Origin of the sequence: Paraburkholderia caffeinilytica (assembly GCF_046030355.1) — a bacterium.
Taxonomy (GTDB): domain Bacteria; phylum Pseudomonadota; class Gammaproteobacteria; order Burkholderiales; family Burkholderiaceae; genus Paraburkholderia; species Paraburkholderia caffeinilytica_B.
Window position 1 is genome coordinate 57,403 of sequence record NZ_JAQQCQ010000022.1, and the last position, 89,590, is coordinate 146,992.

An 89,590-nucleotide genomic window follows, 5' to 3' on the forward strand; every position below is an offset into this window, starting at 1 on the left:
TCCGCATCTTCCGGGCGGTCCTTCTGCCAGCCTTCCGCCTTCTGGATCAACGGCAACGCATCGCCGCCGGTCGTGTCCGGATAACGGCGCAGCAGACGCGCGTCCCAGTTCTGCGCCAACGCTTCCTCGACGATCCTGCGTGCTTCCTGCGGACGATTCAACGACACCAGCAGTTCGGCAGCGAGATCGGCGAGACGCGGCGAATGGCGTTCAGTCGCCGACAGCGAATTCCACAACTCCAGCAGCGCATCGGCGTTATGACGCCGGTCGCGCAGCAGGTTTTCCGCCGCGAGCTGACGCAAACGCACCGCTACTGCCGGGTGAATCGCTTCGCGCTTTTCCAGCGTTTTGACGAGCTTGAGCACTTCGCCCCAGTTCTTCAATTGCTGTTGCGCGCGCAACGTGATCTGCTGCGCGTGAATGCGCCGTGCGCCTTGCGACTGCATCTCGGTGAGCGCCGCGAGGGCGCCGTCCGCGTCGCGGCCATCGGCGCGCATGTCGGCGGTGGCCATCAGGCGGGCGTCCTGCCAGTCGGCTCCATCGATCTGGGCGAGCCATTCGTCGCGCCGCGCATATTCATGCATGCGATGCGCCGCGGTGGCCGCGATCAAACCGGCCGCGCCCTTGTTGTCGCCATTGGCGAGCGAATCTTTGGCGGCCTTTTCAGCGCGCGAAAAACGCCCGGCGTACAGATTGCCGATCGCGTCACGCAACGCCGCGTGCGCCTTCGCGACGCGCGAGCGCGCACGGTAGGCGGCCACGCGCTGCGGCATGCGCCAGATGTTGCGCACGATGCGCAGCAACGCATACAGCAGGATGAACAGCACCACCAGCCCGACCACGAACAGATTCAGCGAAATGTCGACGCGGTACGGCGGATAGATCAGCAGCACCTGCCCCATGTCGAAGCGTCCAACCACCGCCAGCACCACCGCGATGGCGAACAGCAACGCGAGCCATAGAAGTCCCCGGATTGCCATGATTAACCTCGGCTCCGGTATTGATTGACCGCCTGCAGGCTGGTGTTCAGATTCGGCAGTTCAACCGCGGCCGAACCCGCATCCACCTGCTTGACCAGATCGACCACAGTCTGCGTTTTCTTCGACGTGTTGTCGAAGTAGCGCGTGAGCGCGGCCTGCGCAGCCTGCAAGTCGGACTTCAGCGTGGTCTGGTTGCGCGAGAGCAGCGCGAGCCGCGCCGACAGCAGACGCAGCTTCAGATTCTCACGCACGAAGTAGCCTTGATCGGGCGTGACGAGCATGGCGTCGGCATTGTCGATGCGGCGCACCTGCACGAGGCTCGTGAGTTGCTGGCCGATGCCTGTCGTGACTTCACGCCACCACACTTTCCAGCGCGGCTCGCCGGTGGCCGCGGCCACCTTTGCCGTGTCGGCCCAGGTGGCGGCCTTCGGCGTGGCGTGGGCAATCGGCGCCTCGCCGGAGAGCGGCAAGCTGTCGACCTGATCGATCGCGTTGTCGAGCTTGATCGCCATGCCGGTCAGATCCGTGGAAGGCGCGGCCTTCAGCTTGTCGATGTCTTGCGCGATGGCCTTGCGCACGGTGACGGCCTGCGGGCTATCCGACGCGGCAAGACGCGTGTCCGCACTTTGCAGCGCGAACAGCGCGAGTTGCGTGTTGCCGGTGAGTTGCAGTTGCTGGCTCGCGGCCGACAGCATCTGGCCGACTTCAGCCATGGTCCAGTCGTCGCGATTGCGGGCGAGATCGGTGTATTGCTGTTGCAGCGCCTGCTGCGCGGTTTGCGCATCGGCAAGCTTGCCTTCGAGTTGCGCGACCTGTGAGTCGGACTGATGTACCGTGGCCAGCGCCTGATCGGTCTTGACGCGCAGTTCGTTGGTCTGCGCGTCGTTCGCCTGCTGGCGCTGCACGAGTTGCTGCTCGGTGCGCTCCACCTTGCGATTGAGCGCATAACCGCCCACACCCGCTGCACAAGCAATGATCACGACGACAAACCACAGCAGCGGTCCGCTCGCGCTGCGGCGCTTTTGCGCTTCGTAGGGCGTGAAGGGTGGGTTCGGCGGCAACGCAGTGGTTGCGGCCGGCTGGGGGGAAGCGTTCGTGGATGCGTTCGTTTCAGTCATGCGTGATTTAGCCGGTGAATAAGCCGGGTTGGTCGGTACCGGTTGAACTACGGTCGGCACGGCAGCAAGCAAGGCACGGGCAATGCGATCGTCGCCCGCGCCGGACACCGTAATGCTATCAAAACCCAATGCCCGCGCGGTCTGCGCGATGCGCGGATGCGGCGTGACCAGGGTGGCGTGCTTCAGTTGCGCGATTTCGTCGGCCGTCAGATGCTCTTGCGCGAGTTCGTGCAGATTGCGCACGCCTTCCGAACTGGTGAGCAGCCAGGCGTGCGGTGCGCCGGCAAGCAGCGCATGCACGCGCGCCCAACCGCCGATCGACGGTTCCGGCACTAGGCGGCGATAGGCCGCCACAGTGTCGACTTCCGCGCCGGCTTCGCGCAAGCGATCGGCGAGCCATTCGCGGCCGCCGTCACCGCGCACGATCAGAACGCGCTTGCCTTCGAGCGTGCTCGCGCCGAGCGCCGTATCGACCGCAGCGAACAGGCCTTCGGAATCGAAACGTGCCGTGTCCTCCTCGGGGATGGACGACGGGCTGATGACGTTGTACGCGGGCGCGGCGACACCGTGGCGCGCCAGCGCCTGCACACTGCCCGGCCCGACTACGCCGATCGGCAGCGCGTGCGGCCAGATCGCATCGCTGCGAGCAAACGCATGATCCACCGCGTTGGGCGAGACGAACACCACCAGCGCATAGCGCTCCAGCGAGGCCAGCGCGGCGCGCAACGGCGCGTCGTCGGTGACAGGCGCGATGTCGATCAACGGAAAGTCGAGCACGGCAATGCCCGCCGCCGCAAGTTGCGCGATCAATTCGTTCGACTGACCGGCCGGTCGCGTAATCACGACCGTGAACGCCGCCTTGCCGACGGATGAGGATGCGCTGCCCGGGATATCGGCCGCCATCACGCGCCGGTCGCCGCGCTATCCGGCGCGCCGTCTGCGGACGCTGCCGCGGGACCGCTGGCCGTGCTCAGCGCGCGGACGATGTCCATCGCGCCTTGCTGTTCGAGCGCGTTCGCCACTTCCTGGCCAAGCGCCACAGCCCGTTCGACGGTGGGCGCCGGCGCCGATGCCTGCGCGTTCAGAACACGCTGGCCGTCGGGCGTGGCGACGATGCCGCGCAAATGCAGCGCGCCGTCATGCCAATGTGCATACGCCGCAAGCGGCACTTCGCAACTGCCGCCGAGCGCACGCGAGACCATGCGCTCCGCTTCGACCGCCGCTGCCGTATGTTCGTGATGCAGCGGCGCGAGCCATGCCGCGAGGTCCGCGCGATCGGCGCGAATCTCGATGCCGAGCGCGCCCTGACCGGCTGCGGGCAAGCTGTCTTCGGGATCGAGCAGCGCGCGGATACGCTCGCCGAGACCCAAACGCTTCAAACCGGCCGCCGCCAGAATGATCGCCGCATAGTCGCCGCGATCGAGTTTCGCGAGACGCGTGTCCAGATTGCCGCGCAACGGCTGCACCACGAGGTGCGGGTAACGCATGCGCAGCATGGCCTCGCGGCGCAGGCTGGAAGTGCCGACCACGGCGCCGGCCGGCAGCGCGGCAAGCGAGTCGTAAGCATTGGAGACCAGCGCGTCGCGCGGGTCTTCGCGCTCCATGATGGTGGACAGCGCAAAGCCCGCGGGCAGCTCCATGGGCACGTCTTTGAGCGAGTGCACGGCCAGATCGGCGCGGCCGTCGGCCAGCGCCGCTTCCAGTTCCTTCACGAAGAGGCCCTTCCCCCCCACCTTCGACAAAGTGCGATCGAGAATTTGATCGCCACGTGTCGTCATTCCGAGGATTTTTACGTCACAAGATGGATATAATTTGTGCAGCGCACATCGCACATGCTCCGCCTGCCACATGGCAAGGCGGCTTTCTCGCGACGCAATCACAAGCGTGTGGGGTGGCGTAGAAAACGTCTCGGTGTTCATTAGCTTGCTGATTGAATGACGGGATGTAATAACAATCAATGTTAGCACGCGCCCTTGTGTCGCAAGGCACAGCGGAGCGCCGTGCCGGCGCGGTAACGATGGAGGAGACGGGCCTCACGCAGCGCGCGTCCGCTGGATCCCAGCCTGTTCAAGCACGGTCGTTCGCGCACCGGAGCCTGGCATGCGGGATGATGCAATGCGGCGCAACGTGCTTCGCGAACCTGGCGGGCACGCCATGCAGCGTGCGCTTTGTGCAGATCTTTGTGCAAATGCTTGCGGCTACCCTCTCCAGCGCAGTGTCATCGGCGGCCCTCGGCCGCATACCGCTTCGTACTGGTTTCGCGCTGTTCACGTTGCAACTCATACATGCAGTTCCGCAGTAGCAGTTCATCACTCAACAGACCCTGGCTTCCCTGAGGAAACCCATCGTGACGTCTTCCGGATCGGCGCGCCCTGCCCGCCGCAACACTGCATCGCCCAACGCTCGAGCGGCCGACACCGCCGCTTCTGCTTCTGCCTCCGCCGCAACGGCTGCCCAGTCCACCCCGGCCAAACGTGCCGGAAAAACTGCCGGGACAACCCAGCCGGCCACCGTCGCCAAAGCCACCAAGTCAGCCAAAACTTCCGCGCCCACTAAAACGGTGAGGACCGCGAAAGCCGTCAAGGCAGAAAAGGCCGCGCAAGCCGCGAACACTGCCCAGGCGTCGAAGCCGGCCAAAGCCAGGTCGCCGAAGATCAAGGTCGTTGCGAACGAAACCGCTGTGCCGCAAGTCGCGAAGACGCCCAAACTGCAAGCCGTTTCAGCGGATACGGTCGCGCCCGCAGCGAAAAGCAGCGGCCGCACGCGTGAAGACAAGGATCATCCGCTGTTTCAGGACATCCGCTATCTGGGACGCCTGCTCGGCGACGTGCTGCGCGAACAGGAAGGCGATGCGGTATTCGACGTCGTTGAGACGATCCGCCAGACCGCCGTGCGTTTTCGCCGTGAAGACGACAACGCCGCCGCGCAGACGCTCGACAAGAAACTGCGTTCACTGAGCCCCGAGCAAACGGTCAGCGTGGTGCGTGCGTTCAGCTACTTCTCGCATCTTGCGAATATCGCCGAAGACCGCCACCGCAATCGCCGTCACCGGATTCACGCGCTGGCCGGCTCGACCTCGCAACCGGGCACCATGGCGCACGCGCTCGAACGGCTCGTCGAAGCGGGCGCTGCCGCGACGCCGGTCCTGCAGCAGTTCTTCAACGAGGCGTTGATCGTGCCGGTTCTGACCGCGCACCCCACAGAAGTGCAGCGCAAGAGCATTCTCGACGCGCAGCACGACGTCGCGCGACTGCTCGCCGAACGTGATCAGCAGTTGACCAACCGCGAACGCGCCCATAACGAAGCTATGCTGCGCGCGAGCGTCACGTCGCTCTGGCAAACGCGGATGCTGCGCGACTCGCGGCTGACGGTTGCCGATGAAATCGAAAACGCGCTGTCGTATTACCGTGCGACCTTCCTCGAAGAAATTCCGGCGCTTTACGCCGACATCGAAGAAGCGCTCGCCGAGCACGGCCTCGCGGCGCGCCTGCCGCCGTTCTTCCAGATGGGCAGCTGGATCGGCGGCGACCGCGACGGCAATCCGAACGTCACCGCCGAAACGCTCGAGCATGCGATCACCCGCCAGGCCGCGGTGATCTTCGAACACTACATGGAGCAGGTGCACAAGCTGGGCGCCGAGTTGTCGGTGTCGAACCTGCTCGCCGGCGCGAGCGACGCGTTGAAAGAACTCGCGGCCGCCTCGCCCGACCAGTCGCCGCACCGCACCGACGAGCCGTATCGCCGCGCGTTGATCGGCATGTACACGCGGCTCGCCGCCAGCGCGCGCGTGCGTCTGGGCGAAGGCAGCGTGCCGGTGCGCAGCGCCGGCCGCGGCGCGGCGCCGATCCGCGCCATACCGTACGACGACTCCGCCGAATTCGTCCGCGACCTGCACGTGCTGATCGATTCGCTCGCCGAGCATCATGGCGCGCCGCTCGCGGCACCCCGCCTGTCGCCGCTCGCGCGCGCAGCTGAAGTGTTCGGCTTCCATCTGGCGAGCATCGACTTGCGGCAAAGCTCGGACATCCACGAAGCGGTGATCGCCGAGCTGCTGAAGCGCGCGGGCGTCGAAGACGACTACGCGTCGCTCGCCGAAGAAGACAAGCTCAAGGTGCTGCTCGCCGAACTTTCGCAGCCGCGTCCGCTGCGTCTGCCGTACGCCGAGTACTCCGATCTCGTGAAGAGCGAACTGGGTGTACTCGAAGAGGCCCGCGTCACGCGCGAAAAGTTCGGCGCGCGCGCGGTGCGCAACTACATCATTTCGCACACGGAGACCGTCAGCGATCTGGTCGAAGTGATGTTGCTGCAGAAGGAAACCGGTCTGCTGCAAGGACGTCTGGGTGACGCGAACGATCCGGCGCGAGCGGGCCTGATGGTGATCCCGCTGTTCGAAACGATTCCCGACTTGCGCAACGCACCGCACATCATGCGCGATCTGATCGCGCTGCCGGGCGTGGACGCACTGATCGAACACCAGGGCAACGAGCAGGAAGTGATGCTCGGCTATTCGGACAGCAACAAGGACGGCGGCTTCCTGACGTCGAACTGGGAGCTGTATCGCGCCGAGCTGGCGCTAGTGTCGCTGTTCAATCAACGCGGCGTGACCCTGCGCCTGTTCCATGGACGGGGCGGCACGGTGGGCCGTGGCGGCGGTCCGACGTATCAGGCGATTCTGTCGCAGCCGCCGGGCACCGTCGACGGCCAGATCCGTTTGACCGAGCAAGGCGAAGTGATTGCCAGCAAGTTCGGCAATCCGGAAATCGGCCGGCGCAATCTGGAAACGGTGGTGGCCGCGACGCTCGAAGCGTCGTTGTTGCCGCACGGCATTGCACCCGCGCAATTGCCGGCCTTCGAGGAAACGATGCAGCAGTTGTCCGACGCGGCGATGGCGTCGTATCGCGCGCTGGTCTACGAAACGCCGGGCTTCAAGGAGTATTTCTTCGAGTCGACGCCGATCTCCGAAATTGCCGAGCTGAACATCGGCAGCCGTCCGGCTTCGCGCAAATTGCAGGACCCGAAGCAACGCAAGATTGAAGATCTGCGCGCGATTCCGTGGGGTTTCTCATGGGGCCAATGCCGTTTGTTGCTGACCGGCTGGTACGGTTTCGGCAGCGCAGTGGCCGCGCATCTGGACAGCGCGCCGAGCGACGCCGAGCGTGCCCGCCGCCTGGCGCTGCTCAAGAAAATGCACAAGACGTGGCCGTTCTTCTCGAACCTGCTCTCCAACATGGACATGGTGCTGGCGAAGACCGACCTCGCGGTCGCCTCGCGCTACGCGCAACTCGTGTCGGACAAGAAGCTGCGCAAGCACGTGTTCGAGCGGATCGTCGCGGAATGGGAGCGTACGTCGAAGGTGTTGTCGGAGATCACCGGCAAGAGCGAACGGCTCGCGGAGAACCCGTTGCTCGCGCGTTCGATCAAGAACCGCTTCCCGTATCTCGATCCGTTGAATCACTTGCAGGTCGAGTTGCTCAAGCGTCACCGTGCGGGCGATACCAACGCGCGCGTGCGGCGCGGGATTCATTTGAGCATCAACGGGATTGCGGCGGGATTACGGAATACGGGCTAAGCCCGCACGTGCAGTGGGTTTCGAGTCGCATCCGGACAGGGTGAACCGACCCGCGCCCGGCTGCGGCTGCGGCTGACGAAAAAAGAAGCCGGACATGGGTCATGTTGACCGTGCCCGGCTTTTTTTTCTGACGCCGAATACCGAACCCGGCATCGTTGCCTGAGCCGCTTCTTTAAGCCATGTGCAATGCCAGCCGCCGAGTCGCATTTTGCTCACGCGTTGCAACTCGCCGGGTCAACTCATTGCGCCTCGACCATCAGCGCGTCGAGCTTGAACGAACCGTCTTCCTGCACGTCGAAATACTGGCGCACCTCGTCGGGTGAATTGCTCCACAGCGAACGGATCGCCACCACGCGCGGCTCCGGCGTACGCATGCGCGCCACCCACGAACTGAACTCGATGTCGATGCGCCAACGCTCGCGAATCGATGCCTTGAAACCGGCCGCTTCGAAGAAGGCAATCCATTCGTCAGCGCGGTAATCGCGGATGTGCGAGCCGTCGCGCAATACTTCAACGGCTTGAATATGCGTGTCGAGCAGCGGATGATCGGCGCCGGCGATGTCGATGAACAATACCTTGCCGCCCGGCTTCAACACGCGCCGCACTTCGGCCAAGGCGAGCGGCACGTCGTGCCAGTGATGCGCGCTCATCCGGCTGATGATCCAGTCGAACGCGTGATCGTCGAACGGCAGCGTTTCGGCGGCGCCCTGTTGCGTGCGGATGTTGGCGAGGCCGCGATCCTTCGCCGCGCCCTCGACCGTCGCGAGCATTTGCGGCGCGATGTCGTATGCGACCACTTCTTTGGCGTGCGGCGCCACCGTGAAACTCGCGTGACCCGCGCCGCAGCCCATGTCGAGCACACGGGCGTCCTGCGTCGCGGCGATCGATTCGGCCAGCGTCTGCAGATCGGCGCCGGTGGCATGCGTCTGGCTCGTCAAATACGCGGCAGCGGTCGAGCCGAAGGCGTCGGCGACCTGATCGTGATGCTTCATGGGAGGCTCCGGTGATATACGTGGGGTTGTGCCGGGTTGAGGCCCGGGTTGGTCTGGACGGCACTGCGTCGTTCCAGTCGTTACAATAGAGCCCGCCGTGTACCAGTACAAGTTAAGCAATTATTCTGGTATCGATAACACCACCTCGACACTACCTCGACATCCCCCCAAGCGCAGCCCGACAAGCATGACCACGCCATCCTCCGCCGAGAGCCCGCCGCCGCTCGACGCCACGCCCGCCCGCGCACTCGGCGACTTCATCCGCGCTCATCGCGAACGGCTCTCGCCGCAAGCGCTCGGCCTGCCGCCCGGCCCGCGCCGCCGGACGCCCGGCTTGCGGCGCGAGGAAGTCGCGCAGTTGTGCGGCGTCAGCCCGACCTGGTACACGTGGATCGAGCAAGGGCGCCCCGTCTCCGCCTCGGCCGACGCGCTGGCGCGGATCGCCGTCGCGCTGCAACTATCGCGCGCGGAGCGGGCGTATCTGTTCGAACTGGCTGCGCAGCGCGACCCGGCCGAGCCCGATCCGGCCGCCGCCGACGCGCCCGCCACACTGCTTGAAACCGTCCAGCTCGTGAACGCACCGGCTTACGTGCTCGACCGGCAGTGGAATGCGCTCGCCTGGAACGAACGCGCCGCCGACCTGTTCGTCGGCTGGCTGGACGGCACGCACGACCGCAATCTGCTGCGCTATACGTTCACCGAACCGGTCGCGCGTGATTTGATTGTCGACTGGGAAACGCGCGCACGGCGCCTTGCCGCGGAATTCCGCGCCGACTCGATTCGCCATCTGAACGACGCGCCGACGCGTGCGTTGATCGACTCGCTGAGCGCAGCCAGCGACGAATTCGCGCGTTTCTGGGCGTCGCAGGATGTGGGCGGCCGCGAAGGCGGCCGGCGCGAATTCAACCATCCGCGTGACGGCCGCATCGTCTACGACCAGATCACCTTCAAGCCCGCGCATCGCGAGGATCTGAAGCTGGTGGTGCTGGTGCGGGAATAGCGGCACGTTTGCCCGAACAGCCCTTGGGCGGGCGGCATCTTTGATGCGGTCCGCCAGTGTTAAAATCCCTGTCTTTCGCTCGTTCCGGCGGCGCCTGCACCGTACGCAAACGCCGTCAGCGTCCTCACCTCGTTCAAAGCCCAACACCATGACGTCCCAACTGCACAAAAAAGGCGAAGCCTGGTCGGCTCGCTTCTCGGAGCCGATGTCGGAGCTCGTCAAACGCTACACGTCGTCGGTTTTCTTCGACAAGCGTCTGGCGCTCGTCGATATCGAAGGGTCGCTCGCGCACGCCGCAATGCTCGCCGCGCAGAAGATCATCGCCGCCGACGACCTCGCCGCGATCCAACGCGGCATGGCGCAAATCAAGGGTGAAATCGAGCGAGGCGAGTTCGAGTGGCAACTCGATCTGGAAGACGTCCACCTGAACATCGAAGCGCGCCTGACCGCGCTGATCGGCGACGCCGGCAAGCGCCTGCATACGGGCCGCTCGCGTAACGACCAGGTCGCGACCGACATCCGCCTGTGGCTGCGCGGCGAAATCGACCGGATCGGCGGCCTGCTGACCGAACTGCGCACGGCCCTGCTCGACATGGCGGAAAAGAACGCATCGACCATCATGCCGGGCTTCACGCACCTGCAAGTCGCGCAACCGGTCACGTTCGGCCATCACCTGCTCGCCTACGTCGAAATGTTCTCGCGCGACGCCGAGCGCATGATCGATTGCCGCAAGCGCGTGAACCGCCTGCCGCTGGGTGCAGCCGCGCTGGCCGGCACCAGCTATCCGATCGACCGTCATGCCGTGGCGAAAACGCTCGGCTTCGAGGGCATCTGCGCGAACTCGCTGGATGCCGTGTCCGATCGTGACTTCGCGATCGAATTCACGGCTGCGTCGGCATTGATCATGACGCACGTGTCGCGCTTCTCGGAAGAGCTCGTGCTGTGGATGAGCCCGCGCGTCGGCTTCATCGATCTGGCCGACCGTTTCTGCACCGGCTCGTCGATCATGCCGCAGAAGAAGAACCCGGACGTGCCTGAACTGGCACGTGGCAAGACCGGCCGCGTGAACGGCCATCTGATCGCGCTGCTGACGTTGATGAAAGGCCAGCCGCTCGCGTACAACAAAGACAATCAGGAAGACAAGGAGCCGCTGTTCGACACCGTCGATACGGTGGCGGATACGCTGCGCATTTTCGCTGAAATGGTCGCCGGTATTTCGGTGAAGCCGCAAGCCATGCGCGACGCTGCGTTGCAAGGCTTCTCCACCGCAACCGATCTCGCCGACTACCTGGTCAAACGCGGCCTGCCGTTCCGCGATGCGCACGAAGCCGTGGCGCTGGCGGTTCGCGTGTGCGCCGATCGCGGCTGCGATCTGGCCGACCTGACGCTGGAAGAAATGCGTCATGAGCTGCCGAACGTCGCGCATCTGATCGGCGAGGACGTGTTCTCGTATCTGACGCTCGAAGGTTCGGTGGCAAGCCGCAACCATCCGGGCGGCACGGCGCCGGAGCAGGTGCTTGCCGCTGTCAAGGCGGCGCGGGAAGCGTTGAAATAAGGTAAGGCTGACGCGCGTTGGCCGATCCGGCAACGCGCGTGCATGATGGCATGCGTGCGGCGTGGCCCGCATCACCGCCGGCATCGCTGCAGCTAACAGGGCTGCGCACGAAAACAAAAAGGCGAACGCTTCGAGGGTTCGCCTTTTTTATTTTTGCGGCGGGATGGATTGCGCGACGCGTCGCGCAAAAAGAAAGCCCGCGCGAAGCGGGCTAAATGAAAGACTTCCACCGATGCCTCTCGCAAGAGGCCATCGAAGTGTAGGCGCGTTTTGGCCGAAGAGAAATCCGGTCATATTTCAGCCTATTACAAGTGTTCGAATCGCACTGAATGGGGTGAACGACAATTGCATCCTGGCGTTTTTTGACTACCATCAAATCAGATCCCGTCACCGTGCTTTCCTCGACGATGTCTACCCGCACACGTCACCTCCGCCGCTTGACTGGACGCTTCGCTTCACGCGTTAGCGCGTCCTTGGCGCCTGCGCATAGTGCGGCTTCCGCGTTGACGGTGGCTTCGGTTCTGGCGCTCGCCACGCTGGCGGGCTGCACGATCACACCGCCTGATCGCCCGCTCGTCATCACACCGCCGGCGGCCGTCAACAGTGCAACGCTCGATCAGTATCGCAGCGCGGTCGCCCAACGCATCGCCGAACGCAGTCCGTCCTATGTGCTGCGCGGCACGCCGCAAGCCATGCTGCGCTCGCTGGTGGTGGTGTCGTTCACGGTGGATCGCGACGGCCGGGTGCTGGAGTCGTCGGTGTACCGCACCAATGGCGACGACGAAGCCGAAAGCACCGCGCTCGCCTCCTTGCGGCGCGCCTCGCCGCTGCCGCAGCCGCCCGGTAAATTGCTGAACGGCCGTGGCCAGCTCGAACTGTTCGAAGACTGGCTGTTCAACGACAACGGCAAGTTCCAGTTGCGCGAGTTTGCCTCGCCGCAAGCGCAGACCATCGACTGAACGCCCGCCTCACGCACTTCGCCTAGTTATTCCCTGTATGCCCGCTTTCGCGCGCGAGCGCCGACGGCTGACGGCTGACGTCCGCCGTTGTAAGCTGTCGCTTCATCGTGCACGCCGAGCAAGGCTTCAACCGCCAGCGAGACGCGCCGATGCACACGAACTTAAACAAAGATGCCGCCTGACCCCGCACCGCCCGCCCATCGAAGCACGCGGCGCACGGTGCCCGGCGGCGTCACGATATAAGGAGACCCTGCATGTCCACTTCGCCGATTTCCGCGGCCCAGCCCAATGCGGCCGGGCAGACCAGCAGTGCGCGGATCATCTTCGCGAGCTTTATCGGCACCGCGATCGAGTTCTACGATTTCTACGTCTATGCGACCGCTGCGGCGCTCGTTATCGGACCGGTGTTTTTCCCGCACGGCTCGGCAACCGCCCAGGCTTTGTCGGCCTTCGTCACGTTCGGCATCGCGTTCGTCGCGCGGCCGATCGGCTCGTTCCTGTTCGGTCACTTCGGCGACCGGATCGGCCGTAAATCGACGCTGGTGGCTTCGCTGCTGGTGATGGGGGTATCGACCACGCTGATCGGTTTCGTGCCGGGCTACGACTCGATCGGCAGCCTCGCGCCGATCCTGCTGTGCGTGCTGCGCTTCGGCCAGGGCATTGGCCTCGGCGGCGAATGGGGCGGCGCGGCGCTGCTCGCCACGGAGAACGCGCCGGCCGGCAAACGCGGCTGGTTCGGGATGTTCCCGCAACTGGGACCGTCGATCGGTTTTCTGGCATCCAACGGTCTGTTCTTCGCCTTGGCGTTGTCGCTGAGCGACGAGCAATTCCGCAGCTGGGGCTGGCGCGTGCCGTTCCTCGTCAGCGCGGTGCTGGTCGCACTCGGCTTGTACGTGCGTCTGAAAATCGCCGAGACTCCGGCTTTCCAGGCGGCCATCGAACGCAAGGAACGCGTGAAGGTGCCGATCGCCACGCTGCTCTCGCAACACGGCCTGCCGACCCTCCTCGGCGCGCTGGCAATGGTGGTCTGCTACACGCTGTTCTATAACGCCACGACGTTTTCGCTGTCCTACGGCGTGTCCGTCCTGCATATTCCGCGGCCGACGTTCCTCGGCATGCTGTGCATCGCGGTCGTGTTCATGGCGCTCGCCACGCCGCTGTCGGCCTGGGCGAGCGACCGGTATGGCCGCAAGCCAGTGCTGATCGTCGGCATCATCGCCGCGATCCTGTCGGGCTTCACGATGGCGCCGTTGCTCGGCAGCGGGCAAACGCCGCTGGTGCTGCTGTTCCTCGTGATCGAACTGTTCCTGATGGGCGTGACCTTCGCGCCGATGGGCGCGCTGCTGCCGGAACTGTTTCCAACCAACGTGCGCTATACCGGTGCAGGCGTGTCGTATAACCTCGGCGGGATTCTCGGTGCGTCGGTTGCGCCGTATATCGCTCAGGTGCTGGCCGCGCACGGCGGGCTGCCGTGGGTGGGCGCTTATGTGTCGATTGCGGCGGCCGTCAGCATGATCGGCGTGCTGTGCATGCGCGAAACCCGCGATGCGCAACTGATGTGATCAGGGTAAAGGCGCGCTGGTGATTCCCCTGCCTTGCGCGTCTTTTTGACTTGCCTATACTCGATTCCAATAACCCTAAGGCGAGCAGGGAGGCTCTGATGAATATTCATCTTCACAACGCGGACATCGTGATGATCATCGCGCTGGCGTTGCTATGTTCGCTGCTGCTGGCTTTGCGCTTTCGTCCCGCAACGTGGAAGGGCATTGTCGTGGAAGCGCTGGCCGCGAACGCGGCGGCCATCACTGCGGTGATCGCTTTCGAAATGCTGCTCGCCTGAACGGTCGAACCTCGCGATACGCGATTGGGTCCGACAAACGGAAGCGGTCGGACGTCATTCGAAGAAGCGCCGAGGAAGCCGTTGAGCGGCTGCCCGTGCCTATGCAGGCAAGCGGCAGCCGTCAATGCCTGGGGCTACATCCAGACCGGGCACGCGCCGCAAACCGTTACCGATAGTAGTACCCGCCGTGATGGTAATAACCACCGCCGTAGTAATAGCCAGGCGCTGGTGCAACGATGCAGCCCCCGAGCGTCGTTGCGAGCAGTGTGCCTGCGATCAAGGTCAGGATTAAGCGTTTCATATTGTTCTCCTTCGAGTCAGATTCATTCGAGCCGAAACCCCGAATGACTCGATTGAACACGACCCGGCCTCGCGCGAACGTTGCGATTTGTAAGGGAAAATCTCTGAGGTGTTACACCTTCGAACCTCGGAACGCGCTGCGCCCCAAGCACCGCAACAACACATTCACCTCAGACAAAAACACCGCCTATACTGCTTTGGACATGCGCACTCCGCGCAAGCCCTGCCTGCGGCGGGTGCGCGGGTCCGAGCGCTGATGATGGATAGGGGTGATGCGTTTCCATGCGCCGTGGCTAATCCGACCGCCACGCGAAAGCGCGTGCGTGTAGCCAATTAGGCACTCAACGAAAAGCGACAGATTTAACAGGCGTGTAATGCGCGACGCTTATCCGAACGCTGAGCGCAGCCACAAGCAATGGCTGCGGCCGGACGCCGATGCGCGATATACGAATCGCCGCTACCGCGCGGCATGCCTTGATGAATGCGCCGTTGAACTCGACCGCCGGCCGGCGGTCTCGTCTGAACCGGGTCGGTTACGCGACATGACCGCCCAGCAAGTAAGTCAGTTTGTTCATTGCGGCAACCTTCTCCGCCCGTCGTTCCCCGACGCGGGCGTTTTTCGGAGGCGTTCCGTGGCAGCGCTCGTTTGATTGGGCGACTGCGCGTCGCGCCTCTTTTCTTTTAGCCAAACGATTGCGCGACAGCGCGGCTAAGCTGCGCTCAGGCTGCGGCCGGTCCGTCCTGCACGACGACGGCATGTGGCTCGCTATGCACGTAATCGATCGCCTCAAGTGCTTCGGCGATCGACGGCACTGAGTGGCCGTCGCCGATCGAGATCGAGCGGAACGGCGCGTCAATGCCGCAATGTGACGGTGAGGTCGCCACAAAAATCATGACCGTGCGCTTCTGCAACGCATGAGCCAGATGAACAAAGCCCGTGTCGGTGCCGACCACCAGTGCGCACGCGTCGATCATCTGCGCGATTTCGGTCACGCTCAGCTTCGGCAGGACGGTCGAACCCGGCACTTGCGACGCGATTTGCTCCGCCTCGGCTCGCTCGCCGTCCGAGCCCCACGGCAGCACCACTTGAAAACCACGCTGCGCCAACTCGCGACCGACCGTGACCCAATGAGGCAGCGGCCATTTCTTGTCGTCTTTGGAGGTGGCGTGGAACAGCGCCGCGACCGGCGCGCTGCCAGCGGCGAACGGTGCCGTAACCGGGTCCGGCAGACGCAGATTGTAGGCGGGCGGCCCTTCGACCTCGTAGCCCAGCGCCTCGCCCGCGCTGATGCGCATGCCGTGCCATGCATTGCACTGCGGACGCGGGCCGAAACGCCCGGTGTAGGCAAATGCAGCGCCCCGCTCACCCAGATCCTGGGACTGATAGCCGATACGCTTCGACGACCGCGCCAGAAAGGCGATGATCGCGCTCTTGTACACGCCGTGAATGTCGATGATGAAATCGTAGCGATAGGCGCGCAATTCGGCGATCGACGCCGCAATCGCCTTGAAATCGCCCCAGCGACGCGCTTTCTTGAAGCGGCGCAGCGGTGCGCACAGCACACGGTCCACGCTCTCGCTCCAGTGCACCACTTCGGCAAAGGCCTCGTCGGCCGCCCAGTCCACTTCAACGCCGGGAAACGCGCGTTTGATGTCGGCGACGACTGGCAACGCCTGCACGATATCGCCGAGTGAAGTGACCTTGACGATAAGGACTCGCTTCATTGAAGACCTATTAGTTGTTCAAACATCAAAACATTTTAGCCGACGATCAGAAAAACCTTCGCTGAACGCGGCAGCGCGCCGTGCCGCCATTACTACAGCGCGTTACATCACGTGCATTACAATCAGCTCTTTTACTATATTTCAAATTACTTTCATACAGTTTTGTCGATACGGCGCGCTTTATAATTCACGCTTTGCGCCAGCACATTCCTCATGTCCCGGGCATTCGTTCCCCTTTCTTCCAGCATCGTGCGGCGCGGCAGACGCCTGTGGCGTCAATACGGCATCTTCTGGCTCGGTGCGATCGCGGTCGGCCTGGTGGCGGTGCTGTATGCGAGGCTGATCGATTGGGGCTACGGCGAATTCCGCGCCATGCAGCAACAGCACGTATGGGCGCCGTTGTTCGTCACGCCCGCCGTCGCGGCGCTCGCCGTCTGGCTCACGCGCACGTTTTTCCGTGGCGCCGAGGGCAGCGGCATTCCGCAAGTCATCGCCACCCTGCATGGCAAGCCCGGCGAATACGGCGCAAGGCTGCTGTCTTTCCGGATTCTGTTCGGCAAGATCGCCGTGTCGTTTCTGGCGATTCTCGGCGGCTTCACGATCGGCCGCGAAGGGCCGACCGTGCAGGTCGGTGCGGCGCTGATGTTCAATCTGCGGCGGCTATATCCGCGCTCGAACGCGCAGATCGAACGGCAGTTGGTGCTCGCAGGCGCGGCGGCCGGTCTGTCCGCGGCGTTCAATACGCCGCTGGCAGGGATCGTATTCGCGATCGAGGAGCTCACGCGCAGCTTTGAAGCTCGCGCGAGCGGCGTGCTGATTACGGCGATCATCATCGCCGGTGTGATCGCGCTCGGCCTGAACGGCAACTACACCTATTTCGGCACCATTCAGATCGGCGCGCACTTCCCCAATCTGCTGGCGGTGGCCGTCGTGCTCACTGCAATCGTCACCGGCATTGCGGGCGGCGTATTCGGCTGGCTGCTGCTGAACACCGCGCGCTGGATTCCGGCGCCGCTGCGGCAATTGCACGGCGAGCGGCCGGTCGCGTTCGCCGCGCTGTGCGGTTTCGTGATCGCGGTGGTCGGTCTCATCTCCGGCGGCACGACCTTCGGCAGCGGCTATGCGGAAGCGCGGGGTCTGCTCGACGGACACGAGCACCTGTCCGTGTTCTATCCGTTTCTAAAGATGATTTCGATGGTCGGCTCGTATCTGCCGGGCATTCCGGGCGGCATCTTCGCACCGTCGTTGTCGATTGGTGCGGGCTTCGGCAATCTGCTGCATATGGTGTTCGGCTCGATGCAATTGCCGATGCTGATCGCCCTCGCGATGGTGGGCTATCTGGCTGCCGTCACCCAGTCGCCGATTACGTCGTTCGTGATCGTGATGGAGATGATCGACGGTCACGCACTGGTGATTTCGCTGATGGCCACGGCGTTGATTGCGAGCCGCGTAGCGCGCCTCTTTGCACCGCCGTTGTATGAATCGCTGGCTGAGCGCTATAGGGCGCCGCTGCCGCAGCCGGCACCCGCACCGGTGCCGGAAGTACCCGAAGTCGGCGTTCCCGAGGCAGCGGCCGTCAATGAGATTGCCGGTGATGAGTCCGCTGAAGACAGCGCCCCGCGTCAGTAAACAACAACCCCCGGCGCGCGCATATAAACCGGCCGCGCCGGCACCACTACGCAACCGGCCAACATAACCGCCAGTACGGCGATCAGAAGCAGATTCTTTTTCATCACGTGTTCCTCTGAAACACAGGCGAACGCTACGCCGGATGCACGAGCGGCGCCTGTATCGTCAACCTGAAGGGAGCGGCACGAGCGATATCGATTCCGCCGTGCCGCGCGCTGTTGAAGTGGCTGGACTTACGCCCAGTGGCCTTCAACCCAGCGATAGTTCGGACCATGTTCGACCCAATGGCCCGGCACCCAGTGGTAGCCGACACGCTCGGCCTGCCAGTGGCCCGCGACCCACACATAGCGGCCGTGGTCCCAACGCCAATGACCGTGATCCCACACATAGCCGACGCGCGGTGCCGGCACGGCTTCGTAACGCACGGCAGGCGGTGCGGACGGCGCGATCACAACGACTTCCGCGGCCGAAGCGGAGGCCACAGCGGACGCACCGGCGGCAATCAGAACAGCGTTGGCGATCAGCAAGCGAAAGGTCTTGTTCATGTTTTCCCTCTTTGGATGGACACCGAATACGGCGTTATCCGTTTAATGCGCGAGGGGACGAAAGCGCTGACTGGGGGCTTGTAACGGCGCACGCCGAAGTGCAACGGATTATTTCGACGCGCGAAAAACACGCGTGAGAAGGCCTGCGCAAGTGCACACGAACACGCGCACGAACGGAGAAGTCATGGAGACGACTGAGGAAAACGACGGATGGGATGAGCGGGAGGACGCAACGAAACAGCGAAACCGCTAAACCGCGAACGAAGACAAAGCAGCGCGCAACGACGCAAAGCAGGCATCGCAACAACAATAACGACTACAACAACAGCGCTAACGCGCTCCACCTCGCCACGTCATCTCGACACAACGAAACAGAGCGCGCAGCCCATTACGCGGAACCCGCCTGCGGTATTTCGATCTTGACCTCGAGCACTTCGAGGTCGTCCTGGCGTTCCAGGCTCACCCGAATATCGTCATCGGAGATTTTCACGTACTTCGAAATCACGGCCACCAGTTCGCGTTGCAACGCAGGCAGGTAATCGGCAGGCGCATGGCCGCCGGCGCGCTCGTGCGCGATGATCAACTGCAGGCGTTCCTTCGCTACCGACGCGGACTTCTTCTTCTCGCCCAGCAAAAACGAAAGAATCGACATGACGTGCGCTCCCCTTACTTGGTGCCGAAGAGGCGCTGCAGCAGCCCAGGCTTCTGGTAATCGGTAAAGCGAAGCGACTTCTGCTCGCCGAGGAAACGCGACACGACGTCTTTGTAGGCTTCGGCGACATCGGTACCGTCGAGGTGCACGGCCGGCAGACCCTGGTTCGACGCATGCAGCACCGCTTCCGATTCCGGAATCACGCCGATCAGATCGATGCGCAGAATTTCCTGGATGTCGGTCAGCGACAGCATTTCGCCTTCGCTCACGCGCTTCGGGTTGTAGCGGGTGATCAGCAGGTGCTCCTTGATCGGCTCCTTGCCTTCGATTGCGCGCTTGGTCTTCGACGACAGGATGCCGAGGATACGGTCCGAGTCACGCACCGACGAGACTTCCGGATTGGTCACGATCAGCGCTTCGTCGGCGAAGTGCATGGCGAGCAGCGCGCCCGATTCGATACCAGCCGGCGAATCGCAGACGATGAATTCGAAGTCCATCGCGATCAGGTCGTTGATGACCTTATCGACGCCTTCCATGGTCAGCGCGTCTTTGTCACGCGTTTGCGACGCCGGCAGGATAAAGAGGTTCTCACACTTCTTGTCCTTGATCAGCGCCTGGTTGAGGTTGGCTTCGCCCTGGATCACGTTGATCAGGTCGTACACCACGCGGCGTTCGCAGCCCATGATGAGGTCGAGGTTACGCAGGCCGACGTCGAAGTCGATCACGGCGGTTTTGCTGCCACGCAGTGCGAGGGCCGATGCAAAACTCGCGCTCGTGGTCGTCTTGCCCACGCCACCCTTGCCCGAAGTCACCACAATGATTTTTGCCATTACCCTTACCTTGTGTTCGTCAAATTCGTCAATTATGTGCGGCCCTATTTGCCGTGGAACGCCGCGTGCCGTGACCATTCAGGGCAGCGCGCGCGTCACGCCGATCAGGTGAGCCGCAGCGGTTCGATCATCAACTTTTCTTCTTCGAGCCAGATCTGTACCGGCTTGCCGAGCACGTCGGCCGGCAGCGGGTTCTCGGTCGTACGATAGATGCCCGCGATCGAGATCAGTTCCGGTTCGAGACACGTGCAGAAAATGCGCGCGTCGTGATTGCCCTGCACGCCGGCCAATGCCCGGCCGCGCAGCGGCGCGTAAATATGGATGTTGCCTTCCGCGATTACTTCCGCGCCGTAGCTCACCAGACCGAGCACGACCAGATCGCCCTTTGCGTAGATGCGCTGGCCCGAACGCAGCGGCTTGTCCACCACCATGGTTTGCGACGACGTGGCGAGGCGCACGGGCTCGGCGGCGGGAGCCGGTTCGACCGCGGCGCTCGTGGCCGGTGTGCCGTTTCCCGGCGGCACGCCGGCGGCGTCGGCAAACAGATCGGCCGGCGGCGTAGCAGTCGCGGCGGTGGCCACCGGCGCCGCAGCAGCGGGATTGGCGCTTTCTTCGTCGGACTTCGCAGCGGCGCCGCGACGGTCGCGCGCTTCGAGCAACGGCAGCGCGGATTCCGCGGCCCATGCCTGCTGCGCATTCGCCACCACGCCGACCGGGCGCATGCGCACGCTGCCGAGCAGCTCCGCGATGTCGGCGAGCGGCACGCGTTCGTTCTCGGCAAGGCGCCGCACGTCGATCGCGACGACGTCGTTAGCGAAAAATTCGGGGGTCGCCTCGAAGCGCCGGGTCAGTTCAGCACGCATTGCATCGAGGTCGGTTGTCTTGACCACGAACAGGAGCGTGTCGACAGAGCCGCTGCGGAGTTCGAAAAAGGGCGATTTCTTGGGCGACATAGCGTTCGGCAAAAAATTTTGCGTATTTTACAGGCGTCCAGGCGGGGAGCGAGCTTTTTTGCCGAGAGAACGCGCCACTGCGGCCTGAATACCCATGACGTGGCCGCGCCCTGGCCGTTCAGGCCACGCTCAGGCCGCTCGTTCGACCCTGAACTCGACCATGAGCTCGACCCTGAACGCTGTAGCGACGCGGATGGGATGTGAGCGGCAGGCTGATGCGCCGCTCGCGGGATCACTGCTGAAACACCTGCGATGTGGTCGGCACGTGCCGCACCAGCAGGCTTTCGGCCTGCTCGGGCGCGCGCGCGACGCGCCGGTGCTCGCCGGTCGGACCAAAGCCGAGCGCCTCGTAAAAGCGCATCGCATTGCGGTTGGCGTCGGCGACCCAGGCGTAGATTTCCGTGGCGCCTTCGCCGGCGAGCCAGGCGCTGGCGGTGTCGACCAGCAGTTCGCCGCCTCGCAGATGACGCACGGCCGGCGCCACCCACAACTCGCAGACGAACCCACGGCGCGCCGCAGTATCGTCGAAATAAGCTTCGACCAGTCCTGCCGGATGGCCCTCGGTATAGAGGATGAAACTCGTGGCGATAAACGAAACGGCGTGTTCGGCAGCGGTGGCGTCGAACGTGGCGGCATCCGCCGACAACGCGTCCTCTAGCGTTTCGCCGAAGGCATAGGGCGCCTCCCGCAGCGACGCAGTACGGAGTTCGCGGAAAACGGCGCCCTGGTCAGCGGCGATACGGCGAACGGTCAATGACGCACTCATGCAGACGAAAACCCCTTGAAATCCTAAGGCATAGCTTTAACCGAACCGGCTCGCGAGTCAAATCCTTATTTACCGGATCGGACTGCGGCGGCGGTTCGTGGTGCAGGCGACACGCGCCCACTGCGCTCAAGGCGCTTCGTAAGCGCCGGTGCCGTCCGGCCACGGCGTCAACAGCTCGTAGCCTGCTTCGGTCACGGCGATCATGTGCTCCCATTGCGCCGACAACGAACGGTCTTTGGTGACCACTGTCCAGCCGTCGCGCTGCACCGCAGTGGCGGCGCGACCCGCGTTGATCATCGGTTCGATCGTGAAGACCATGCCCGGCTTCAGGCGCACGCCCTGCCCCGGCTGACCGTAGTGCAACACTTGCGGGTCTTCGTGATAAACCTTGCCGATGCCATGTCCGCAATAGTCGCGCACGATCGAGAAGCCGTCGCGCTGCGCGATCTTCTGGATCGCGTAGCCGACGTCGCCCAGCGTCGCGCCAGGCTTGACCTCGCGGATGCCGGCCAGCATCGCTTCATAAGTCGTGTCGATCAGCTGGCGCGCCACGGTGCTCGGCTGGCCGACGCAATACATGCGGCTGGTGTCGCCGAAATAGCCGTCCTTGATGATCGCGACGTCGATATTGATGATGTCGCCATCTTTGAGGATTTCGCCGCGGTTGGGAATGCCGTGGCACACCACCTGGTTGACGGAGGTGCAAACCGTCTTCGGAAAACCCAAATAGCCGACATTTGCCGGAATCGACTTTTGCGTATTGACAATGTAGTCGTTGCACAGGGCGTCGAGTTCGTCGGTGGAGACACCGGCCTTGACGTGCTCGCCGATCATCGCCAGGACGTCGGCCGCGAGGCGGCCGGAGATGCGCAGCTTGGCGATGTCGTCGGGAGTCTTGTAGGTAATGGCCATGAATTCGGTCGAGGTGCGATGTTGACGATCGGTCAATTGTACAGAGGATCGCGGGACGGCTCCCGCGAGCCGGGCCAGGCCGGTTCGCCGGATGCATCCCCGCAGGACGCCGATCGCGTGCCCGCACGACGTCGATCGGCTTTCAATAACCGGCAAATCAGTGTCATCAGTCTCCCGCTGCGAGTCATGCTGCCAACGCACTCAAAAATCTTTTGTGAGGCTTGCATCTGGCAGTGCATTCGCGTCGTAAAGACGGTTGAGGACTCGATTTCCTCCCCGGCATCGTTTAGTTCTTCTCAGGAGAACGGGGCCTCTTTGCGTCCGCGATTTGCGTCAGAGCATCGCGTGAAGTGCAGTTGTCCACGCGTGTGCGTCGCGAGTCCGCGGCATTGGCGGCGAACCATCAGAGGAGCATAGCCATGTCGGAATCCAGCAATAAATCAGCATCCCTTATCGATGTATTCGATCGCCGGGTTGAACGGCGCCTGCAACGCAGACAGTTTTTTCGCAATGCCGGCGGCCTGGGCCTCGGCTTGGTTGGCGGCACGCTGATCAGCGCGTGCGGCGGCGGCTCCGGCTCGAGCGCGTCGGCCGCCAGCGCGCCGACCGATGCGGAGATCCTCAACTTCGCGCTGAATCTGGAGTACCTCGAATCGCAGTTCTATACGTATGCGACAACGGGTTCAGGTCTCGCGGCCAGCGTGACGGCCGGTGTAGGCACCATGGGCACGGTCATCGCGGGGCAGCAAGTGCCGTTCCAGGATCCGGTCGTTCAAGCCTATGCGAACGAGATCGCCAACGACGAGCGCGAACACGTCAATTTCCTGCGCAGCGCGTTGGGCTCAGCGGCAGTCGCGATGCCCTCGATCGATATCGGCGGCACCGATCCGAACGGCGCGTTCTCGAACGCGGCGCGGGCAGCGGGACTCGTCGGCGCGGGTGTCGCCTTCAATCCCTATGCGAACGACAACAACTTCCTGCTCGGCGCGTTCATCTTCGAAGATGTCGGCGTGACGGCCTATAAGGGCGCCTCCCCACTCATCTCCAACAAGACCTTCCTCGAAGCGGCCGCCGGCATTCTCGCGGCCGAGGCCTATCACGCAGGGCTCGTACGCACGGTGCTGTTTGCAAAAGGCGTCGACACGGCGAGTATCTACACGGCCGCCAACGCGATCTCCGCTGCCCGCGCCAGCCTCGATCAGAACGGCCACGACGATCAGGGTATAACGGGCGCGACACCCGGCTCGTCGAACATCGTCCCGCTCGACAGCAACGGACTTGCCTTCAGCCGCGGCTATGGCAACGTGCTCAACATCGTTTATCTGACGAGTTCCATGGCGACCAAGGGCGGCTTCTTCCCGAACGGCGTGAATGGCACGCTCAACATGAGCGCCTGAAGCACGCAATGTGCTGTGCCAGTTGCACCGGCAACGGGTCGCCGCGATGACGATCGCGCTCACCCGTTGGCCGGCCTTCATCCGCATTGTTTCGAACGCTTGAAGACGGACAGGAGCAGTCATGAACGAAGCGATGAGCCAAGCCGCTGTGCCTCAGACTCTCACCGAGCAGACCTGTTTCGATATCCGCGAGACGCTGGCGGGACGGCGTCGCGGCCTGCGGGCGATGCTGCCGTTCGTCGGCCCGGCGGTCGTGGCTTCGATTGCCTATATGGACCCGGGCAACTTCGCCACCAACATTCAGGCGGGCGCCGGCTACGGCTATACGCTGCTTTGGGTGGTGGCGGTGGCGAACATCGTGGCAATGCTATTTCAGGCCTTATCCGCCAAACTTGGGCTCGTGACCGGCAGCAATCTCGCCGAACTCTGCCGCTCGGCCCTGCCGCGCCGCTGCGTGCTCGCGATGTGGGGCATCAGCGAAATCGCGGCGATGGCGACCGACCTGGCGGAATTCGTCGGCGGCGCAATCGGCGTGTCGTTGCTCACGCATCTACCGATGATACCCGCCATGCTGATCACGGCCGCCGTCACCTACGGCTTGCTGCAGTTCGAAAAGCGCGGCTTCCGTCCGCTCGAACTGGCGATCGCGGCGCTCGTCGGTGTGATCGGGCTGTCGTATCTCGCCGAGTTGCTGATCGCGCCGGTGCATTGGCCATCGGTCGTCAGGCATACCTTCACGCCAAGTATGCCCGATAGCAACGCGTTGACGATTTCCGTCGGCATCATCGGTGCAACCGTCATGCCGCATGTGCTATTCCTGCATTCGGGACTCACGCAGAATCGCGCGAAGCCGCGCAACGAAGGCGAGCGCGCCAAGCTGCTGCGCTTTTCGAATATCGAGGTCGTGGTTGCGCTCGGGGTTGCCGGACTCATCAACATGGCGATGGTGATCATGGCGTCGAGCGCGTTTCATGCCAGTCACGCCGATATGGCCAGCATCGAAACCGCATGGCGTACGCTCACACCGCTGCTTGGCGGCGCCGCGGCAGGTCTCTTTCTTGCGGCATTGATCGCGTCCGGAGTATCGAGTTCGGTCGTCGGCACAATGGCCGGGCAGATGATCATGCAGGGCTTTATCGGCTTTCATATCCCTGTGTGGGCGCGGCGGCTCATCACGATGATGCCGGCCTTCGTGGTGGTGGCCTGCGGCGTGGATGCGACCCGCGCGCTGGTGCTGAGCCAGGTGGTGCTGAGTATCGCGCTGCCGGTGCCGATGATCGCACTGGTATGGTTCACCTCGCGCGGCGACTTGATGGGCCGCTACCGGAATCGCCGCTCGACCACGATCGCCGCGGTACTCGGCACGGTTGCCGTGCTGGCGCTCAATCTCATTCTGCTGCTGCAAGTAGCCGGCATTTCACCCTGGCCGCCGTTTCACGCGAGATGAGGTGACACGGCAATTTTCCGCATCCGGTTATCGGGTTGGCGCGTACATTGTTCGAACGCTTATTATCGAACGATTTTCGACGGACCCGACTTTCATGCCTCGACGCCTGCTTACCTTGACCGCCGCGCTGGCGCTCGCCGCTCTGGGCGGCTGCAGCGCCGCGGACGTGCTCAACGCCACCGTGTCCCACAAGAATTTCCAGGTGGAGCACGGCCTCGCGTACGGCAGTTCGCCACGGCAGACGCTCGATGTCTACCTGCCTGCCGCCCATGCGCCGCAAGACGGTTCGCACGGCCGTCCGATCGTCGTGTTCTTCTACGGCGGCAGTTGGCAGAGCGGTTCGCGCGACAGCTATCTGTTCGTCGGCGCGGCGCTGGCTTCGCGCGGCTTTGTCGCCGTGGTGCCCGACTATCGAACGTGGCCGGAAACCGCCTTCCCCGGCTTTATCGACGACGCAGCAGCAGCCGTGCGCTGGGCGCGTGACCACGCGGCCGGGTTCGGCGGCGACCCGTCACGAATCTTTCTGATGGGTCATTCCGCAGGCGCGCATATCGCGATGATGCTGGCCACCGACGGCCGCTATCTTGCCGCGCAGCAGATGAGCAAACACGATTTGAGCGGCGTGATCGGTCTTGCCGGCCCGTATGATTTTCTGCCGCTGCACGATACGACGCTTGAAGAGATTTTCCCGCCTGCATTGCGCGCTGCCAGTCAGCCGATCAACTTTGTAGAAGGCGACGAACCACCGATATTCCTCGCGGCGGGCAAGCGCGATACGACCGTCGATCCAGGCAACACCGACCGGTTCGCAGCCAGGCTACGCGCTGCCGGCGATACCGTTGTGGTGAAGCACTATCCGCGGATCGGGCATGCACTGCTGGTCGGCGCCATGGCCGGACCGCTGCGCGGCTTTGCGCCCGTACTCGACGACACCAGCGCGTTTATCGACGCACAGGTGAGCCGTAAGGCGCAGCATGATAGTGACGCGCAACCGTCGCCATGCGCATCATGCACGCCTCACTGCGTCATGCCGAGCAACTGCTTGCGCAAGGTCGGTGCGCGCGTCGACGGATCGAGCCAGATGCCGAAAAATGCCCGCGCGAATGCGGGATCGTCGAACTCGCCGGTCATGCGGTCGCCCGCGTAAAAACGCACGCCTTTGCCCGGCAGATAAACCGCGCTTAACTGGTCGCCGGGACCGACATCGACGAACGCCCGCATCATATCCGCACGCCAGCGCTCCAGCGTATCCGCTGGAATCGCCGCGCCCGCAAGACGCTTGATCTCGCTCATGCCCGTGTCGACAAATCGCTCACGCTTGATGCCGCGAGCGTAAATGATGTGCAGCGCGAAGCGTCCGTCATAGTCGACGGGCATGCGTTCACTCCACATCTGCGCACGATAGAGCTTGAAGCCGAACACGCTGAAATCGCCCTCGCCCACGAGTTTCGCGGACTGCATGTCGCCGCGCCAATCGGCACAGGCAGCCGTTGCCCACAACACCAGCACGAGCGCCGCGAGCACACGCATCTCAGTCCGCCGATGTGAGCACGAATTGCATCACGTCCGTGCGTCCTTCGTCGAAGCCGGCTTCGCAGTAGGCCAGATACAGCCGCCACGTCCGCACAAAAATCTCATCGAAGCCTTGCGTGTGGATCGTATCGAGTTGCGCTTCGAACGCGCTGCGCCAGCGGCGCAGGGTCTCTGCATAGTCGCGTCCAAACGCCAACGACGTGCGCGCCGCAAGCTTGCCACGCCGCGCCGCTTCGATGAAACGCTGCGGACTCGGCAACATGCCGCCCGGGAAAATGAATTCGCGAATGAAGTCACTGGTCGCGCGGTAGGCTGCGAAATGCGAGTCGTCGATCGTGATGGTTTGCACGAGCGCGCGTGCACCGGGTTGGAGACGTTCGCGCAAGATACGGAAGTACGTCGGCCAGAATTTCTCGCCGACGGCTTCGAACATTTCGATCGATACGATGCTGTCGTACTGGCCGGTCAGCGTACGATAGTCGCGCAGTTCAAGATGCACCCAGTCGCTCAGGCCTGCTTCGCTCACACGCTGCCTGGCGAATTCGAGTTGCGCTGGCGAGATCGTTATACCGTGGACGTGAATGCCCTGGCGCGCCGCGTGCATCGCAAAACCGCCCCACCCGCAGCCGATTTCCAGAATGCGCATGCCTTCACGCAAACCGAGCGTATCGATGATGCGTTGATACTTCGCACGCTGCGCGTCTTCGAGCGATTGATAGAAACTGCCGTCAAATACCGCGCTCGAATAGGTGAATGTCGCATCCAGCCACTGCGCGTAAAACGCATTGCCGATGTCGTAGTGCGCGTGAATATTCCGCTGGCTGCCCGAACGCGTATTCGGCCTCAGCTTATGACGCAACCCGTACCAGAGTTGCGCGAGCCAGCCGCCGTAGACCGTGCGTTGCAGCGCGCGCTCATTGCGAATCGCAACGCGCAGCAACGCGGCCAGGTCAGGCGTGTCGACCCAGAACGCGCGCCATGCGTCGGCGAAACCGATATCGCCTTTGCGCAGAATCGCGCCGCAGGCCCGCCAGTCGCGCAACTCCAGACGAGCGCCCGGCGCCGCGTGCGGATCGCCGAACACGCGCTGCTGACCGTCCGGCGTGATCAGCACCAGATGCCCCACTTGAATCCGTTCGAGCAGAGAGAGAAACAGACGGCCCGAGGCGGGGACGGTTCGGTGCCCGCTCAGGGTTCTTGAAAGCGCCATGGCTGAATCTCCTCAATCGGACGAAATGGGGCGCGCAGCGGCGGACGGTTGGCCGGTTGCGGCGTGGTCGGTGGTTGCGTCGGCAGGGCGAGCCGGCGCGGGATGTTTGCCGTAGAACGGCGCTTTTTTGATGACGAGACGCAACGCCTGCCAATGGATTCGCGCGACAACGCCGACGGTCAGCAACGGCTGACGGATCAGCGCGGCAAGTGCTGTCGAGAGCGTCAAGGGTGTTAAACGACCGCCCAGCGCCGTGCGGATCAGCAAACCGTCAGCGTCCTGGTAGTCGATAGAAATCAACGCGCTGTTCGGGGTCTCTCTGACGCGAAATTCGTAAGTCCCCTCCACGCGGCAAAACGGCGACACGTGCAGCACTTTTCGGCATTTGAGTTCCGTTTCAGCCGTAATGGACGTGTTCCCCGCAGCGCTCAGCAGATAGCAGTGACGATCGCCGAAGGTGTTACGCACCTCAGCCAGCAACGCGCGCAGATGCCCGTCGCGATCGTGGCAAAACCAGAAACTGACCGGATTGAACGCATAGCCGAACACACGCGGAAACGCTTGCAGCCAGATCTTGCCGTCCGCGCCTTCAATACCCGCCGCTGATAATTGCGCGCGCATCCATGTGGCAAGATCGCTGCCGTCACGCGGACCGTGATCGCGCTGTTGCAAACTAAGCGGACGCCAGCGATCGACGCCGAACCAGCGGTTATCGAGCGACGCAAGACGATCCAGATCGCAGCGCACGCAAAACACCGGGTATGTGAAGCGGTGATGCTTCGGCCGCAGACGTTCGTGCATCACCTGACCCGTCAACAGCCAGGCAGCCGGATCAATATTGGCTTCGACGCGAGCGGGATTCATAGCCTGGCCCACGCCGGCGACGCGTCGAAATCAGCGGCCACGCGCAGTGCCGATCTCAGTCCGTCCTCGTGAAAACCGTAGCCCGTCCATGCGCCCGCGAACCACGTTCGGTGTTTGCCTTGCAGCGATGGCAGACGGTGTTGCGCATCGATAGCCGCCAGATCGAACAACGGGTGGTCGTAGACAAAGCGGCGCAACTCGGTGCCCGGCGCGGGTTGTGTAACCGGATTGAGCGTGACGACGAGCGGCGTCCTGAACGGCAGCGGCTGTAGTTGATTGACCAGATAACTGACACACACCGGACGCGTACCGTCGACGGCGCGGCTCCCCAGATAATTCCACGCCGACCACACGCGTTGACGGCGTGGCAGCAGAGTCGTATCCGTATGCAGCACGGCGACGTTCGGCTGGTAGCGCACCGCGCTGAGCACGCTGCGCTCGTCCTGATCGGCGTCGTTGTCCAGCAGACGCAGCGAGGTCGGCGCGTGGGTGGCGAGCACCAGCGCATCGAAGCGCTCGGTGCCGTTGTCCGTGAACACATCGACGCCGTCGGCATCGCGCCGCACGCCTTTAACCGCGGTACCGATACGCACGTCATCAAGCGTCCCGACGATACGCCGTACATATTCGCGCCCGCCTCCCACCACCGTTTTCCACTGTGGCCGGCGGTTTACCTGCAGCAGCGCATGGTTCAGACAGAAGCGCAGGAACGTGGTGGCCGGGAACGTGAGGATATCGGCGGTCGCGCTCGACCAGATCGCCGCGGCCATCGGCAGCAAGTAGTGGTGCTGGAACGCGCCGCCGTAGCCGCCAGCCGTCAGCAGTTCGCCCATCGACGCGCGCGTTTGTGTCGCGAGTTCGAGATTGCGTTGCGCACTGCCGTTGAAACGCATGATGTCGCGCAGCATGCCGATGAAGGTCGGCGAGAACAGGTTGCGACGTTGCGCGAAGACCGTATTCAGGCTGGTGCCGGCCCATTCGAGGCGGCCTTCGTCGAGTGAGACCGAGAAGGTCATTTCACTCGGGTGCGACTCGACGCCCAGTTCGGCAAACAGCGCGATCAGGTTCGGGTAAGTACGGTCGTTAAAAACGAGGAAACCGGTGTCGACCGGATGCGTGTGGCCCTCGAGCGTGACGTCCACGGTGTTGGTATGGCCGCCCGCGTAGCCTGCCGATTCAAACAGGGTGACCTGATGGTTGCGCGCGAGCAGATAGGCGCTGGCTAACCCCGAAATACCGGCGCCGATGACCGCAACCCGCGAGCCGCGCGGTAGGGGTGAGGTCGGTGCGGGATGGGTCATGGGCGCGCCTCCAGGTCATGGGGGCGCGCATTGATTGAGGGGATGTGGCGGGCGTTGCGCGTCCTTGAGGGGATTTACGCAACGCGGGGTGAAATGGATGCAAAAAAACTACCGCATCAGCGCACCGGAATAATCAGGTGCTGACCGATCAGGATGAGGTTGGGGTTCGGCAGGTTGTTGCGCTTCTGCACGTCCACAAATCGTGCACCGCTTCCCAACTGGCTCGCGGCGATGGCATTGAGCGTGTCGCCCGAGCGGACCACGTAGGTCTTCTCGCCGCTTGTCGCAGCGGTGGTGAGCACCTGGTCGCTGATGAAATACTTGCGCAACAGGTCCAGATACGCCGGCGATTGCTTGACCTTCGCGATCGCGGAGTTCAGGTAAATCAGCAGCGCGCTGTCTTCCTTGCGTACGCCGATTTTGTACGCGAGGTTGGAGCCGTCCAGCTTCGTGACCGCGAACGTCAGGTCGGTGCCCTTGATCTCCGACACACCGAACGGATAGTCGTAGACGATGGCGTCGACCTGATGCTCGTCCAGAAAGTGCGACATCCACGACCGCTGCCCCTCGATGCTCGCATCCGATAGCTCGACGATTTTGCTATTCGGGAACGCTTTCTGGACAAACGCTTTCACGTCCGGATCGCCCTGCAGCACGCCGACCGTTTTGCCCGCCAGATCAGCGGCGGAGCGGATCGGCGAGCCCTTGGCGACGATCAGCGAATAACCGAAGTCCTCGACATAGGGAATCGAATAGACGACGCCGCTCGGCGTGTTGTCAGGAAACGTCAGGCCGTCCATGGCAACGTCGACGACCGCATTGCCCTGCTTGTCGGTTTTCGTCAGTTGATCGGGGACCGCCGGATAGGTGTCCACGCCGTGATGCGTGTCGACCGCGATGGTCGGATGGTCGCCCGAGGTGAACTCTTTCTGCGCGAACAGCAGATTGGCGAAGTCGACGTTGAAGCCTTGCGGCTTGCCATTGTCTTCTGCGTAAAACGGCCGCGAGGGATTCTCGACGCTGACGCGCACCACACCGTTGCTCAAGATCGACTTCAGCGTGTCCTTGTTGGGCACGAAGCCGTCAGGATTGCTCGGGGCCGGTGTTTTGTCGGCGCTGTTGGCGTTGCCGGTGTCTATTCCGTTCGCCCCGCCGTTCACCCCCCCGTTCGCCGCGACGGTGTCTTTATCGGCGCTCTGCCCGCTGTTAAGTGGATTTTTCAGGCCGCCCTCGTGGATATACCAACCGGCGGCCAGCAAGATCAGGAAAAGAACCGAACCCAGAATTTTCTTCATTATTTTTTGATCGAGTTGAGTAGTCGAGCAGTACGCGCCTGATTGATTATTTGGGTGCCGCGGGCGAGCCGAGTTGCTGAGCCGGCGCATTGATAGCGCCCAGCTCGGTAGCGGCCTTGGCCTGCTGCACTTCCGCACTTTCCATCAGCGACGTTTCCATTTCGGAAAATGCCTTGTTGACCGAGTTCATCACCGAGTCGAGCGCGGCGTCGGTTTTGATTTGCGCGAACGTATCGCTGGATTGCATGCCGGCAATCTTGTTCATGCGTTGTGCGGATTGCGACATATCCCACAGTGCTTTGGCTCGATCGATCGCGTCGGAGAATCGCTTGAGTTCGTCCTGCACCTGCTTATACCGGCCTTCGCGAAACGCCAGCAATTTTCTCATCGTCTCGAGTTGGGTCTCGAAACGCGCCGCGTCTTCGGGATACTGTTTTTTGAACTGCGCGGTTTTGTCTTCGAAGTTTTTTACTTCGGTGCGGAAGTCGGTGATGCTCTTCTTGAACCGCTCGGCCCCTTCCTGCTTTTCGGCCAGTTCGTTGTAGAGCGTCTCGATCGGGTTCGACTTCGCTTCGTTCACGAACATCTTGACCTTCTGGTTCGCGAACTTCATGGCGAGAACGGGACCGAAGTTGATCGCCGCAAGCCCGATCACCGCCGCGAGAATCAGGCCCACCAGGCCTTTCACCAGCAGGATGGCGAGCGGCGCGCCGATGGCGATACACAACCCGATAATCGACCACTTGATGACTTTGTATTTGGTGCTGCTTTTGGTCGTGTCAACGACCGAATTGCCGACTGACATGTAAATCCCCTTTTTGAAGCCTGTTTTACAAACTGGTCTTGCAAACTATTCGGGACATCGTTCTGGCTATGCGTTCGGTGCCTGTATTTTTTGGTCCAGACACGAAAACGCTGTATGACTTTACAGGCACTCAGACGACTCGGGAAGTGCCACCTATTTTTCTTCTTAATTCAGCGAATCATCAACGCGAATCGATCCCATTGGCAATGCCTGCAGGCGTCGAAATCAGGCATAAGTATTTCTGACAAAATATCGTCAAATTATTTTCTAATAGCTTTCAACGCGTATAGCCGCCGCGGGTGAATTCGTCCATTTGCGCGAGGAATGCGCGTCGATTATGTGAATGGCATACGTTCAGGTATTCACCACGCCAAGATTGACCTGCCAGCATACCGTCGCGGTCAGGGCAAGCGCATTAGCCAAACTGACTGATCGCGCCTGGATACGGAATGCGCCCATGCCCTCAGAGGCACGCCAGGTGACCTAATATAAAGTTCGAAGTGCCCCACGAGTTCGCCCCCACTGGAGAGCAGATGAAGACTCCCGGACTCGTCAGGTTCGCCGACTTCGAACTCGACGTCGACCGCTACCAGCTGCGCCGGGCCGGCCTGGAAGTGCGGCTCGAACACAAGCCGATGGAACTGCTCATCCTGCTCGCGACGCGCGAGGGAGAACTCGTCGCGCGCACGGAGATCGTGCGCGCTTTGTGGGGGGCGAATTCGTTTCGTGACACCGAGAATGGCCTGAACACCGTAGTGCGGAAAATCCGCGTCGCCCTGAACGAAGATCCGGCGAACCCGCAATACGTCAAGACAGTCAAGGGCAAAGGCTATCGGCTGGACGGGATCGAAGCGCCGTCGCCCGCCGAATCCCAGCCAGACCCAACGCCCACCGTTCGCGTGATCGTTCTGCCTTTTGCGAATATGACCGGCGACGCCGCGCAGGACAGCTTCTGCGATGCGTTGGCGGCTGAAACGTCCACAACGCTCGGCGCGCTCAAGCCGGGACGATTGATGGTTATCGCGAGGACCACCGCCGCCCGCTACCGCCGCACCGAAAAAAGCATTGCTGAGATTGCCCGCGAGCTCGCGGTGGATTATGTTCTCGAGGGCTCCTTGACCCAGGAAGGCCAACGCTTCCGGATCCTCGCCCAGTTGATTCGTTGCGCCGACCAGGTGCAGGTCTGGAGCCATGCGCACGAACCGACGTCGCGCGGCGCGCTCGATATCCAGAAGGAGATCGGCGCCGCATTGGTCGCCGAAGTGACACCGGCGCTCACTGAACAGCAGCAGACGATGCTGGCAAGACGGCTACCCATTGAACCGGCAGCACACGACGCCTACTTGCGTGGCCGGTACTTCTGGTACCGGCGCGTGCACTTCGATGCGGCTTTTTGTGCGCACCACGCCATCAGCGGCGAAGATTTCTTTCGAAGCCGGGCCTACTTCGAGAGTGCGGTCGAACTCGATCCGACCTATGCGCTCGGTTATGTCGGCCTGTCTAACTTTCATGGCTCGACGGTCGTACACGGTCTTTACCCACCCGAGCAAGGTTGGCCCCTCGCCCGCGTTGCAGCCGAACGCGCGTTGGAACTGGACCCCGGGCTGCCCGAGGCGCATCACGCACTGGCTGCGGTTTACTACTTCTACGACTGGGACTGGCGTAAAGCCGAAGCGGAATTTCTGGAAGCGTTGCGCCTGAACCCTAGCTATCCCGAGGCCCGCAGACTGTACGCGCGGCTTTTGCTGGCGATCGGACGTGAGCCGGAAGGACATGCGCAAATGAAGCGCGCCGAACAGATCGATCCACTCGCCTTCAAGGGCTCACGGGCTTTTGGTCTTGTGTTGTCGGGCCGTCACGATGAAGTGATGAAAGAGTATTTTTCCGGCGAGCGGAGCGAGCGCTCGCCGCTTATCTATCAGCTACTGGCCACGGCATTCGAGATAAAAGGTCTGTTCAAGGAAGCCATTGAAGCCACGACAGAAGCACTGGCCGCGTGCGGCGCGCACACCCGCGCCCACGCCATCCGCACGCAGTGGGATAGCGGTGGCCACGATGCGGTCTTGCGCTGGCTTCTGGACGATCTGCTCGTTCGGCACCGCACGGGTTACACGTCGCCGCTCCTGCTTGCCGAGGTCTACGCCAGACTCGCCAGACCACCCGAAATGTTCCATTGGCTCGAGACAGCGCTTGCCGAACGCTCGTCGCGTCTGTGCGAACTACGCACCAATCCCTGGTTCCAGCGCTACCTTTCGGCCGGGCAATTCAGAAGCGTGGTCAAGCGAGCCGGCTTCTGAACGCAATGGTTGATGTTGGGTGAACCCGGCGGTCCGGCGATCGCCAGGCAATGCCGGATTCGTCGTTCAGTTGCCTTTGAACAGATCGCGCATACGGGCGGCTTCACTGCTGTGCTCCGACTGGATCAGTTCGTTGTAGACCTGTTCGCGGCTTTTGCCGGTCGGCGATCCCATTTCGCTACTCGTCGACGGCGTACCGCCCACCGACGTGGCGGCCAGATCCTGGGACGACTGTGCTTGAGTTGAAGCGTCTTGCGCGTAAGCGCTGCCTACCGCAAAGACGATGGCGCCGGCGGCCACAATTCGAAGAGCTTTCATTTTGCTTTACTCCGGAAAGTTGAATCAGGAAAGGCCTCCACGGAGAGGCCAGGGGTGAGATTCCCTGAGCCGATGCGCCAGGAGCCTGAAGGGCGTTTTGATGCGAGACGCCTGATGACATGCTGCTTGCGTGCGATCGTTTCGCCCATGGAGGCTGAATGAAGAAATCCTTAATTTTCGCGGCGAGGTCTCGAGGCTCAACGGGTGATTTACGTGCGATTTCAAAGGACCGGCGATGACCGGCAGCACGCTCCCGATCCGCACCGAAACAGGACGCGACCGTCAGCGCTGGACGATCCTTGTGACCAGCACCGGGGGTGCACTGGAGACATTCGACGTCGTCATTTATGGTTTCTTCGCGCAAGAGATCGGCCGGGCGTTCTTTCCAGCCAGCGCGGGTCTGTCGACCGTGACTTTGTCGTTTGCGGTATTTGCGCTGGGTTTTCTGGCGAGACCGTTAGGCGGCATCTTCTTCGGCCATCTGGGTGACCGGTATGGCCGGCGCCGGGTCTTTGCGTGGTCGGCGATTATCGCGGCGGTCTCGACACTGCTCATTGCAATCTTGCCGTCGTACAGCACGTGGGGCGCGGCGGCGCCTTTTCTGTTGCTCGCGCTGAGGCTCACGCAAGGATTCTGTGTCGGCGGCGAACTACCGGGCGCGATCGTCTATGCGGTGGAAACGGCGCGTATGAAACCAGGCTTCTCGTGCGGCATTGTGTTCTTTGCGGTCAACATGGCGTTGCTGCTCGCGGCCGGTATCAACCTCGTGGAGCAACGGACGCTTACGCCGGAGCAGATCGACATGGTCGGATGGCGTATCGGCTTTCTCGCCGGAGGCGTTATTGGACTGCTTAGCTTCTTGTTGCGCCGAACGTTGCCGGAGACCGACGCCTACGCGCGGGCTGGTGTTGCACGTGAGCAAAAGCCGTTGTCCGTTCTGCTACGCGATTATCGCGGGCCTGTCGTCGTGGGCATGGTTGCGTCGATGCTGGTCGGGCTCAGCAACGGCCTGCTTGTTACGCATGCACCCGCGTGGCTGCGGCTGCTTCACTACGCGCCACAACGGATTGCCGTCGCTCAGACGCTGCATGTGGTGGCGCTCTCCCTATGCATGCTGCTGATTGCGCGAATAGGAGACGTACTGCCGCGGCGCTATGTGTTCCGGACCGGCGCCGTGCTATCCGCACTGTTCGCGCCGGTTTTTTATCTGACGCTGGCCCGTCATCAGGCCGATCTGCGGGTGGTCTTTTTGATGGCCGCGGTGGTCGCTGCGTTTGCGAACGGGACGTTTGCCTGCGTGATTGCGGAGTTATTTCCCGTCGGCGTGCGCTATAGCGGTGTCGCGTTGGCGATCAACCTAGGGCTGGCTACGTCAATGGGCGTGGCGCCGCTTGCCGCCAATTTGCTCATTGCGAAGACGGGCTGGATGGAAGCGCCGGCGGTTCTGCTTGCGTTGGGTGCGCTGCTCGCTTTTGCTGCTTCGTTTGGGATGACACGGAGTTGTGTCGGGGAGGAGACCGCGCAGTGCGATCAAACGGGCGATGCGGCGAGCGCGGTGATCAAATGACCTCGAGGTCGGCGACAGCAGGGACAAAGGCAGCGTACGGCAATCGATTGAAATGAGCGTTTCATATCCAATGCGTTTGACGTGCCGGCCTGGCTCGCTGGCGTGCGATGCCCTATCGCTCAGCATCAATCGCCGAAGCATGGTGAACACCACACTCAGTGCTAGCCAGAAGCGAAGGACTGACTAGAATGTGTGAATACAAGCGAAATTGCAAAGGCGGTCCATTCAGGCATAGCTGTCAGTAGCGTGACGTTTCAATTCCTTCATTGGAGGCATGGCCATGACCTGCCTGAGCGAAAGGATTGTCGGCGCAACATTCTTCATTCTGAGCGGATATGCGTTCGCGGGCAGCCTTGCCATCGACCCGCCCGAAGCAATGACAGTTGCGAATATCGCGCCTCTGCCCGAGACGGTTGTTCCGCCCATTCCGGAACCGCAACGCTATTTGCAGCGATATGAAATGGAATATCAGTCGGAGCAGGGAAAACCGTTTTACGCGCAAATCGAAAATTTCTATGGCGTGCAGGTGACCCACGACTTCCGATTTGGCGCCGGGAACGCCACACCACCTCCCGAGGCTGCACCGCAGCAAGCATCGAGTTATCTCAATCTGGGGCCGTCGACGGCGCCGCAACTCTCGATCGTCCAGTTGCCGAACACGACTTTAACGCTCGGCGCGCAACCGCAGCGGAAGCTGTCGTTGATCGTCAACGACTGGGTCTTTTCTGGAACGGCACGTGTCGCGGTTCTGCATTCACATGATACGGGCGCGACGCTTTCTGTTAGGCATGGGTTTTGAGCGGGGGTGCGGGTTAACACGAAGTCATCCGATCGCCAGTGCTGGCGGGGGCGATATGGTGGTTCGCCCGGCCATGATCATTAAGCGTAATCGAAACGGCTCGTGCGATGTCTCCTCTAGCTTCCTGGACAAGGGCCGAAAACGAACCTGAGTTCCGATTGTTCCGTACCATTAGGTCGGAGACCAATCATTTGCCCGTGGGCGAAGTTCGAGCGCATTGGGCTCAATACGCGTTGGCGCGCGAGGATATCCATATTTGCACCGCCGAAAATCGTTGGCGGGAGCAAGCACTGGCCGCTGCTGCGCGGCTGGTTGAACGCTACAAGTGGGCTGTCAAGCGCGCCACCCGATGATGGAAGCATGGGCGGCGCATGAAGCCAAGATCGTGCGATTCTACAAATAGCCAGGGATTCCTCTTTTACATTTCTCCAGCGCTTGGGTACTGTTCCCCGTAATGCCGAACCGATACTTGCAATAGTCGGCAAAACCGGCGCGATCAGCAACGCGCAATTGGTCGATTGGTATGTCATCACCCTCGTTGGCAAACGGGTCGTGAAACTCCATTTGCAACGTTGGATACCGTTTGACAAAGAAAGTCGTCTGCACATCGTCGTCAAGATACGACTTAACATAGCCCGTATACATGACCGCTGTAATGGCGGCGCAGCCACCCAAAATTACCCCTAGCCACTTTCTCGCTCCTTTCATGGCGCGCTTAGTCCTGTCAATTTCCGAAGCTCGTTGACGAGCGATAGGCCGACGTTACCAGGACAAATCTTGCCCTCTCCTAGTTGCCCAGGAAATTCACGATGACCACCAAGCGTGTTTATGTAAAAGAACTCCCGCAGAATGTCGATAAACTTATTGATGGATTGCTTTTGCTTATCGGGAACCTGGGGACGGCTGCTCAAACCTACTGAGTCTAGAAATTTTCGAAACCTGGCAACGCCGTCGTCCCCCTCTTCGGAGTCCGTTAGGTTTTCCAGTAGCACAATACCAATCACGCCCGTGTTGTAGTTATGTACATTCTCTCCCTTGAACCGAATATCTCGGCCCTCAAAAATATTGCCGTAACAATCGAGGGCGTAGTGATATCCGATATCGTCACTCGGCGCAACGCTTTTGCCCATCTGCATGTCCTGAATTTCTTGCAGTTGAAGAGCGGCGGGACCGCATGAAAAACTTCGCCCCGCGTGGTGAATGGCAATCTTGCTGTAGTCCCAATCATTAGTCATTCGCGCCGAACGATTTTTGTGCGCGGCCCAATCCGAACGTTCTATAAGATTCATCCCCTCTTGACGGGCACGATTGATAATTGCCTGCCGCGTCGCCGCACGATCATTCACAGAAATAGAGACCGTCTCCTGTTTTTCACCGTCCAACAGGGTTTGTGTCGAAGTCCAGTGCTCGATTTTGTAGTCTGCCAAAATCACGCCTCCTGCCGAGGTTTCAGGCCGCGCCTAGGTGAAGAGAAAAGAATGTGAATGTTGACCGGCTGTTCGCCGTCTGTCCTGATCGTTGCATAGCCTTGTCCATCCGTCTTTCCGGGCAGCATTTCGCCGCCTACCTCAGCTACAAAGGCACGATTGGGCATAGGATTACCCGTCGTCGTGTCCCAGACGAAGATGCGGCGCGCAAACTGTGGTTCGTCAGGAGACAGCAGAGCAGACGTGCGAGCGCTTGTGACAACTGTCTGCGTGCTAATGGCTGTACCCGCGCCGCCATCGGTGTTGAGAAAAATCCCCGGATTGCTGCCGACAATTACCCTGTTCTTCTTGCACGGGCACAGCACCAGATCGCCGTCGACAACAACCTCCCGTCCTTTTTCCGATATGCCCTTGCCGGTGCCAAATATCTTGAACGTTCCCTTGCAGTTTCCACATGTCGCCTCATCACCGCTCAGTGCGACCTTCTTGCCATCGTCGTGAATGGTGGACGAATACGCCATCACAAAGCCACGCGTCGTTGTCGGGTCGCCATGCCGTACCGCCGCCTTACGCATGGATGTTTCCTCTGTCGGTGGCGGCGTTCAGAGGTAGCGTATAGGCCGGATCAAACAGGCCGGGAGTCCGTTCACCGTCGCGACCAGTACGCGAATCCAGGGTAACGAAAAGGTAGGTGGTTTCATTGCTATGCTTTGCCGGCATGTTTAAGTCTCCTATATGAACGAACGCCGCGCCTGGTACGAATGCGTCTCGCAAGAGAGTAACCGCCGCGCTTCTGATGTTTCGTCAAAATTCGTCAAAAGTTAACTCATGCCAATGAGTCGCGCTGTTGGTCTGTTCATGTCTCAAACAAAAAACCGACCCTTGCGAGGTCGGTTTTCATGCCGGTCCTTCCCGGCTGTCAAAAGGCGAAGCGGCGCCGTGGTAGATCTCCGCCGTCCTTTTTTCGGGCGGAAGATTCAGCCAGTGAGGTTATTCATTTGCCACGGTCGGAAACATGGTTTCAGGGGGCGGGTAGATTACTGGCCGTGGGTCTTCGTCGAGCCGTCTGCCGGTTGCCAGTTCGCAACCCTCGCAACTTCCTCGATGTGTGGCGAACGCACGACGGACGGATAGAGCAACGCGGAAGCCGCCGCCGAATACGCTAACTGTTACCCGATGACGGGCTGAAAAAGCAAAACCCCCGCTGAACTTTCGTTCAGCGGGGGTTTTTAAATTTGGCGGAAAGGGTGTCCGTCTATATCGAATCTGCCAGTGTTCGCTAAAACTCACAAGACTCTCCACGAACCCTTGCCCACACTGAGATTGATGGCAACGCGTGTTCTCTTGAACGCATGTGAACACTTGCGAACTTCGCTATAATCAGACTTTTATTTGATAGTCGATTTGTAAGTTAACGCGATGCCAAGAGCCGCTAATAGACTGAGCCCACTGACGGTCACGAGGACTACCAAGCCGGGGCTATATGCCGATGGTGGTGGCCTATATCTGCAAATCACTTCCGCCGGAGTCAAATCGTGGCTCTTCCGTTACATGCGCGCGGGCAAAGCTCGCGGCATGGGTCTTGGCCCAACGCACACGATCGGACTGGCCGACGCACGGGCACGTGCACTGGACTGCCGCCGTCAGTTGTTGGACGGTATTGATCCGATTGATTCACGAAAAGCCGAGCGCGCCGACCAGCGGATTGAGCAGGCGGCGGGCATTACGTTCAAGCAATGCGCGGAGAAGTACATCGAAGCACACCGGGCCGGGTGGAAGAATGTCAAGCATGCCGACCAGTGGACAAATACGCTGACGACCTATGCCGACCCTGTCTTTAATTCACAGCCCGTCTCAGCTATTGACACTACGCTGGTCATGAAGGTGCTGGAGCCGATCTGGGCGACAAAGACCGAGACGGCATCCCGTCTTCGTGGCCGAATCGAGTCTGTGCTCGACTGGGCAACGGTACGCGGCTACCGCACCGGCGAAAATCCGGCACGACTCAAGGGCCATCTAGATACTCTCCTCCCGAAACGCTCTCGCGTCCAGAAGGTTGTGCATCACCCAGCACTGCCATACGCCGACCTCGCTGCGTTCATAAAAACATTGCGATCGCAGGAAGGGGTTGCCGCTCGTGCGCTCGAATTTCTCATCCTGACGGCCACCAGAACAAATGAAGTGATCGGTGCCACATGGCCGGAGTTCAATCTGGACGAAGGCGTCTGGACCATCCCCGCCGAGCGCATGAAGATGAGCAAAGAACATCGGGTGCCGCTATCCACGCGAGCAATCTCGCTTGTCAAGGCGCAGCACGACGTGAAGCGGGGAGATTACGTGTTCCCGGGGGCGCGTGACAAAAAACCGCTGTCCAACATGGCGATGTTGCAACTGCTAGAGCGCATGAAGCGAGCGGATATTACCGTGCATGGCTTTCGGTCCACATTTCGAGACTGGGCGGGCGAGACGACGCACTACCCGCGCGAAGTGTGCGAGGCCGCTCTCGCTCACGGCATCAAGGACAAGGCCGAAGCGGCATACGCGCGTGGCGATCTGTTCGTGAAACGCGCGGCACTGATGCAAGAGTGGGATAACTACTGCGACGGCTAATAGCCGGGTTGTTTGCCCCACGGTCGCTGCCGGAATCTTGTGGCGCGCTGGCCCCTGATGAACATACGCGAAGCTACGAAGATTGACAGGGATATGTTCTCACATTAGGATTTCGCCACTAGGTCCGAAGTAAGGGCATCACCAAAGCGTTGCGATACGGAGCCGTAAGCCGAATCGGAACCGGTGGATCGCGATTACCGGCAGGACTTAGACCGGAGTAGTACCCGAATCGGAGTCGTTTTCCGCTTAGGGACCGGCAGTTGAACGCCCGTCACAATGGTGAGCGGGGTTTGCCTGTATCTGTTCACGCGCTTTCCAGGCGCACCACACGCTGGCAATCCTGCTGCGCGTGTGTGACAGATTGGGTAAGCCCTTCTGCGTCTGGATGTTGCGCATCGATTCATGCCAACCTGATTCCAGCACGCAAATGAACTCACGGAAAACCCCTCCCGCACCATCGGTCTTAGCGACCGCTCTGTCTGGTCGCCCAGCGGTTGCCGCTGTTTCGCCGCCTCCGAATGTGGCCGCTTGCCACGACCACGTTGAATCTGGCGGTGACTCGCGCCCGCGCTCATGTGCGCCGTACGCGCCTATCGCTTCGCATTCCGCTACTACGCCCCCTGTCGATCCTATTCTTCTTGCGCATGAAGTCCGCGCCAAGCTCCGGGTCGGCAACACAACTTTGCACAAACTGTTGAAGTCGGGGCAACTCGAAGCTCCGTTCCGCGTGACTGCCCGCATCCGCGCCTGGCGTCAGTCGACGATTGACGCATTCATCGCGTCGAAGGAGGCTAAATAATGACGCAACCGCAACAACCGTTGCCGACGCCGACCAATGCGCCGACCGACAACAGTACGACCTCGACAACCATACCCGTCGATCATGTGTCGACGGCAACGGGTGCCGGATCGAACACGACCGACCACGTCCTCGAGCCCAAGGCCGCCGTCGCGAACGACATCCTCGATGAGCGCGTCATCGCTAACCGGCCGGTCGACCCCGTCGAAAACCAGCAGGTAGATGATAGACCCCAAGCCCCGCACTGCGAGCACGGCGGCAAATTTGCCATGGACGAGCAGGCTGCCCCCAGCCCCATGTCGCAACACGACCAGCCGCACATGATCGCAGTCGTCGCAACGGCATACGACCCTGATGGCTGCAATCCGCATTGCGTCATCGAGTTCAATCACCCGCGCGGCCAACGCGTGCAGCGTCTGTTGCCTGTGTCGGCGTTCGAGTCGGAGAAGCACCTCCGCAAGGCGTTAATCAAGCTCGGCGTGCCGGTAGCCACTGCCCGCGTTGCCGCCGCCGATTTGACGATGGAGCAACCCTTTACCTATGCTATGCGGGATGTTCCGTACGGCTGGTCACAAGGTTGCGATCGCGGTGCCATGTACCGCTTCGGCGATATGGCCTACACCGCTTCCGGTCCCATTCCTGTTTACGCGGATGGCCCTGTGCCCGTCCGCGCACAGGATGGCGACCTCGGTGGGCTGAAGGATGCATTGGCATCGGATGCTTCGCCCGAGAACGTCTTGCTGTTCGCGGTGCACTACCTTGGGCCGCTGGTTCAACTGTTCGGCCAGCGTCCATTCGTGATCGTCGTTTCTGGCGTGTCCAACGAAGTCGCTGTACGTCTGGGTAAACTCGCCGGATCGGCGTTCGGCACTGCGCCCGCAACGCCGATGGTGCGCGCGAGCAGCCATGACGGATCACTTGTTCAACTGATAAGTATCAGCTCGCGGGCCGAGGCGTTCTCGGTCGCGCGCAGTCTTGTTGCAGCGAAATCCGATCGCAAAGCCGTGCGGGTGCCGTCGCCAGTCACGCTGCTCTTGACGGCCGAAGCCGAAAACCCAAAAAATCTTGCGTCTCCGCAACCGCCTACCGGTTGCATCGAGATTCCGTTCGATGCCTGGGTCAAGGCTGCGGCAGGAAAGCCGAGACCGCCGAATGAGATTACCTCTCCGACGGGTGAATCCAATGCTTCGTCAATGCTGGGAACTGAGCCCGCACAGCCAGACACATCGCTCGGTGCGCGTGCGACGGATTTCGGGGCGGTCGCGGCCACGTCATACCTCGAAGCTGTTGTGTGCAGCCGCGACGCAGTTATCCGCCAAAGCGACAAGAAGATACCGAATTTTGTTAATCGCTCTCTGGAACGAATGAAGGTCAAACGCGACGATGCGAATGTCCAAGCTGCGACTACCTTCGCGTTGTTGCACTTTGCGCTTACGTGCGGGCAGAACCTCAAAACCCTGCCGTGGACAAGTGACGTGTGCCACGAGGTCATGGACAAGTGCGTGGCGTGCTGGGCTGAACGCCATCGCACGCGGGACGGAGCCTTCGAACGTTGCGTGCTCGATGCTGTAAAGAGTCTGACGGCGACTGGCATGTCAGCTCAAAACAGAACCGCGTTCGGCCGTGAAGTGACGCTTTACACGTACGGCGGGCGTGAACTGGTCCTGATCGAGTCTTCTAAGTTCGAGGCATCCATTGTCGCCGGGCGCAACAAGTCGCGCGTGATCGATGTGTTGCGCAAGCGCAGGTTGCTTGTGACGAACGGTGATGGTGCGCAGTTCCAGAAGCGAGTCGACGGCGGTAGTCGCCAATGGTTTTACGCTTTCGACGCATCGGTCGTCCAAACGCTCTAAGCGCCGACGCGGGTGGTTTAACGGCCACTCGCCTTTCCTTGACCAACTACATGACCGGAAAGCGGATGGCGCTGCTGTTGTTGACGTTCGTCACCCAGCGCCTTCCGAGCCGGATTCCGATGAAACTACCCCAACGAAAATCGCCCGCTACGATACCCGTCGAAGTGCGCCGCGTGCTGGACTTGATATTAAGCAGCGTCATGGCATTCGATCGCCTGACGTGCTGGATCGATCATCCTGCGCCCGATATCCCCATCGCCCAAATCAAACCGCACTGTGCGGACCTGAAAGTCCTCAACTGCCGCTCGTCGCAGTTCCATCCGGTATGGCAGACGCAGGTCCAGATTCTGCAACCGGGCCGTCAAGCGTTAATCGAACTCCAACGTGCAGTCGGGGCACGGTACCGTGTCCGCTTAAGCTACGCAGAACCGGCGCTTGACTCACTGGTGAATGATCGAAACGCGGCTGAAACGATTCGTCTTTTCATGCTGAAGCATCTTCGCGTGCCGTACATGCGCCATGCCGTCCGGTTCGAGCAGGCCACCGCGTACTTTGCCCGGCGTGCGTCAACTGACGGCAAAAAGACCGCCCGTAACCTGGTGTTGTATGCCGACGGGACAAGCAAGTTGTGGCCGCTCCGCGAACTCAAATCGCCATGCTGCCACATTGAATATCGGTTGCAGGGAGTCGATACCCTTGCTGAGTATGGACTCTTGAGCCTGACCGACTGCATTCGCTTCGATCATCAGGCGTTCTGGACGGAGAATCTTCGGCTGTTCCGTTTACCGTCGCACGTCCAACTCGGCCGCTGGATCAACCCTAAGACTGGTGACGTGACAGATACGGCACTGGCAAACCGCGCAAAACGGTTCTTCGCTCGGTACTCCCACGGCGACGCCTTCGTGCTGCAAGACTGCTGGCGTGAAACGCCGCGTATCGCCCACGTGTTGACACCTGTCGACAACAAGTTGTTTTTCGCGAATGTGACGTCGTGACATGTGACGGGGGAGGACTCGGACCCAATGATATATATCCCGAATGTTTTCCTCCTCATCCCCTTCAACACCTGATCCTTAAATGCATTTCCGATCGACATGTATAGCGTTTCCTGCATATTCGAACCTGCTCACGAGACCATTTTGGGTACGAAAATTCACAACCTGTTGCTCCTCAAGCAGCTCCTCAGCTCAGGCGAGCCCATGCTTGTCACGCTGTCACATGTCACGTGCAAATGAATTCAGTCAACTGATTACTCGAACATGAGCACAAAAAATACCCAACCTTCTCCACTCCGGCTGACTGCTGAGCAACTGGCGATCATCAATACGACGGAATCGCGCGTACTGGTGGAAGCTTGTCCCGGAAGCAGCAAGACCTACACTCTTTGCGCGCATACCCGTCGTTCCATTGATCGCGGAACGCAGCCACAGCATATTCTCACGTTGAGCTTTTCGAATGCTGCCGTAGATGTTCTGACCCAGCGCCTTCCTGCTGGCGTCAAGGCGCAGACGTTCCATGCGTTTGGCCTTGATGTCGTCCGCAGGACAGTTGCGAAGGGTTCCGCCATGCCCGCGCTGCTCACGCCGAAGCGCAGCGCAGAGTTGTTGCTGAAGGCATTGAAAGCGAGCCCCGATGCATGCCGTTCTGTGCATAAGAAGACGGGCATTGCGCTGAAAATGCGCGTGGAATGCGCGCGGCTCGCGGCGTTCTTCAAACAGTGCAACGGAAGTGACGAAGTGGCGGCGCGTCTGGCGCGGGATGATGCGCCGGACTTCGCAGCCTATGTCGACGTGCTGGCAGAGCTGCGCGTCGTGCGCATCGCCTATGACAAGCTGGTTAAGCGCGCTGGCTGCATCGACTATCCGGCCATGCTGCGCCGTGCGTGCTCGATGATCGATACGGTCGCGCTGCCGTTCACTCATCTGCTGGTGGACGAAGCACAGGATATGAACGCTGAGCAGGCACGGCTTCTCGCGGCGCTTGCCCGGCGGGTTCCGCACATTATGGTGTTTGGCGACGCGAACCAGGCCGTGTTCGGCTTTGCTGGCGGAAAGATGCACGACATGCGCAAAGTGCTTGGTGACGTTGTGACAATGAGACTAACGCGCTCGTTCCGGCTCACTCACGAGAATGTGGCGCTTGCCAATGCCGTACTGGGTGGAAGTGAGCGCGGTATGCGGGGGGATCGTCACGGTGTCACGCCGTCACTGGTGCATTGTGCTTCGGCAGTCGATCAGGAAGACGCCGTTGTTCGGCGCGTTAAGGAGTTGATAACGAGCGGTGTACCGGCAAATCATATTGCAATTCTGGGGCGCACGAAAGCGCAGGTGCGTCTTGTTGAGCAGGCGCTACTTGCGGTCGGTTACGAGACCGAGTCGGGATTTAGTCCACGGTTGCCGGAACACGTCGACAGGACGCTTGACGTGTTGGCGCTGGTGCAGACTTGCATTGCCACTGCAAAGGCTGGCCGCAAGCCGAAACGGGCCTCGAGAGCTAACCGTCTCGGCGAGATCGTTGGCAAGACCGTCAAGCGTAAGGCTCTGGACGACTGTTTGCGGCTTCTTGTGAAAGCGGCGCGCATCCCGTCCTTCGAGGGCCGCTATCTCATGGCGTCGCGCATCTATCTCCGTCTGGCGAAAGCAGCAGGCGATATTCCGGAAAATCTGGCTGCGGAACTCGGCCGCTGGCAGGCGACGAGCCGCCGGTTTACGACAGTGCGGCCGCTGCGTGCTCATATCCTGAATCTTCGCGAGCAGACGCCGGTTGTCACGTCAACTATCCACGGCGCGAAGGGCAGCGAATGGGCTCATGTGCTGGTACTTGGCGTGACGGAAGGCTCAATTCCCTTTTACCGCGAGATCAACAAAGACGAAGTGGACGAAGAGCGCCGGGTGTTTTACGTGGCAGTGACGCGCGCCCGCGAACAACTGCACCTCTTCCACGCGCCGTTCCATCATGCGCCGTCACGGCAGAGCTTTGCCCAGCCGTCACAGTTTCTGACGAGGAAGGTTTTGGAAGCGCTCTCGCATGAGTAGTTGTATCGCTGATCGCCGTGGCAGCTTCCGCCGTCGCCATGCGCCGTAGTCTATCGAGACTCGTTCGTCCCGTAGTAGCCCGCGCACCCATTGAGTGATCGCAGCAATCAACCCACTTGGGACCAGTCGCCAATCGTAGATGCGACCTCCCCGACCCGTTTTCGGGTTTCCTCGACTCTTTCTCGCGATACGACTCGTATGGATATCGAGCTGATTTGCTAAAATAGACGCCACTAGCCGCGAACCGAAGAAATCACTAGAAACAGTGATTGCGAGTCGATGATGGTTCGATTGCAAAGTCAACAACATTAAAAACCAGATGGATTCGGTGATGGCGATAAAAATATTCCATTGCAACAAGGCCTATGGTGAGGACTGGCTGGCGGATATCACTAAAGAAAACGGCATGCACTACAGGATAATTCTTGCGATCGTGGAGGCAATAAAGCAAAGCGATGGCGGTGAAATTTCAAAACAATCGATATATACATTCGACCCTGAGATTGAAGAATACGTCACGCGTCGTCGGTTCAAGATTTTTCCGGCCGGTGGTCAAGCATTGACAGGTAACGGTGAGGGAATTTTCCATGCTAAATTCGCCTCCTCAAAAAGCGTAGCCGTTCTCTGGTGGAAACTGCACCGGGTAATCCATGTAACTTTCGACGATCACGCGCCGGTGAAGTATCATCGAGCCATTTTTACATTTCATCGACTAAGGGTGGGTAAGTACATCTATCCGCTTCGCGCCAGAAGTAGTCGGAAGTTGATGGAGCTTCTAAAGAGTAAGCAACGTTTTAGTTATCGAGGCATCGATCTAAAAAGACGTCACCACTTCTAAGCGGACGATTATATTTATCAAATGTTGACCGTGATAACCGGAGATATTTAGTGAAGTACAATGAAAAATTCTTCAAAACCACTAAGTTCGCAGAGGCGCAAAGCTGGGTCTTCGCCGCATTAGGAGGCGCTTCTTTGGCATTCTTTTTTGCAATGCTCTCAGCCAGCGATCAAATGCTTCACGCGACCAGTGTCAAGTTTTTCGCGGAGCCCCTTTTTTGCATCAGCCTAATATCCAGCTCGACATTTGCTTTCATAATAAAAATTTCCGGTGACGATGCCGAGTTGATTCATCGATTAAATTGTTCCAGTTTTTTTGGCTGGATTCCTGTTATTGCCATATGGAGCTTCCTATTCGGCACGTTAGCAGTCTTGTGCGCATTTTCAATCGCCTTGGCAATACCAGCTATCGCATCACTTGCATTCTCGTATTTCGCGTTTGTAACGGCAATAAAAAAAGGTTGAGCTGACACTGTTGAAGACCCGTCTTGACCTCTGGTGGCCGGTGGATTTTGTGCGGAACCGCTGCAATCATTTGGTGGCCTGCGCTAAAGAATGCGCAGGTTGCGGATGCGCCCGATCCCCGGCGAACGCTGCCGGATGAGATCGGCGATGAACTCAGGCAGTAAAGCGCGCGGGATGTTCGCAGGAACGTCTGTGACCAACTGCGATGGGACCTGCGCAATGAAATTGTCTGGCCCGCTCGCGAGGCTATGCTCGTAGGAAACGCGGTATTCCATGGCTGCCTCGTATCTGGTCTTCGCTGCTATCGAGCTTCGGGGCAATGGTGGCCCCGACACTGCGAGCATTATCGCATCCGGCCAATGCGCGCCTGACAATACGCCGGGGGGCCAGCGGGTAGAATCGCACCTCTATGAATGAAGGAGATATCGTGGGGAAATTCATGACGGCGGTATTGTTGAGCACTTTGGTTGCTGCTGGGTCTTTTGCCCCGAGTGCGGTCGAAGCGCACCCGCGTGTCGTGTGCAAACGCGTCTGGTATCGCGGACACCTGGTTCGCCGCTGCCGACACGTGCCCCCGCCGTATCACCATCACCGCCGACCGTCCGCTCATCGCCCGGACTACGTTTAAACAGTCGGGCGGCCAAATACGAATGCACGTTCCGCAAACCTCGCAATACTAGCGGGCTCCGTCAGTGGGCGTTAACGGCCTGCCGTTTTCCGTCAGGGTCTTGCCGTCGTAGCCGTACTTCATATGCCTCCTTGCGGCGCGCTTCTGTTCGAGTGTCGGTTCGGATGGCCCCGCGAAGCCGGGCATGGTGACGACAAGCGCACCGGATTCGATTGAGACCTTGACCAGATCGGAGCAGGAGCCAAACTCCGGGCCGACGGTGTAGCTGCCGTCCGAAACGATCATCCACCGGTACATCGCGGGACACCCTGTTCCACCATTGTTCTGAACCAGCACTGCGCGGCGGTTCTTCAGCGCGACTTGCGCCACGAAGCTCAGCGAGTTGTTGCCTTCGGCGCCCGGGTTCACCGGCTTGTCGTCAAGCATGAGCACGTTATCGGCACTCACCGAGAGCTTGCCGAATGGCGTCGCCATGCTTCCATCGGCTGACACGTCGGCCTTCATGACGGAGCCGACTGGCGCGCCGCTCTCGTCTACGTCCGCTGCGTCGGCATCTGTGCTGCCGCTCTGAGCGTTCGCGCCCGTTTCAGACGCGACCGGCGCTGACAACTCCGCAGCAGATGACGGCGAGGATGCCGACGAACTGGCCGATCCCTCTATCACACTGGCAGTCGCTGAGGCCGGGGCGGCCCGCTGCGCAATGTCATCAGTTACAGCCGGTTTCGAGCACGCCGCGAGAATCAACGGCAGCGCAGCGACGAGATAGGGAAAGCCAACGACGGTTTGACGCTTATGTGTCTGTTTCATTTCCTGTTGTGAATGGCGAATTCGCGAGTTGCTATAGGGGCGGTGGGTTGCCCGCCCTGTGCAGCACGGCGGACAACGAGACCCGGCCACTCACCATTTCGGACGGGCGCACGGCGTTCCGCGCTGGAGGCAACCGTTGTAGTAGTCCGAGATTGCTTTGCCCCTGCCTGGGTCGGTGATGTTGTCTTCGTAGATGTCCTGCAACATGGAGGCAACGTATGCCTGGGCGAGGACCGGCAGACCGCCGACAACCGTCATCTGCTGTTCTTCGGTCAAGCCCTTGTTGCGACAGCGAATGATCCGCTCTGCCGAATTGAACTTTGAGTCCTTCAGGTCAGGGCACATGTCGATGACCTTCCTTGCCGCGTCGATCTGCTGTTGTGCCTGCTGCTGATCGCGCTGCTGCATGGCTTCGTATTTCTGTTTGTCCTGCGCGTCCAGCGGGCAGTTGGCGTTGCACGGCGGATGCTGCTTCAGATAGTCGATTCGTTGCTGCTGGGCTTGCTGCGCCTGCTGCTGGGCGGTGTCCTGCTGCGGCACCAGATTTTTCGCTTCGGTGATCGCATACTGGGCGGTGTGAATGGCGCCAAAAATCTGACTAAGTTGCGCATGGGCGGCAATCGGTACAAGGGCCGTCAGAACAACGGCTGAAATTCGCGAAATATTCATGGTTTCTGGTCTCCGTGTCGGATGGAAAATAGGTCGAAAGTGGAAGTGAAGATGTCGGGCATCCGAGTAAGCCATTGGCGGTGTCAGTGCTGCGTTCGTCATTGAAATGCTCGGCTATCCGAATTGGGGGGCGGCGCTGTCCGCGACTTCACACCATCCGCACGAAACTCGTGGAGTTATGTGATGTAAAAGCCGTAGATGCGAACGCATCATATCGTAATGATCGGGGCATGTCCGCACCGCTCAAAGGCCCCGACCCAAAAGCCAAACTCGTCTCACTTCGGGACGTGCTGGCTTACAACGTCCGCGCCACTCGGGTCGAGAAGTCGCTGTCTCAGGAGAAGCTTGGCTTTACTGCTGGGCTAGACCGTACGTTCGTCAGCCAGGTTGAGCGTGCACGTATAAACGTGTCGGTCGATAACATAGAGCGGTTGGCCGCTGCCCTAGAGGTCGATCCTGCGCGATTGCTCGAGCGCCCCTGAGCGTTACCGACGCGTGCGGAAGGCGGAGACGCAGATCGTTGCAGTAACTACGGCGGCTTGTCAGGTTCATCCATTTCAATCGAAACCGCGCCATTCAGTACGACCGGGAACGTGCCGCTGGCCGTGGTGTATCTGGCGTAGCGGGACATTTCTCCCGGCTTGCGCATGCTGTAATCGAGCCGCGCGTTGCACGTCGCCATTGCTGCCGGTGGCCCCTCGGCCGGGTCGAGAATCAGCAGCGTGCGCGCTTCGAACTGGCGCGCGTGCTGCACACCTTCAACCCCGATCGCCAGTACGGCGTGGTTCTGCGAATCGCCAACTTCACGCACACTACAGATCACCAGCCGTCCTTTTGCCAGTTCGCGCATGACGAATGCGACGGCTTCCCGGTGCGAGCCCTGTTCAAGCAGCTTCACGCGCAAGCCGCGGTCGAGTTCGGCAATGAACGCAGCCAGTTCCCGGAACGTCATGCCCTGCGCGAAGACTTCAGCCGTCTTGCGCCAGAGTGTGGCTTCGGGGCGTCGTCGCCGTGTAGCAATCTTGGACGGATCGGCAATGAGGCCGACAATCTGCAACAGCATGGCCACACAATGCAGGGCGCATAGCGAATCGAGCGCGGACTGCTGCGAGTGAACGGCAAACTTCGAACGGGTTGCACCGAGATGCGCGCCGGGGCGGACGAGGGAATGCAATCGCTGGACCACAAACATCCCTAGTACTCGCTTGCGAGGAGCACTGTTGTGCTCGCGCGATCCGCTTCCGTGATGACGTAGATTTTTTCTGCGCCGACCTCGTATACGCTGAGAATTCGCCCTCCCGCAACGATCGCCCCGGCATTGGCGGCGCGGTCCTCGGCGCACAGCACGCCCCCGTCTCCGCACTGATGCCCGACAAGTAGCTGGAAAGGAAACACTCCCGCGCGTTGCAGCACGTCGAGCGCGCCGGGCGTCGCGACGATGCGCCCGAGATGGAAAAGCGGCGTGAGATTTGTTCTGTTCATGATTAGGTATCCTGATTTATCAAGGCGAACGTTCAAGGCGAGCGTCATCCCCGGATGGATATCCGGTGCAATGTCCAACGGTGGAAAGAAGCGAAACGCGAGGTCACTGCGCAGCGTTTCAGGCGTGAGAGGGTGCGGCGAGCGTGATCTGCAAGGTGCGTCGATGCGCGGGGCTCAGGTGAGACAGAAAATCACCCCAAGCAACGGCGAGATCGGCGTTCAGGAAGCGGAATTTGCCCAAAGACGGGCGGAAAGTCCGCGAAAACGCCGGTCTGCGAAAAAAATGTAACACAAATTGACCGCGTGGTCGCAAAAATGGCACCGAAACGCCCTTATCGGTAAATTGTACCGAGCATGGCCGTATCCGATGGCGTGCCCGGGTTCATTCCCTGCCAGAAATCCGCTCCGGACCCGTTTCCCGGCCCGCTGAGGGCTTCGCGCCACCCGCCAATGCATCGGGATGGTCGCGCCCGGCCAGCCGCGCTAAGGGCCGCATACGGCAGATGAAAGCTTTGTAATGCATGCTGCATCGCAGCATACGACGTTTTTGGAGCTGTCCAATGGCCGAAACGGTGAATTTTGTCCATTTTTTGAGCACTCGAGGCTCTTTCAGGTGCCTGGCAGTCCGAATTATGAACGGACCTCTGGAAGCAAGCCTGCGAGCGCTCCCGTCCACACAAATCCGGGAAGCGAATGCAAATAATAGTGGTGTTGTGCGAGGGGAACTGTCTATCCGTCACTACGGAAAACGACGTATATCTGACGGCTCCGAATGGATTCGGCATTACTAGACCTTCAGCCCATCGGCCAACACGTGCGCATGCCGCACCGAGGCACGCGCACCTTGCGCCCGTTGTCTCGGTCTATGAGCACATGAACGCCTTAGGTGAAAATCAATCCGGACTCGTTTCCTGTGGTTCGCGCGCTAGATTGCATACAAGTTCACGCCGTTGTGTTTCACCAAGTAACCGTATATCTCCGGCACATCTGACAACATTCGGATGCCGGACGAGTACTGTGGGTTGTACTCAGTCGGTTGTGCGTACCAAAGTGCGGCATTGTTGCAGGCCAATGAATACAGCCCTAAAGCGAGAGAATGTGTTTTCGGCCCAAAGGGATATAAATTTGCTGCAGTCTTTCCGTTATTCGTTTGTTCCAGAATTACATCGAAAGCGTAGGAAACGTCGCGCCCGTCGACCCGTATGGGGTCGGGTATTAGTCGAGCATCGTCATTGAAAATCGCCTGCAGCGAATCCCAGTTCCGACGATAGTTCTGAATCGACGTGGGAAACGGAAAAACGACCTGTTTGGGCACGTCAGTGGCAAGAGTCTCTGCCGCTTGCGAGAGATCGAAAGGAAGATACCCAACGCTAATGATCAAAACCCCGGGTGTTATCTCAAGCGGCGCTTTGGGTCCGCGACTACCCGGTAATTCAGTCAGGGCATTGGTCCGTCCCGCCAAGTCGGCAGAAGCGTATCGCAATGGAATTGTATAGGTGACTATCAACTCCGTGACGCGTTCGTTGAGGATCAAGGTCTTGAGGATCAAAAACAGGAACTTTTTCGGCATACAACTCATGTCCACTAAGACCTTACCGCTACATGCAAGCGCGAAATCGAGGAGCCGTTCGCGCAAAAATTCCAAGCCCTGCTCAAAGGTAACGTCGACGAAATCTGGTTCCTGCGCTAATCCACCGTCAATCAGAACTCTTGAATGCTCCTTGATTAGGTCAATGCATGCTTCATGAAAGTCCGTCTCCCCCTCGTTCGTTACCCTCAAAAGCATTCTGCTTTGCGTAAGCCGATTCGCGAAATGCTGAAGCACCCCTGCGTGCCGATCTTCGAACGATACGCAGCCCACGTAGTCCCAACCGTTCTCGTTATCCAAGCGGTGAAGTACTTTGTGCAGCAATCCCCATGGTCGCTTCATGTTCAGAATAGGTTTAATTGATCATTTGTATTCGTTGTATCCGCGACTGAAATCAGAGACAACTTCTGTTGCGTGCCGCCGAGGAGCGTGGTCAACTCTTCCGCAGTCAGATAGATCGGCTCCTTGGTATGAACATGCGGTATGCGAAAATAAGGAGACAAGATCGGCGCAAGGTACCATTTCCGTCGTGGCTTTTGATCTTTTAACTTTGTCGTATGCGGCAAAACGACCAAGTCACCAAAATCGCTTGAGAAGGCCAGAAGCTTCTTCAGGTCAGCGTGATCTTCCAAGTCTTCAAGGGTGAGTGAAATCCCGTTCTTCCCGGGATTGGACATCGCACGATCGCCGATCAGTGTCCGCCTGAAATGCGCCCCCAACGTTGAAACCAAGCGGAATCTTTCATCTCCTCTCATGCCTCGAGGAATCTGTTTTTCCGCCCACGACCGACTGGCGTCGTAGATTCCAGTGGCTTGGGTGTCGAAGTCGATTAGTATAGGCCCTTGCCGTTGGAGAGAGCGTGCGTCTGAGCGAATCGCGACCTGCCAGATGTGACGACAAATTGAAATGAAGACAAGTGCGTTGTAACCGCTAAGTTCGAGCACATCATCGGCTCCGCCCCACATTAACCGCTGATTCATGCGCCCTGCAAGATGCAATAGGGCCAATTCTTTACGCTCCTTGACCCACCAAGTCCGTTGTCTCCAAACCTGCCGTTCGATGCGCTCGGCCAGCAGTGCCGCGGCGAGATTCCTTTGAGCACGTTGTCGAACCCAAGCAGTCGCGAGTTGGGCGTCCAGTGGGTCGGTCTGAGCTATTTTCTCAATGGCGGCCGCGACTTCCGCGGGAAGGTCGGAGGCGTCAATCGCGTATTTATCTTCGGTGCCGACGGGCCGGGCTTTACCTGACAGGTATCGACGCGCAAGCTCCTCACGCGGTGGGGAGTCGCTCAGCACGTCCCTCAATGCTGTTTTGCTATCTTTGAGCGCATACGCCGCCCGGTGCAACCGCCGTGCGAAAATATCCTGAGCAAGCTCCGGAAAAAGCCATCCACGGCGATTTTCTTTCCTACGCAGCATTTCCTCTAGTGAGATTACAGAATAATCTCTGTTTTGCTCTAGCTTTGAAGACGTGCCGTAGATTGCTGGTTGACGCTCCCACGCATAGTCCCGGGTTCCGAGACGATATCCCATCCGGGGATCGCGCATGCCGAGAGCCTTGTTGATGATTTGCCGGTAGCTGTCCCCCAGACCGTGTTCTCGTTCCAAGCTGTAAAGCTCTTCGAGTTGATCGACGCGGATAAATACCTTTGTATCAGGCGATAAAACGCCGGAGCGCCTCAATTCCGCGGCCATAGCAGCGATTGGCTCTCCAACAGATGTCTTCGAGGATAGAAAGTCCGGGCTCAGTTGATCAATATTGAAATTGAAGTATGATCGATATTCGAGCAATCTTCTTTCTATTTTTTTTATCAAATTCTCGAAGTCTTGAGTGCCTTCAAGATAATGAAACCAGCAATCACTTCCGGAGATCGATGCGGCGAAGGCATTCAATCTATCCAAATCAAGACTAAGTCCAATCTCCTTCCTTAGCGGTTCAAGGTCGTTTGCCAAGAAGACCCTGATTGATTTAAGAAGATCGAGGCATACAAAATAATTGAAAAAATCGGCAAACAGTAGCACGAGGTCGTCGAAAGGAATGCCCTGCCTCGAATTCCGAGCGAGTCTGTTTGTGAAGTCGTGAGCTCCGGCCCGTGTCAGATTGATTCCGCCTGAAATGAACTTAGCATCGTCACCTCCGACGGGGAACTGCTCACCGTGGCGAAAGTATGCTACGCGCGTCTCGGGCTTAAGAAGTGTCAGGAGCATGCTCTTTCCGCTCCCGGGCGTTCCCTTTACGACCACGTTACCGAGGTCGAAAAATCCGACCGCATTGCTGACTAGCGCATCGCTGAAATATTCAACGAACGCATCGGGCTCAATTTGTTCCGTTGCCAAGGCACTCGAAAATGGATTCTTAGGTGCTTCGCTCACGCGACGGCCCTCCGGCTGGATCGAGGGAAAAGGGGCATCCAATCTCCGGTATCTGAGTGCAGAAACTTTAGGCTATTGTTCGGACAATTGGTGGCCATCACGAACATATAGCCTTGGCTTTTCTCGAATCCATAGGGGGAAGTATCGTTCGTCGCTGCGCTATAAGATTCGGTCAACTCTCTAGCTCGGAGCGTGGAAGTCTCATCCGTCGTCAGCTTCTTTCGCGTTACACGACAGCTATCCGGTAAAACCAAGATTGGCTTATAGGTCACATGCGAAAAACCAGCGACTAGTTTTTTGATTCTCGTATCGCCACGCTCCCCGATGACCAATGGCATGACAAGAATTGGGATATTGAATGTTGTTGCGGCAAATTCGATTGCCTTGCTACATTGCTTGCCTGAGCCGACAAAATCTTCAACAAGGACGATTCCGGAAAAATTCTCCTCCGCAACGTAACTGGTTAGCTTCGCTATGTCAGCGAACTCCGTGAGAGAACGCCAATCAGGAAAATAATCAGGTGTTGAAATATGATTAAGATGGCGAAACAGGCTAATCCGCAAACTGTCGGTCACCGGACAGACCCAAGCTCGAGAGAGAAATTCGGATAATTTATTTTGAAATTCGATATCACCGTACTTCAAATCCAAGGTGTCGATAGCCCATTCATTTACGTGATGCTCGTACGAGACCCGTTGTAGCTCCAATAGCTCCCAAGCGCCTAAGAACACTATATCGTCAACAGACTGAAACGCGTCCCATTGTTTTGCACTCGGAAAATTGGCGAGCCAGGCGTCCAGGCGTGATTGAAAATTTTTAGCCTGACCCACACGGACGACGGCGAGTGGCTCGTACCCGTTGAAAAGCTTTGTCTCGTATAACGCATACTTCGCCTCCAAGCGGGAACACTCTGCCTGAAGGTCATCCAACTCACGCCACGATTCAACGATTTGCATATCAAAAGAATTGTGCTCGCACCAACGATGCGATGGCTTGGGAAACGACCGGGGAGACTGCGTTGCCGATCATCCGATGAACTGACGACGGTGCGCCGATGAAGACAAAGTTGTCTTCGAAGCCTTGAATGCGCGCTGCCTCTCTGGCGGTGAACGCCCGATCCGCGGTGGGATGCAGGAAATGGCGTGGGCTACAGAACCTAGTATCCACCGTGTAGCTCGGCTCATCTAGTGCCAGTCGACGGTACAAACCGTTAAAAGTATGCCTCAAGTCAATTCGTTTTGACTCGTGTCGTTCGAGGTAGTCCTTTTTCACCAGTTCGGAAATCGCAGACCGCGTTTCTACCTGCCCAAAGGCTTTCTCAAGGACTCGAATGTCCACCGGGTCCGCATCGCCGTGGTCCCTCCGTCGTATCTGGCGCCTCAGCCTTATCAGCGTCTGCAGAATTTGTTTTTCGAGTTTGGAGGTGGCACCAAACACCTGCGGGATATGCCACGTGTGAACTGACCGGGGGCCGCCTCGGACGTTCGACAATTTTTGCCCCTGTCCAATTTGCCGGGCAATCAATGCCGTCCTTCGATCCAGCGCTGCCGCAGTCAAATCATGATTTGCGGCATCGGCCGGGATGTCAGCCAACACCTGCTGCAACGTCTTTGTGCAGTCAGATCGAGGAACTACTGGATCGGCGTCTTGGTCCCGCCAACAAAGCATGAATACGCGCTTCCTGAGTTGGGCTCCGCCTACCTCGTTCGCAGAAACCTCCTGAGTTTTGACGTGAAAATGTTGCGCTCGCAATGCGGACTCGAGCTCCGTCCAATATCTCTTCATTGCGCCACTCCGCACGCCGGGAACGTTTTCGATGACAACGACTTTTGGATCGTTCGCTCGAACCAGTTCCGGTATTCTCAGCAGGAGTTGATTTCGGGGGTCTTTGGAATCGCGTTTGCCCGCCGTCGAAAATCCTTGGCAGGGGGACCCTGCCAATAGCACGTCTACTGGGCCAACCGTAGGTGTGTTCGTACTCAGATCGAGGTGACGCGCAACGGGGGGCAAGTTCGAATTGTAAGTATTCAACGCGTCAGCATCTACGTCGAATGCGTAGCGAACGTCAAACCCGGCCTTTTCGAACCCTACATCGAGCCCTCCGCAGCCAGAAAAAAAACTCACGACGGTAGGTTTCCCAGTCTTTTTCTTTCTCATAACCTTCCAACGAGAGGACTTCCTTGGAGTGCTGGTACACTCAAAGCGAGATGCTGGCTGGCGGAGACGCACACAGCGCCCGGCCCGTGCGGCATTTTAACTGACACGAGGCCGCGTAAAGTAGGGAAACGTGCATCCTCGTCCTTTCAGGGCCGAATGGGCCTCCATCGGTTGTGCTACGTGCGTGAATGGTAGGGCTGGCCTGGTATGTTGCCACCTCATCGATTCGCGTTCGCGACAGATTTTTTAGAGCCGTAACGTCTGGAGCCGCAATGAGCCACGTGAAGCTGATCGCTATTACGCACCCCATGATCGACGCATGCCAGACCGCAGGCGAATTGATCGCCTTCTGCGCGCGCGTGTCCAACCCTGCCAACCAGCATAACCATGAGACGTCTCCTCGCCTTCTAAAATATCTGGTGAGGAACCGTCATTGGAGTCCCTTTGAGATGGCACATATGGTTGTGGAGATAAGTACGACACGTGATATCGCACGTCAAATTCTGAGACACCGCTCATTCAGCTTCCAAGAGTTCAGTCAACGGTATGCTGCAGTTCAAGACCCTCCCGTCCTGCGAGAGGCAAGATTGCAAGACATGGCAAACCGACAAAATAGTCTGCCGGAAGATGATCCGGCGCGCGCGGCGTGGTGGCAAGCGGCGCAGCAGCAGCTCGCTAGTCACGCCCAAGATGCTTACCGTCAAGCGCTCGAAAAGGGGATCGCAAAGGAAGTCGCGCGCGCTGTACTTCCAGAAGGTCTTACGCCTAGCACGCTTCTGATGAGTGGTTCTATCCGGAGCTTCATACACTACGTCAGCGTTCGGGCCGACAAAAGCACCCAACTGGAACATCGAGAAGTCGCTGAACAAGTGCTGGCCATTATGTTGGCGGAATTGCCAGAATTGAGGGACGTGCTCAACGACCAAGCTCCTTAACTGGTCCCCAGCTTTTGACGCGGACTGGACAGCGCCAATCCGTAGCGAGGACTCGATCGCTAAGCCATGTCTTCTTGAGAAATAGCGCGACCACACAAAATTGTAGCCGTCTATATTAATTTTTCATTCATTTAAATTAAAAGGCGTCAACTCAGTTCTATGTCGGAATACCTTCAACGTTACACTCAACGAAGCGCAATCTGATTCCCGCTTCTCGCAGCATCTCCAAGCTAACGGAAAAATCGGAGCCCCAACGATCATCACGAACATCGGGTTCAATTGCAATCAGCTCCACAATTCCCGCTTGAATGATTGCGCGCGAGCAATCAATACACGGAAACCATGGCAAATACATCTTGCACCCATTTATTGAAACGCCATGCTTCGCAGCATTATAAATTGCATTTCTTTCTGCGTGCTCAGTCCACATATACTTCGCAGGGCGCTCGTGTCGTTTTTCTATAGAATCAATGATGCCGACCGGAAAACTGTTGTAACCGGTAGATCGAATTTCATTGTCCGGGCCAACAATCACACACCCGACCTTACGACTGCGATCGTTGCTTAGTTGAGCAACTTCCAGTGCCAATCTCATGAATTTTCCGTCAGACTCCATCATTTTGTTGCCTCGCTTGCTTCATTTAATTCACTTGCTATTTTTCCATTTGACAACTGACGAGCGGCAGCTAGCGTTGATGTCCATTCCGCGCGTTCCTTACCTTGATCTCCAAGTCCAATGGACTGCTGTAACCCAGCCTCAAGCACTTGAATGTAATCGCCAGCCCAGTCACCACGCTCCGGAACATGGGTGGCAAGAAAGGCAACACGTCGCATTTCGACGCGAACCTCTGCATTGGTAATGCCGTGCATTCCGTCTATTATTTTTTTCAGAATCTTCTTTCTTCTAGCGTGTCTGCTTGCACCACTCAACATGCTTAACGACTCCATTAGGGCTCTCACCGCTCCGTACTGCACCCAACGGTCTTCTGATTTGTCGAGAACAACGTTAACGAGAAAATTCTGATCCACCTCAGTCGTCGAAACGCCGAGAACGTGGACGATACGCCACCGCGCGCCAATTGATCGACGACTGTCTTTTGCGGCTGATGCCAGGCTGCGAAATACCTCTTGTAAGGCGAAGCAGTGTGAACGTGACAGCCGAAACCGTCGAAAAACATTTGCAGCAGTCCATGCTGTGACAGGGTCTGCCCACAACAATCTGAGTTCGTCATCGGTGACCTCGTTAACTTTGGTATAGAGCCCCACCCATTTTTTCCAAAATTCAGACCCTTGATTGGTTTTAAGCTCGCGGCCTACCTCGCAAACGAGATCATCAACCGATTTAATTTTTGCGAGGAACGGCAATGTGCTTTCAAGTTGCGGGTAGTTTCTGCTCGCGCGTTCAGCAGTGTGCTCAAACCGATCGAACTTTTTCTCTGCGCTAAGAATAAAAACAGCGTTCCTAAACTCTTCTGCAACTTTGGATGTGCCGCCGTGCTTGCTCGCTTGGAGATTTTTGACACAATCCAAAACCGCGCCGTAATTCCAGTCGTAAACTTCGCTCAATAAAGCATCACTGTCTTTTTCTAAAATTTCCGCTGCCAATTCGATCACTTCGTAGGATGCAGCCCGGAGAGTGCAAATATCAAACATCGCCGGTCGCCAATACGCTTCCCCCATGTCGACCAACGCTTGAGCATTGAGGAAATCATGGAAAAGTTGGTGTCGAAAATGCAAGGTGGGAAGTTTCGAATCCTCACGTTGAACCAAGACTCCCGCAGATAGTAGACGACTTAGGACGTCCGGCATACCCGAAACTTGTTTTGCCAAGTTTTCCCACTCTGACGACGCCAAAAGAGGTCCCTGCCCCATTTCAAACGCCTTGATAGAGATATTGGCTAGCTGCGCTAGCTCACTGTCAGCCAGTTCCAAATAGAAACGGAAAAAATCCCGAAACATTTTGATGCGAGTGCTTCTTCCATCCCGTGCTGTGCTAGTCGTCCGAATATCTAAGAACAGATCAAGGAAAAAAGGCGACGACAGAAGCCGTATCTCTATCTCGGATAAGTTTCCCTTCCCTATTGCCTGCTCGACATCGTCCCTAGAAATCGGAAGTATTGTTGCTTTTTCAAAAAGGGGGTAGCGAATGTTTCTGCGCTTAATTCGATCCGTGATAATGACGCGAACGCCTGTATTTATTTCGCAAAATTTGTTAATCGTTGAGACTTCTTCGCCGTCTAGAGACGCAGGGCGTTCGTTCAGGCCGTCAATCACAAGGATAATGTCTTTGCGCTGCTCAATGCATGATTCGAAATCACAGTATTTCGCATTGCATGCAAACGTTGTGAAAAAATCTTTAAAAGTCGTTGGATTGACTTTTTCTTTCGCCATGTCAAGCAAGAACGGCACGACGCCGTTTGCTTTAGCTGCCCTGATAACTCTCGCTAGAAAGGTGCTTTTGCCCGCGCCGCCAGGCGCGAAAACGATGAAGGGATGACGAGGCCGCCCCAATACAAAATCCTCCGGCTTGAGGTCCTCCGCGCGATATCCTTGCTGGCCTTGATCGAGATGAATCGCCGTAACTTCCGAAAGTTCAGCCACCGGACGTACGCGAAGCTCAAATTCATAGTCGGTGGCGGGCCGTCGGATTCTACTTTCAAGATAATCCAGCATCCATGAAACATTCCCGAAGATTGGATCACTGATGCTAATTAGCTTTGCGCTCTTATCGGACTCGGTGATCAAGCTAACGATCTCTTCGATCGGTATCATGTAACCAAGCGCGCCGGATGAATCGTTTTGAGAATGAACTGCCGAAACCATCCCCACCACCGTGTGGCCAACCAAAACGGGCGCGCCGCTAAAGCCACCTTCGACGTGATGGAACGTCGCGCTCGGGCCGTGAACGAGCTGGAAACGGTGATTGAATGCGAGGCCGCCGATTGTTCCAGAGGCTGAGCGCCCTTGAGTGTTAAAACTGAAGGGAAAGCCGAAAGTTTCGAACTCCTTTCCAACGACGCCCGCAGTTTCTCCCAGCGGGAGGTGGTTGTTTTTAGCCGCGTTAACAACCGTCAAAACGGCGACGTCGTTTCGCAAGCCGCTCTTTTCGCTTCTCATCGGAGCCCACACGGTCACAGTTGCCGTGTGCTCGCTGTCATTTGGCCCGAACAGCAAGAAGGTCTCCGTCGGCCTTTCAGCGCTCCCTTGGTCTCGACCTAACACATCATTGATCACGTGGGCGCAGGTGACGACATGGGCATCAGTGACAAAGAAGCCCGTACCGATTGCATTTCCCGTCGCGATTGATCGTAGTTGAACAATCGAGTCTGGTAAGCCGGATTTCATAATTGTAGTCTCGAAGGCCTAATCCCACGGAAAGGGGCTGCGCGCCTTAAACTTTGGCAGTTTTCCAAACCATCTTGATCTTAAAATTTGCCTCGCTCTCACCTTTGGCAACGACCATTCCGAGCGACGCTGACAGTTTCACCCCAAACTCAACCTCATACGACTCGGGCTTAACTTGCATAGCTTCCAAGCTCTTGGCAGCCTGTTCAACGAGCGGCTGGACCGCTTTCATCGCGTCGTTGAAGGTGGTTTTGGCCTTGACCCAAGGACCTTCGCTTGACGCGGGCGCAGTAGTCCCGCTCTCGAGCGTTGAATCGATTTCGACCAAAACACTTTGGCCGTCGTCTAGCTTGAACTGAGCAACTTTCATGGCAATTCCTTTAGCTTGGTAACGTTTGGATGAAACCTGGCCGATGGATGGCTTAGCATCGACGGAAGCCAGCAACTGAGGCCATGCTCCGTCCGCAACAGCACGCCATGTCAACCGGCTGTCGTCGCATATCTACCGTCGATAATGCCGACGTGCGGGACTGCAGAAATCAAGTACCAACTCGGGATGCGCGTAGCCGATGCGTGAGGCAACCACAATCATACATTCGAAAGTTGTACAAATAGGGCCTGCCAGCGGGGCTAACAGTGGTCGACATGAGCTGCTGTTGGGTCCCCTTGGCATAAGATAGTCGTGCCAAGTGGCAAGCGATCTCGAGACGGGTTGCCGCTACACGGCAGCTCGACGGCAAATGACTGGGGTCAACGCCCGCCCGCGCACTGGGGGCACCGGAACCGCACCCTACCCACCGTGTATTTGATAGTCGATTCGTGAGCCGAAAAACAAAAAACCCCGCAAGTCGTTGACTCTGCAGGGTTTTTTCATGAATTTTGGCGGAAAGGGTGAGATTCGAACTCACGGTACCCCTAAAGGTACACTGGATTTCGAGTCCAGCGCATTCGACCACTCTGCCACCTTTCCGGGTCTTCCAACTCATAACAACAAGACTGCTTGGTTGCTACTGAGCCAGATCCAAGCGGGTCGTTGCTTGGGAGAAAAAGATTATAGAACAGCTGAATTTGATTTCCAAGCCCCTCGTCGAAAAAATTTCAAAGGGACTTGGCAATCGGTAGCGGGCATCAACCGCGCATCAGCCCGGCAACAATCAAGCCGCCGGCACTTCCAGCCGCTCCACGCCACCGAGGTAAGGACGCAGCGCCGCCGGCACCGTCACCGACCCATCCGCGTTCTGGAAATTCTCCAGCACAGCCACGAGCGTGCGGCCAACCGCCAGGCCCGAACCGTTCAGCGTATGCACCAGCTCCGGCTTGCCTTGCGCATTGCGGAAACGCGCCTGCATCCGGCGAGCCTGGAACGACTCCGTATTCGAGCAGCTCGATATTTCGCGATACGTATTCTGCGCAGGCACCCACACTTCCAGGTCATAGGTCTTGGCAGCCGAGAAACCCATGTCGCCCGTGCACAGCGTAATCACGCGGTACGGCAGTTCCAGCTTCTGCAAGATCGCCTCAGCGTGGCCGACCATCTGTTCCAGCGCGTCATACGACGCTTCCGGCGCAACGATCTGCACCATTTCGACCTTGTCGAACTGATGCTGGCGAATCAGCCCACGCGTGTCGCGGCCATACGAACCCGCTTCCGAGCGGAAGCACGGTGAATGCGCGGTGAGCTTGATCGGCAGCGTGTCCGCTTCCAGGATGCTGTCGCGCACCGTGTTCGTCAGCGAAATTTCCGACGTCGAAATCAGATACTGCGTGACCGTATTCTCGTCACCGCCCTTCTCGACGCGGAACATGTCGTCGGCGAATTTCGGCAGTTGGCCGGTGCCGTACAGAATCTCCGGATTCACGATGTACGGCGTGTACACCTCGGTGTAACCGTGTTGCTGTGTGTGCGTGTCGATCATGAACTGCGCCAGCGCGCGATGCAGCCGTGCAATCTGGCCGCGCAGCAACGTGAAACGCGCGCCCGACAGTTTCGCGCCGGTCTCGAAATCGAGGCCGAGCGGCGTGCCGACGTCGACGTGATCCTTCACCTCGAAATCGAACTGGCGCGGCGTGCCCCAGCGGCGGACTTCGACATTTTCCGTTTCGTCCTTACCCATGGGCACGCTTTCGTGCGGCAGGTTCGGCACGCCGAGCAGCAGCTCGGACAGACGCTTCTGGATATCGTCCAGCTTCGCCGCCGACGCCTTCATCTCGTCGCCGATCCCGCCCACTTCGGCCATCAACGCCGACGTATCCTCGCCCCGCCCTTTCATCCCGCCGATCTGCTTCGACAGGGTGTTGCGGCGCGCCTGCATCTCTTCGGTACGGGTCTGGGTGTCGCGGCGTTCCGCTTCGAGGGCGGTAAAGGCCGCCACGTCGAGGGTATAGCCGCGGTCGGCGAGGCGTTTGGCGACGCCGTCGAGGTCTTTGCGCAGCAGCTGGATGTCGAGCATGGGATGGGGCGGGTGTTCGTTGTATGAAGCAGCGATTTTAGCGCACCGGCGCGGCCGGCCGGTGCGTTAGATGGTCAAGGCGTGCGGAATGGCGGTAAGGCGCCGGAAACGATATGCGGCAAGGCGCCGGCCGAAGCGCGAGAAACGGCGCCAACTGACGCACAAACGAGGCCCTCGGCGAACCGCAAAAGCTTATCCCTTCTTTGGCTTGTTCTCGTTGCGCCACTGCGCGTCGAGCTCGGCCAGACGCGCCATCTTGTCGCCGATCTTGCCTTCGAGACCGCGCGGCGTCGGCTCGTACCAATGCGGATCGCGCATGTTGTCCGGCAGATAGGTTTCGCCGGCCGCGTAGGCATCGGGTTCATCGTGCGCATAGCGGTATTCGTGACCGTAGCCGAGTTCCTTCATCAGCTTGGTCGGCGCGTTGCGCAAATGCACGGGCACGCCACGCGACTGGTCCTTGCTGACGAACCGCCGTGCTTCGTTGTACGCGTTGTACCCGGCGTTCGACTTCGGCGCGACCGCCAGATAGACGATCGCCTGCGCCAACGCCAGTTCGCCTTCGGGCGTGCCGAGTCGCTCGTAGGTCTCGGCCGCGTCGAGCGCGATGCGGGCCGCGCGCGGATCGGCGAGGCCGATGTCTTCCCAGGCCATCCGCACGATGCGCCGCGCGAGATAACGCGGGTCCGCGCCGCCGTCGAGCATGCGGCAGAACCAGTACAGCGCGCCGTCCGGGCTGCTGCCGCGCACCGATTTATGCAGCGCGCTGATCTGGTCGTAGAATGCGTCGCCGCCTTTGTCGAAGCGGCGCAGGTTCTCGGCGAGCGCGCTGCCGAGCAAGGCGCCGTCGATTTCGGTGCTCTTCTGCTGGGCCGCCGCGCGCGCGACGATTTCCAGGTTGTTCAACAGCTTACGGCCGTCGCCATCGGCGGAACCGATCAGGGCGTCGCGGGCTTCGTCCGTGAACGTGAGGCCGCCGAGTTCCTTCTGCGCGCGGTCGAGCAGTTCGCGTTGTTCCTCGTCGGTGAGGCTTTTCAGCACGTAGACGGCGGCGCGCGAGAGCAACGCGCTATTCACCTCGAACGACGGATTCTCGGTCGTCGCGCCGACGAACACGAACAGCCCCGATTCGACGTGCGGCAAGAACGCATCTTGCTGGCTCTTGTTGAAGCGATGCACTTCGTCGACGAACACGAGCGTCTGGTGCCCGTTCGCACGATGAATCTGCGCGGTCTCGACGGCTTCGCGGATATCCTTCACGCCCGAGAGCACCGCGGACAACGCGATGAACTCGGCATGAAACGCGTCGGCCATGAGCCGCGCGAGCGTGGTTTTACCGACGCCGGGCGGGCCCCAGAGGATCATCGAGTGGGCTTCGCCGGATTCGAAAGCGACCCGCAACGGCTTGTTCGGGCCGAGCAGATGCTTCTGGCCGATCACTTCGTCGATATTGCGGGGCCGCAGGCGTTCGGCGAGCGGAACATTGGCACGGGTTTCTTCAAACATGACGTTTTGGGGATAATCTCGGCTTTTCCGGACGCGGTCCGTGTGAAGGCGGCGTGCCGCCGGATGAACAAAGCCGGCACGCAGAGATGCGGGCGACGACCTGCATTATGACAGTGACGACGCTCGGGCGATGGCCGTGCGCGGTGCCGGAGCGATTCGAGCGGCATGGTTCGAGCAGGATCATGAGCGGTGAACAACGCAAAAAGCCCCCGAATCAACAGGCTAACGAGACCGATAACCGCGCAGATCACGCAACTGGCAAAATCGCAGCCTGATGAGCGCGCCGCTGAGCCAGTAATGAGCCAGTAATCTCGCCGACAGCCTGACAGGCTAACATCGCGCGCGGATTGGCCGGCAACGCCGCGGTCGCACATGAACGCATAAGCAATATCAACAGGGACACGAATAGATGGCACAAGATCCACTCGCCGGCGACGCCGGTTCCACCTACGCTCCGCTCACGCCAGTGCCCGACGCGCGCCGCGCGTTCCGCACGGGCGACGCTTTCGCGCTCTGGTTCTCGCTCGGCATCGGCTTGCTGGTCGCGCAGGCCGGCGCGCTGCTGGTGCCGGGGCTGTCGCTGCCGCATGCGTTGCTGGCGATCGTGATCGGCAGCATGATCGGCGTCGTCTTGCTGGCGCTGGCCGGCGTGATCGGCACGGATACGGGGCTTGCGGCGATGTCGTCGCTGCGCCCGACGCTCGGTGTGCGCGGCGCCTCGGTGCCTGCGGTGCTGAACGCGGTGCAACTGGTCGGCTGGGGCTCGTTCGAGGTGATCGTGATGCGCGATTCCGCCGATGCGCTCGCCAAGCAGGCCTTCGGTTTCTCGATGCCGCTGATCTGGACCGTGATCTTCGGCTTGCTCGCAACGCTGCTGGCGATCAGCGGCCCGCTCTCGTTCGTGCGCCGGTTTCTGCGCACGTGGGGCATCTGGCTGCTGCTGGCGGGCGCGGCGTGGCTCTCGTGGAATCTGCTGGCCAAGCACGATCTGGCCGCGTTGATGCGCCGCCCGGGCACCGGCGAGATGTCGTTCGGCGGCGCCATCGATCTGGTGGTCGCAATGCCGCTCTCGTGGCTGCCGCTGATCGCCGACTACACGCGTTTCGGCCGGCGCCCCGGCGAGACCTTCCGCGGCACGCTGCTCGGCTATGGCATTGCGAACATCTGGTTTTACGCGCTCGGCGCGATCTACGGCCTCGCGGCAGGCGGCGGCGATGCGCTGCTGACCGGCGCGCTGGCGCAAGCGGGCGGCGGCCTCGCCCTGCTGCTGATCCTGATCGACGAAGTGGATAACGCGTTCGCCGACATCCACTCGGCGGCGGTCTCGACCGGTACGTTCTGGACGCGCGCCACGGTGCCGTTGCTGTCGGCGGCATTCGGCGCACTGTGCACGGCGATCGCCCTGCTCGTGCCGATGGCGAAGTATCAGAACTTCCTGTTGTTGATCGGCTCCGTGTTCGCACCGCTGTTCGGCGTGGTGCTGGTGGATCACTTCATCGTGCGCAAGCGTCGCATTGAAGCCGCCGTACTCGCCGACGTGCGCGGCCGTTATGGTTTCTCGGGCGGCTGGCATCTGAGCGCGTTTGCTTCGTGGGCAATCGGGATCGTGGCGTATCAGGCGATCAATCAATGGCTGCCGAATCTGGGGGCGACGTTGCCCGCGTTGGCGATTGGCGCGGTGTGTTATCTGGCGCTGGTGTCAGCTCGGAAAACTGCCTACGCTTGAGTCGCGCTTGAATCGCGCAAGCATCATCGCAACACGAAAAGGCCTGCAAATGCAGGCCTTTTCTCTTCGTGCGTCGTCAACCGTGCTCAGCTCAACAGGCAGCTCAACAAGCAGCTCACCGCCTTGAAGCCCGATACTCCACACCCGGCAACACGCACAGCAATTCGAACGCGAGATTCGCGCCGAGCAGCGCGGTCGTACCGAACGGATCGTACGGCGGCGCCACTTCAACCAGATCGCAACCGACGATGTTCAAGCCATGCGAGCCGCGAATGATTTCCAGCGCCTGCGGCACCGTCAAACCGGCAATCTCGGGCGTACCCGTACCCGGCGCGAAGGCCGGATCGATACCGTCGATGTCGAACGTGATGTACACCGGCCCATCGCCCATACGTTCCCGCACGCGCGCCATCAACGGCACCAGCGACTGGTTCCAGCACGCCTCGGCCTGCACGACCTCAAAGCCCTGATCGCGGCACCAGTCGAAATCTTCGGCCGCGTAGCCCGTGCCACGCAAGCCGATCTGCACGACGCGGTCGCAATCCAGCAAACCCTCCTCCACCGCGCGGCGGAACGGCGTGCCGTGCGCAATCTTCTCGCCCATCATCGTGTCGTTGACGTCGGCATGCGCATCCACGTGAATCAGACCGACCTTGCCATGCTTGCGATGAATCGCGCGCAGGATCGGCAGCGCGATCGTGTGATCGCCGCCCAGCGTAATCGGCTTGCAGTCGTGCTGGAGGATTTCGTCGTAGGCGGTTTCGATGCGCTTGATCGAATCGTGCAGGTTGTACGGATTGATCGCGACGTCGCCGAGATCGGCCACGCGCAGCGAATCGAACGGCGCCGCACGAGTGGCCATGTTGTACGGGCGCAGCAGCACCGATTCGCTGCGAATCTGGCGCGGCCCGAAGCGCGCGCCAGTGCGGTTCGAGGTGCCGAGATCGAACGGTACGCCGACGAAGCAGGCGTCGAACCCCTCGGCCGAGCCGACGTTCGGCAGCCGCATCATCGTCGCAATGCCGCCGCAACGGGGCATGGCGTTGCCGGACAGCGGTTGCGGCCGTTCACCGGCGTCGGGGGAAATGAAGGAGGAAGTATTCATCGTGTCTCGGCAATGAAAAGAGGGCAATAAGCAAATTTGTGCAACCGGCCGGTGGATCAATAGAAAAAGCGCACCTTGCCGGGCGAATCTCGATTCTTGAGCAGTTTCCCGCAAGTTAAAATACGAACAGAATAAACTTCACATTGATTCACAGCGATGTATCCTGACGTATGTTCTCTCAACTCACCGATCTCGACCTGCGGCTAATCCGCGTCTTCCTCGCCATCGTCGACGCCGGCGGCGTCTCGCCGGCCCAGGCCACGCTCAACGTCGGCCAGTCGACTATCAGCACGCAACTCGCCACCCTGGAAACACGCCTCGGCTACCGGCTGTGCGAACGCGGCCGCGGCGGCTTCAGCCTGACCGCGCGCGGCGAGCAATTCATCGACGCAGCCCGCGCGCTGCTGTCCGCCGTCGACACCTTCGGCATGCAGGCGCGCAACGTCGGCCGGAAACTGGTCGGCACGCTCGATATCGGCATGATCGGCCACACGCCCGTGTCGGCAAGCGCGCGTATCAGCGACGCGATCGGCCGGTTTCGGGCGCGCGATCAGTCGGTGCGGTTTTCGATTCTGGTGCGCTCGCCGGGCGAGCTCGAGGAACTGCTGCTGAACGGCCGCATTCAGATCGGCATCGGCTATTTCTGGCATCGCGTGCCGTCGCTCGAATACACCGAGGTATTCGCGGAAGAGCAGTTCGCTTATTGCGCGAAGGGGCATCCGCTGTTCGCTTCTGCCGGCGAAGTGACGGCCGCCGAAGCCGCGGCTCACGAATGGGCGTGGCGCAGTTATCCGCTGCCCGAAGCCGAAAGTTCGACCACGCCGCAGAACGTCACCGCCCTCGCGGACAACATGGAAGCGGTCGCGATGCTGGTGCTGTCAGGGCATCATCTCGGCTATTTGCCGGGGCATTTCGCGGCGCCGTTCGTGAAGCAGGGCTTATTGGCCGCGTTGAATCCCGCACAGATGCGGTACCGCGTGGCGTTTCATATGGTCACGCGGGCACGGCAGCATCGAACGGATATCGTTGAAGCGTTTATCGACGACATGAAGGCCGCACATCCGATGCAGGTGCTGGAAGTGGACAAGTAGAGATTTGACACACCTGGCGCGCAGCATGATCGGCGGCCCATCGGCACTCGATCAGCCATTGAAAAGGCCGCGTTCGATGACGCGGCCTCTCTGCCAGTCAAACTCCTACAGCAATCAACTTAACCGTTGATCACATCCGCGCCCTTCGGCACCGTGAACTTGAACGCATCGGCCGGCAGCGGCGGGTTCTTCTGAATGTTCGAGAACGTCAACAGCGTCACGTTGCCGAACACATCGTGCAGTTCCATCGCTTCAAGATTGCCGTCCTTGAAGCCGATGCCGACGCGCTGAAACTGCGTGTCTTTCGCCTTCGGCGTCAGCTCGAGCCAGTCGATGCCGGCCTTCACCCCCGCATCACGCAGCGTAAAGTTCTTGTCCAGATCGTTGCTGCCGAACAGGATCGCCGCCGGGCTCGCGCCGAGCGCGCCGCCGAGACTGCGCACCGTCACCTGGTTCAAATCCTTGTCGTACACATAAAGCTTGTCGCCGTCGGCTTGCAGCAATTGGGCGTAAGGCTTCTCGTATTGCCAGATGAACTTGCCGGGACGCGCGAACGTGAACGTGCCGCTCGATGTGCCGGTCTTGCCGGCCGTGGGCAGCACGCCGCTCGCGCCGCTTGCACCCTGCGCCTTGCTCGGCGCGCGCACTTCCTGCTGCACAAAGGTGCCGCGCGCGGAATGCACTTGCGCGACGAATGCCTTCAGTTGCTCGGTGCCGCTCGCGAATGCCTGCGACGCGACCAGCATCGACGCACCGATCGCCACACTGCCGACACCGCGCACGATCGTGCGAGCGAGTTGGCCAAAACGGCTGGGGTGAGCACTCTGTCGAGCGTACTGCTGCGCGATTAGCTGCATGGTGTTTTCTCCCTTGATTGAATTCGTTGAACGGTCACGGCGGCGGGCGTTGAGGGCGGCGGCCGGGTGACCGTGGCGGCTGGCTTGAGCCGCGTAGCCGAGGGACGAGCCCTCGGTCTTGAGCAACAGCTTAAGCAAGAAGCCTTAAACGGGGCTTATGCGCAGGACTTACGCAGGATTCACACGCTGCGCGTTGCCGCCGGTTCGGCGCACTAACCTGATGGACGGCCTATTCCGCTTCCCGCGCCGGCGCCAGAATCTCCCGATTGCCGTTCGACGACATCGCCGACACCACGCCCGAGTTCTCCATCTGCTCAAGCAGGCGCGCCGCGCGGTTATAGCCGATGCGCAAATGCCGCTGCACCAGCGAAATCGACGCACGGCGGTTCTTCAGCACAACGTCGACCGCCTGGTCGTATAACGGGTCGGCCTCGCCGTCGCCGGAGCCCGATCCGCCGGCGCCCGCGGAGCCTTCGTCACCCTCGCCCGTTACGCCGCCTTCGAGAATGCCCTCGATATAGTTCGGCTCGCCCTGCTCCTTGAGCTTGTCGACGACACGGTGCACTTCCTCGTCCGACACGAACGCGCCGTGCACCCGCACCGGCAAGCCGCTGCCCGGCGGCAGGTACAGCATGTCGCCCATGCCCAGCAGCGATTCGGCGCCCTGCTGGTCGAGAATCGTGCGCGAGTCGATCTTCGACGACACCTGGAAGGCCATCCGCGTCGGCACGTTGGCCTTGATCAGGCCGGTAATCACGTCGACCGACGGCCGCTGCGTCGCCAGAATCAGATGGATGCCGGCCGCGCGCGCTTTCTGCGCAATCCGCGCGATCAACTCTTCGACCTTCTTGCCGACCACCATCATCAGATCGGCCAGTTCGTCGATCACGACGACGATGTTCGGCAGGCGCGTGAGCGGTTCCGGATCGTCCGGCGTCAGGCTGAACGGATTCGGCAGCTTCTCTTCGCGCTTCGCGGCTTCGTCGATCTTGTTGTTGTAGCCGGCGAGGTTACGCACGCCCAGCTTGCTCATCAGCTTGTAGCGGCGCTCCATTTCGGCCACTGCCCAGTTCAGCGCGTGACCGGCTTGGCGCATGTCCGTGACCACCGGACACAGCAGATGCGGAATCCCTTCGTAGACGCTCATTTCGAGCATCTTCGGGTCGATCAGGATCATCCGGACCTGGTCGGCACTCGCCTTGTAGAGCAGCGAGAGGATCATCGCGTTGATCCCCACCGACTTGCCCGAGCCGGTCGTACCCGCCACCAGCAAGTGCGGCATTTTGGCGAGGTCGGCGCACACCGGCTTGCCGCCGATGTCCTTGCCGAGGCCCATGGTGAGCGGCGAAGCCGCGTCCGCATACACCGCCGAGCCGAGAATCTCCGAGAGACTCACGGTCTGACGGCGCTGGTTCGGCAACTCCAGCGCCATGAAATTCTTGCCCGGAATCGTTTCGACCACGCGAATCGACACCAGCGACAGCGAACGCGCCAAGTCCTTCGCCAGACCGACGATCTGGCTGCCCTTCACGCCGGTGGCCGGCTCGATCTCGTAGCGCGTGACAACCGGGCCCGGATACGCGGCGACCACGCTCACTTCGACGCCAAAGTCCTTGAGCTTTTTCTCGATCAGACGCGAGGTGAATTCAAGCGTGTCGGCGGAAATGGTTTCCTGCGCGGCCGGCGCGGCGTCCAGCAGCGAGATCGGCGGCAAGGTGGAGTCGCCTGGCAGATCCGTGAACAGCGGCACTTGCCGCTCTTTCTCGACGCGCTCCGATTTGGCGGGCGTGACGACCGGCGGCACGATCATGACCGGCTCGTGCTCCTCGATCCGCACGCGGCCCTTTTCGACCTTGCCTTCGCGCTTCACGGCGGCGGCTTCGCCCAATTTACGGTCGCGGCCTGCCTCGCGGCGCAGCTTGGCGAAGGTGACCGCCGAAATGATCGACTCCCCGAGCTTTTCCGACACCGACAGCCACGAAAACCGGAAGTACAGCGACAAACCGATGCCGAGCACGATCAGGAGCGCCAAGGTGCCGCCCGTGAAGCCCAGCGCGTGCGAAATACCGCGCGCGACAGCCTCGCCGATCACGCCGCCCGGCGCACGCGGCAACTGCACTTTCAGCGACCACATGCGCAACGCTTCGATACCGTCGCAAGCGAGCAACACCAGCATGAACGCGAACGCGTCCGCGAGCCAGCCGGCATCGCGCGGCGCGTCTTCCTGCAGTTCCTCGTGACGGGTGATGCGGCGGTAATTGGCGGAGATATGGCGGCCGAGCAGCACGATCCACCAGTAGGCGGACAGCCCGAACAGCAGCAGCAGGATATCGGACGTCCACGCGCCGACGCGGCCCGCCCAGTTGGCAATGTGGTCGACCTGCGCGGCATGCGTCCAGCTCGGATCGTGCCGGCTATAGCTGACGAGCGCCATGAGCAGGAATACGCCGAGCGCGACCTGCAAGATCCAGCGGATTTCGGTGAAAAGGCGCGACATGCGGTGCGGCAATGCCTGCGCGCTCGCGGAATAGGGAGCTTTTGCCATTGATCCTGTTGCTTGTGTGGCCGATTTGCCGCCGGAGTCGCGGCCCAAAGCGGCGCTTGAGGCGGCTCCAGACCCGGTCCCGGCTGCCGGGTCCATCGATGCGGCCTATTGTAAACGCAGTGCCTCACACAAGGCTGTAAATGACGGTAACTTAGCCGATCGGCCTCGCGAAAGGCTGCCGGGCCCCGCTGCGACGCTATCGCAGCGATCGGAAAGCTTCATGGAGCAGGCCGGCGTGCCGCCCTTTATAATGCCGCTCTGATACCCATCTATAGTTTCAGCTCCAGTCGCGCGGCCTCGCATGGGCGAGCCGGGCGCCGTAAAAGGATTCGATCATGCCCGCAACTTCCACGAAACACGCCAAAGTCCTGATTCTCGGTTCCGGTCCCGCCGGCTACACGGCGGCGGTCTACGCGGCACGCGCCAACCTGTCGCCGGTGCTCATCACGGGTCTCGCCCAAGGCGGCCAGCTGATGACCACGACCGACGTCGAAAACTGGCCGGCGGACGCGAACGGCGTGCAAGGCCCGGAATTGATGACGCGCTTCCTGGAGCACGCCGAGCGTTTCAACACCGAGATCATTTTCGACCACATCCATACGGCCAAGCTGGATGAAAAACCGATCCGCCTGATCGGCGACTCGGGCGAATACACCTGCGACTCGCTGATCATCTCCACCGGTGCCTCGGCGCAGTACCTCGGCCTGCCGTCCGAAGAATTGTTCATGGGCAAAGGCGTGTCGGCTTGCGCCACCTGCGACGGTTTCTTCTACAAGCAACAACATGTGGCCGTGATCGGCGGCGGCAATACCGCGGTCGAGGAAGCCCTCTACCTCGCCGGTATCGCCAAAAAAGTGACGGTGATCCATCGCCGCGACAAGTTCCGCGCCGAGCCGATCCTGATCGACCGCCTGCTGGCGAAGGAAAGGGAAGGCGTGGTCGAAATCAAATGGAACAGCACGCTCGACGAAGTGACCGGCGACCAGTCCGGTGTGACCGGCCTGCGCATCAAGAACACGAAAACCGGCGACACCACGGATATCGCACTGCAAGGCATCTTCGTCGCGATCGGCCACAAGCCGAACACGGATATTTTCGAAGGCCAGTTGGAGATGAAGAACGGCTACATCATCACCAAGGGCGGTCTGAACGGCTTTGCAACGGCAACCAATGTGCCGGGCGTATTCGCGGCGGGCGACGTGCAGGACCACGTCTATCGTCAGGCGATCACCAGCGCGGGCACGGGCTGTATGGCCGCACTCGACGCGCAGCGTTATCTGGAAACCCTCGACGAGGTTGCCGAACACGTGACGAGCGCCGAAGCCGCGCGCTGATCTGCAACCCCGTCTGAAACACTAGGCGCGACGGTAAAATGGCGGCTGGGCGTGGCCCGGCCACCTGCTTTGGAGAAGGCCGCGGCTGAGAAGCCGGCGGCCTTTTTTGCGTCGTGCCGGCGTCGCGCGATCGATCTACTTTTCTGCGTGTATTACGGATATGCCGAAGAATCAGCCCCACCCTAGCGAACCGAAGCGCGCGCGTGCCGTTGCCCGGCCCGCGCCCGAGGCAGCCGCGCCCGTCGTCAAACCGAAGATCGAACCGGCTGCGGGTCTGGCCGGCCTCGGCGCGCTGCGCGACGCGTTAAAGGGCGACACGCAACGGCGCGAACGCGAGCGCGCGGCCGCAGCAGCGGCGCAACGCGAAGCGTCCGCGGATGCCGATCTGTTTCGCCGCGAGATCGGCGCGGTTGCGCCGCTCGCGGTCCCGCCGCGCGCCAGCTTGCCGCGCAATCCTCCGTCGCCGATGCCGGTGCAAACCAGACTCGACGAAGAAGCCGTGCTGCATGAAGCGATCTCCGACGAATTCGATCCCGAAATCCTGCTCGAAACCGACGAAACGCTCTCCTATTGCCGCCCAGGCGTGAGTCAGGAAGTCGTGCGCAAACTGCGGCGCGGCGATTGGATCGTGCAGGCGCAAATCGATCTGCACGGCATGCGTCGCGAAGAAGCGCGCGAGGCGCTGGCCGAGTTCATTCGTGAATCGGTGAAGCGCGGCTTGCGGTGTTTGCGCGTGATTCACGGCAAGGGCCTCGGATCGATCGGCAAAGAACCCGTATTGAAGGGCAAAGTGCGCGCGTGGCTCGTACAGAAGTCCGAGGTGATCGCCTTCTGTCAGGCCCGTCCGCATGACGGCGGCGCCGGTGCCGTGGTCGTGCTGTTGCAGCCGGGCGCATTGCCGGCTCACGTCAAATCCTGACGGAGTCCCGGTGATCCATCCGAGGCTGACGCTGGCGCTGACCATCATGGAAGCGCTGGCTATTTTCGCGTACGCGATTTCCGGCTTTATCGAAGCGAGGACCCGGCGGCTCGACGCCGTGGGCACCTTCCTCGTGGCCATCGCAACGGCGTTTGGCGGCGGCACCTTGCGCGACGTGCTGCTGGAGCGGCGGCCCTTCTACTGGGTCGAGCATCAGGCTTATCTGATCGCGATCTTCGTCATGTCGTTGTTTGCGCCGACGCTGCTGAAGATGACGTCGCGCCTGCTCTCCGAACGCGTCTTGCTGGTCGCCGATGCGATCGGGCTCGGCCTGTTCAGCATTTCCGGCACGTCGATCGCGCACGACGCGCAGATGCCGTGGTTCACTTCGGTGATGATGGGGGTGTTGACCGGCGTATTCGGCGGCGTGATTCGCGACGTGCTGTGCAACGAGGTGCCGCTGATTTTGCGCGATTCGCGACCATACGCGACATGCGCTTTTGTGGGGTGCTGGCTGTACGTGCTGCTGGACTACGTGAACGTCGATACGGTTTATAACGTGTTGGTCTCCACGGCCTTCATCTTGCTCACGAGGCTCGCGACGTTCAAGTTCAATGTCCGGCTGCCTCATTAGGCTTCGTTTCACTGAGCCCGCTTCACCACAAACCCGCCTCAGTAAAAAACGCGCCACCTGGAACCCAGGCGACGCGCGCTTCAATGCAGCCTTACTTATTGGTAGCCAACGCTCCCGCACTCTTCGAGCCGCCAAACAGCGCCGTCAGGTATTGGGAGTTGTTGTTCATCGTCGCCATCAGCGTGTTGAGCGCGGTGAACTGATTCTGGTACTGCTTCGTCAATTGCGCGCTGTAATTGGCGAGCGAGGTCTGCTGCGTCGTGATGCTCTTCAGGTCGGCATTCAACGCCGTGCTGCGGGTGTCGATGATGCCGCCCGTCTTCACGAAATCAGTAATGCTCTTGTTCAGCTTAGCGCCGATGCCGTTGGTCGAGTTGAACAAGGTAGCGACCTGCGCCGGGTTGCTGGTGAGCGACGTGCTCAGCTTCTTGCTGTCGATGACCAACGTACCGTCCGCCGGATCACCCTTTAACGTAATGCCGATCGAAGCGAGCCCCACCGCCGACGACCCCGTGCCGACGCCACCGCCGACGATCGACGCCAACGCGTTCTTGATCGTCATCAGCGTTGAATCGCCGAGCAGCGCGCCGCCGGTCTTCGACGACTTGTCGTACGAGGACAGCGAGTTGATGGTCGTGACAACGGTGTTGTAGAGATTGGCGAAGTTGGTGATGGCCGTGTTCTGCGCGGTGGTATCCGGCGCGATTGTCAGCGTCTGCGAGGTGCCGACCGCGGCGCTCGACAGGTTCAGCGTGACGCCGGAAATCGCCGCTGTGACCGCGTTGGTGGAACTGCTCGCCGCAATCCCACCGATGGTGAATAGCGCGTCCTGAGCGGCTTCGCTCTGCCGCCAGCTCCTGTTGGCATCCGAAGACACGATCGTGGACCCCGCGCCGTTCGTACCCGGCGTGGACGTCACGCCGAGGCTCGACAGGCCATTGTCGTCCTGGACGTTGCTGGTGGACACGTTGATCGTATTGGCCGCGCCGGTGGTGGTCGAGCGCAGCACCAGGTGGGCGCCACCCGTGCCGGTCACGATGGTGGCCGTGACACCCGGGTTGTTGCCCGCTTTGTTGATCGCGTTGGCGATACCGCTCAACGTATTGTTCGTGCTGTCGATCGTGATATCCATCGACTTGCCGCCGATCGCGATGCTCAATGTGCCGGCGCCCAGCTTAGCGGTAGCGTCGAATGCCGACGACGACAGACTCTGCGACGCCGCGATTTGCGCGACGTCGATCGTGTAGCTGCCGGCGACCGCGCCGGGACCGGCCTTCGGGTCGATACCTTTGCCGCTCGCGGTGGCCCCGAAGGTCGACAGCATGGTGCCGTCCGAGAGATTCTTAATCGCCGCCTGCAAGGCGTTCAACGCGGAGCTCAGGGCGCCATACGCGGACAAGATGGTGGTATCGCTCGTCTGTTTGGCCTTCAACGCCGCCGTCTGGCCGGCCGTCTTCGCATTCACGAGCGCCGACACCAGCGACGCCACGTCCATCGTCGAGTTGCCGGTGGAACCGCTGATAATCGATTGCGCCGCTTGCTGCACCTGGCTCTGCGCGTTCGCAGTCGCGCTATTCACAGACGTCGTGGTGATCGTTGACATGCAAAGGCTCCGTGCGTCGGTTTATTCGTTATTGATCGCGTGACGCCCCGGGGGTCTTTCCGATTACGGCGGTCAACCGGCTACACACGGTCAGATCGTGGTCACGTCGAATTCTTACAATTTTTTCAAATGTTACACTATCTTTCTTGAAAGTTTGTGACGTTTTGTCGTAACAAATCACGGCGCATAAGCTTTCGTAGCGTCCGGTCTTTACCGGATGCGATGAACACCAGCAGGTGCCGACCACGCTTTGAGGCCGACAGCCCAGCCAGACAGAGGGCGAACAGACAAGCCCGCCCGCGTGACCACCACGCAGTGCGACAACAGAATTTCCAGGCGATACACTTCACTTCGAAAGCCACTTCCGCCCATTACTCACAAGGCAAAACATGGACCGTTTCGAAGCGATGGAGATATTTACGCGTGTGGTCGAAGCGAACAGCTTCACCAAAGTATCCGAGTCGCTCGACCTGCCTCGCGCCAAAGTCAGCCGCACCATTCAGGCTCTGGAGGAACACGTCGGCGTGCGGCTCCTGAACCGTTCGACGCGGCAAGTCAGCGTCACCGAAGACGGCGCGCTGTTTTACGACCGGTGCGTGCGCATCCTCGCGGAAGTCGCCGATGCCGAATCGTCGCTGTCGAACAAGCGCGAGAATCCGAGCGGCACGATTCGCGTCGATACCTCCGGCACGCTCGCCCGGGCGCTGCTGCTGCCCGCGCTCGACGACTTCTACCGGCAATACCCGGAGATCGACGTGCGGCTCGGGCTCGCGGATCGCAATATCGATCTGATTCAGGACGGGGTGGATTGCGTGATCCGCATGGGCACGCCGGAGGAGTCGAGTCTCGTCGCGCGGCACATTGGCGATGCGAGGATCGTGACCTGCGCGTCGCCCGCCTATCTGGAGAAATACGGCACGCCGGCCACGCTCGAAGAACTCAGCGAGCATCGTGCAGTCAACTACGTTTCCGCGCGCAGCGGCAAGACCTTCCCCTTCGAGTACGAGGTGAACGGCGAGATCGTTAAGGTCACGCTGAAGAGCGTGCTCGCGGTGAACGACGGCAGCGTTTATATCGGCGCGGGCGCGCTCGGCCACGGCATCATCCAGCCGTCGCGCTTCATGGTCGCGGATCTGATTGCGCAAGGCGCACTCAAGGAAATCCTCACGACCTACAGGAGTCCCGGCACGCCGCTGTCGATCCTGTACGCCCATCGCCGCAATCTGAGTTCACGGCTGCGCGCCTTCACCGAGTGGGTTACCGAACTGGCGCGCAACAATCCGGATCTGCGCATCACGAACGGCTGAGGTCATGATCGAAAGGGGCCATGTTTCGCCCGATGCAAACAGCCCCCTCTAAATGAAAAAAGCCCCATGCGTCTCACAACGCATGGGGCTTTTTTCAACGCGAATCGCTCAGCGAATGACCCGCCTCAAGCAATCCGTTCTTCATTCGACGGATCGAACAACACCGCCTTCGACGCATCGAACAACAGCGTCGTATTCGCCAAAGGCTGCGGATTCGACGCCGGGTGCACACGGCTCACAATGCGTTTGCCGTTGACCTGCGCGAACACCAGCGTGTCCGGTCCGGTCGGCTCGATCACGTCGACCTTCACGTCGATCGGCTGCAGATTCGCATTGTCGCCATGCGCGCCGCGCGCATCGGTGATCCGCTCCGGGCGCAGGCCCAGAATCACTTCACGCCCAACGTGCGATTTCACCTTCGCGGAGTCGAACGGCAGGTTCAGCACGCCGCGCATGGCGCCCGTATCCAGTTCGATGCCCACGCCCGAACCCTGCTCCACCAGCTTGCCCTGAATGAAGTTCATCGGCGGCGCGCCGATAAAGCCGGCCACGAACAGGTTCGCCGGCGAATCGTAAATGTCTTGCGGTGCGCCGAACTGCTGCACGATGCCGTCTTTCATCACCGCGATGCGGTCGCCGAGCGTCATCGCTTCGATCTGATCGTGCGTCACGTAGACGATCGTCGTGCCGAGGCGCTGATGCAGCAGCTTGATTTCCGAGCGCATTTCGATGCGCAGCTTCGCGTCGAGGTTCGACAGCGGCTCGTCGAACAGGAACATCACCGGATCGCGTGCGAGCGCACGGCCCATCGCCACGCGCTGGCGCTGACCACCGGAGAGCTGACCCGGCTTGCGGTCCAGCAGGTGCGTGATCTGCAGCGTGTTCGACACGCGGTCGACGATCTGCGCCTGCTCCTGCTTCGGCACCTTGCGGATGTTCAGGCCGAACGAGATGTTCTCGCGCACCGTCATGGACGGATACAGCGCGTACGACTGGAACACCATCGCGATGTCGCGATCTTTCGGCGAGAGGTTGTTCACCGTCTTGCCGTCGATCTGGATCTCGCCCTTGGTCACGGTTTCGAGGCCGGCGATCATATTGAGCAGCGTCGATTTCCCGCAGCCCGAGCCGCCGACGAGAATCAGGAACTGGCCGTCTTCGATGTCGATGTTGACACCCTTCAGAACCGGCACCCCGTTCGGGTAAGTCTTGTACACGTCACGGATGGAAAGGCTTGCCATGCTGTGAATCCTCTTGTCTCTGGTACTGCTTGAAAACGTCTGGTCGGATGACGGCGGCTTCGAATCAAACAGAAACCGCCGCGCCCGGATGGTTTAACCGGGCTTAGCCCTTCACTGCGCCCGCTGTCAGGCCGCGCACGAAATAGCGTCCGGCGATGATGTAGACGAGCAAGGTAGGCAGCGCGGCGATGATCGCGCCGGCCATGTCCACGTTGTATTCCTTCACGCCGGTCGAGGTGTTCACGAGGTTGTTGAGCGCCACCGTGATCGGCATCGAATCGACACCGGAGAACACAATCCCGAACAGGAAGTCATTCCAGATCTGCGTAAATTGCCAGATCAGGCACACCATGAAAATCGGCAGCGACACCGGCAGCAGAATCTTCGTGAAGATCGTGAAGAAACCCGCACCGTCGATCCGCGCGGCTTTCACGAGTTCAGCCGGAATGCTTACGTAGAAGTTGCGGAAGAACATCGTGGTGAAGGCGATACCGTAGATCACGTGCACCACCACCAGACCGGTCGTCGTGTTCGACAGGCCGAGAAAGCCTTCGAAACGCGCCATCGGCAGCAGGATCGCCTGGAACGGAATGAAGCAGCCGACCAGGATCATCGTGAAGATCGGATCCGCGCCGCGGAAACGCCAATGCGTCAGAACATAACCATTGAACGCGCCGATGATCGACGAGATCAGCACGGCCGGAATCACCATGCGCACGGAGTTCATGAAGAACGGTTGCATGCCGTCGCAACGCACACCCGTACACGCACCGCTCCATGCCTTGATCCAGGGATCGATGGTCCAGTGAGTCGGCGGCGTGAGCAGGTTGCCGGTGCGCAACTGGTCGATGTCCTTGAACGACGTGGACAGCATCACGTACAGCGGAAACAGGAAATACAGGGCGAACAGAATCAAGGCCGCATAAATGACGGCACGGCTGATCGTCATCTTAGGCTGCATTGCGCGTGCTCCTCGATTCCAGATACATCAGCGGCACGAGCACGGCCACAACGGTGGCGAGCATCATCATCGACGATGCCGCGCCGACGCCCAGCTGCCCGCGATTGAATGAAAACGTGTACATGAAAATAGCCGGCAGCGATGAAGACGTGCCCGGACCGCCCGCGGTCAACGCGACGACCAGGTCGAAGGTCTTGATCGTGATGTGGCAGAGAATCAACAGCACGGAGAAGAACACCGGGCGCATGCTCGGAATCACGATCTTGCGGTAGATGGTGGGCAAGCCCGCGCCGTCCATCTGTGCGGCCTTGAAGATTTCACCGTCGACCCCGCGCAGACCCGCGAGGAACAGCGCCATCACGAAACCGGTGGATTGCCACACGGCCGCGATCACGACGCAGAAAATCGCCTTGTCGGGGTCGCCGAGCCAGCTGAACGAGAAGCTCGTCCAGCCCCAGTCGTGGAACACTTTCTCGAGGCCGACGCTCGGCGTCATGATCCATTGCCACGCCGTACCCGTCACGATGAACGAAAGCGCCATCGGGTACAGGAACACGGCGCGCAGCGCGCCTTCGTTGCGGATCTGCTGATCGAGCAGGATCGCGAGGAACAGACCGAGACCGATACAGATGCCGATAAACGGAATGCCGAACCAGCCGAGGTTGGCAGCCGAGGTCCAGAACACATCGTTATCGAACAGTTCGCGATAACGATCCAGACCGACAAATTCATAACGCGGCATCAGTCGCGAATTCGACAACGACAGATACCCGGTGATAGCGATGAAGCCGTACACGAAGATCAGGCTGATCACGACGCTGGGTGCGAGCACCAGCTTCGGAATCCAGCGATCGGCAAGGGCCGCCATCGGCGATGTGCGGCGGGTCACGGCGGCCGTTTTCCCGTTTCCGCTGATAGAAGCAGTCACTACTCGACTCCTGCTGAAACTGTACCGCCGGGGCGCTCGCTCACGAAAGACGCGAGACCGGAACGGCATAGATGTGACTCGATGAAACCAGGGGTGAAGTGTCTCGCCCTAAGTAACGCAACTGCTTAACGCAACTGCAGCAAGCACTCTGAAGAACGCGCCCGGCGCCCCCGAAGGGAACGGCCAGGCGCACTACTTCGCTTGACGCTGCTTACTTGGTCTTCGCAGCCTTCGCGAGCGCGGCAACCGCGCTCTTCGAATCCTGCTGCGAGTTCATGAACTTCGTGACCACGTCCGAGATCGCGCCGGCTGCTGCATCCGGTTGCGCCATGCCGTGTGCCAGCGAAGGCACATAGCCGCCCGACTTGATCGCCACTTGTTCATCCGCGTACGACTTCTTCGCGCAGTCGTCGAACTTGGCCATCGACACGCCCAGACGAACCGGGATCGACCCCTTGTTCAGGCTGAACTGTTCCTGGAAGTCCGGCGACATGATCGTCTTGGCGAGTGCCAATTGACCCGGCGTTGCAGCCTTCTGGCCCTTCTGCTGGAAGAACACGAACGAGTCGACGTTGAACGTGTACGACTTTTCCGTGCCCGGCACGGCGGCGCAGACATAGTCCGAACCCGCCTTCTTGCCGGCGTTGGCGAATTCGCCCTTCGCCCAGTCGCCCATGAACTGCATGCCGGCCTTGCCGTTGATGACCATCGCCGTTGCCAGGTTCCAGTCACGGCCCGTGCGGCCCGCGTCGAAGTAACCCTGGATCTTGCGAACCGTGTCGAACACGCCGACCATCTGGTCCGACGTCAGCGTCTTCTCGTCGAGGTCGACCAGCGCCTTCTTGTAGAAGCCTGCGCCTTGCGACAGCACCACGTCTTCCCACAGCGTCAGGTCTTGCCACGGCTGGCCGCCCATTGCGATCGGCTGGATGCCCGCGGCCTTCATCTTGTCGGCCACTGCGAAGAACTCAGGCCACGTGGTCGGCACCTTGCCGCCTGCCTTGTCCAGCGCTGCCTTGTTGATGTACAGCCAGTTCACGCGGTGCACCGAGAACGGTGCTGCCACATAGTGACCGTCCGCGTGCATGATCTTGTCGATTTCCGGCGGCAGGTTCTTCTTCCAGTCGCCTGCTGCCGCGTCGATCGGCACCAGCACGCCTTGCGAAGCCCAGTCCTGGATCAGCGGACCCTTGATCTGCGCAGCGCTCGGCGCATTGCCCGAGATCACCTGCGTCTTCAGTGCCGTCATGGCAGCCGCACCCGCGCCGCCAGCAACCGCGAAGTCCTTCCACGTGTAACCCTGCTTCGTCATGTCGTCCTTGAGGACGCCGACGGCTTTCGATTCGCCGCCCGAAGTCCACCAGTGCAACACTTCGATCGACTCGGCAGCTTGCACAGCCGAGACGCCACACATCAGACCTGCGGCGCACAAAGCGCCCATGATCGCGCGAAATTTCATTGCTTATCTCCTCCAGACACCTGAACAAAAAACAAATGGCCCCTGATGTCGCCAGGGTGCTGTGGTTGGTTCAAACAGGCAAAACACTGGGCGATCGAGCACGGTCGGGCGCATGCGTTAAGGCATGTGCCGGCGGACCGATATCCGGCCGCTGGAAGCTCAAGAGATGAGTGGATCGGGATGCAACTGACTGTCTCCTCTTTTGATTTTTGCCTGCCCGCGTCGCGCGCGGCAGACTCGAGGTGCCTTGCACGTTAACCCTGACGCCAGGTTAGCTTTCCGGCCTTCCGTAAGGACCGCCGGGGGCATGCTGGCACGTGCTCGCACGCAATGTCCGTTAACATGCAGGGGACGCCTGCCGATTCGGGAAAACGCGCATCTAGCCTCACAGCGCACGCTTTTTTCATCGAATTAGCGCTACCTCTTGATTTGGATTGTAGTTAAACTACAATTCAGTGTCAAAAAATATTTTATCGGACTACGGTCGCCCTTTTTCGGTCCCCACGGCGGCCTCAGGATATCGACGGAGACTCATGCAAACCGATTCAAGCTTCACTTTCGTTCTCTTCGGCGGAACCGGCGACCTGTCGATGCGCAAGATCCTGCCGGCACTGTTTGAAGCGCACCGTGCAGGCGGCATGCTGGCCGACAGTGGCAAGATCGTCGCGGTGGCGCGGCATGTGGCCGATCGTGCGGCCTACCTCGATTGGGTCAATGAGCACGTCAAGCCGCACGTGTCGAAGAACGGTGTGGACGAAACAGCATGGGCGAGCTTCCTCGACCGTATCGAGTTCGTAAAGATCGATCTCGGCAACCCTGAAGACTTCACACTGCTGCGCGACGCCCTGAGCGGCCGGCCCGGCATTCGCGTGTTCTATCTGGCAACGGGTCCGTCGCTGTTCGTGCCGATCTGCCGCGCGCTGGCGTCGGTGGGGCTCAACGAAAATTCGCGCATCGTGCTGGAAAAGCCGCTCGGCTACGACCTCAAGTCGTCCAACGCAATTAATGATGCAGTCGGTGAAATCTTCGCTGAAGAACAGATCTACCGGATCGACCACTACCTTGGTAAGGAGCCGGTGCAGAACCTGCTCGCGCTGCGCTTCGGCAATGTGCTGTTCGAGCCGTTGTGGCGCCGCGAATGGGTGGAAAGCATTCAGATTACGATTGCGGAAGAACTCGGCGTGGAAGCGCGCGGCGACTTCTACGACAATACCGGCGCCTTGCGCGACATGGTGCAGAACCATTTGCTGCAACTGCTTTCCATCGTGGCGATGGAACCGCCGCATTCGATGGATTCCGACTCGGTTCGTGACGAAAAGCTGCGCGTGCTGCGCGCGTTGAAGCCAATCGATCCGCGCGATATCGGCAAGGTTGCGGTGCGCGGCCAGTATCATGCGGGCGTGATCCGCGGCAACGCAGTGCCGGCGTATGCTACCGAGCCTGGCGTGAAGCCGGACAGCACGACCGAAACCTTCGTTGCGCTGAAGGTGGAAATCGAAAACTGGCGCTGGGCCGGTGTGCCGTTTTTCCTGCGCACAGGCAAGCGTCTTGCGGATCGCGTCGCTGAGATCGTGGTGAATTTTCGCGCGGTGCCGCATTCGGCACTGGGCGCGTCCGCCTTGCGCGGCGGTGCGAACCGCCTCGTGATCCGTTTGCAGCCGAACGAAACCATTCGACTCTACTGTCTTGCGAAGCAGCCGGGCGAAGGCATGAACCTCGCCAGCGTCCACCTCGACCTCGCGTTCGACCGGTTCTTCCGCGAAGGGCAGATGGAAGCGTATCAACGCCTGTTGCTCGACGTGATCAACGGCCGCCTCGCGCTGTTTGTGCGGCGCGACGAGCAGGAAGCGGCATGGCGCTGGGTCGAACCGATCCTCAACGAATGGGCTGCGTCGAACAAGCCGCCCAAGCCGTATGCAGCAGGCACGTGGGGACCGGCGGCAGCGAGCGCGATGTTGGCGCAGCACGATACCTGCTGGCTCGAAGAAGAAAATTGAATCAACTGAATCACGGCGCTGTGCGGTGCCTTGCCTGATCCTGATCGCAATGCCGATCGAAGCACAGCACAGCGCCTGCAAGACCCACCGACGAACTGAACGGAATGGCGCCGGTATCACGAAGGCGCCTGCAAGTCATCCCGCTTGCAGGCATCGCGTGAGGGCAGTACGGCACGTTCCGCAGATCTAACAAGAAAGCAGCACGGAGGAGAAGTGATCGAGCTTCACGCTTTCGACGATCAACGCGCCCAATCCGACGCGTTGGCGAAAGCGGTTGGCGACGCGTTACATGCGTCGCTCGCCGCACAGACGGCCACGTCAACCAACGGCGCGCGCCCGGCAATGCTTGCAGTGTCCGGCGGCAGCAGCCCGCGGCCGTTCCTGCAGACGTTGTCCACGCAATCCTTCGACTGGGCGCGCATTGCCGTGACGCTGGTCGACGACCGCTGGGTGCCGGAAACGGACAGCGCGAGCAATTCGCAACTCGTGCACGACACGCTGTTGCAGAATGCCGCGAAGGGCGCCGTTTTCTGGCCGCTGGCCGACACCACGCAAGACCTCAACGCGCACGTTGCCGCGCTGAACGCCGACCCGCGCTTTAGCGCCGTGCCGGACGTCGCGATTCTCGGCATGGGCGAAGACGGCCACACCGCGTCGATTTTCGCGGATGCGCCCGAGTGGGACGATGCGATCACCACCTCCGAGCGCTTTGTCGCCGTGCATCCCGGCAGCGCGCCGCACGCGCGTGTGAGCTGGTCGCTGTCTGCCCTGAAAGAAGTGAAGCACCTGTTTTTGCTGATCGCAGGACCGCGAAAGATGGACGTGCTCAATGCAGCCGCCGCTTCGCTACAAAAAAATGCCATCTCGCAGTTGGCAAACGACAAGGGAGTGAGACTCGATGTCTACTGGTGTGCAAACTAAAGCTGTTCCGGGCGCGGGCCAGCACGCCGATGGACCGAGGCTGCTCGCCGACATCGGCGGCACCAATGCGCGCTTCGCGCTGGAATACAGCCCGGGCGAAATCGGCTCGGTGCAGGTCTATCCATGCGCGGACTATCCCGGTGTTGCCGAAGTCATCAAGAAGTATCTGAAGGACACCAAGATCGGCCGCGTCAATCACGCGGCGATTGCGATTGCGAATCCGGTCGACGGCGATCAGGTCAGCATGACCAATCACGACTGGAGCTTTTCGATCGAAGCCACGCGCCGCACGCTCGGCTTCGACACGTTGCTGGTGGTGAACGACTTTACCGCGCTGGCCATGGCGCTGCCTGGCCTGACCGACGCGCAGCGCGTGCAGGTGGGCGGCGGCTCGCGTCGGCCGAACAGCGTGATCGGCTTGCTCGGCCCGGGCACCGGCATGGGCGTATCCGGCCTGATTCCCGCCGACGACCGCTGGATCGCGCTCGGCAGCGAAGGCGGCCACGCCACCTTCGCCCCGGCCGACGAACGCGAAGACATCGTGCTGCAATACGCGCGCAAGAAATGGTCGCACGTCTCGTTCGAGCGTGTGGCCGCGGGCCCCGGCATCGAAGTCATTTACCGTGCGTTGGCGGGCCGCGACAAGAAGCGCGTGGCGGCGAGCGTCGACACGATCGAGATCGTCAAGCGCGCGATGGAAGGCGAGCCGCTCGCGGCCGAATCCGTCGACGTGTTCTGCGGAATTCTCGGCACCTTCGCGGGCAATATCGCGGTGACGCTTGGCGCGTTGGGTGGCATCTACATTGGTGGCGGCGTCGTGCCGCGGCTCGGCGAGTTCTTCGCGCGTTCGTCGTTTCGCAAACGCTTCGAGGCGAAGGGCCGCTTCGAAGCGTATTTGCAAAACGTGCCGACCTACGTGATTACCGCTGAATACCCGGCGTTTCTGGGTGTTTCAGCGATTCTCGCGGAGCAGCTGTCGAATCGCGCGGGCGGCAGTTCATCGGCCGTGTTCGAGCGGATTCGCCAGATGCGCGATGCGTTGACGCCGGCCGAGCGCCGCGTGGCCGATCTCGCGTTGAACCATCCGCGTTCGATCATCAACGACCCGATCGTGGATATCGCACGCAAGGCCGACGTGAGCCAGCCGACGGTGATCCGCTTTTGCCGCTCGCTCGGTTGCCAGGGCTTGTCGGATTTCAAGCTGAAGCTGGCGACGGGTTTGACCGGCACGATTCCGGTGAGCCATAGCCAGGTGCATCTGGGCGATACCGCGACGGACTTCGGCGCGAAGGTGCTGGACAACACCGTGTCGGCGATTTTGCAACTGCGCGAGCATTTGAATTTCGACCAGGTCGAGCGGGCGATCGATCTGCTGAATGGTGCGCGGCGGATCGAGTTTTATGGGCTCGGCAATTCGAATATCGTCGCGCAGGACGCGCATTACAAGTTCTTCCGCTTTGGTATTCCGACGATTGCCTATGGCGATCTGTATATGCAGGCGGCGTCGGCGGCGTTGCTCGGCAAGGGTGATGTGATTGTGGCCGTGTCCAAGTCGGGACGTGCGCCTGAGTTACTGCGCGTGCTCGATGTCGCCATGCAGGCGGGGGCGAAGGTGATTGCCATTACGTCGAGCAATACGCCTTTGGCCAAGCGGGCTACTGTCGCTTTGGAGACCGATCACATTGAGATTCGCGAGTCGCAGTTGTCGATGATTTCGCGGATTCTGCATCTCGTCATGATCGATATTCTGGCGGTGGGGGTGGCGATCCGGCGCGCTGTGCCGAGTGCGGATGTGGCTGAAACTGTCGCTAAGGCGCGACAGGGTGCGGATGATGATGCTACGGCTGTGCTGGATTGGTTGAGTCATGGGGCGGCTTCTTCGGCGCGTGATTAGTGGTTTTTTTTTGCGCCTTCGCGGTGGGGGTGGGTGGGGTGCCTGCGGCGTTGGCGTTTGTTTTGCTTTTTTTGTTTGCCGGCTCGGTGGATTGGTTGTCTATTTGCCTGCGGCGTTGGCCTTTCCTTGTTTTCTTATTGGTTTATTAGCGTCGCCCCTGTGCGGGGCAGGCACCTACTTTTCTTTGCCTGCTGCAAAGAAAAGTAGGCAAAAGAAAGCAGCTCACACCGCTAACTCTTAAGCGGGTTCATCGCGCAGTGATGGTAGTGGTTCATCTGGAATCTGTGCCCTCGCACATTCGGCGCGAGTGACAAGGGTGTCATACCTCCGGCGACGCTGCGCGCACCGAAGCCTACGTCATAAAACCACCCGCTATATTTTGACGCTCGCGTCCCACCACCGGACCGTGGCTCGTCATTGCGTCGCCACTGCCACTGCTACTGCCACTGCTACTGCTACTGCTACTGCTACTGCTACTGCTACTGCTACTGCGATTATGATTGGAGCGGCAACTGCAATCGCAATTGGTGTCGGAGTCGGAGTCGGAGTCGGAGTCGGAGTCGGAGTCGGAGTCGGAGTCGGAGTCGGAGTCGGAGTCGGAGTCGGAGTCGGAGTCGGAGTCGGAGGTCAGGATACAGCACACCGACATATCAATTGAGGTGGGGATTCCTAGGTAAGTGCAGGGGTGCATCGCCGAGGCGAAGCTGACGGCCCTCACCTACCTCAACCGAAGCCTGGTGTTTCCGATGCGGACCCGTCCGCGACGCACGTAGTGCGGAGTGGGAGCTAACGAGCCCTTTGTCACTGACGCTTGAACGTGCGAGGGCACGGATTCCAGATGCACCACTACCGCGGCTGTGCGGGGGACCCGCTTATGAGCTAGCGGTTTGAGCTGCTTTCTTTTGCCTACTTTTCTTTGCAGCAGGCAAAGAAAAGTAGGTGCCT

The 89,590-nt window shown here is 60.2% G+C and carries 74 protein-coding genes, 1 tRNA gene and 1 pseudogene (1 of these 76 cut by a window edge); 30 read left to right on the forward strand and 46 right to left on the reverse strand.

Going from position 1 to position 89,590, the window contains the following annotated elements:
• The 3 genes in view from PQQ95_RS27805 to hemC are tightly spaced (at most 2 nt apart) and all read right to left on the reverse strand, a layout consistent with a single transcriptional unit that may run on beyond the window.
• Window positions 1–980: the 5' portion of a heme biosynthesis protein HemY gene (locus tag PQQ95_RS27805; protein ID WP_408443261.1), read on the reverse strand. Its footprint begins 211 nt before the window's first position; only the first 980 of its 1,191 coding nucleotides appear in the window; its start codon is at window positions 978–980; its stop codon lies beyond the left edge, outside the window.
• A gap of 2 nt (window positions 981–982) precedes the next feature.
• Complete coding sequence (gene hemDX, locus PQQ95_RS27810) at window positions 983–3,001, reverse strand: fused uroporphyrinogen-III synthase HemD/membrane protein HemX (protein WP_408443264.1); 2,019 nt, start codon at window positions 2,999–3,001, stop codon at window positions 983–985.
• The gene (gene hemC, locus PQQ95_RS27815; RefSeq protein WP_408443267.1) at window positions 3,001–4,017 is read right to left on the reverse strand and encodes a hydroxymethylbilane synthase; all 1,017 of its coding nucleotides are present in this window, start codon (window positions 4,015–4,017) and stop codon (window positions 3,001–3,003) included. Before hemC ends, hemDX begins: the two co-directional genes overlap by 1 nt.
• A 428-nt stretch (window positions 4,018–4,445) precedes the next feature.
• On the opposite strand from hemC, the gene ppc reads away from it, so the two are divergent.
• Window positions 4,446–7,667, forward strand: coding sequence for a phosphoenolpyruvate carboxylase (ppc, locus tag PQQ95_RS27820; protein WP_408443270.1), 3,222 nt, complete (start codon window positions 4,446–4,448; stop codon window positions 7,665–7,667).
• 239 nt (window positions 7,668–7,906) lie between these two features.
• Here the strand turns inward: ppc and PQQ95_RS27825 are convergent, their stop codons facing one another.
• Complete coding sequence (locus PQQ95_RS27825) at window positions 7,907–8,659, reverse strand: class I SAM-dependent methyltransferase (protein WP_408443273.1); 753 nt, start codon at window positions 8,657–8,659, stop codon at window positions 7,907–7,909.
• A 187-nt stretch (window positions 8,660–8,846) separates the two neighbouring features.
• Between PQQ95_RS27825 and PQQ95_RS27830 the strand changes: the two genes are divergently transcribed.
• From PQQ95_RS27830 to PQQ95_RS27850, 5 genes are all read left to right on the forward strand, one after another.
• Window positions 8,847–9,659 (forward strand): helix-turn-helix transcriptional regulator, encoded by an 813-nt coding sequence (locus tag PQQ95_RS27830; protein WP_408443275.1) that lies wholly within the window; start codon window positions 8,847–8,849, stop codon window positions 9,657–9,659.
• 148 nt (window positions 9,660–9,807) lie between these two features.
• Window positions 9,808–11,214 carry an argininosuccinate lyase gene (argH, locus tag PQQ95_RS27835; RefSeq protein ID WP_408443278.1) on the forward strand — a complete coding sequence of 469 codons (1,407 nt, stop codon included), beginning with the start codon at window positions 9,808–9,810 and terminating at the stop codon, window positions 11,212–11,214.
• 407 nt (window positions 11,215–11,621) lie between these two features.
• Window positions 11,622–12,173 carry an energy transducer TonB family protein gene (locus PQQ95_RS27840; protein WP_408443281.1) on the forward strand — a complete coding sequence of 184 codons (552 nt, stop codon included), beginning with the start codon at window positions 11,622–11,624 and terminating at the stop codon, window positions 12,171–12,173.
• A gap of 254 nt (window positions 12,174–12,427) precedes the next feature.
• Window positions 12,428–13,735: an MFS transporter gene (locus PQQ95_RS27845; protein ID WP_408443284.1), complete on the forward strand. Its 1,308-nt coding sequence runs from the start codon at window positions 12,428–12,430 to the stop codon at window positions 13,733–13,735.
• A 98-nt stretch (window positions 13,736–13,833) separates the two neighbouring features.
• A complete protein-coding gene (locus tag PQQ95_RS27850; protein ID WP_028196775.1) occupies window positions 13,834–14,013 on the forward strand; it encodes a hypothetical protein in 180 nt (59 codons plus the stop codon).
• Window positions 14,014–14,179: 166 nt separating this feature from the next.
• Here the strand turns inward: PQQ95_RS27850 and PQQ95_RS27855 are convergent, their stop codons facing one another.
• On the reverse strand, window positions 14,180–14,314 hold the full coding sequence (locus tag PQQ95_RS27855) for a hypothetical protein (protein WP_408443285.1): 135 nt from the start codon (window positions 14,312–14,314) through the stop codon (window positions 14,180–14,182).
• 719 nt (window positions 14,315–15,033) lie between these two features.
• Complete coding sequence (gene waaC, locus PQQ95_RS27860) at window positions 15,034–16,038, reverse strand: lipopolysaccharide heptosyltransferase I (RefSeq protein WP_408443288.1); 1,005 nt, start codon at window positions 16,036–16,038, stop codon at window positions 15,034–15,036.
• A 213-nt stretch (window positions 16,039–16,251) separates the two neighbouring features.
• On the opposite strand from waaC, the gene PQQ95_RS27865 reads away from it, so the two are divergent.
• Complete coding sequence (locus PQQ95_RS27865) at window positions 16,252–17,667, forward strand: chloride channel protein (protein WP_408443290.1); 1,416 nt, start codon at window positions 16,252–16,254, stop codon at window positions 17,665–17,667.
• A 233-nt stretch (window positions 17,668–17,900) separates the two neighbouring features.
• Here the strand turns inward: PQQ95_RS27865 and PQQ95_RS27870 are convergent, their stop codons facing one another.
• The 6 genes from PQQ95_RS27870 to map all read right to left on the reverse strand — a co-directional run bounded on the left by PQQ95_RS27870 (window position 17,901) and on the right by map (window position 22,325).
• Complete coding sequence (locus PQQ95_RS27870) at window positions 17,901–18,212, reverse strand: YXWGXW repeat-containing protein (protein WP_408443292.1); 312 nt, start codon at window positions 18,210–18,212, stop codon at window positions 17,901–17,903.
• 388 nt (window positions 18,213–18,600) lie between these two features.
• Window positions 18,601–18,864, reverse strand: a complete 264-nt coding sequence (gene minE / locus PQQ95_RS27875) for a cell division topological specificity factor MinE (RefSeq protein WP_408443294.1) — start codon at window positions 18,862–18,864, stop codon at window positions 18,601–18,603.
• Between the two features lie 14 nt (window positions 18,865–18,878).
• Window positions 18,879–19,694, reverse strand: a complete 816-nt coding sequence (gene minD / locus PQQ95_RS27880; protein WP_408443296.1) for a septum site-determining protein MinD — start codon at window positions 19,692–19,694, stop codon at window positions 18,879–18,881.
• A 104-nt stretch (window positions 19,695–19,798) separates the two neighbouring features.
• The gene (gene minC, locus PQQ95_RS27885) at window positions 19,799–20,647 is read right to left on the reverse strand and encodes a septum site-determining protein MinC (RefSeq protein ID WP_408443299.1); all 849 of its coding nucleotides are present in this window, start codon (window positions 20,645–20,647) and stop codon (window positions 19,799–19,801) included.
• Window positions 20,648–20,879: 232 nt separating this feature from the next.
• Window positions 20,880–21,413 (reverse strand): GNAT family N-acetyltransferase, encoded by a 534-nt coding sequence (locus PQQ95_RS27890; RefSeq protein ID WP_408443300.1) that lies wholly within the window; start codon window positions 21,411–21,413, stop codon window positions 20,880–20,882.
• Between the two features lie 126 nt (window positions 21,414–21,539).
• The gene (map, locus tag PQQ95_RS27895) at window positions 21,540–22,325 is read right to left on the reverse strand and encodes a type I methionyl aminopeptidase (RefSeq protein WP_408443303.1); all 786 of its coding nucleotides are present in this window, start codon (window positions 22,323–22,325) and stop codon (window positions 21,540–21,542) included.
• Window positions 22,326–22,744: 419 nt separating this feature from the next.
• On the opposite strand from map, the gene PQQ95_RS27900 reads away from it, so the two are divergent.
• From PQQ95_RS27900 to PQQ95_RS27910, 3 genes and pseudogenes are all read left to right on the forward strand, one after another.
• Window positions 22,745–23,722 (forward strand): ferritin-like domain-containing protein, encoded by a 978-nt coding sequence (locus tag PQQ95_RS27900; RefSeq protein ID WP_408443306.1) that lies wholly within the window; start codon window positions 22,745–22,747, stop codon window positions 23,720–23,722.
• A 121-nt stretch (window positions 23,723–23,843) separates the two neighbouring features.
• Window positions 23,844–25,169 carry an Nramp family divalent metal transporter gene (locus PQQ95_RS27905; protein WP_408443307.1) on the forward strand — a complete coding sequence of 442 codons (1,326 nt, stop codon included), beginning with the start codon at window positions 23,844–23,846 and terminating at the stop codon, window positions 25,167–25,169.
• 94 nt (window positions 25,170–25,263) lie between these two features.
• Window positions 25,264–26,037 (forward strand): annotated as a pseudogene (locus PQQ95_RS27910) (alpha/beta hydrolase); the annotation flags it as partial.
• A gap of 149 nt (window positions 26,038–26,186) precedes the next feature.
• Here PQQ95_RS27910 and PQQ95_RS27915 read toward each other — a convergent pair.
• From PQQ95_RS27915 to PQQ95_RS27940, 6 genes are all read right to left on the reverse strand, one after another.
• Entirely contained in the window at window positions 26,187–26,699 is a 513-nt protein-coding gene (locus PQQ95_RS27915; RefSeq protein WP_408443310.1) for a chalcone isomerase family protein, read from the reverse strand.
• A gap of 1 nt (window position 26,700) precedes the next feature.
• On the reverse strand, window positions 26,701–27,912 hold the full coding sequence (locus PQQ95_RS27920; RefSeq protein ID WP_408443313.1) for a class I SAM-dependent methyltransferase: 1,212 nt from the start codon (window positions 27,910–27,912) through the stop codon (window positions 26,701–26,703).
• 12 nt (window positions 27,913–27,924) lie between these two features.
• Window positions 27,925–28,776 (reverse strand): DUF1365 domain-containing protein, encoded by an 852-nt coding sequence (locus tag PQQ95_RS27925; protein ID WP_408443316.1) that lies wholly within the window; start codon window positions 28,774–28,776, stop codon window positions 27,925–27,927.
• Window positions 28,773–30,077: an NAD(P)/FAD-dependent oxidoreductase gene (locus tag PQQ95_RS27930; protein WP_408443318.1), complete on the reverse strand. Its 1,305-nt coding sequence runs from the start codon at window positions 30,075–30,077 to the stop codon at window positions 28,773–28,775. The genes PQQ95_RS27925 and PQQ95_RS27930 overlap by 4 nt, the downstream gene beginning before the upstream one ends.
• A gap of 116 nt (window positions 30,078–30,193) precedes the next feature.
• Window positions 30,194–31,372 carry a transporter substrate-binding and LysM peptidoglycan-binding domain-containing protein gene (locus tag PQQ95_RS27935; protein ID WP_408443320.1) on the reverse strand — a complete coding sequence of 393 codons (1,179 nt, stop codon included), beginning with the start codon at window positions 31,370–31,372 and terminating at the stop codon, window positions 30,194–30,196.
• A 46-nt stretch (window positions 31,373–31,418) separates the two neighbouring features.
• Complete coding sequence (locus PQQ95_RS27940) at window positions 31,419–32,177, reverse strand: hypothetical protein (protein WP_408443323.1); 759 nt, start codon at window positions 32,175–32,177, stop codon at window positions 31,419–31,421.
• Window positions 32,178–32,710: 533 nt separating this feature from the next.
• Here PQQ95_RS27940 and PQQ95_RS27945 point away from each other — a divergent pair.
• Window positions 32,711–34,474, forward strand: a complete 1,764-nt coding sequence (locus PQQ95_RS27945; protein WP_408443326.1) for a winged helix-turn-helix domain-containing tetratricopeptide repeat protein — start codon at window positions 32,711–32,713, stop codon at window positions 34,472–34,474.
• A 66-nt stretch (window positions 34,475–34,540) separates the two neighbouring features.
• On the opposite strand, the gene PQQ95_RS27950 is transcribed toward PQQ95_RS27945, so the two are convergent.
• A complete protein-coding gene (locus tag PQQ95_RS27950; RefSeq protein ID WP_408443328.1) occupies window positions 34,541–34,792 on the reverse strand; it encodes a hypothetical protein in 252 nt (83 codons plus the stop codon).
• Between the two features lie 235 nt (window positions 34,793–35,027).
• On the opposite strand from PQQ95_RS27950, the gene PQQ95_RS27955 reads away from it, so the two are divergent.
• Together PQQ95_RS27955 and PQQ95_RS27960 are read left to right on the forward strand one after the other, a co-directional pair.
• Window positions 35,028–36,359, forward strand: a complete 1,332-nt coding sequence (locus PQQ95_RS27955) for an MFS transporter (protein ID WP_408443331.1) — start codon at window positions 35,028–35,030, stop codon at window positions 36,357–36,359.
• A gap of 280 nt (window positions 36,360–36,639) precedes the next feature.
• Window positions 36,640–37,158: a hypothetical protein gene (locus PQQ95_RS27960; RefSeq protein WP_408443334.1), complete on the forward strand. Its 519-nt coding sequence runs from the start codon at window positions 36,640–36,642 to the stop codon at window positions 37,156–37,158.
• A 393-nt stretch (window positions 37,159–37,551) separates the two neighbouring features.
• On the opposite strand, the gene PQQ95_RS27965 is transcribed toward PQQ95_RS27960, so the two are convergent.
• Genes PQQ95_RS27965 through PQQ95_RS27980 form a run of 4 tightly spaced genes read right to left on the reverse strand, consistent with a single transcriptional unit; the run spans window position 37,552 to window position 39,305 of the window.
• A complete protein-coding gene (locus PQQ95_RS27965; RefSeq protein WP_408443337.1) occupies window positions 37,552–37,866 on the reverse strand; it encodes a hypothetical protein in 315 nt (104 codons plus the stop codon).
• Window positions 37,863–38,591: an N-acetylmuramoyl-L-alanine amidase gene (locus PQQ95_RS27970; protein ID WP_408443339.1), complete on the reverse strand. Its 729-nt coding sequence runs from the start codon at window positions 38,589–38,591 to the stop codon at window positions 37,863–37,865. Before PQQ95_RS27970 ends, PQQ95_RS27965 begins: the two co-directional genes overlap by 4 nt.
• On the reverse strand, window positions 38,588–39,160 hold the full coding sequence (locus tag PQQ95_RS27975) for a PAAR domain-containing protein (RefSeq protein ID WP_408443341.1): 573 nt from the start codon (window positions 39,158–39,160) through the stop codon (window positions 38,588–38,590). Before PQQ95_RS27975 ends, PQQ95_RS27970 begins: the two co-directional genes overlap by 4 nt.
• Complete coding sequence (locus PQQ95_RS27980) at window positions 39,153–39,305, reverse strand: hypothetical protein (RefSeq protein WP_408443342.1); 153 nt, start codon at window positions 39,303–39,305, stop codon at window positions 39,153–39,155. The genes PQQ95_RS27975 and PQQ95_RS27980 overlap by 8 nt, the downstream gene beginning before the upstream one ends.
• Before the next feature lie 699 nt (window positions 39,306–40,004).
• Here PQQ95_RS27980 and PQQ95_RS27985 point away from each other — a divergent pair.
• The 6 genes from PQQ95_RS27985 (at window position 40,005) to PQQ95_RS28010 (ending at window position 48,184) form a co-directional block, all read left to right on the forward strand.
• Window positions 40,005–41,195 carry a tyrosine-type recombinase/integrase gene (locus tag PQQ95_RS27985; RefSeq protein WP_408443344.1) on the forward strand — a complete coding sequence of 397 codons (1,191 nt, stop codon included), beginning with the start codon at window positions 40,005–40,007 and terminating at the stop codon, window positions 41,193–41,195.
• A 798-nt stretch (window positions 41,196–41,993) separates the two neighbouring features.
• Window positions 41,994–43,847, forward strand: a complete 1,854-nt coding sequence (locus PQQ95_RS27990; RefSeq protein WP_408443347.1) for a hypothetical protein — start codon at window positions 41,994–41,996, stop codon at window positions 43,845–43,847.
• A gap of 65 nt (window positions 43,848–43,912) precedes the next feature.
• Complete coding sequence (locus PQQ95_RS27995; RefSeq protein WP_408443350.1) at window positions 43,913–44,842, forward strand: response regulator; 930 nt, start codon at window positions 43,913–43,915, stop codon at window positions 44,840–44,842.
• A gap of 264 nt (window positions 44,843–45,106) precedes the next feature.
• A complete protein-coding gene (locus PQQ95_RS28000) occupies window positions 45,107–46,882 on the forward strand; it encodes a UvrD-helicase domain-containing protein (protein WP_408443352.1) in 1,776 nt (591 codons plus the stop codon).
• A 319-nt stretch (window positions 46,883–47,201) separates the two neighbouring features.
• Entirely contained in the window at window positions 47,202–47,720 is a 519-nt protein-coding gene (locus tag PQQ95_RS28005) for a hypothetical protein (RefSeq protein ID WP_408443355.1), read from the forward strand.
• A 50-nt stretch (window positions 47,721–47,770) separates the two neighbouring features.
• Window positions 47,771–48,184 (forward strand): hypothetical protein, encoded by a 414-nt coding sequence (locus PQQ95_RS28010; RefSeq protein ID WP_408443357.1) that lies wholly within the window; start codon window positions 47,771–47,773, stop codon window positions 48,182–48,184.
• Between the two features lie 83 nt (window positions 48,185–48,267).
• Here the strand turns inward: PQQ95_RS28010 and PQQ95_RS28015 are convergent, their stop codons facing one another.
• The 3 genes from PQQ95_RS28015 to PQQ95_RS28025 all read right to left on the reverse strand — a co-directional run bounded on the left by PQQ95_RS28015 (window position 48,268) and on the right by PQQ95_RS28025 (window position 50,390).
• Window positions 48,268–48,459 carry a hypothetical protein gene (locus PQQ95_RS28015; RefSeq protein ID WP_408443360.1) on the reverse strand — a complete coding sequence of 64 codons (192 nt, stop codon included), beginning with the start codon at window positions 48,457–48,459 and terminating at the stop codon, window positions 48,268–48,270.
• A 401-nt stretch (window positions 48,460–48,860) separates the two neighbouring features.
• Window positions 48,861–49,619 carry a hypothetical protein gene (locus PQQ95_RS28020; RefSeq protein WP_408443361.1) on the reverse strand — a complete coding sequence of 253 codons (759 nt, stop codon included), beginning with the start codon at window positions 49,617–49,619 and terminating at the stop codon, window positions 48,861–48,863.
• A gap of 90 nt (window positions 49,620–49,709) precedes the next feature.
• Window positions 49,710–50,390 carry a hypothetical protein gene (locus PQQ95_RS28025; RefSeq protein ID WP_408443363.1) on the reverse strand — a complete coding sequence of 227 codons (681 nt, stop codon included), beginning with the start codon at window positions 50,388–50,390 and terminating at the stop codon, window positions 49,710–49,712.
• A 128-nt stretch (window positions 50,391–50,518) separates the two neighbouring features.
• Between PQQ95_RS28025 and PQQ95_RS28030 the strand changes: the two genes are divergently transcribed.
• Window positions 50,519–50,770, forward strand: coding sequence for a helix-turn-helix domain-containing protein (locus PQQ95_RS28030; protein ID WP_408443365.1), 252 nt, complete (start codon window positions 50,519–50,521; stop codon window positions 50,768–50,770).
• A 47-nt stretch (window positions 50,771–50,817) separates the two neighbouring features.
• On the opposite strand, the gene PQQ95_RS28035 is transcribed toward PQQ95_RS28030, so the two are convergent.
• The 6 genes from PQQ95_RS28035 to PQQ95_RS28060 form a co-directional block, all read right to left on the reverse strand.
• The gene (locus tag PQQ95_RS28035) at window positions 50,818–51,462 is read right to left on the reverse strand and encodes a hypothetical protein (RefSeq protein ID WP_408443368.1); all 645 of its coding nucleotides are present in this window, start codon (window positions 51,460–51,462) and stop codon (window positions 50,818–50,820) included.
• A 20-nt stretch (window positions 51,463–51,482) separates the two neighbouring features.
• Entirely contained in the window at window positions 51,483–51,818 is a 336-nt protein-coding gene (locus PQQ95_RS28040) for a hypothetical protein (protein ID WP_408443371.1), read from the reverse strand.
• Window positions 51,819–52,695: 877 nt separating this feature from the next.
• Window positions 52,696–53,556, reverse strand: a complete 861-nt coding sequence (locus tag PQQ95_RS28045; protein ID WP_408443373.1) for a hypothetical protein — start codon at window positions 53,554–53,556, stop codon at window positions 52,696–52,698.
• Window positions 53,557–53,702: 146 nt separating this feature from the next.
• A complete protein-coding gene (locus PQQ95_RS28050; RefSeq protein ID WP_408443375.1) occupies window positions 53,703–55,730 on the reverse strand; it encodes an ORC-CDC6 family AAA ATPase in 2,028 nt (675 codons plus the stop codon).
• Complete coding sequence (locus tag PQQ95_RS28055) at window positions 55,727–56,686, reverse strand: phosphoribosyltransferase-like protein (protein ID WP_408443377.1); 960 nt, start codon at window positions 56,684–56,686, stop codon at window positions 55,727–55,729. Before PQQ95_RS28055 ends, PQQ95_RS28050 begins: the two co-directional genes overlap by 4 nt.
• Window position 56,687: 1 nt before the next feature.
• On the reverse strand, window positions 56,688–57,887 hold the full coding sequence (locus tag PQQ95_RS28060; protein ID WP_408443379.1) for a DNA cytosine methyltransferase: 1,200 nt from the start codon (window positions 57,885–57,887) through the stop codon (window positions 56,688–56,690).
• Window positions 57,888–58,159: 272 nt separating this feature from the next.
• Here PQQ95_RS28060 and thyX point away from each other — a divergent pair, with 272 nt between their 5' ends.
• Complete coding sequence (gene thyX, locus PQQ95_RS28065) at window positions 58,160–58,822, forward strand: FAD-dependent thymidylate synthase (protein ID WP_408443381.1); 663 nt, start codon at window positions 58,160–58,162, stop codon at window positions 58,820–58,822.
• 157 nt (window positions 58,823–58,979) lie between these two features.
• Here thyX and PQQ95_RS28070 read toward each other — a convergent pair whose 3' ends face one another.
• The 6 genes from PQQ95_RS28070 to PQQ95_RS28095 all read right to left on the reverse strand — a co-directional run bounded on the left by PQQ95_RS28070 (window position 58,980) and on the right by PQQ95_RS28095 (window position 66,123).
• Window positions 58,980–59,441, reverse strand: a complete 462-nt coding sequence (locus tag PQQ95_RS28070; protein WP_408443384.1) for a deoxycytidylate deaminase — start codon at window positions 59,439–59,441, stop codon at window positions 58,980–58,982.
• Window positions 59,438–62,167, reverse strand: a complete 2,730-nt coding sequence (locus PQQ95_RS28075; RefSeq protein WP_408443387.1) for a trypsin-like peptidase domain-containing protein — start codon at window positions 62,165–62,167, stop codon at window positions 59,438–59,440. Before PQQ95_RS28075 ends, PQQ95_RS28070 begins: the two co-directional genes overlap by 4 nt.
• A gap of 46 nt (window positions 62,168–62,213) precedes the next feature.
• Window positions 62,214–62,612 (reverse strand): CU044_2847 family protein, encoded by a 399-nt coding sequence (locus tag PQQ95_RS28080; RefSeq protein ID WP_408443389.1) that lies wholly within the window; start codon window positions 62,610–62,612, stop codon window positions 62,214–62,216.
• A 435-nt stretch (window positions 62,613–63,047) separates the two neighbouring features.
• A tRNA-Ser gene (locus PQQ95_RS28085) sits at window positions 63,048–63,137 on the reverse strand.
• Window positions 63,138–63,321: 184 nt separating this feature from the next.
• The gene (gene serS / locus PQQ95_RS28090) at window positions 63,322–64,617 is read right to left on the reverse strand and encodes a serine--tRNA ligase (RefSeq protein WP_408443392.1); all 1,296 of its coding nucleotides are present in this window, start codon (window positions 64,615–64,617) and stop codon (window positions 63,322–63,324) included.
• 192 nt (window positions 64,618–64,809) lie between these two features.
• On the reverse strand, window positions 64,810–66,123 hold the full coding sequence (locus PQQ95_RS28095) for a replication-associated recombination protein A (protein WP_408443395.1): 1,314 nt from the start codon (window positions 66,121–66,123) through the stop codon (window positions 64,810–64,812).
• Window positions 66,124–66,532: 409 nt separating this feature from the next.
• Between PQQ95_RS28095 and cytX the strand changes: the two genes are divergently transcribed.
• On the forward strand, window positions 66,533–67,849 hold the full coding sequence (gene cytX / locus PQQ95_RS28100) for a putative hydroxymethylpyrimidine transporter CytX (protein WP_408443398.1): 1,317 nt from the start codon (window positions 66,533–66,535) through the stop codon (window positions 67,847–67,849).
• 115 nt (window positions 67,850–67,964) lie between these two features.
• On the opposite strand, the gene speB is transcribed toward cytX, so the two are convergent.
• Window positions 67,965–68,954 carry an agmatinase gene (gene speB / locus PQQ95_RS28105; protein ID WP_408443400.1) on the reverse strand — a complete coding sequence of 330 codons (990 nt, stop codon included), beginning with the start codon at window positions 68,952–68,954 and terminating at the stop codon, window positions 67,965–67,967.
• A gap of 170 nt (window positions 68,955–69,124) precedes the next feature.
• Between speB and PQQ95_RS28110 the strand changes: the two genes are divergently transcribed.
• Complete coding sequence (locus PQQ95_RS28110; protein WP_408443402.1) at window positions 69,125–70,045, forward strand: LysR family transcriptional regulator; 921 nt, start codon at window positions 69,125–69,127, stop codon at window positions 70,043–70,045.
• 119 nt (window positions 70,046–70,164) lie between these two features.
• On the opposite strand, the gene lolA is transcribed toward PQQ95_RS28110, so the two are convergent.
• Together lolA and PQQ95_RS28120 are read right to left on the reverse strand one after the other, a co-directional pair.
• Entirely contained in the window at window positions 70,165–70,902 is a 738-nt protein-coding gene (gene lolA / locus PQQ95_RS28115; RefSeq protein ID WP_408443405.1) for an outer membrane lipoprotein chaperone LolA, read from the reverse strand.
• Window positions 70,903–71,131: 229 nt separating this feature from the next.
• The gene (locus PQQ95_RS28120; protein WP_408443407.1) at window positions 71,132–73,447 is read right to left on the reverse strand and encodes a DNA translocase FtsK; all 2,316 of its coding nucleotides are present in this window, start codon (window positions 73,445–73,447) and stop codon (window positions 71,132–71,134) included.
• A gap of 335 nt (window positions 73,448–73,782) precedes the next feature.
• On the opposite strand from PQQ95_RS28120, the gene trxB reads away from it, so the two are divergent.
• The 3 genes from trxB to PQQ95_RS28135 all read left to right on the forward strand — a co-directional run bounded on the left by trxB (window position 73,783) and on the right by PQQ95_RS28135 (window position 76,334).
• A complete protein-coding gene (gene trxB, locus PQQ95_RS28125) occupies window positions 73,783–74,781 on the forward strand; it encodes a thioredoxin-disulfide reductase (RefSeq protein ID WP_408443409.1) in 999 nt (332 codons plus the stop codon).
• A 160-nt stretch (window positions 74,782–74,941) separates the two neighbouring features.
• Entirely contained in the window at window positions 74,942–75,700 is a 759-nt protein-coding gene (locus PQQ95_RS28130; RefSeq protein WP_408443412.1) for a Smr/MutS family protein, read from the forward strand.
• Between the two features lie 13 nt (window positions 75,701–75,713).
• Window positions 75,714–76,334, forward strand: a complete 621-nt coding sequence (locus PQQ95_RS28135; protein WP_408443447.1) for a trimeric intracellular cation channel family protein — start codon at window positions 75,714–75,716, stop codon at window positions 76,332–76,334.
• 91 nt (window positions 76,335–76,425) lie between these two features.
• Here the strand turns inward: PQQ95_RS28135 and fliD are convergent, their stop codons facing one another.
• Window positions 76,426–77,937 carry a flagellar filament capping protein FliD gene (fliD, locus tag PQQ95_RS28140; RefSeq protein ID WP_408443415.1) on the reverse strand — a complete coding sequence of 504 codons (1,512 nt, stop codon included), beginning with the start codon at window positions 77,935–77,937 and terminating at the stop codon, window positions 76,426–76,428.
• 389 nt (window positions 77,938–78,326) lie between these two features.
• Between fliD and PQQ95_RS28145 the strand changes: the two genes are divergently transcribed.
• Window positions 78,327–79,244 carry a LysR family transcriptional regulator gene (locus PQQ95_RS28145; protein ID WP_408443418.1) on the forward strand — a complete coding sequence of 306 codons (918 nt, stop codon included), beginning with the start codon at window positions 78,327–78,329 and terminating at the stop codon, window positions 79,242–79,244.
• A 125-nt stretch (window positions 79,245–79,369) separates the two neighbouring features.
• Here PQQ95_RS28145 and PQQ95_RS28150 read toward each other — a convergent pair whose 3' ends face one another.
• The 4 genes from PQQ95_RS28150 to PQQ95_RS28165 all read right to left on the reverse strand — a co-directional run bounded on the left by PQQ95_RS28150 (window position 79,370) and on the right by PQQ95_RS28165 (window position 83,833).
• Complete coding sequence (locus PQQ95_RS28150; RefSeq protein WP_408443421.1) at window positions 79,370–80,485, reverse strand: ABC transporter ATP-binding protein; 1,116 nt, start codon at window positions 80,483–80,485, stop codon at window positions 79,370–79,372.
• A gap of 103 nt (window positions 80,486–80,588) precedes the next feature.
• Window positions 80,589–81,446: a carbohydrate ABC transporter permease gene (locus PQQ95_RS28155; protein ID WP_408209966.1), complete on the reverse strand. Its 858-nt coding sequence runs from the start codon at window positions 81,444–81,446 to the stop codon at window positions 80,589–80,591.
• Entirely contained in the window at window positions 81,436–82,374 is a 939-nt protein-coding gene (locus tag PQQ95_RS28160) for a carbohydrate ABC transporter permease (protein WP_408443424.1), read from the reverse strand. Before PQQ95_RS28160 ends, PQQ95_RS28155 begins: the two co-directional genes overlap by 11 nt.
• A 211-nt stretch (window positions 82,375–82,585) precedes the next feature.
• A complete protein-coding gene (locus PQQ95_RS28165) occupies window positions 82,586–83,833 on the reverse strand; it encodes an ABC transporter substrate-binding protein (RefSeq protein WP_408443426.1) in 1,248 nt (415 codons plus the stop codon).
• A gap of 533 nt (window positions 83,834–84,366) precedes the next feature.
• Here PQQ95_RS28165 and zwf point away from each other — a divergent pair.
• From zwf to PQQ95_RS28180, 3 genes are all read left to right on the forward strand, one after another.
• Window positions 84,367–85,830 carry a glucose-6-phosphate dehydrogenase gene (gene zwf, locus PQQ95_RS28170; protein WP_408443429.1) on the forward strand — a complete coding sequence of 488 codons (1,464 nt, stop codon included), beginning with the start codon at window positions 84,367–84,369 and terminating at the stop codon, window positions 85,828–85,830.
• A gap of 213 nt (window positions 85,831–86,043) precedes the next feature.
• The gene (pgl, locus tag PQQ95_RS28175) at window positions 86,044–86,751 is read left to right on the forward strand and encodes a 6-phosphogluconolactonase (protein WP_408443432.1); all 708 of its coding nucleotides are present in this window, start codon (window positions 86,044–86,046) and stop codon (window positions 86,749–86,751) included.
• Window positions 86,729–88,645 (forward strand): bifunctional transcriptional regulator/glucokinase, encoded by a 1,917-nt coding sequence (locus PQQ95_RS28180; RefSeq protein WP_408443435.1) that lies wholly within the window; start codon window positions 86,729–86,731, stop codon window positions 88,643–88,645. The genes pgl and PQQ95_RS28180 overlap by 23 nt, the downstream gene beginning before the upstream one ends.
• The last annotated feature ends 945 nt before the right edge of the window (window positions 88,646–89,590 follow it).

Excerpts from the sequence above, each read along its gene's own strand:
- PQQ95_RS28000 (WP_408443352.1), top strand. The coding sequence starts at position 45,107 with ATGAGCACAAAAAATACCCAACCTTCTCCACTCCGGCTGACTGCTGAG.
- PQQ95_RS27855 (WP_408443285.1), bottom strand. The coding sequence starts at position 14,314 with ATGAAACGCTTAATCCTGACCTTGATCGCAGGCACACTGCTCGCAACG.
- PQQ95_RS28070 (WP_408443384.1), bottom strand. The coding sequence starts at position 59,441 with ATGATGGAGTCTGACGGAAAATTCATGAGATTGGCACTGGAAGTTGCT.
- PQQ95_RS27950 (WP_408443328.1), bottom strand. The coding sequence starts at position 34,792 with ATGAAAGCTCTTCGAATTGTGGCCGCCGGCGCCATCGTCTTTGCGGTA.
- PQQ95_RS28155 (WP_408209966.1), bottom strand. The coding sequence starts at position 81,446 with ATGCAGCCTAAGATGACGATCAGCCGTGCCGTCATTTATGCGGCCTTG.
- PQQ95_RS28095 (WP_408443395.1), bottom strand. The coding sequence starts at position 66,123 with ATGTTTGAAGAAACCCGTGCCAATGTTCCGCTCGCCGAACGCCTGCGG.
- PQQ95_RS28075 (WP_408443387.1), bottom strand. The coding sequence starts at position 62,167 with ATGAAATCCGGCTTACCAGACTCGATTGTTCAACTACGATCAATCGCG.
- PQQ95_RS27960 (WP_408443334.1), top strand. The coding sequence starts at position 36,640 with ATGACCTGCCTGAGCGAAAGGATTGTCGGCGCAACATTCTTCATTCTG.
- PQQ95_RS27985 (WP_408443344.1), top strand. The coding sequence starts at position 40,005 with ATGCCAAGAGCCGCTAATAGACTGAGCCCACTGACGGTCACGAGGACT.
- PQQ95_RS27995 (WP_408443350.1), top strand. The coding sequence starts at position 43,913 with ATGGCGCTGCTGTTGTTGACGTTCGTCACCCAGCGCCTTCCGAGCCGG.
- PQQ95_RS28150 (WP_408443421.1), bottom strand. The coding sequence starts at position 80,485 with ATGGCAAGCCTTTCCATCCGTGACGTGTACAAGACTTACCCGAACGGG.
- PQQ95_RS27825 (WP_408443273.1), bottom strand. The coding sequence starts at position 8,659 with ATGAAGCATCACGATCAGGTCGCCGACGCCTTCGGCTCGACCGCTGCC.
- PQQ95_RS27850 (WP_028196775.1), top strand. The coding sequence starts at position 13,834 with ATGAATATTCATCTTCACAACGCGGACATCGTGATGATCATCGCGCTG.
- PQQ95_RS27870 (WP_408443292.1), bottom strand. The coding sequence starts at position 18,212 with ATGAACAAGACCTTTCGCTTGCTGATCGCCAACGCTGTTCTGATTGCC.
- PQQ95_RS27865 (WP_408443290.1), top strand. The coding sequence starts at position 16,252 with ATGTCCCGGGCATTCGTTCCCCTTTCTTCCAGCATCGTGCGGCGCGGC.
- PQQ95_RS28145 (WP_408443418.1), top strand. The coding sequence starts at position 78,327 with ATGGACCGTTTCGAAGCGATGGAGATATTTACGCGTGTGGTCGAAGCG.
- minD (WP_408443296.1), bottom strand. The coding sequence starts at position 19,694 with ATGGCAAAAATCATTGTGGTGACTTCGGGCAAGGGTGGCGTGGGCAAG.
- fliD (WP_408443415.1), bottom strand. The coding sequence starts at position 77,937 with ATGTCAACGATCACCACGACGTCTGTGAATAGCGCGACTGCGAACGCG.
- PQQ95_RS27975 (WP_408443341.1), bottom strand. The coding sequence starts at position 39,160 with ATGCGTAAGGCGGCGGTACGGCATGGCGACCCGACAACGACGCGTGGC.
- hemDX (WP_408443264.1), bottom strand. The coding sequence starts at position 3,001 with ATGGCGGCCGATATCCCGGGCAGCGCATCCTCATCCGTCGGCAAGGCG.
- PQQ95_RS28180 (WP_408443435.1), top strand. The coding sequence starts at position 86,729 with ATGTCTACTGGTGTGCAAACTAAAGCTGTTCCGGGCGCGGGCCAGCAC.
- PQQ95_RS27890 (WP_408443300.1), bottom strand. The coding sequence starts at position 21,413 with ATGAGTGCGTCATTGACCGTTCGCCGTATCGCCGCTGACCAGGGCGCC.
- minC (WP_408443299.1), bottom strand. The coding sequence starts at position 20,647 with ATGTCGCCCAAGAAATCGCCCTTTTTCGAACTCCGCAGCGGCTCTGTC.
- PQQ95_RS27905 (WP_408443307.1), top strand. The coding sequence starts at position 23,844 with ATGAACGAAGCGATGAGCCAAGCCGCTGTGCCTCAGACTCTCACCGAG.
- PQQ95_RS28015 (WP_408443360.1), bottom strand. The coding sequence starts at position 48,459 with ATGGAATACCGCGTTTCCTACGAGCATAGCCTCGCGAGCGGGCCAGAC.
- PQQ95_RS27965 (WP_408443337.1), bottom strand. The coding sequence starts at position 37,866 with ATGAAAGGAGCGAGAAAGTGGCTAGGGGTAATTTTGGGTGGCTGCGCC.
- PQQ95_RS27940 (WP_408443323.1), bottom strand. The coding sequence starts at position 32,177 with ATGTCAGTCGGCAATTCGGTCGTTGACACGACCAAAAGCAGCACCAAA.
- PQQ95_RS27935 (WP_408443320.1), bottom strand. The coding sequence starts at position 31,372 with ATGAAGAAAATTCTGGGTTCGGTTCTTTTCCTGATCTTGCTGGCCGCC.
- PQQ95_RS28045 (WP_408443373.1), bottom strand. The coding sequence starts at position 53,556 with ATGCTTTTGAGGGTAACGAACGAGGGGGAGACGGACTTTCATGAAGCA.
- PQQ95_RS28030 (WP_408443365.1), top strand. The coding sequence starts at position 50,519 with ATGTCCGCACCGCTCAAAGGCCCCGACCCAAAAGCCAAACTCGTCTCA.
- PQQ95_RS28025 (WP_408443363.1), bottom strand. The coding sequence starts at position 50,390 with ATGACGAACGCAGCACTGACACCGCCAATGGCTTACTCGGATGCCCGA.
- map (WP_408443303.1), bottom strand. The coding sequence starts at position 22,325 with ATGGCCATTACCTACAAGACTCCCGACGACATCGCCAAGCTGCGCATC.
- PQQ95_RS28040 (WP_408443371.1), bottom strand. The coding sequence starts at position 51,818 with ATGACGCTCGCCTTGAACGTTCGCCTTGATAAATCAGGATACCTAATC.
- PQQ95_RS28165 (WP_408443426.1), bottom strand. The coding sequence starts at position 83,833 with ATGAAATTTCGCGCGATCATGGGCGCTTTGTGCGCCGCAGGTCTGATG.
- zwf (WP_408443429.1), top strand. The coding sequence starts at position 84,367 with ATGCAAACCGATTCAAGCTTCACTTTCGTTCTCTTCGGCGGAACCGGC.
- trxB (WP_408443409.1), top strand. The coding sequence starts at position 73,783 with ATGCCCGCAACTTCCACGAAACACGCCAAAGTCCTGATTCTCGGTTCC.
- PQQ95_RS27990 (WP_408443347.1), top strand. The coding sequence starts at position 41,994 with ATGACGCAACCGCAACAACCGTTGCCGACGCCGACCAATGCGCCGACC.
- PQQ95_RS27980 (WP_408443342.1), bottom strand. The coding sequence starts at position 39,305 with ATGCCGGCAAAGCATAGCAATGAAACCACCTACCTTTTCGTTACCCTG.
- PQQ95_RS27845 (WP_408443284.1), top strand. The coding sequence starts at position 12,428 with ATGTCCACTTCGCCGATTTCCGCGGCCCAGCCCAATGCGGCCGGGCAG.
- PQQ95_RS28130 (WP_408443412.1), top strand. The coding sequence starts at position 74,942 with ATGCCGAAGAATCAGCCCCACCCTAGCGAACCGAAGCGCGCGCGTGCC.
- speB (WP_408443400.1), bottom strand. The coding sequence starts at position 68,954 with ATGAATACTTCCTCCTTCATTTCCCCCGACGCCGGTGAACGGCCGCAA.
- thyX (WP_408443381.1), top strand. The coding sequence starts at position 58,160 with ATGAGCCACGTGAAGCTGATCGCTATTACGCACCCCATGATCGACGCA.
- PQQ95_RS27830 (WP_408443275.1), top strand. The coding sequence starts at position 8,847 with ATGACCACGCCATCCTCCGCCGAGAGCCCGCCGCCGCTCGACGCCACG.
- PQQ95_RS28060 (WP_408443379.1), bottom strand. The coding sequence starts at position 57,887 with ATGAGAAAGAAAAAGACTGGGAAACCTACCGTCGTGAGTTTTTTTTCT.
- serS (WP_408443392.1), bottom strand. The coding sequence starts at position 64,617 with ATGCTCGACATCCAGCTGCTGCGCAAAGACCTCGACGGCGTCGCCAAA.
- PQQ95_RS27945 (WP_408443326.1), top strand. The coding sequence starts at position 32,711 with ATGAAGACTCCCGGACTCGTCAGGTTCGCCGACTTCGAACTCGACGTC.
- PQQ95_RS27955 (WP_408443331.1), top strand. The coding sequence starts at position 35,028 with ATGACCGGCAGCACGCTCCCGATCCGCACCGAAACAGGACGCGACCGT.
- PQQ95_RS27915 (WP_408443310.1), bottom strand. The coding sequence starts at position 26,699 with ATGCGTGTGCTCGCGGCGCTCGTGCTGGTGTTGTGGGCAACGGCTGCC.
- waaC (WP_408443288.1), bottom strand. The coding sequence starts at position 16,038 with ATGAAGCGAGTCCTTATCGTCAAGGTCACTTCACTCGGCGATATCGTG.
- PQQ95_RS27925 (WP_408443316.1), bottom strand. The coding sequence starts at position 28,776 with ATGAATCCCGCTCGCGTCGAAGCCAATATTGATCCGGCTGCCTGGCTG.
- PQQ95_RS28120 (WP_408443407.1), bottom strand. The coding sequence starts at position 73,447 with ATGGCAAAAGCTCCCTATTCCGCGAGCGCGCAGGCATTGCCGCACCGC.
- PQQ95_RS27900 (WP_408443306.1), top strand. The coding sequence starts at position 22,745 with ATGTCGGAATCCAGCAATAAATCAGCATCCCTTATCGATGTATTCGAT.
- lolA (WP_408443405.1), bottom strand. The coding sequence starts at position 70,902 with ATGCAGCTAATCGCGCAGCAGTACGCTCGACAGAGTGCTCACCCCAGC.
- minE (WP_408443294.1), bottom strand. The coding sequence starts at position 18,864 with ATGTCGATTCTTTCGTTTTTGCTGGGCGAGAAGAAGAAGTCCGCGTCG.
- hemC (WP_408443267.1), bottom strand. The coding sequence starts at position 4,017 with ATGAACACCGAGACGTTTTCTACGCCACCCCACACGCTTGTGATTGCG.
- PQQ95_RS28055 (WP_408443377.1), bottom strand. The coding sequence starts at position 56,686 with ATGCAAATCGTTGAATCGTGGCGTGAGTTGGATGACCTTCAGGCAGAG.
- PQQ95_RS27840 (WP_408443281.1), top strand. The coding sequence starts at position 11,622 with ATGTCTACCCGCACACGTCACCTCCGCCGCTTGACTGGACGCTTCGCT.
- argH (WP_408443278.1), top strand. The coding sequence starts at position 9,808 with ATGACGTCCCAACTGCACAAAAAAGGCGAAGCCTGGTCGGCTCGCTTC.
- PQQ95_RS27920 (WP_408443313.1), bottom strand. The coding sequence starts at position 27,912 with ATGGCGCTTTCAAGAACCCTGAGCGGGCACCGAACCGTCCCCGCCTCG.
- PQQ95_RS28005 (WP_408443355.1), top strand. The coding sequence starts at position 47,202 with ATGGATTCGGTGATGGCGATAAAAATATTCCATTGCAACAAGGCCTAT.
- PQQ95_RS28020 (WP_408443361.1), bottom strand. The coding sequence starts at position 49,619 with ATGAAACAGACACATAAGCGTCAAACCGTCGTTGGCTTTCCCTATCTC.
- PQQ95_RS27930 (WP_408443318.1), bottom strand. The coding sequence starts at position 30,077 with ATGACCCATCCCGCACCGACCTCACCCCTACCGCGCGGCTCGCGGGTT.
- PQQ95_RS28110 (WP_408443402.1), top strand. The coding sequence starts at position 69,125 with ATGTTCTCTCAACTCACCGATCTCGACCTGCGGCTAATCCGCGTCTTC.
- cytX (WP_408443398.1), top strand. The coding sequence starts at position 66,533 with ATGGCACAAGATCCACTCGCCGGCGACGCCGGTTCCACCTACGCTCCG.